This is a genomic window from Hyphomonas sp. CY54-11-8 (genome assembly GCF_000682735.1).
GTDB lineage: Bacteria > Pseudomonadota > Alphaproteobacteria > Caulobacterales > Hyphomonadaceae > Hyphomonas.
Window position 1 is genome coordinate 173,015 of sequence record NZ_AWFD01000033.1, and the last position, 86,141, is coordinate 259,155.

76 protein-coding genes, 1 pseudogene and 1 riboswitch (1 of these 78 cut by a window edge) are annotated in these 86,141 nt (G+C 59.4%); of the genes and pseudogenes, 21 read left to right on the top strand and 56 right to left on the bottom strand.

Annotated features, from left to right (window positions below; genetic code table 11):
• From HY17_RS13515 to HY17_RS13535, 6 genes are all read right to left on the bottom strand, one after another.
• A protein-coding gene (locus HY17_RS13515) for an EAL domain-containing protein (protein ID WP_034767379.1) crosses the window boundary here: on the bottom strand, positions 1 to 592 show its 5' portion. It extends 1,772 nt beyond the left edge of the window; the window shows 592 of its 2,364 coding nt (coding positions 1-592); it begins with the start codon at positions 590 to 592; its stop codon lies off the left edge, out of view.
• A 242-nt stretch (positions 593 to 834) separates the two neighbouring features.
• Positions 835 to 1,338: a spore coat U domain-containing protein gene (locus HY17_RS13520; RefSeq protein WP_034767384.1), complete on the bottom strand. Its 504-nt coding sequence runs from the start codon at positions 1,336 to 1,338 to the stop codon at positions 835 to 837.
• Positions 1,335 to 3,713, bottom strand: a complete 2,379-nt coding sequence (locus HY17_RS13525) for a fimbria/pilus outer membrane usher protein (protein WP_081813151.1) — start codon at positions 3,711 to 3,713, stop codon at positions 1,335 to 1,337. The genes HY17_RS13520 and HY17_RS13525 overlap by 4 nt, the downstream gene beginning before the upstream one ends.
• 4 nt (positions 3,714 to 3,717) lie before the next feature.
• Positions 3,718 to 3,915 carry a hypothetical protein gene (locus tag HY17_RS20285; RefSeq protein WP_155843633.1) on the bottom strand — a complete coding sequence of 66 codons (198 nt, stop codon included), beginning with the start codon at positions 3,913 to 3,915 and terminating at the stop codon, positions 3,718 to 3,720.
• A complete protein-coding gene (locus HY17_RS19535; protein WP_051600098.1) occupies positions 3,872 to 4,429 on the bottom strand; it encodes a molecular chaperone in 558 nt (185 codons plus the stop codon). The genes HY17_RS20285 and HY17_RS19535 overlap by 44 nt, the downstream gene beginning before the upstream one ends.
• Before the next feature lie 11 nt (positions 4,430 to 4,440).
• The gene (locus HY17_RS13535; RefSeq protein ID WP_034767387.1) at positions 4,441 to 4,932 is read right to left on the bottom strand and encodes a spore coat U domain-containing protein; all 492 of its coding nucleotides are present in this window, start codon (positions 4,930 to 4,932) and stop codon (positions 4,441 to 4,443) included.
• An 867-nt stretch (positions 4,933 to 5,799) separates the two neighbouring features.
• On the opposite strand from HY17_RS13535, the gene HY17_RS13540 reads away from it, so the two are divergent.
• Entirely contained in the window at positions 5,800 to 7,644 is a 1,845-nt protein-coding gene (locus HY17_RS13540; protein WP_155843635.1) for an ATP-binding protein, read from the top strand.
• Positions 7,641 to 8,279 carry a response regulator transcription factor gene (locus HY17_RS13545; protein WP_034767389.1) on the top strand — a complete coding sequence of 213 codons (639 nt, stop codon included), beginning with the start codon at positions 7,641 to 7,643 and terminating at the stop codon, positions 8,277 to 8,279. Before HY17_RS13540 ends, HY17_RS13545 begins: the two co-directional genes overlap by 4 nt.
• A gap of 103 nt (positions 8,280 to 8,382) precedes the next feature.
• Here HY17_RS13545 and HY17_RS19540 read toward each other — a convergent pair whose 3' ends face one another.
• On the bottom strand, positions 8,383 to 9,675 hold the full coding sequence (locus HY17_RS19540) for a tetratricopeptide repeat protein (protein ID WP_139068794.1): 1,293 nt from the start codon (positions 9,673 to 9,675) through the stop codon (positions 8,383 to 8,385).
• A gap of 118 nt (positions 9,676 to 9,793) precedes the next feature.
• Positions 9,794 to 10,867 carry a GGDEF domain-containing protein gene (locus HY17_RS19545; protein ID WP_051600102.1) on the bottom strand — a complete coding sequence of 358 codons (1,074 nt, stop codon included), beginning with the start codon at positions 10,865 to 10,867 and terminating at the stop codon, positions 9,794 to 9,796.
• Between the two features lie 329 nt (positions 10,868 to 11,196).
• Between HY17_RS19545 and HY17_RS13560 the strand changes: the two genes are divergently transcribed.
• On the top strand, positions 11,197 to 11,820 hold the full coding sequence (locus tag HY17_RS13560; protein WP_034767392.1) for a helix-turn-helix domain-containing protein: 624 nt from the start codon (positions 11,197 to 11,199) through the stop codon (positions 11,818 to 11,820).
• Between the two features lie 665 nt (positions 11,821 to 12,485).
• Here HY17_RS13560 and HY17_RS19550 read toward each other — a convergent pair.
• The 3 genes from HY17_RS19550 to HY17_RS13575 form a co-directional block, all read right to left on the bottom strand.
• Positions 12,486 to 13,418: a bifunctional precorrin-2 dehydrogenase/sirohydrochlorin ferrochelatase gene (locus tag HY17_RS19550; protein ID WP_051600103.1), complete on the bottom strand. Its 933-nt coding sequence runs from the start codon at positions 13,416 to 13,418 to the stop codon at positions 12,486 to 12,488.
• Positions 13,419 to 13,548: 130 nt separating this feature from the next.
• Complete coding sequence (gene moaA, locus HY17_RS13570) at positions 13,549 to 14,589, bottom strand: GTP 3',8-cyclase MoaA (RefSeq protein ID WP_034767394.1); 1,041 nt, start codon at positions 14,587 to 14,589, stop codon at positions 13,549 to 13,551.
• A 59-nt stretch (positions 14,590 to 14,648) separates the two neighbouring features.
• The gene (locus HY17_RS13575; protein WP_034767396.1) at positions 14,649 to 15,254 is read right to left on the bottom strand and encodes a molybdenum cofactor guanylyltransferase; all 606 of its coding nucleotides are present in this window, start codon (positions 15,252 to 15,254) and stop codon (positions 14,649 to 14,651) included.
• Positions 15,255 to 15,619: 365 nt separating this feature from the next.
• Here HY17_RS13575 and glp point away from each other — a divergent pair, with 365 nt between their 5' ends.
• The 4 genes from glp (at position 15,620) to HY17_RS13595 (ending at position 20,228) form a co-directional block, all read left to right on the top strand.
• Positions 15,620 to 16,816: a gephyrin-like molybdotransferase Glp gene (gene glp, locus HY17_RS13580; protein ID WP_034767398.1), complete on the top strand. Its 1,197-nt coding sequence runs from the start codon at positions 15,620 to 15,622 to the stop codon at positions 16,814 to 16,816.
• Positions 16,817 to 16,940: 124 nt separating this feature from the next.
• Positions 16,941 to 18,293: an alginate export family protein gene (locus HY17_RS13585; RefSeq protein ID WP_233348798.1), complete on the top strand. Its 1,353-nt coding sequence runs from the start codon at positions 16,941 to 16,943 to the stop codon at positions 18,291 to 18,293.
• Complete coding sequence (locus HY17_RS13590; protein ID WP_233348800.1) at positions 18,271 to 18,948, top strand: ANTAR domain-containing response regulator; 678 nt, start codon at positions 18,271 to 18,273, stop codon at positions 18,946 to 18,948. Before HY17_RS13585 ends, HY17_RS13590 begins: the two co-directional genes overlap by 23 nt.
• Positions 18,945 to 20,228: a CmpA/NrtA family ABC transporter substrate-binding protein gene (locus HY17_RS13595; protein WP_034767399.1), complete on the top strand. Its 1,284-nt coding sequence runs from the start codon at positions 18,945 to 18,947 to the stop codon at positions 20,226 to 20,228. Before HY17_RS13590 ends, HY17_RS13595 begins: the two co-directional genes overlap by 4 nt.
• Here HY17_RS13595 and cobA read toward each other — a convergent pair.
• The 7 genes from cobA to HY17_RS13630 all read right to left on the bottom strand — a co-directional run bounded on the left by cobA (position 20,217) and on the right by HY17_RS13630 (position 30,746).
• Entirely contained in the window at positions 20,217 to 20,975 is a 759-nt protein-coding gene (cobA, locus tag HY17_RS13600; RefSeq protein WP_034767593.1) for a uroporphyrinogen-III C-methyltransferase, read from the bottom strand. The genes HY17_RS13595 and cobA overlap by 12 nt on opposite strands.
• A gap of 9 nt (positions 20,976 to 20,984) precedes the next feature.
• Positions 20,985 to 23,663: a nitrate reductase gene (locus HY17_RS13605; RefSeq protein WP_051600119.1), complete on the bottom strand. Its 2,679-nt coding sequence runs from the start codon at positions 23,661 to 23,663 to the stop codon at positions 20,985 to 20,987.
• Between the two features lie 35 nt (positions 23,664 to 23,698).
• Positions 23,699 to 24,037 carry a nitrite reductase small subunit NirD gene (nirD, locus tag HY17_RS13610; RefSeq protein WP_034767401.1) on the bottom strand — a complete coding sequence of 113 codons (339 nt, stop codon included), beginning with the start codon at positions 24,035 to 24,037 and terminating at the stop codon, positions 23,699 to 23,701.
• Between the two features lie 5 nt (positions 24,038 to 24,042).
• Entirely contained in the window at positions 24,043 to 26,481 is a 2,439-nt protein-coding gene (gene nirB, locus HY17_RS13615; protein ID WP_034767404.1) for a nitrite reductase large subunit NirB, read from the bottom strand.
• A gap of 16 nt (positions 26,482 to 26,497) precedes the next feature.
• Positions 26,498 to 28,225: an ABC transporter ATP-binding protein gene (locus HY17_RS13620; protein WP_034767405.1), complete on the bottom strand. Its 1,728-nt coding sequence runs from the start codon at positions 28,223 to 28,225 to the stop codon at positions 26,498 to 26,500.
• A gap of 14 nt (positions 28,226 to 28,239) precedes the next feature.
• Positions 28,240 to 29,355 carry an ABC transporter permease gene (locus HY17_RS13625; RefSeq protein ID WP_081813153.1) on the bottom strand — a complete coding sequence of 372 codons (1,116 nt, stop codon included), beginning with the start codon at positions 29,353 to 29,355 and terminating at the stop codon, positions 28,240 to 28,242.
• A 68-nt stretch (positions 29,356 to 29,423) separates the two neighbouring features.
• A complete protein-coding gene (locus tag HY17_RS13630) occupies positions 29,424 to 30,746 on the bottom strand; it encodes a CmpA/NrtA family ABC transporter substrate-binding protein (protein ID WP_051600121.1) in 1,323 nt (440 codons plus the stop codon).
• Positions 30,747 to 31,391: 645 nt separating this feature from the next.
• Here HY17_RS13630 and HY17_RS13640 point away from each other — a divergent pair.
• From HY17_RS13640 to HY17_RS13650, 3 genes are read left to right on the top strand one after another with little or no spacing between them, the layout of a single operon-like run.
• Positions 31,392 to 33,521 (top strand): TonB-dependent siderophore receptor, encoded by a 2,130-nt coding sequence (locus HY17_RS13640; RefSeq protein ID WP_051600122.1) that lies wholly within the window; start codon positions 31,392 to 31,394, stop codon positions 33,519 to 33,521.
• Positions 33,522 to 33,538: 17 nt separating this feature from the next.
• Entirely contained in the window at positions 33,539 to 34,675 is a 1,137-nt protein-coding gene (locus HY17_RS13645; protein ID WP_034767411.1) for a PepSY domain-containing protein, read from the top strand.
• The gene (locus tag HY17_RS13650) at positions 34,672 to 34,872 is read left to right on the top strand and encodes a hypothetical protein (protein ID WP_034767413.1); all 201 of its coding nucleotides are present in this window, start codon (positions 34,672 to 34,674) and stop codon (positions 34,870 to 34,872) included. Before HY17_RS13645 ends, HY17_RS13650 begins: the two co-directional genes overlap by 4 nt.
• 124 nt (positions 34,873 to 34,996) lie before the next feature.
• On the opposite strand, the gene HY17_RS19555 is transcribed toward HY17_RS13650, so the two are convergent.
• From HY17_RS19555 to HY17_RS13665, 3 genes are all read right to left on the bottom strand, one after another.
• Positions 34,997 to 36,412, bottom strand: coding sequence for a S8 family peptidase (locus HY17_RS19555; protein ID WP_051600105.1), 1,416 nt, complete (start codon positions 36,410 to 36,412; stop codon positions 34,997 to 34,999).
• Positions 36,409 to 40,290: a hypothetical protein gene (locus HY17_RS13660; protein WP_197020286.1), complete on the bottom strand. Its 3,882-nt coding sequence runs from the start codon at positions 40,288 to 40,290 to the stop codon at positions 36,409 to 36,411. The genes HY17_RS19555 and HY17_RS13660 overlap by 4 nt, the downstream gene beginning before the upstream one ends.
• Positions 40,291 to 40,617: 327 nt before the next feature.
• Entirely contained in the window at positions 40,618 to 41,973 is a 1,356-nt protein-coding gene (locus tag HY17_RS13665) for a hypothetical protein (RefSeq protein ID WP_139068888.1), read from the bottom strand.
• A 179-nt stretch (positions 41,974 to 42,152) separates the two neighbouring features.
• On the opposite strand from HY17_RS13665, the gene HY17_RS19560 reads away from it, so the two are divergent.
• Positions 42,153 to 43,235: a helix-turn-helix transcriptional regulator gene (locus HY17_RS19560; protein ID WP_051600106.1), complete on the top strand. Its 1,083-nt coding sequence runs from the start codon at positions 42,153 to 42,155 to the stop codon at positions 43,233 to 43,235.
• 94 nt (positions 43,236 to 43,329) lie between these two features.
• Here HY17_RS19560 and HY17_RS13675 read toward each other — a convergent pair.
• The 3 genes and pseudogenes from HY17_RS13675 to HY17_RS13685 form a co-directional block, all read right to left on the bottom strand.
• A pseudogene (locus HY17_RS13675) lies at positions 43,330 to 44,022 on the bottom strand (IS6 family transposase); the annotation flags it as partial.
• Between the two features lie 117 nt (positions 44,023 to 44,139).
• Entirely contained in the window at positions 44,140 to 44,679 is a 540-nt protein-coding gene (locus tag HY17_RS13680; protein WP_065383089.1) for a hemerythrin domain-containing protein, read from the bottom strand.
• Positions 44,680 to 44,681: 2 nt separating this feature from the next.
• Positions 44,682 to 45,140 (bottom strand): group III truncated hemoglobin, encoded by a 459-nt coding sequence (locus HY17_RS13685; protein ID WP_051600107.1) that lies wholly within the window; start codon positions 45,138 to 45,140, stop codon positions 44,682 to 44,684.
• 88 nt (positions 45,141 to 45,228) lie between these two features.
• Between HY17_RS13685 and HY17_RS20020 the strand changes: the two genes are divergently transcribed.
• Positions 45,229 to 45,642 (top strand): Rrf2 family transcriptional regulator, encoded by a 414-nt coding sequence (locus HY17_RS20020; RefSeq protein ID WP_065383088.1) that lies wholly within the window; start codon positions 45,229 to 45,231, stop codon positions 45,640 to 45,642.
• Between the two features lie 129 nt (positions 45,643 to 45,771).
• On the opposite strand, the gene HY17_RS13695 is transcribed toward HY17_RS20020, so the two are convergent.
• Genes HY17_RS13695 through HY17_RS13740 form a run of 10 tightly spaced genes read right to left on the bottom strand, consistent with a single transcriptional unit; the run spans position 45,772 to position 59,386 of the window.
• Positions 45,772 to 46,365 (bottom strand): molybdenum cofactor guanylyltransferase, encoded by a 594-nt coding sequence (locus tag HY17_RS13695; protein WP_175354478.1) that lies wholly within the window; start codon positions 46,363 to 46,365, stop codon positions 45,772 to 45,774.
• Entirely contained in the window at positions 46,358 to 46,996 is a 639-nt protein-coding gene (locus HY17_RS13700; protein ID WP_034767421.1) for a carbonic anhydrase, read from the bottom strand. Before HY17_RS13700 ends, HY17_RS13695 begins: the two co-directional genes overlap by 8 nt.
• Complete coding sequence (locus HY17_RS13705) at positions 46,993 to 47,553, bottom strand: hemerythrin domain-containing protein (RefSeq protein ID WP_034767423.1); 561 nt, start codon at positions 47,551 to 47,553, stop codon at positions 46,993 to 46,995. The genes HY17_RS13700 and HY17_RS13705 overlap by 4 nt, the downstream gene beginning before the upstream one ends.
• A gap of 15 nt (positions 47,554 to 47,568) precedes the next feature.
• On the bottom strand, positions 47,569 to 48,702 hold the full coding sequence (locus HY17_RS13710) for a peptidylprolyl isomerase (protein ID WP_175354477.1): 1,134 nt from the start codon (positions 48,700 to 48,702) through the stop codon (positions 47,569 to 47,571).
• A complete protein-coding gene (gene narI, locus HY17_RS13715) occupies positions 48,699 to 49,469 on the bottom strand; it encodes a respiratory nitrate reductase subunit gamma (protein ID WP_051600109.1) in 771 nt (256 codons plus the stop codon). Before narI ends, HY17_RS13710 begins: the two co-directional genes overlap by 4 nt.
• Before the next feature lie 25 nt (positions 49,470 to 49,494).
• Positions 49,495 to 50,694: a hypothetical protein gene (locus HY17_RS13720; protein WP_034767428.1), complete on the bottom strand. Its 1,200-nt coding sequence runs from the start codon at positions 50,692 to 50,694 to the stop codon at positions 49,495 to 49,497.
• Positions 50,691 to 51,374, bottom strand: coding sequence for a nitrate reductase molybdenum cofactor assembly chaperone (gene narJ, locus HY17_RS13725; RefSeq protein ID WP_034767432.1), 684 nt, complete (start codon positions 51,372 to 51,374; stop codon positions 50,691 to 50,693). The genes HY17_RS13720 and narJ overlap by 4 nt, the downstream gene beginning before the upstream one ends.
• Positions 51,375 to 51,377: 3 nt before the next feature.
• Positions 51,378 to 52,907, bottom strand: a complete 1,530-nt coding sequence (gene narH, locus HY17_RS13730) for a nitrate reductase subunit beta (RefSeq protein WP_034767434.1) — start codon at positions 52,905 to 52,907, stop codon at positions 51,378 to 51,380.
• Positions 52,904 to 56,638, bottom strand: a complete 3,735-nt coding sequence (locus HY17_RS13735) for a nitrate reductase subunit alpha (RefSeq protein WP_034767436.1) — start codon at positions 56,636 to 56,638, stop codon at positions 52,904 to 52,906. The genes narH and HY17_RS13735 overlap by 4 nt, the downstream gene beginning before the upstream one ends.
• 12 nt (positions 56,639 to 56,650) lie before the next feature.
• Complete coding sequence (locus HY17_RS13740) at positions 56,651 to 59,386, bottom strand: MFS transporter (protein WP_081813158.1); 2,736 nt, start codon at positions 59,384 to 59,386, stop codon at positions 56,651 to 56,653.
• A 307-nt stretch (positions 59,387 to 59,693) separates the two neighbouring features.
• On the opposite strand from HY17_RS13740, the gene HY17_RS13745 reads away from it, so the two are divergent.
• Positions 59,694 to 60,461, top strand: coding sequence for a cyclic nucleotide-binding domain-containing protein (locus HY17_RS13745; RefSeq protein WP_034767438.1), 768 nt, complete (start codon positions 59,694 to 59,696; stop codon positions 60,459 to 60,461).
• Between the two features lies 1 nt (position 60,462).
• Here the strand turns inward: HY17_RS13745 and moaA (HY17_RS13750) are convergent, their stop codons facing one another.
• The 14 genes from moaA (HY17_RS13750) to HY17_RS13810 form a co-directional block, all read right to left on the bottom strand.
• The gene (gene moaA, locus HY17_RS13750; RefSeq protein ID WP_034767440.1) at positions 60,463 to 61,455 is read right to left on the bottom strand and encodes a GTP 3',8-cyclase MoaA; all 993 of its coding nucleotides are present in this window, start codon (positions 61,453 to 61,455) and stop codon (positions 60,463 to 60,465) included.
• Positions 61,447 to 61,578, bottom strand: a riboswitch (molybdenum cofactor riboswitch). Its footprint overlaps the gene before it by 9 nt.
• 82 nt (positions 61,579 to 61,660) lie before the next feature.
• Positions 61,661 to 62,857 carry an NnrS family protein gene (locus HY17_RS13755; RefSeq protein ID WP_034767442.1) on the bottom strand — a complete coding sequence of 399 codons (1,197 nt, stop codon included), beginning with the start codon at positions 62,855 to 62,857 and terminating at the stop codon, positions 61,661 to 61,663.
• Between the two features lie 21 nt (positions 62,858 to 62,878).
• Positions 62,879 to 65,074, bottom strand: a complete 2,196-nt coding sequence (locus tag HY17_RS13760) for an adenosylcobalamin-dependent ribonucleoside-diphosphate reductase (protein ID WP_034767627.1) — start codon at positions 65,072 to 65,074, stop codon at positions 62,879 to 62,881.
• 139 nt (positions 65,075 to 65,213) lie between these two features.
• Positions 65,214 to 65,399: a limonene-1,2-epoxide hydrolase family protein gene (locus tag HY17_RS20760; protein WP_081813159.1), complete on the bottom strand. Its 186-nt coding sequence runs from the start codon at positions 65,397 to 65,399 to the stop codon at positions 65,214 to 65,216.
• 219 nt (positions 65,400 to 65,618) lie between these two features.
• Positions 65,619 to 66,803, bottom strand: a complete 1,185-nt coding sequence (locus tag HY17_RS13765; protein ID WP_034767444.1) for a molybdopterin molybdotransferase MoeA — start codon at positions 66,801 to 66,803, stop codon at positions 65,619 to 65,621.
• Positions 66,800 to 67,288 carry a cyclic pyranopterin monophosphate synthase MoaC gene (gene moaC, locus HY17_RS13770; RefSeq protein ID WP_034767445.1) on the bottom strand — a complete coding sequence of 163 codons (489 nt, stop codon included), beginning with the start codon at positions 67,286 to 67,288 and terminating at the stop codon, positions 66,800 to 66,802. The genes HY17_RS13765 and moaC overlap by 4 nt, the downstream gene beginning before the upstream one ends.
• A complete protein-coding gene (moaB, locus tag HY17_RS13775) occupies positions 67,285 to 67,830 on the bottom strand; it encodes a molybdenum cofactor biosynthesis protein B (RefSeq protein ID WP_034767447.1) in 546 nt (181 codons plus the stop codon). Before moaB ends, moaC begins: the two co-directional genes overlap by 4 nt.
• Positions 67,808 to 68,305, bottom strand: coding sequence for a molybdenum cofactor biosynthesis protein MoaE (locus tag HY17_RS13780; protein ID WP_034767449.1), 498 nt, complete (start codon positions 68,303 to 68,305; stop codon positions 67,808 to 67,810). Before HY17_RS13780 ends, moaB begins: the two co-directional genes overlap by 23 nt.
• Positions 68,302 to 68,790 (bottom strand): membrane protein, encoded by a 489-nt coding sequence (locus HY17_RS13785; protein ID WP_034767450.1) that lies wholly within the window; start codon positions 68,788 to 68,790, stop codon positions 68,302 to 68,304. The genes HY17_RS13780 and HY17_RS13785 overlap by 4 nt, the downstream gene beginning before the upstream one ends.
• An 8-nt stretch (positions 68,791 to 68,798) precedes the next feature.
• Positions 68,799 to 69,038: a MoaD/ThiS family protein gene (locus HY17_RS13790; protein ID WP_034767451.1), complete on the bottom strand. Its 240-nt coding sequence runs from the start codon at positions 69,036 to 69,038 to the stop codon at positions 68,799 to 68,801.
• A gap of 108 nt (positions 69,039 to 69,146) precedes the next feature.
• Entirely contained in the window at positions 69,147 to 70,052 is a 906-nt protein-coding gene (locus HY17_RS13795) for a U32 family peptidase (protein WP_233348806.1), read from the bottom strand.
• Between the two features lie 5 nt (positions 70,053 to 70,057).
• Positions 70,058 to 71,056, bottom strand: a complete 999-nt coding sequence (locus HY17_RS13800) for a peptidase U32 family protein (RefSeq protein WP_034767452.1) — start codon at positions 71,054 to 71,056, stop codon at positions 70,058 to 70,060.
• Positions 71,053 to 71,583: an SCP2 domain-containing protein gene (locus HY17_RS20630; RefSeq protein ID WP_051600111.1), complete on the bottom strand. Its 531-nt coding sequence runs from the start codon at positions 71,581 to 71,583 to the stop codon at positions 71,053 to 71,055. The genes HY17_RS13800 and HY17_RS20630 overlap by 4 nt, the downstream gene beginning before the upstream one ends.
• Positions 71,584 to 72,270: 687 nt before the next feature.
• A complete protein-coding gene (locus HY17_RS13810) occupies positions 72,271 to 73,077 on the bottom strand; it encodes a TetR/AcrR family transcriptional regulator (protein WP_139068887.1) in 807 nt (268 codons plus the stop codon).
• A gap of 204 nt (positions 73,078 to 73,281) precedes the next feature.
• Here HY17_RS13810 and HY17_RS13815 point away from each other — a divergent pair, with 204 nt between their 5' ends.
• Positions 73,282 to 74,397 carry a ferritin-like domain-containing protein gene (locus HY17_RS13815; RefSeq protein ID WP_034767456.1) on the top strand — a complete coding sequence of 372 codons (1,116 nt, stop codon included), beginning with the start codon at positions 73,282 to 73,284 and terminating at the stop codon, positions 74,395 to 74,397.
• Positions 74,398 to 74,765: 368 nt separating this feature from the next.
• Here HY17_RS13815 and HY17_RS13820 read toward each other — a convergent pair whose 3' ends face one another.
• Both HY17_RS13820 and HY17_RS19565 read right to left on the bottom strand, forming a co-directional pair.
• The gene (locus HY17_RS13820; protein ID WP_139068886.1) at positions 74,766 to 75,773 is read right to left on the bottom strand and encodes a FecR domain-containing protein; all 1,008 of its coding nucleotides are present in this window, start codon (positions 75,771 to 75,773) and stop codon (positions 74,766 to 74,768) included.
• A gap of 8 nt (positions 75,774 to 75,781) precedes the next feature.
• Positions 75,782 to 76,480 (bottom strand): RNA polymerase sigma factor, encoded by a 699-nt coding sequence (locus HY17_RS19565; protein WP_197020287.1) that lies wholly within the window; start codon positions 76,478 to 76,480, stop codon positions 75,782 to 75,784.
• Positions 76,481 to 76,686: 206 nt separating this feature from the next.
• Between HY17_RS19565 and HY17_RS13830 the strand changes: the two genes are divergently transcribed.
• Positions 76,687 to 77,031: a helix-turn-helix domain-containing protein gene (locus tag HY17_RS13830; protein WP_034767460.1), complete on the top strand. Its 345-nt coding sequence runs from the start codon at positions 76,687 to 76,689 to the stop codon at positions 77,029 to 77,031.
• Between the two features lie 75 nt (positions 77,032 to 77,106).
• Here HY17_RS13830 and HY17_RS20405 read toward each other — a convergent pair whose 3' ends face one another.
• Positions 77,107 to 77,499 (bottom strand): helix-turn-helix domain-containing protein, encoded by a 393-nt coding sequence (locus HY17_RS20405; RefSeq protein ID WP_051600113.1) that lies wholly within the window; start codon positions 77,497 to 77,499, stop codon positions 77,107 to 77,109.
• A 211-nt stretch (positions 77,500 to 77,710) separates the two neighbouring features.
• On the opposite strand from HY17_RS20405, the gene HY17_RS19575 reads away from it, so the two are divergent.
• Entirely contained in the window at positions 77,711 to 78,520 is an 810-nt protein-coding gene (locus HY17_RS19575; RefSeq protein WP_081813161.1) for a DNA -binding domain-containing protein, read from the top strand.
• Between the two features lie 6 nt (positions 78,521 to 78,526).
• On the opposite strand, the gene HY17_RS13845 is transcribed toward HY17_RS19575, so the two are convergent.
• Positions 78,527 to 79,234, bottom strand: coding sequence for an SOS response-associated peptidase family protein (locus HY17_RS13845; protein WP_034767464.1), 708 nt, complete (start codon positions 79,232 to 79,234; stop codon positions 78,527 to 78,529).
• Positions 79,235 to 79,522: 288 nt separating this feature from the next.
• Positions 79,523 to 79,972 carry a GNAT family acetyltransferase gene (locus HY17_RS13850; RefSeq protein WP_034767466.1) on the bottom strand — a complete coding sequence of 150 codons (450 nt, stop codon included), beginning with the start codon at positions 79,970 to 79,972 and terminating at the stop codon, positions 79,523 to 79,525.
• A 44-nt stretch (positions 79,973 to 80,016) separates the two neighbouring features.
• On the opposite strand from HY17_RS13850, the gene HY17_RS13855 reads away from it, so the two are divergent.
• The 4 genes from HY17_RS13855 (at position 80,017) to HY17_RS13870 (ending at position 83,293) form a co-directional block, all read left to right on the top strand.
• Positions 80,017 to 80,847, top strand: a complete 831-nt coding sequence (locus HY17_RS13855) for a hypothetical protein (protein ID WP_051600115.1) — start codon at positions 80,017 to 80,019, stop codon at positions 80,845 to 80,847.
• Positions 80,844 to 81,089 carry a DUF2274 domain-containing protein gene (locus tag HY17_RS13860; RefSeq protein WP_034767469.1) on the top strand — a complete coding sequence of 82 codons (246 nt, stop codon included), beginning with the start codon at positions 80,844 to 80,846 and terminating at the stop codon, positions 81,087 to 81,089. The genes HY17_RS13855 and HY17_RS13860 overlap by 4 nt, the downstream gene beginning before the upstream one ends.
• Before the next feature lie 30 nt (positions 81,090 to 81,119).
• Positions 81,120 to 81,524 (top strand): AlpA family transcriptional regulator, encoded by a 405-nt coding sequence (locus tag HY17_RS13865; protein ID WP_034767471.1) that lies wholly within the window; start codon positions 81,120 to 81,122, stop codon positions 81,522 to 81,524.
• Positions 81,525 to 81,745: 221 nt separating this feature from the next.
• A complete protein-coding gene (locus HY17_RS13870; RefSeq protein WP_034767474.1) occupies positions 81,746 to 83,293 on the top strand; it encodes a Fic family protein in 1,548 nt (515 codons plus the stop codon).
• Here the strand turns inward: HY17_RS13870 and HY17_RS13875 are convergent.
• The 3 genes from HY17_RS13875 to HY17_RS20635 all read right to left on the bottom strand — a co-directional run bounded on the left by HY17_RS13875 (position 83,290) and on the right by HY17_RS20635 (position 85,514).
• Positions 83,290 to 84,564: a site-specific integrase gene (locus HY17_RS13875; protein ID WP_034767476.1), complete on the bottom strand. Its 1,275-nt coding sequence runs from the start codon at positions 84,562 to 84,564 to the stop codon at positions 83,290 to 83,292. The genes HY17_RS13870 and HY17_RS13875 overlap by 4 nt on opposite strands.
• A 390-nt stretch (positions 84,565 to 84,954) precedes the next feature.
• Entirely contained in the window at positions 84,955 to 85,335 is a 381-nt protein-coding gene (locus tag HY17_RS13880) for a glycine zipper family protein (protein ID WP_034767478.1), read from the bottom strand.
• Between the two features lie 56 nt (positions 85,336 to 85,391).
• Positions 85,392 to 85,514: a hypothetical protein gene (locus tag HY17_RS20635; RefSeq protein ID WP_255342771.1), complete on the bottom strand. Its 123-nt coding sequence runs from the start codon at positions 85,512 to 85,514 to the stop codon at positions 85,392 to 85,394.
• 96 nt (positions 85,515 to 85,610) lie between these two features.
• Between HY17_RS20635 and HY17_RS13885 the strand changes: the two genes are divergently transcribed.
• Complete coding sequence (locus HY17_RS13885) at positions 85,611 to 85,919, top strand: helix-turn-helix domain-containing protein (protein ID WP_081813166.1); 309 nt, start codon at positions 85,611 to 85,613, stop codon at positions 85,917 to 85,919.
• The last annotated feature ends 222 nt before the right edge of the window (positions 85,920 to 86,141 follow it).

The window sequence follows — 86,141 nt, forward strand, 5'->3', positions numbered from 1 at the left end:
GGCCTGCCATAGACATGAAATGCAGGCCCACGACGCCGCCAACGAGGAACATCCCGGCAATTGGCAGGCGGCCGGGATGGTCTGGATGCACGAACAGTCGGAACCCGGCCATGAAGGCAACCAGGATGACCGCCATGGATGCGATCACATACACCGGGTCATATTCGATCAATGCAGCGCCCCGGAGCGCTTCCATACCGCTATAGTGCAGGCAAATGACGGTCATCGCGGCAACCAGTCCGCTCATGGTCCGCCTGAAAGCAGATTGCCCGCGACCGAACAGGAGTGCGGTCACAAGCAGCCCGGTCACGGCGACCACGCCTGAACCAAATGTGATCACGCCGTCATAAGTGACATCATGGATTGGCCTGTAGCCATTCATGGCAATGAAATGGGTGCTCCAGACACCGGCTGCGAACACGCTCGCCGCCCACAAACCCCAGGATTTTCCGGCGATCCCGGATCCGGCTGACCATGCGCGGAAGACCATCCACAGGGAAGCGAAAACGCTCACCACACATGTCGCTGCCGACAGCCAGAAGAGAGATGGATCATGGTCCCACTGGATGCAATCAATGACCGTTCGCAGCATATGGTTCTTCCATTCTGCGTGGGCACTTTTCCGACCAAACGCAATTCCTTGCGCAAGGACTGTCCAGCACGACACAATGACTTTTCAACAGTATGCGAATGTACCCGAGCCCCCTGACAGAATTGTCAGCCAGGAACCATTCAACGTATCCTTGCAACACCATACACCCAAGTTTGCCACAATATCGCAAACGCGGCCTGAAAAGTTAGCGGCGGGAATTAACTCTTTTGCCGCGGCCGCAATCAGAAGATAACCGTAACCACGATCGTATCGCTATAACTTCCGGTCTCCACATTCTGGCCCGACGGTATACGGCCATAAATCGGAAAATCATCCGTCGTCGAGAAGATCAATGACAACAGGTAGGCATGCGTGACCGTATCGGTCCCGCCCGTTCCATCTCCCCAGATCAGTGCACGGCTGCTGTCTGTGTAGAGATTGTAGTCCAGCAGATCGCTTCCATTCGACATGGACCGGTTGAACCCCGTTCCATTTCCCCCTGCTCCCAGAGCCACCTCATAGGAAATATTGGCGCCCAGAACGAGCGCGCCGCAGGTCACGCTGACATTTCCGACGGCATCTGCATGACTCCCGCCCAGCGGATTGTAGATGCCGAAATCCAGCGGGTCGGCCGATACCGAACAGGAACAATTCAGACCAGTGCAGGTCGCCGATGCGGTGCCGGACGGGACGATCGCGAGAAGGCTGCTGGCAACGAGCACGCGAAAGATTTGGCGAAGGGTCATCTGAGCCTCCCGGTCGGCAAACAGGGGATCGTCCCGGCATCCCGGTAAGGTGTGAAAGTCGGCGTGTCGCCAAGAACAATCCTGGCTTCACAAATCACCTTGTTCCGGATGAAACGCAGCCGGGTCACCTGCCGGGCGCCTTCGATATAGACACGGCCGTCCTGGCCAATCGGATAGGTCTCGCCGGTATCGGGATTTGCAATCTTGCCACTGGATGAAATGGGCGCGCCATCAGGGGTCACGATATAGGCCAGGACATCGCTCGACCGGCCAACATCGAATTCAATCCGGTGGCCGGTGCGGAGCCCGGGAACAACAATCGCTTCGGTCAATCCAAATGAACGGTCAAGGCTGACATCACGCGGGTCGAAGGAAAGCACATTGCGTTCAAACGGCCGCAGCCGGGTCAGGACGATCCGGCCCTGCTTGTCTGTCCGGCCCACCAATTGCCTGTCCTGGAAAACCTGCACGCCTGGCTGGTCTCCCACAGTGACCACCGCCAGGCTATTGGTGATCGATGGCGCAACCACCCAGCTTCCACCCACGATGGCTGCCCCGCCCCGGAGCGTCAACCGGCCTGCCGTGCGGTTTTCCACCTGGCTGACGATTCCTGCGGCATCGCCGATCCGGGTCCGGTAGTCTATTCCAGCTTCCATTCGCTCATGCGTTCCGGAACTCGCCTGCGCCGCATAGCCAAGCCCGCCAGCGGGCGGCGCACTTTTTCGGATCCGGATATCCCCACCGAGCCTCCTGTTTCGATAATCCGCCCCCATGCTCGAACTGACTCCGCTCCCCAGGGGCATGGTCAGCGAAACCGCAGCAATCGTCGCATCCTTCTGCCCTGCCAGCCTCATGGCAGACAGGTTGAGGGACATGGCGCCGACGGGCCGGGTGTAGCGAATCCCGAATGTCGAGAAGTCGTCCCTCTCCCGCTCATCCCTATGTGACCAGGAGAGCGAAATGGACCCGATCCGGTCGTCAGAGAAGCTTGCATAGGTCCGGGCGGTTGTTCGAGGCGGGCTGCGGTATTGCCCGAATTGCCGGTACTCTGGCGTCGTGTAGCGGACACTGCTGCCAACCGAAAATGCCGCAGAGCGCCATTCATGGCTGAAATCGACAAGATTGCCGGATTTTCCGTTGCTTTGCGACACGGCGGCGCTCGCCTGGAGGACGCCAAGCCCCTGCCTCGAGGCGGTTCCGGAGATACCCGCACTTTGCAGGGCTTCGCTGACGGAGGATCTTGCCTGGAATGTGAACTGATCGGAGATCCCGCGCGCATAGCCTGCAGCAATGAAGCCTTCATCATAGTGACTGGACTCCTGGCCGAATTCCTTCCGCAGGAAACCGGCCTCCAGCGACCAGTCGCTCAACCCCGATCTCAGCAATTGCGGCGCGGTATAATAGTCTGCCGTCACGACGGATTGCCGGCCGAGAACATCTGTCAGGACAAGTTCCGCTGAACCAGCACCGGTGACCACGGGCAGGTCGGTCAGCGTGAATGGTCCCGCCGGAACATCGGTGGAATAATTCTGCGAACCGTCAACCATGACGTCCACCACGCCCGGCAGCGTGGCATCCCCGGAAATCGATGGGGTTGGAAACGTGATGAAATCCGGCGTCAGGGAAAAATCCGTTCCAAGACGGATGCCGCCAAACCTGGCCGGCGCCTCCCATCGCCCCGCCCCGGTCACCGTGTCGCCAATTTCCAGGCGCGTCGCGGTGGATGGCCGGTCGATCGTCCATGTCGCGTCCAGACGCACGCAATTGGTTTCAGAATGCTGGCGCGTGCAGGCAAAATCGACCACCCCGCTTCCGGCGGAGGAAAACAGTCCGGCCTCAAGCAAGGCGCCTGAGCGATGGTCAATGTCGCCTCCCTCGGCGAAGATATCATAATTCAGGAACCCGCCGGTGCGGACGGGCGACAGTTCGGGGCGATCACCCATCCTCACCGGGATCACGGTCTCATGAAAGCAATCGGCAGCACAATCGATGCGGAGCGTATTGGTCTGCCGGTCAAGCTCAACGGCCTGGGCACCAAGCGCCGAAGCCGGGATGTATCTGCGCCCGTCTATCAGCCTGGCGTCACTGGCCTGGCGGATCCGGCTCTGACTGAGCAACGCTTCCGGAAGCAGGACTTCGTTTTCACTTTCCGCAATGATGACCGGGTCCGGAAGAGCATCGCCGTTCAGGACAAGCTGGACGACAGAAGCTGCCAGGTCGCCTGTCTCCGGCAGGCCGGAACCGTCAGGCCCTGCCCCGGAAACAGGAAGTGCCGTTGCAGGTTTATCGCTCGTCGCAGGTGTTTCTCCAGCCTCTGTCCCGGCGGCGCCGCAGATCGCTGTCAACACGCAGCAACTGGCGTACCTGGCCATCATGGTTTCAGGGCACCGCGATATCCGTCAGGAAGCTCTGGACATCGCTCTGATAAATCGATGTGGCGCCAACCGATACCTTTCCGCCAGGCTTTGCGACCGGATCGACGCAAAACCGCGCGCTGCTTTTCGCCAGCATGTATTTGTGGATTGGCGTCTTCTCATCGGGATGACCGGCGGGGCGCGACCCAGACGAGTCTGGCATGACTGTCACCCGAATTGAGTCCCTCCAGGCAGAGCTGGCCGTCCTGATTTTCTGCGGCCGAGAAGCCAAGGTCGAGATCACGGCTGTCTCCGCCAAGGAATACCGGCAGGAGTATTTGCAGCCTCACATCGAGCGCATTGCCCCGGAACACATCTCCGGATTGAAGCTCGCTCACTCTGACACGATAGGCCTGCTCGACAGCCAGGGGCGCACCGCCCGGCAAAACTCCGATACGCACAACACGCTGTTCGCCAGGGGCCAGGGTCACGACCGGAGGCGTGACAATGAATGCTTTATCCGGGATCAGATGATCAGCACCGTCCGCTTCTGTCCAGCGATACCCGGCGAGCTCATATATGGCTTCTTCGCCCCCCCGGTTCACAAGCGTCAGAACTCCGACACGCCGGGCCTCATCCAGGACCAGCGAGGTCGGATAAACGGTCAGCCCCTCCGCGCTGGCGCGCAAATCCTGCAACAGGAAAAATATCAGGAAAGTAGCCAGCCATTTCATCATGGCGCGTCTCCTCAGAAACTGATCGTCGCCGTAACCGTGTCCGAATAGCTGCCGACGGGCACGTTCTGCGATGCCGGTACCCGGCCATAGACCGGAAGCGATTGCAGGGCTCCGCTTCCGGTTCCGATAACGGTGGATGTCGCCCCGCTTCCGTCCCCCCAGACCGTGGTCCTTGCAGACGATGTGTAGAGATTGTAGCCCAGCGTATTGCTACCATCCGTCATGAGGCGCTCTGTGAACGCGCCTCCGCTGGTGGTGCCTTCATTGAGTTCCACCGCATACAATGTTCCATTTGTACACGTCACATCCAGGGTCGAGGAGGCGTCCAGAGCGCTGCCGGAGATGCTGCTGTAATTTCCGAAATCGAGATCGTTTGCAGCGATGTCGCAGGCATCGATCACCTCGGCCGTGACGGCGAAACTGTCGCTCGCCGTTTGCGCCAGCACCTGCCCTCCGGGCATGCCCATTATTACCAGGATCACCGCAGGTCTCAGACAGTCCATAAAGCCCCTCCAAGCTTCGGCACCCCTCACCCATCGTTGAATGGGCGCCCCTCCTAACCGACAAGTTGTATTTGCAGGATTGTTCGCTTACGGTGAATAAATTGTAAACTCAGGACGGAATGCGGCTATCGCCTTTTGTTCGTATCTGGACATTTTGATCAACGCATAGAAGCTGAAGCTCGATGACCAGGACACCAAACGGACATACCGCACAACGGGTCACTCATGAGGCTTCGCAATATTCATTGCAGAATACGGCACCGACCAAAAGCGGTTCCACATATAGGGGGATATGAAGCCCCCCTCTGATCCAATTCATACGAGGCCCCAGCTCCGGTGCATGCAAGTAAAATCTTTTCGGAAGTCATTCCATCCGCCCGCGGTCGGGGTGACCGCAATCGGGTGCGACATATTTTTTGTATCCCCGTGCCACTGAAATGCCGCCAATGTCTGTCAGCCCGGCAGAATGACAGGCGCATTTTGGGAGAGCCCTTGCCGACTTGCTTTTGAGCCGCGCACGCCATTCCGGTCACATGAAGCAAAAAAATGGTTCATGACCCTGCCGAGAGAGGTGACAGGGTCATGAACCCGGGATTGGAGCCCGCTCATCAAGCCTACGTTCCCACCCAGCCTGACAAGTGATGTATTGCTAACTTGGGACCTGCCACCCCCGCTATCCCCTGAACAGGGGGCGCGGCGCATCCGTTTGTGTGGCAACGGGGAAGGCCCTGGTGCTACCGATAGCGATCAAGGAGAATCGTATTCCAGTTGTGGAGGTGACAGGGGCTGCGGACAGGTTAGACGTCTGTGATCATGATGGGTCCACGAAAAATGAATGCCACCAGGCTGATGCTCCTGGCGCCGCTGATGAGACTTGTCCTGTTGTCCGCGGCAGGGTTGGTCATGTTCCTGGGAATGGTTCTGGTCGCCCTGCAACCTGCGACCGGCTGGAGCTGGTCGCCGGAGCATTGGCGTCCGCTTGACGAGACGCATCCCGCAATCTGGGCATCGCTTTTCACGGGGCTTCTGGCCTGGCTTATCTCGTCCTGGGTCTGGGCACTGAAGCCAGGTCATATTCCAGCAATGCTGTTCGCGGCCAGTGGTTTCGCGACTCTGGCTTTCTGCTTTTCATCCTTCGCCCCATGGATTGCGGTTCCGATGAATGAAGAAACGGTCGCATGGATCTGGGCCGTGAACATACTGGGGGCGTCTGCCTTCGGTATCATCATGACCTGCCTTTTCCTGATCTACCCTTCCCGCCTGCCCAACTGGAAGTGGCTGAGCGTTCTGACCGTCTTCGGATTTGGTAGCTGGACCTTGCTGCGCACCTTTGGCCTCTTTCAGGACTTCGCGGAAGTCCAGCGCATCACGACATTTGAAATGCTGGCCATCGTCATAGCTGTGATCTGGCAATTCCGGTCATCCGCCAGCGACCCGCGCCGGCGCGCGATTGCAGCATGGCTCGGTGCATCGACCCTGCTCGGCGCAGGCGCTTTCATCGCGACGGTGGCAGCACCGATAACACTCGGCTTCAGCGCGTTCATTCTGGAAAATTACGCGTTCAGTTTCTTTCTTGTCATCTATATCGGCCTTGCGATCGGGCTGATGCGCTACCGTTTGTTCGACCTTGGGTCATGGGCCTACCGGTTGGTATTTTACGCGTCAGCTTCAATCGCTTTGATCCTTCTGGATATCGTATTGGTCAGTATTCTGGCCCTCGACCCCGGACAGGCACTCGGAATCTCGCTGCTGCTCATCGCCATTGCATACCTGCCGGTGCGCGATTTCCTTTGGCGGAGGATTGTTCAGCGGCGCCGCGCCACTGACGATGACCTGTTTCACCTCGTTCTGGATACTGCTTTCAGACCGACTGAACAGGAACGGGCCGCCGGGTGGAAAACATTGCTCCAGGATCACTTCCATCCCCTTGAACTGGCCGAAGCGGAAGTTGCGGTCGCTGAACCCGGAATCGGGCGCGAAGGTATCAGCCTGAGCGTGCCCGGTGTCGCGGGTGTTCCGTCTCTTCAGCTCATGCACGCAAATCATGGCAGGGCGCTGTTTACACCGCGCGATGCAGGTGTCGTGATGCATCTGGTCCGCCTGATGGAGCAGGCGGAGACCAGCCGGTCAGCCTATGACCGGGGTGTCTCTGAAGAGAGATTGCGGATCGCACGGGATATTCATGACAATATCGGAGCCCAGCTCATGCGGGCCTTGCACTCCGCCATGCCCGACCGGAAGGATGCCATGATCCGTGATACGCTGGCGGACTTGCGCGATGTCATCAACAACGCCCAGAGCCCGGTTCTGCCGCTGGACGAAGTCCTTGCAGACCTTCGTGCCGAGACAGCCGAACGCCTCGAACCCCACGGTGTATCTCTCCGCTGGAGCCTGCAGGCCGAGGCCGGCATCCGGCTGGTACCCTCTACCATCCATACGTTCCGTTCGCTGGTCCGCGAGGCCGCAAGCAATACGATCAAGCATGCCGGTGCGAAACGCCTGGACGTCCACCTTCGGGTTACACCTCACAAGGTCGAGGTCGCGATAGAAGATGACGGATCGGGCGTTGACCTGGCAACGGCCCGGCTCGGCCAGGGACTTGCCAATATGAAGGCCCGTGTCGAGGGCATGGGCGGCGAGTTTACACTCGCCCAAGGAACAAGCGGGGCAAGGCTCCTGGCAGAATTTCCCCATGAGGTCGCCGGACCATGAAATCCATCCTGATTGTTGAAGACATCGCAGAAACCCGCGCCTGGCTGCGCGAAGCGGCCGAAGCGGCCTTTCCGGGGAACGAAATCCGCGAAGCTGCAAATGTCCGCGAAGCCGTCTATGCCATAAAGGGACATGATTTCGACATTGCGATCGTCGACCTTGGCCTGCCGGATGGTTCCGGTACTGACATAATCTCCGCCCTCTCCGCCTCCCGCCCGGAAACAACCGTGGTGGTCGCGACCGTGATGGGAGATGATGCGTCCGTTATTGCCGCTTTGTCACAGGGCGCGCAGGGATACCTTCTGAAGGACTCGCCTATAGACGTTTTCGTCCGCCAGCTGACTTTGATCGAACAGGGCCTTCCTGCGCTGTCGCCGTCGATTGCCCGGCGTATCGTAGAACACTTCCGCAAAACGGCTGTTGCGCAGGACAATCGCAGCGACCTCACCCCGAGGGAACGCGATGTGCTCGGCCTGATCGGCCGGGGCTTGAGAAATGCCGATGCCGCCCTCGCTCTGGGGCTGAGCGAGAGCACGGTGGCGAGCCACATCAAATCGATCTACGCCAAGCTCGGCATTTCCAGCCGTGCAGAAGCCGCCCTTCAAGCTGCGCGGCTCGGCCTGACGCAATCCTGATCTGAAATGCCGTGCAATTCCCTCGAATAAATGACCGGCAGGATGGTCCTCCTGCCGGTCATCTCTTCAAGATGCTGAGGCCGGATGAGCGGACAGGCCAACCCTACTGGCAGACTGATGCGCTCTGATTGCTGCCTTTCATAGTGCAATGCGCCCAGCGGTATTTTTCGCGGGTTTCGGCCGAAATCTGCGTAGCGCTCTTCATGGGGGCCGGCTTGAAGGACGAACTTCCACTGGAATAGCTTGGGGCGCTCGTTCCATAGAGTTGCTTCCAACGCGCATCCGCCATACCAGGCGCATTCGTGCCGGTGCCGAATGTGCCTTCGAGTCCGGTTCCACGCGCGGATAGTTCTGCATCGGCTGCCGCCCGTACAGGACCGGACGGGAACCAGAGTGCAGCGGCGTACAGGTCGTTTGTGGAAATCTCGCTCATGCGGCCCGCAGAGCTCGTCGCAAGGATGGCTTTTTGAGCAAGCTCTTTGGAGCCTGCTGAGTTGATCGCAGCACGGACGGCATCACCGTACCGGCCCTGGGAAAGGGGCGTATCGACCATCTGCCGGAATGCAGCCATTTTCGCTTCGTACTCGGCCATATCGCGGTTGTAGGTTTCCCAATCCGTTGCGGTCTGGCAGGCGTCGGCATGACCGAAATCACAGGCGCGCCGCATGTAGAGCGCGCCCAGTTCATATTCTTCAATGCTGAGATAGACGCCGCCGACATTACGGCAATCCGCACCGCTTTTCTGCTCGTCGCAGCGGATCATGGTATAGGTGAGGCCCTTTTCCGCATTAAAGGTGGGAGCATCCGGGTTGGCATAGAGGCGGGCAGCAACGTCGCATCCCATTACGTCATGGTATCGGTTGCAGGCTTCTTCCGCGAACCAGCCCGCCGTCGGCATGTCGATCAGGCTTGGATACTGGCCTTTCTTGCCATCCCAGGACCAGTCCAGCCCCCAATAACAGGGGTTCTCGACACCCGCCGTGCAGCCGGCCTTGGCTGTCTCGACAGCCTTGCCAAGGTCAAGGGCTGGAGACGTATCGCTGATCCGATGGCCGATGGCCCGGCTGCAACCATCGGCATGTCCCATACCGCAGGCGCGTTCCATGTATTCAACACCCGTCAGGACATCCTTTTCGAGATTGCCTTCTCCGAGACTCACCAGGATACCGCTGGTCGAGCAGCCATCGGGCACGCCCATGTCGCATGACTTCAGGAAATACGTCACGGCTTTCTGCTTGTCTTCTGCGACGCCGGCCCCCTGGGCATATTCCGCGCCGGTGTAGAAGCATGCTTCCGCGTCTCCGGCATTGCAGGCGCTCTCCGACGCAGACCCCTGCGCCATCGCGGCAAATGAAATCCCGGCTGACAAGCCAAGGACAACCAATCCTCTCAACATGCGAATCTCCAATACGCTGACGACGGGCGGTTATCGCATGCGGTTTTCTACCTGCCCCTCCCCTGTTCAGGTGAGCCCTGAACAGGGCAGATCATGACCTAGTGGAAAAAACTGCTTTCTAGGCGGCACTGCCGGCCCGGCCGCCGGAGACGTCCTCATCCGGCTCGCAAAGGACCTTGTTCCGCCCGCCCGCCTTCGCATTGAAGAGGCAGGTATCGGCGCGGCGGAACAAGGTGCCGGCAGCTTCGCCCGGCCTGTATTGCGCCACCCCGACAGACAGGGTTACGGTCCCGATGATGTCGCCGCTCTTGCGTATGCGCAGAGGCCGCCGCCCGATGTCCTGCACGAGTTGCCTGGCATGACCAGACGCAGCCCCTGCCTTTGTTCCCGGCATGACCAGGACAAACTCCTCCCCGCCATACCGGACGGCCAGCCAGCCCGGACGAACCGCGCTCTTCAGCTTTGCCGCGACATAGCGGATGACAAGGTCTCCGACATCATGCCCCCAGCGGTCGTTCACACGCTTGAAATGGTCGATGTCGCAGACCAGCAGGCTAAGATCCGTTCCGCCCGTGCACGCCTCGGCGATGAAACCCGGCAGTTTCGCGTCCAGCATCCGCCGGTTCGCAAGCCCGGTCAGACCGTCCGTCAAAGCCTCTGTTCTCGCAGCTTCCAGTTCGGCCGTGAGGCGCTCCACATGATCTAGGGAACGATTGAGGGAAATCGCAAGCTCGGCGTTATTCTGCGCGATCGTATGGGTTTTGGAGGCAATTTCTGTCAGCATCTCTTCGAAATCGCTCACGCTTCGCGTCGACCTGACCTTCTCGATCGATTTTCGAAGGCTATCCGCATAAGTCGCAGTCTCGGCCCCGGTCTTGCGAATGCTGGAAGAAACCTCCGTCAGCTCAGCCGCGAAGGCTTCGCTGGCATCGACCACCCGCATCGAAAGCCTTGAATCGGTGAAGTACTTGTCGAAAAGCTCCGCATTCACCTCTTCCGTGAAGGCTCGCCCATCGGAGATGAGCGCATCGATCTCCCGGCGGAGATCCGGATGCGCTTGTGCGACATAGGTCGCCCAGATTTCATAATTCTCCGGATGGGTCGGAATGTCGAAACGAGCCAGCGCCTCTATTGTCTCTCGCGCGATGGAGAGTCCGCGAGCCCCTTGATATATCTTGAGCCGGTCATCCATCTTCTGGTGATTCACCGCCTGAGCCAGTCTGCACGAATACGCGTGGGCCGCCGGCGCCTTTCCGGAAGGGAAAGCTCAGCCATAAGACAAACGACCGACGGGAATTCGATCCTGCTTATCTTCTCGAAAGGTGCTGGAGCGAAATCAACTCCAAACTTGACGTTCAATTCCGGCGGCCTTTTGGCAGTCAAACCCTTACCTGCATCGGGCCTGAAAGATATGATTCAGAAGTCGGCCCGGGATCGGGACGCAGTTGAACTATGAAGCCTGCGGACGATTTTCGGCTTTGGGTAGGGGGGTAAGCAACTGTGGATTTAGGCCATCGGGACGTGGCAAACTCGCTCGGCCGGGAAATCGGCGTAGATGTGTTCACCGCGGAATATGATCTGCTCACGCTGCTCCACGAAGCGGGCGAAGCATCCTTCAACGATCTTTATTTCCATCTCGAAATGTCGGGCTCGACCATTGGCAGAAAGCTTGCCAGGCTCCGGGACAAGGGACTGATCATCTCCCGCCTCAACGAGGCAGACCTTCGCCGGCGGAAGTTCGACCTTTCGAACGGGGTCCGGAGTATTCTGGACACCGAACTCGCCTTCTTCAGCTCGTGGGAGCATGCCGGGGCCGAGCCGAGGGACAAGCTTTCAAACATGGTTGCGAACCTGAAGCAAAACCTGGGCGTCGAAGTCCTGGGACAGGACTACAAGCTGATCATCGGTTGCTACAGCCAGGATGGGCCGGGCGCCTCGGCCCTTCTCGATTTTGCAGACATGTCGCAAGGGAGCTTCTATGCCAAGCTCAGGCAGCTGCAGGAGAACGGACTGGTCTCCTCCGTCAGGGAGACAGAGGATCAACGAAAATCACGGATATACCTGGCTGACTATGTCGTCGGGGCAGTTGCGGACGCGCACAGTGAACTGCACAAATGGGCGTCGAAGTCTCTGCCGTCGACCTGAAATAACTAGCTGGTCGAACGTCTTCGTCTCACATGGCATGTCGCCCTCCGTACGCCGACCAACAGCAGAAGGCAGCGTCAGACAAAGCCCCCTGATCGACAGTTACGACAGCACGGCATCAAATCATCCGGAACTGCGCCTTGAAGGATTCGTCCATCGGGTATTTCGGCACTGCGTCTTCTATCGAATTGAGCAAGTTAATCCCAGCAGCAATCATTCATGCTCCTGCACAGACAAAGGCAATTATCCCACGGTTTCAGCGTTTTTGTATTTGCGGGATAGTTGGTCAAAATTCTACATTTCGATAGTCTTGTTTGCGCCGTTCCGAAGAAGCTGAACATTCCGGACCTTGCTCTGTACAGAACGAAAGTATGGCTGGTCCTGCCGCCGCCTCCGCTTGTCGATGGTCACGATCGTATGACGGCGAATGCATGGAACAGGAATCATCTCTGTTCAGTATGCAACGGACAAATGCGGTTGCAGTCCGTCATCATTCATGCGAGGACACAGCCGCCTGCCCCCACTGTCCCCACATGAAGGGCTCAGGCCACCAATGAAGCCGTCCGGCGATTCCCGACCCAGCCGGGCGGCTTTTTTTCGCACTTGCAACATGCTGCTCCTTTGCCTGACAATCCGCAGGCGCAATACTTGCACGATTTCCCAACCTATAGTTCGCGAACGGATATACCTGCCGTTGCAGCAAGGCCCGATATACGACGGACGTCCTCATCTGCCGGCAACAGCCATGCGACTTGCCTGACTCCTGACCTGCTGGCAAGGCCGATGGTTTCATCGTTTGCGGCCAGGGCAATCCGCTCTGCATCCTTCCGGATGAGATCCGTCCAGTCCCGTTCGATATGGGCAGGGATAATGGCGAGGTCACATGTCTGCAGGAACCGGAATGTCCGGAGTGAAATGTCATCCGGCACGCGGCCTTCCAGGCACACCAGGCCCCATTCCGGATCGCTTGTGCCTGGCGCAGGGATAATACGCGAGACAGCCCAATCAGCCCAGCTCTCACCCGCTTCCGGCTCACAGCCAGACAGGATGTCTCTCGAAATCATCTCCCAGGCACGCCGCCGCCCATTCGCATCAGGGATCCTGTCATTCAGCTTCCGCCGGACCCCGCCCGCTTCACGCATGAATGCAGCAAGACCTTGCGGCAGGCTGCGCTCGAAACGGGCGCGCAAATCCCGCGCAAGAACCGGCGCGGCGCCGCCGCTGGTGAAACCGGCAACAAAACTCCCGCGCTCGATCAGGGACGGAAACATGAAATCGCTTTCAGCCGGATCATCGACCACATTCAGGGCAATGTGATGGTAGCGGACAAGGGCAATTGCCAATGCCCGCTTTTCGGGGTCTTCCTCTGCCACAATGGCGAACTGGGCGTCCGGCAGGAAAGCTGCGGCAATCTCCGGGTCCACACATCTCAAATTTGGACATTCCAGGCTTACAAGGTCCCCTGGCATCGCGCCAACCAGGTAGAGTTCAGCGGGGCTGCGGGCGAGGAGCCTTATCTTGCGGGCCGCCATGCCGCCACTTCCGAAAATTACCACGCGGGCCTTCGACATATCGAAAAAAGCCGGAAAAAAATCCATCAATCTATTCCCCCGCACCTTTTGCCATCTGCCGCAATCGTCTCCTCGTCCGACCTGAATGCATACGGATCAACTGTTCCATGCGGGAAGACCTTGCGCGGCAACGGCGGTATTCCCCTTCGCTGGCACATCACCCTCCGGTGACGGACATGGTCCGGCGTGTGGCAGCGGTCTCGAGCGAACCGGCATCGAATGTGTGGCCCTTCGGCTTCAGGCCCAACGCGCCATCGAGAGTCTCATCAACGGCGTTATCGCCCTGGCTCCGGAGCGCGGCCTTCAGGTCGGCGCCGCCTTCATGGCCAAGGCAGGTATACAGCATGCCCGTACAGGTCACGCGGACCCGGTTGCAATCCTCACAGAAATTATGGGAGAGCGGCGAGATGAATCCGAGCCGCCCGCCCGTCTCCCGGATACGGACATAGCGCGAAGGCCCGCCCGTATTGTCGGTAAGCGGATCGAGCTTCCAGACCTGTTCCAGGTCCGCCCTGACCTCACTCAGCGGGAGAAAGGCATCGGTCCGGCCAGCAATACCTTCACCGAGCGGCATGGTTTCGATCAGGCTGATATCCATGCCGCGGCGATGAGCCCATGTGATGAGGTCCGGCAGCTCTGCCTGGTTCTCGCCTTTCAGCGCAACCGCATTGATCTTGACGCGGAGACCCGCGTCGAGGGCTGCACTGATGCCATCAAGCACTTCAGGCAACACGTCCCGCCGGGCAATGCGCGCATAGGTTTCCCGGTCGAGCGTATCGAGCGAGACATTGATCCGCCGGATGCCCATACCGGCCAGCGCGCTTGCATGCCGGGCAAGTTGGGTGCCATTCGTGGTCAGGGTCAGCTCATTCAATTTGCCTGGCAGAATACGCCGCGACACATCTTCCAGGAAACCCATGACATCCTGCCGGACCAGGGGTTCGCCGCCCGTGATCCGGAGCTTCGTGACACCGCGGGCAATGAATAGGTCCACCAGCCGGAGCAGTTCATGATAGTCGAGCAAGTCAGCCTTCGGCAGGAAGGTCTGGCGCTCCTGCATGCAATAGGTGCAGCGCAGGTCGCACCGGTCCGTCACGGAAAGACGCAGATAGGTGACCCGCCGCCCCAGGGAATCGACCAGGTCCTTGTTGGAGGACTGGCGGGCTCCCGGAAGCGTGTTCAACAAGGTGGTTTTCATGACATGAGCCTAGCGCGTTCCAGCCAGGCCGCGAACCGGAAGCGCCTCCCTCCCGGACATCAAGCCTTCCCTGCCAGAATCCGGGCACGCGCCAGGTCTTCCGGCGTGTTGATGTTGAGGAAGGCATCTTCGCCGGCCCCGATATCGATGACCGCCGCGCCGAGCCGGTCCACGATCCGGTGAAGGGCGCGTTCATTTGCCTGCAGCACGAGGTGTTCGAGGTCTTCGAGAATACTGGCCGACCAGACGCCAAAGACGGGCTGCAACCTGCCATTTGCCCTCGCGACGGCGCCTGGGTGGTCGCCTTGCCCCTCGAGAAGCGCAGAAACAATGGAAGCGGGGAAGAATGGCGCATCGACCGGAACCGTCACAAGGCGGCCTTCCGGCGCCTGGGACGCGAGGGAGCGCACCGCGCCCAGCAGCCCTCCGGCGGGGCCGAGCGCATGGCCACCTGCCCCTGTCGCATCCGGCACAAAGCCGATCCCGGCAGCATCTGCCCAGTCCGGCTTGTCCGGCGCAACAACAACAATCAACCGGCACAGGCCGGAGATCTTGCCTGCAGCAATCTCGTGGAGCGCCTCGCCGCCAAGCGTGACGCGCGCCTTGTCGAGACCGCCGAGCCGGCGTCCCTGGCCTCCGGCAAGGATCACGCCAAGATCAATCATGGCAAGGACGCCTTGCCGCAAGGCAGGGCGCTGCCTGGGCACAAATCAGCCCGGGCGCCACACCCCGATTGAGATGGGTCCGGAAGGATGAAAGGTCGCTCATGGCAAATCATGCCGGTAATCCTATCCTGCAGTCACCGTCCGGATCAATTCTGACATACGATGGAAATTCCCGGACGTGCCAGCGTCCGCACTTTGTGCCATGTCCGGCTTTTCCGCCACTCCGGCCTCCCCTGCCTCTTGTTCAGATCGGCAAGGCTGCTCTATGCCGGTGCCGGAAAGGTCCCCGGTCATCCGCCGGGTAGGCCGGATACCTCGAACGGGGAACGCTCCGGGATTTTCCCGGAGGCAGCGGAAGGAACCGCATGATCGATCGCACCGAAGCCCTCGCCCTTCTGGAAAAACATGCCGGCCTGATGGAAGAGATGCACCTCGCCTTGCCTGGGATCGACGGGCATGTGCTTGCCCGCGATCTGGTCGCCGCATCTACCGTGCCCCCTGCCGACATGTCCGCCATGGATGGCTATGCGATCCGGTTTGCCGATCTTATTGATGGCCGGGGCGGATTCCGCGTCATTGCCGAAACCGCCGCCGGATCTCCCTCAAGTGCGCCACTCGGTCCCGCAGAGGCGGTCCGGGTCTTCACGGGGTCCGTCATGCCACCCGGCGCAGACCATGTCGTCATCCAGGAGGACGTATCGGCGGGAGACGCCCGGATCGAGATCCGGGCATCGCAGGAAAGGCCGCGGAACATCCGCCGGGCCGGCGTCGATTTTTGCGAAGGGGATCTGCTGATACCGGCCGGGACGCCGCTCGGCCCGATGGAACTGGGGGTCGCCGCAAGCGCAAACCAGTCCGGACTCCAGGTCAGGCGCAAACCGAAAATCGCCATTCTGGCCAATGGAAACGAGCTGATCCTGCCGGGCTCCCAGGCTGGCCCGGCCAGTGTCATCTGTTCCACGCCTTTTGCGCTCGTGCCCCTGATCCGGAACTGGGGCGCGGACGCTGATTTCGTGGGGATTGCGGAAGATTCGGAGGCTTCGATCAGGGCTTTCATCGAAAAATGCCGGGGCGCCGACATCATTATTCCCCTGGGCGGCGCCTCGGTCGGGGACCATGATCATATGCAATCTGCCTTCAGGGCATGCGGCCTCGCGCCCGTCTTCTCGAAGGTCGCCATACGGCCCGGCAAACCCACCTGGTTCGGCATGCTCGGAGACACGCGCGTCCTCGGCCTGCCCGGCAATCCTGCCTCGGCACTGGTTTGTGCCATCCTGTTCCTGAAACCGTTGATCGCGGCCATGCTCGGCGTGAATATGCCCGGCACAGGCCTCCAGGCTGTCATCTCCACGGGCCTTGCGCCGAATGGTCCGCGCGAAACCTTCCTGCGCGCCCGGATGGTGCCTGGCGCGGACGCAGCCGCGCACGTCACCCCGGTTTCCAACCAGGACACGTCCGTCCTCTCGCCCTTCCTTGTGGCCAATGTCCTCATCCGGCGTGCTGCCAATGCCCCGGCTGTCCCGGCCGGAGCCCGCGTGATGTGCATTCCTTTCAAGCAATGACCGGCCAATCTGCTCAAAACTGATCCACCCCCCGTGGGAGCGGGCGGGGCCGACCGGTCCGGAATTGCGAAACCGCGCCGCCCGGTTCAGCTTTGCCCTGCTCGCTGCAGCGGGCCCGCCTTCGATGACGAAGGCATACTTCGATGAAGAAGTTGAAGCGTCTGCCGCGCCCCGCGGCCTGTTCCAACATTCCGTGTCCATGAACATGCGCACGGGCTTCTTCACCGAGACCAACATGACCCAGTCAGCCAAATTGTTCCGCAAATTCGCCTGCGCCGCAGGCTTCGCCGCCTTGTGCCTCCAGCCCGCCCTCGCGGAAGAAAAGGACCCGGCACCCGCCACGCTCGCAGACGCCCTGAAAGCCTCTCATCCGATCCTCGAAACCCGTCTGCGCTATGAAGGCGTCAGCCAGGACGGGCTCTCCAATGACGCAAACGCCCTGACCTATCGCATACGTGCCGGCCTCGAAACCGGGGCTTTTGCCGATACGACGTTCCTTGTTGAATTCGACCATGTCGGCGACCTCGTCGACGACTACAATTCGACAATCAATGGCAAGACCGGCTACCCGGTCGTCCCGGATCCTGAAGTGACCGAACTGAACCGGCTCCAGCTGGTCAACAAGAGCCTGCCGGATACGGTAACCACGCTCGGCCGCCAACGGATCGCCCTCGACGATCACCGCTTCATTGGCAATGTCGGCTGGCGCCAGAACGAGCAGACATTCGATGCGATCCGGTTCCAGAACACCTCCTTCGGCAAGGTCACGGTGGATGCAGGTTATATCGTGCAGGTGAACCGGATCTTCGGAGAAGACTCTCCGGCCGGCCGCTGGGACGGCGACAGCTATTTCGTCAACGCGTCCCTGCCCACGCCCGCCGGCAAGCTCAGCGCCTTCTCCTATTTCGTCGATGTCGACCAGGGCGGCGGCTCGGCCTCGTCGAAGACTTTCGGCGCGCGCCTTGCCGGTGCAACACCTCTCGGCCCCGGTAAACTGGCCTATGCCGGGGCGTTTGCGCAGCAAAGCGATTACGGTTCCAGCAATCTCGACTATTCCGCCTCCTACTACCTCCTCGACGGCAATTATTCCGCCGGCGCCTGGAGTGCAGGCGCAGGGCTCGAAGTGCTCGGAAGCGACAACTCGGCCGCGTTCCAGACCCCTCTGGCAACCCTGCACAAATTCCAGGGCTGGGCTGACAAGTTTTTGGTCACGCCGGCAGGCGGAGTGAAGGATTTATATGCTAAGGCAAGCTTCAGTGCCGGGGATGCCGGGCCATTTTCTGGCATCGGCTTCCTGGCGGTCTATCATGATTTCTCTGCCGAATCCGGCGGAGGAGACTATGGGTCCGAACTGGACCTGCAGGCGAGTGCAAAATGGAAGTCTCTTGGACTGGCCCTGAAATTCGCAGATTATCAGGCCGACGGATTTTCCACCGACACACAAAAGGTGTGGTTTGAAATCAACTGGAGCCTCTGACGATCGTGATCCGCTGCGGCAGGCAGGCGAGTCCCGTCCGGCCGCAGCGGCGGTCCCCCTGCGCGTCCTCATCATTGATGATGATCTGGACCGGGCCCGCCAGGTCGAGGATGGCCTGTCCGGACATGCCGCCGTCCACCTGGCAACGAGCATACATGGCCGCCCCCTGCTGGACCTCATCGCATCGGTACAACCGGATGTCATCATCATGGATTGCAATTCCCCCGACCGGGACACGATCGAGAGCCTTCGCCTGGTCGCCCAGTCCAATCCAAAGCCGATCGTGATGTTCGTCGAGGAAGAAGGCAGCGACCAGATGACCGCCGCCATTGAAGCGGGCGTCAGTGCCTATGTCATCGACGGGCTGACCCCCAAACGGGTCCGCCCGCTGATCCAGACAGCCATCGCCCGCTTCAAGGTCATGGACGGTCTGCAGAGCGAGCTACGCAAGACACGGGACGACCTTGCCGCCCGCAAGGTGATCGAACGGGCCAAAGGCCTCCTGATGCAACGCCAGGGCATGACGGAAGAACAGGCCTTCAAGGCCATGCGCGACATGTCGCAGAAACAGGGCAAACCGCTGAAATCCGTCGCAGAGAACGTCATCGCCATCCTCGACATGATCGGCGACAAACAGGATACGGAGGGAACGTGACACACACGCCGCTGACAATCGGGTTTGCACGCCTCTCCGATGTGGCCACGATCGCTGCCGCAAAGGAGCGGGGAACATTCGAGGCGTTCGGCCTGGATGTCACCCTCACGCGCTTCCAGTCCTGGGCCGCCCTGCGCGACGCCCTCGGGACCGGCGCGATAGATGCGGCCCATATGCTCTCGCCCATGGTCGTCGCCTCTGCGGCAGGGCTTGGCCCCTATCCCGGCGCCTTCACCTCGGCCTTCACGCTGAATTTGAACGGCAACGCCATCACCGTGTCGAACTCCCTGTTTTCGGCCATGCAGAAGGCCGCTCCGGAGGCGATGGCGCATTTGCCCCTGACCGCCTCTCCCCTGGCGGCCGTCATCAATATCCGCCACCTGCTGAAACAGCCCCCGCTCACTTTCGCGCATGTCTACCCCCATTCCATGCATGCCTATGAACTCCGCTACTGGCTGAGCGCGGCAGGGATCGATCCGGACAAGGATGTCCGGCTCGTGGTCAGCCCGCCCTCCCATGTCCTGGACGCCCTCTCGATCGGGGAGATCGACGGCTATTGCGTTGGCGAACCCTGGAACACCGCAGCCTATGAATCCGGTGTCGGCCGCACGCTGATCACCTCCGGCGAGATCTGGTCGAACGGACCGGAGAAGATGCTGGCTGTCCGGCGGGAATTTGCTGACACGAAACATGAAACCCACCTCCAGCTCCTGCAGGCGCTGTTGACCAGCGCCGCCTGGGTCGACCAGCCGGAAAACCGCCTCGCGGCAGCGAACATTGTGAGCGGTCCGGCCTATACCGGCATGGGTATGGACAAGGTGGCCGCCTCCCTGACGGGCGAGAACCGGCAGACCGCCGGCCGCATCCGGGTAGATATGCCGGACTTCAATGTTTTCCACCGCTATGCCGCCAATTTCCCCTGGCGGTCGCACGCAATCTGGATCCTCTCGCAAATGGTCCGCTGGGGCGAAGCGCCGCCGGACACCGATTATGCGGAAGTTGCAAGCCGCGCTTTCCAGCCGGACATCTTCCGCGAGGCCGCCCTGCCGCTCGGCTATGCCTGCCCGACCATCGACCTGAAAGTCGAAGGCGCTCATACGGTTCCCTGGCTGATGACCGACGCGACGAGCCCGATCGCGTTCGGACCGGACCGGTTCATGGACGGGCGCATTTTCGATCCGACCGATGTGGACACTTATCTCGCAGGTTTTGATATCCGTGCACGCGAATCCCGGCTGGCCCCCATCGACGAAGTCCAGTCTTCGGAACTAGCCAAGTGACCGGAAGGGCTCCCGCGATGCGGCCGCCGCACTCGCCAGGCTGAGCGGATAGCGGACCATGAGGATGGCGGGATTCGACACATTCCCTTCCGCGGCAGCGAGGGCAATCTGGTCGACGCGCGTCGAAACCGTCCTTGCGCATGCCTGACCTGCCCGCTCGATCCAGTCCGCGGGCGCATGTCCCGGAACGCCGGCCGCCAGGAGTTTCGACTGGATCCGCCATGCCTGCGCCACCCCCATATAGAAGGCGATACAGGTGCCGGGCTTAGCCACGCTTTCCCAGTCGGGCGTGTCCGCCTCATCCTGCGAGCGGCCGGTCGTCACCACGAAATGCCGGATTTCCTGGCGTTCGGTCACCGTGATTTCCGCATCCGCCGCAGCGGCGAGCGCCGCCGTGACACCCGGCACGATCTCAATCTCCGCTCCCGCGGCTTTCGCGATGGCGATTTCTTCGGCTGCCCGGCCAAACACCATCGGATCCCCGGACTTCAGGCGGGCAACCACCTGACCGCGCCGCAGGGCTTCATAAATCCGGACATTGATGTCTGCCTGCTGGACGCCGCCGTCACCGGCCCGCTTGCCGACATAGGCAATGTCCGCCCCTGCCGACGTATGGACCAGAACCTCCGGATCGATAAGCCGGTCATAGAGGACAAGATGCGCCTCAGATATCCGCTTCGCCGCCCGGAATGTCAGGAGGTCTCCGGCCCCGGGGCCACATCCGATCAGGATCAGTTTACCGGTCATCTCTTTCACCTATTCTGCCGCAACCTGGCGCGTGTTTCCGATGTCTGCGCGCATGCCTTCGATCAGTTTCCGGATCTCCGGTTTGCAGCTCCCGCAATTGGTGCCAGCCCCCGTGGCCGTTCCGATCTGTTCGGCCGTCATGGCACCGGCTTCGACCGCCTCGCGGATTTTCCCCGTACCAACGCCCATGCAGGCGCACACAATCCTGCCGGCCGCTTCGCCTGAACCACTGCGTCCTGCGAGCAGCGCCTGGCGCGCAGGCCCCGCAACCACTTGCGACAGCTGCCCGCACAGCCAGGCCCGGTCGGCGGCGACAGGTCCTGTATCCAGGAAGCAGGCAAAGACCAGCCTGCCGGCCTCGTCGAAGACGGCACTGGCAAACTGGTTTGATCCGTATTCAATCGTGACCTGCTCGCCATCCGGCAGGAGCGGGCGAATAAAATCCCCGGCATTGCCGCATCCGGCCACTTCCAGCCGCCAGCCGCCGTCCGCCGGCGCAAGGGCCCAATACTCCGCCTGCGCGAGCATGGCTCGGTGCGGCTCGTTCCTGAAAACGGCAAAGCCCTGCCAGTCGAGATCCAGCGGCTTCAATCGGACGGGCGTGAACTTGGATTCCGGTTGTCCGGAAACAGGGTCGGTATTCGGCAGGACCAGGGCATCGATCCGGCCATTCCCTGTAAAACGGTCGGTCCAGTGCATGGGCACGAAAACCTCGCCCGGCGAAACCCTTTCGGTGCAGAGGACCCGCAACTTCGCAGCCCCCGCCGGACTGACGATCTTTGCGATACCGAACGCGCCAAGGCCGCAGGCACTGGCTGTCCCGGGGTGGACCTCGACAAAGGGCTCGGCAATGTGGTTGACGAGACGGGCCGCTTTGCCGGTCCGGGTCATCGTATGCCACTGGTCCCGGATCCGGCCGGTATTCAGCGCAAGCGGGAACTCAGCCGAACAGGCAGACGCCGGCGGGCGATAGGTGACGGGAAGGAACCGCGCCTTGTGGTCCGGCGTATAAAACCTGCCATCCGCAAAGAAGCGATGATGCGCAGGCCGGGCGGGCGCGTCCTTCGGCAGCGGCCATTGGAACGGCTCCAGCGCATCATAGTCCGCACGCGACAGGCTTCCGGCACCGCCGAGATCGAAATCGCGGCGGCCATCATTCTCGAACCCTGACAATTGGGCATGTTCACGGAAAATCTCGTCCGGCCCGGCAAATTCAAACCCGTCAAATCCCATTTCGCATGCGACCTGGCAGATCGCCTGCCAGTCATGGCGGGCTTCCCCGGGCGGTTTCAGGAAAGAGCGCTGACGGGAAATGCGCCGCTCCGAATTGGTGACGGTGCCCGACTTCTCCCCCCACCCGGTCGCGGGAAGGAGAATGTCCGCCAGGGCGGCTGTATCGGACGTCGAGGAGACTTCGGAAACGACGACCAGCGGACAGGCTTCAAGCGCGCGCCGGACCTTGTCCGCGTCCGGCAATGAGACAACCGGATTGGTCGCCATGATCCAGATCGCCTTGATCCGGCCGTCGGCGACCGCATCGAACATGTCGACGGCCTTCAGCCCGGGTGAGCTTGCGATCGAAGGCGCCTGCCAGAACCGGCCGACGCGCTCGATGCTTTCCTCGTCGAAATCCATATGTGCGGCGAGCTGGTTGGCGAGCCCGCCAACCTCCCGGCCGCCCATGGCATTCGGCTGGCCCGTGATGGAAAAAGGTCCCATGCCGGGCTGGCCGATCCGGCCCGTGAACAGATGCGCATTCAGGATCGCATTGACCTTGTCTGCGCCCGCCGAAGACTGGTTCACGCCCTGGGAATAGATCGTCATCGTCCGCCGGGTTTCTGCGAACAACCGATAGAATTGCTCGAGCACGTCCGGCGCAACGCCGGTAATCCCGGAGACATGGTGCAAAGTACAGGTCTCTGCCGCCTCGAGGGCGCCCTCTGCGCCTGTCGTATGCTGATCAATGAAACGGGTGTCCCGGTCCCCGGACCGGGCGAGATGGCGCAACAATCCGTTGAACAGGGCGACGTCGCTTCCGGGCCGGATGCGCAGGTGAAGATCTGCCGCCTCCGTCGTTGCCGTTTCACGAGGGTCAATCACGACCAGTTTGGTTCCCCGCCTGGATTTGGCCGCCAGGAGACGCTGATGCAGGACCGGATGGCACCAGGCGAAATTGCTGCCCGTGATGACGACAAGGTCTGCCTCTTCCAGGTCTTCATAACAGCCCGGGACCGTATCGGCGCCGAAGGCGCGCTTGTGTCCTGCCACCGACGAGGCCATGCAGAGCCGGGAATTGGTGTCGATATTCGCCGTTCCGAGAAAGCCTTTGGCAAACTTGTTGGCGACATAATAATCTTCGGTCAGGATCTGTCCTGAGACATAGAGCGCGACGGACTCCGGGCCATATTGGCTTATCGTGTCAGCGAATCCTTTCGCGACGGACCGGATCGCATCGCCCCATTCGGCGCGACGGCCGGCGATTTTCGGAAAAAGGACCCGTTCGCTGAGGGACATCGTGTCCCCGAGCGAGGTGCCTTTGGAACAGAGTTTTCCATAATTGGACGGGTGGCCTGGATCGCCCTCGACAGCCACCGGTCCACCACCTTCAGAGGCCGTCGCGAGGACGCCGCATCCGACCCCGCAATAGGGACAGGTCGTCTGGACCGCATCAGCCGGCGGACGCGGCAGGAGCCGCGCCTTCTTCTGAGAAGAGCGATCAGGCGTCAGCACGCCGGTAGCCGGATCCAGATCCGGCCATCTTCCCTGACCTCGACCGGATAGGTCTTCAGGCAGCCTTCATCGGCGCCGCGCGCCGCCCCGGTTTCGAGATCGAACACCCAGCCATGCAAGGGACAGGTCACGGCGGAATCATGCACAATGCCTTCAGACAGGGGGCCGCCCCTGTGCGGGCATTTATTGTCGGCGGCGAACACTTTCTGTCCCGCCGTCCGGAACACGCCGATCGTGCCGCCCGCATGACCGACCCGGCGGCTGCCGCGCACGGGAATGTCCTCCAGCGCGCAGATATCGTACCAGCGGTCCAGGGATCCGGATCCATCCATCTTTTCTACTCCGCAGGCTGCAGGACGTGGAATTCATGCGCGTCGACCGATCTGGACGCACGCTCCTCCCAGGGGTCGGTTTGCGAAAAGGATTGCGAATAGAGGAAGCGCTGATGGAGCGCGGCGCGATTTTCCGCGTCTTCCACGATCTGCGCGCGGATCCGGTCATGCCCGGCACGGGCCGCCCATTTGTAGATCCGCTCCAGGTACCAGCCCTGCTCGCGATAAAGCTGTAGCAAGGCACTACAGGTCTCGAGCGCCTCGGCTTCCGATGCGACCTTGCACAGGATTTCGGTTTTCAGCACTTCCATGCCTGCCGCGCCGGCGAAGTGGATCTCATATCCGCTATCGACGCAAACCACGCCGATATCCTTGCAGGTCGCTTCGGCGCAGTTGCGCGGACAGCCCGAGACAGCGAGCTTGACCTTGTGGGGGGTCCAGGCGCCCCACATCATCCTTTCAAGCTTTATGCCGAGCCCGGTCGAATCCTGGGTTCCGAACCGGCACCATTCCGACCCGACACAGGTCTTCACCGTCCGGAGGGATTTGCCATAGGCATGGCCGGAAACCATGCCGGCTGCATTGAGGTCGGCCCAGACGGCCGGCAGGTCTTCCTTCGGAACGCCAAGCATGTCGATCCTCTGGCCGCCGGTATATTTGACCGCGGGGATGTTGAACTTGTCCACCACATCCGCGATCGCCCTGAGCTCCGCGGCCGTGGTCATCCCGCCCCAGGCCCGCGGCACGACGGAATAGGTGCCGTCCTTCTGGATGTTGGCATGGACGCGTTCATTGATGAACCTGGACTGGTTGTCGTCGACATATTCACCCGGCCAGCTCGCCAGCAGGTAATAGTTCAGTGCCGGACGGCACTTGGCGCAGCCGCAGGAGGTTTTCCATTCCAGTTCCTGCATCACGGCCGGAATGGATTTCAGCCCCTGCGACAGGATCAGGCGGCGGACATCGTCATGGCCAAAATCCGTACAGGCACAGACGGTCTGCTTTCCGCCAGCGCTGAACGCATCGCCGAGCCTGAGCGCCAGAAGGCTTTCCACAAGGCCGGTACAGGTCCCGCAAGAGGAGGAAGCCTTTGTACAGGCACGAACCCCGTCGAGCGATGTCTGGCCCTTCTTGTCGATCGATTGCAGGATCTGCCCCTTGGACACGCCGTTGCAGCCGCAGATCTCTGCATCATCCGGCAAGGCTGCAACGGCCGCCAAAGGGTCCAGCGCAGGCCCTCCGGCAAAGGATTGCCCGAAGATCAGCGTTCGTCGCGCCTCGCTGCCGACCGGGTCTGCGGCCTTGATCTGCTGGAAGAACCAGGCCCCATCCGCCACGTCGCCATAGAGCACGGCGCCGACAATCCTGTCGTCCTCCAGGACGAGCCGCTTGTAGACGCCCTGCGCTGCATCCCGGAACACGATTTCTTCCCGGTTTTCTCCCTCGGCAAAGTCGCCTGCCGAGAACAGGTTGATACCTGTCACTTTCAGCTTGGTAGAGGTTTCAGTGTGAACGAATGCATGGCCTTCTTCACCTGCCAGCGCCAGGCCGCAAATCCGGGCCTGCTCATAGAGCGGTGCAACCAGCCCGTAGCAATTGCCTTCGAATTCAACACATTCGCCAACCGAATACACATCCGGATCCGATGTGCGCATCTGCGCATCTACCAGGATCCCCCGGCCCGTCTCCAGTCCCGCCTGTTTCGCAAGACCGGCATTCGGCCGGATCCCGACCGCCATCACAACAAGGCTTGCCGGTATTTCCGTCCCGTCCTCCAGGCGGACCGCTTCGACACGGTCCTTGCCGACGATCTCCTTCGTATTGGCCTCACAGCGGATATCGATGCCGCGCCCGGCCAGTTCCTTTGCGAGGAGATAGCCCGCGGACGGATCGAGCTGGCGCTCCATCAGGGTCGGCATGAGGTGCAGGACTGTCACATCCATCCCCTGCGCCTGCAACCCGGCGGCCGCCTCCAGTCCGAGAAGGCCGCCTCCGATCACCACCGCCCGTCCGCCGCTTTTCGCGGCGAGCAACATGGCGTTCACATCGTCGAGATCGCGATAGGTCAGGACACCCGGCAGGTCGTGTCCGGGCAGCGGGATGATGAAAGGATTGGACCCGGTGGCGATCAGCAGCTTGTCATAGGAAACCGTTTCTCCGGGTTCCGATGTCACCGTCTTGGCCTCACGGTCGATCTCCACGACCTTGTGGCCCTTGTAGAGCGTGATGCCATGTTCGATATACCAGCCATCCCCATGGATGACGATTTCTTCAAAGGACTGTTCGCCCGACAGGACGGGCGAAAGCATGATCCGGTTATAGTTCACGCGCGCTTCGGCATTGAAGATCGTGATGTCATAGGCATCCGGCGCCGTTTCGATCAGCGTTTCCAGGACCCGGCCGGGGGCCATGCCGTTTCCGATGACAACGAGTTTCTGAGGCATTCTCTGTCTCCTCTTCTCAGGCTACGCCTGCAGCGACGGGCGCCGGCTGTTCTGGTGACTCCGCAGATTGTCCTGGCGAAGGCGGATTGGCGCCGCCTTCATAGTCCTCGAGGAATTGCAGGACCTCTTCGCGGTAGCGGTAATAGTCCGGATGTTCGAGCAGCGCCTTGCGGGTGCGAGGTCGGGGGATATCCACATCCATGACCTTCCCGATCCTTGCATTCGGCCCATTGGTCATCATGACGACCCGGTCCGCGAGCAGGATCGCTTCATCGACATCATGGGTGACACACAGCGCGGTGACTTTTGTCCGTTGCCAGACTTCCATGAGGACTTCCTGCAACTCCCACCGGGTGAGGCTGTCGAGCATCCCGAAAGGCTCGTCGAGGAGGAGAAGTTTCGGAGAGAGAGCGAAGGCCCGCGCGATCCCGACTCTCTGGCGCATGCCATTCGACATGTCGGATGCGGCCGTATCCAGCGCGTCCCCGAGCCCGACTTTGGAAAGATAGTATTCGACCACCTGTTCGCGCTCGGCCTGGCTTGCATCCGGATAGACACGGTCCACCCCGATCGCCACATTCTGCTTGGCCGTCAGCCAGGGGAACAGCGAGGGTGCCTGGAACACGACGGCCCGGTCGGGACCGGCTGACGCGACTTCGCGATTGTCGAGAATGATCCCGCCGCTGCTGACATCGTTCAGGCCGGCCGTCATGGTGAGCACGGTTGATTTGCCGCAACCGGAATGCCCGATAATGGAGATGAACTCGCCTTTCCGGACTTTCAGGTCGAACCCGTCGACAACAGTGAGCGGCCCTTTCGGTGTCGGGTATACCTTGCTCGTATTGGAATATTCGAGATACCGCTCCTCGTGAAAGCCGGACGTCCCGGACGCATCGACATAGGCCTTCGGCTTGCCGACCGTGATCGGCGTGACATTCGGCAAGGGACGTTCGGTTTCCGCACGCTTCCTGGCAATGCCGATGTCCATGAGATAGGCGGTCACCTCGCGCCGGATCTTCTTGAAGGCATCGCTGTGATTGAGCTCTGTCCGCTCGCGCGGGCGCGGCAGGCCGACCTCGAAGGAAGGGCCAAGCGTGGCACCCGGGCCCGGGTTCAGCGGAATGATGCGGTCCGCTAGGAGAATGGCCTCATCGACATCATTGGTGATCAGCACGACCGTCTTGCGGTCCTGGATCCAGATGTCTGTGATTTCGTCCTGGAGATTGGCGCGGGTCAGCGCGTCCAGCGCAGACAAGGGTTCATCCAGCAGGAGCACCGCGGGGTCCATGGCAAGCGACCGGGCAACGGCAACCCTCTGCCGCATACCGCCGGAGAGTTCTGCCGGTTTCCGGTCCACCGCATGACGCAGGCCGACCATGTCGACATATTTGTCCGTGCGGGCCTGCCGGCTGGTCCGGCTTTCCGACGGGAAAACGGCTTTCACCGCAAGATCGATATTCTGCCACACCGACATCCAGGGCATGAGGGAATAGCTCTGGAAGCAAACCGCACGTTCCGGCCCGGGGCCTGTCACCGGCTTTCCTTCGAACAGGACCTCGCCCGAGTCCGGAGCCGTCAATCCGGCCATCAGATTGATCAGAGTCGACTTTCCGGAACCGGAGAAGCCGACAATGGCGACAAACTCCCCCGCTTCGATCTTGAGATCGATATCCTTGAGGACGTCTTTGCGAGAAGGTCCTTCTCCGAAACTCTTCGAAACGTTCCTGAGTTCTAGGACTGCCATGGTTCCCTCCGCACTCAACGGTTTGCCGAATAGGTGAACATGCTCTGGAGCGCGTACATCACACGGTCGAGCAGGAAGCCGATCACCCCGATCGTGAGCACGGCCACAATGATCCGCGCCAGGGATTGGGAGGACCCGTTCTGGAATTCGTCCCAGACGAATTTGCCAAGTCCCGGATTCTGCGCCAGCATTTCTGCGGCGATGAGCACCATCCAGCCGACCCCCAGCGAAAGGCGCATGCCGGTGAAGATGAGCGGCAGGGCCGATGGCAGGACAAGCTTGGTGACCTTTGTATACCAGCCGAGTTTCAGCACTTTCCCGACATTGACGAGATCCCGGTCGATGCTCGACACGCCGAGCGCCGTGTTGATCAGGGTCGGCCACAGCGAACACAGCGTGACCGTGATCGCGGATGTCAGGAAACTTTTCGGAATAGAGGAATCGCTCGCGACGGTCGCAGAGACAATCATTGTCACGATGGGGAGCCAGGCGAGCGGCGAGACCGGTTTGAATATCTGGATCAGCGGATTGAAGGCCGCATTCATGGCCGGTGACATGCCCATGACGATCCCGAGGGGCGCAGCAACCAGCGTCGCGAGGAAAAAGCCGAAGAACACGGTTTTGAGGCTGGTCCAGATCTGCTGGTAATAGGTCGGTTTGCCGGTATAGCTCCGCTTCACGATTTCATCGCCGCGCCCTGCCGCTTTCAGTCTCGCATTGACTTCATCGAGCCGCGCATAGAACGCTTGGGCTTTCGCCTGTTCCGCGACATGGTCCTTGTGCAGCACGATCGCTTGTTCTGCGACCGCAGCAGGCCCTGGTATGGCCCCGAGCGACGTCTTGACCTGCGGCGCAAGGCCTGCCCACAGCACGAGAAACATCAGTATCGAAATCACCGGGATACCGAGTCTTTGCCAGAGAAGCTTGAGATTCCCGGACGGGCTGTCTCCTGCGGCCATCATCAGGATCGGCGTGACCCAGCTCAGCGCCAGCACGTCCAGGTATTTGCTGGCTTTGTTGATCGCGAAGAAGACCCGTTCCTTGGACGCGGTTCCGGCGGGCTCCGGACTGGCTGCCTCGGGGGCCGGGCCAGCCTTCGGTTCAATCCTTTTGGCGGCAATGCTTCCCATCGTGAAGATCCTTGTCTTTTTGCTTCAGATTGGCGGTGGCCGCAGGGATACCGGCCACCGCCGCAGCGTCAGTTCTGGATAGCCTGGCCGCTCACGGTCTGGCCGTCTTTCAGGCCGATCGGGAGGCTGTCGATATAGGCGTTTGGCGCCCGGCCATCATAAGTGAGCCCATCGATGAATTCCGATGTCGGCTCGCGGTATCCGTCCGTGTCCCAGGGAAAATCGGCTTCCTCCGCAATCCCGTCATCGACCAGCGACCGGGCCGCAGCGAGATAGATGTCGGGGCGGTAGACCTGCCGGGCGGTTTCATCATACCAGGCATCGGCATGGGTCTCGCTGATCTGCCCCCAGCGCCGCATCTGCGTCAGGTACCAGACAGCATCGGAATAGTATGGATAGGTCGCATTATAGCGGAAGAAGACATTGAAGTCTGGCACGGACCGGACATCGCCCTTCTCATACTCGAACGTGCCTGTCATCGAAGCTGCGATCACCCTGGCATCGGCACCGACATATTCTGACCGCGACAGGATCTCGACCGCTTCGGCCCGGTTCGCATTGTCATCTTCATCGAGCCACATGGCCGCGCGAATCAGCGCCCGGGTGATGGCTTTGGTCGTGTTCGGATTTTCGGTGACGAATGCTTCGGTCAGGCCGAAGACTTTCTCTGGATTGTTTTTCCAGATTTCATAATCGGTGATGACCGGAACGCCGACGCCTTTGGCAACGGCCTGCTGGTTCCACGGCTCACCGACACAATAGCCATAGATGGTCCCTGCCTCGAGCGTGGCCGGCATTTGCGGCGGCGGCGTGACAGACAGGAGCGCATCGGCCTGGATCGTGCCCTGCACATTGTCAGGCGAATAGTAGCCGGGATTGATCCCTCCGGATGCCAGCCAGTAGCGCAGCTCGTAATTATGCGTCGAAACCGGGAACACCATTCCCATATTGAAGGGCTTGCCTTCGGACTTGTACTGATCGATCACGGGTTTCAGCGCTTCGGCGCGGATCGGGTGCTCCGGCTTTCCTTCCGCATCGACCGGAATATGCTCCTTCATCAGCTCCCAGACATCATTCGAAACCGTGATGCCATTGCCATTCAGGTCCATGGAGAAGGGCGTCACGATGTTCGCCGCGGTTCCATACCCGATGGTTGATGCAAGGGGTTGTCCGGCAAGCATGTGCGCGCCATCCAGCTCCCCATCGATGACCCGGTCGAGGAGGACTTTCCAGTTCGCCTGGGGCTCGAGCGTGACATAGAGGCCTTCATCCTCGAAATAGCCCTTTTCATAAGCGATCGCGAGCGGCGCCATGTCCGTCAGCTTGATGAAGCCGAATTTGAGATCTGTCTTCTCAAGGCCTTCCATCGGCAGGATGACCGGCCCGGACATCTCCTGGGTTGAAGAAGGATCAACCGGCGCGGACCCGCTGGGACCGCAGGCCGCCAGGATGAGCGCCGAAGCGAACAGGGATGCGAGCGGAACCTTCCGCGTCGATGAATTAAAAGTGAGGTGAACTGACATATTCAGACCTTCCGCTATTTCGCAGCGCTCATGCGCGCGATGAAAAACTTTCCCGGGATCCAGCGCAGCAAGCGCGATACCCTGCTCGAAAGTCCTTCGGCGGACGTCGAATTGACCTGTGACTTCGTCGTCACATGCCCCAGAATTGCAGACGCGAATGATCAGGCAAGGGCTGCCTGGCGAATTCACGCCATCAACACCCCTCTTTCTTCGCAAACGCACAATCCTTGGTCAGCCCGGCGTGCTTTTGGGCATTTTCCGGGCCGGCCGGCCGGCGGGGCCTGACCATTCGGACCGCCGCGGACTGCAATTCCATTCCTGTTGCAACGCGCTTTGCGTGTGAGCCCGAACACTCAGGCCTTGCGCTCAGGAACCGCTGAACCCGCGTGGCAACCTGGCACTTGTTTTGAGAATGAATTGCAGATACACGCACGGCTGATAATCATTCTCAACAAGGACAGAGCCTTGAAGACTTCGACCCGCCTGTTTCTCGCTGCCGGACTGACCGCCGGTATGGCCGCCCCCTGCGCCCTCGCCCAGACGCCTCCCCCCGGCGAGGAAGAACGCGTCCTCGACACGGTCATCGTCAAGGATTCCTCCCAGGTCGAACTGACACGTGAATATGCCGGCGGCCAGGTGGCGCGGGGCGGACGGGCCGGACTGCTCGGCAATCTCGACTTCCTGGATGCACCGTTCTCTGGCACGGCCTATACATCGGACCTGATCCTCACCCAACAATCCGACAGTGTCGGCGACGTCCTGCAGAACGACCCGGTGGTTCGCGTGGCCAAGGGGTTCGGAAACTTCCAGGAAGTCTATGTCCTGCGCGGATTTCCCGTCTATTCCGACGACATCACGCTGAACGGCGTCTATGGCATCCTGCCCCGCCAGTTTGTCGCGGCCGAGCTGCTTGAGCGGGTCGAAGTCTTCCGGGGCGCAAACGCCTTCATCAACGGCGCCGCGCCGGGCGGAAGCGGTGTCGGCGGAACCATCAACCTGGTCCCGAAGCGCGCGCCAGCTGATGGCGTACGCCGGGCAACCCTCGGCTATGAAACTTCCGGCCAGGCCTATGGCGCACTGGATATCGGGGACCGGTTCGGTCCGGCACAGGAATGGGGTGTCCGCTTCAATGCCGTGCTCCGCGATGGCGAAGCGGCTGTCGAGGACCAGGACCGCGCCTTGTCGGTGTTTTCACTCGGAACGGACTATGCCGGCGAGCGGTTCCGTTTCTCCGCGGACATCGGTTACCAGGACAACCGGATCGACGCGCCCCGTCCGCAGGTGACCCCGCTCGCAGGCGTGCCGACAGCGCCTGACAGCGACGCGAATTTCGCCCAACCCTGGACCTATACCGACGAGAAACAACTCTTCGGCGTGGTGCGCGGCGAATATGATTTCAATGAAGCTGTCACCGTCTGGCTGGGTGCCGGTGCCCGCAATGGCGAAGAAGCAAACGTGCTCGCCAACCCGAGCGCGGCCGGAGACGGTAGCCTGACCGCCTACCGCTTCGACAATACGCGCGAGGATGATGTCATCTCCTTCGATACCGGCCTCAGTGCTGAATTCCGGACCGGGCCGGTCGGCCACCGTGTCGTCGTATCGGCCTCTTCCGTCAGCCTGGAATCGAAGAATGCCTACGCCTTTTCAAGCTTCTTCACCCCCTTCGCAACAGATCTCTATAGCCCGGTCGACGTGGCCGCCCCGGCGGCAGATTTCTTTGTTGGCGGCAACCTCGCCAGTCCTCTGAAGACCGAAGAGGTCACCAACACCTCCTTTGCCATTGCCGACACATTGTCCTTCATCGACGGCCGCTTGCTGGCGACGGTCGGCCTGCGCCAGCAGGAGATCGACACAGCAAGCTTCGACTACAATACCGGCGCGGAACTTTCCGGATATGAAGACGACAAGATCACCCCGGCCTTCGGTCTCGTCTACAAGGCGACGGGCGAGATTTCCCTCTATGCCAATTATGCCGAAAGCCTCCAGCCGGGCCAGATCGCCCCGGCGACCAGCGGCGGCGTGACCATCCTCAATGCCGGCGAGGTGCTCGAACCCTTCACCGGTGAACAGGTCGAAGCCGGTGTCAAATATGATGGCGGCACTTTCGGCGCCACAGCCGCAATATTCCGCCTGACCCGCCCGAATGCGATTGTTGCGGAACAGGTGTTTTCCGCCTCCGGCGAGCAGGAAAATACCGGCCTCGAACTGACCTTATTCGGAGAACCCATGGACGGCCTGCGCCTGATCGGCGGCGCAACCTTCCTCGATTCAGAGCTTGCAAAGACCCAGAGCGGCCTCGACCAGGGCAACACCCCGATCGGCGTGCCGGAGATCCAGGCAAATCTCAACGCGGAATGGGAGGTCCCTGCGGTCGACGGACTGACCCTCGATGGACGGATCGTCTATACAGGCGAGCAATATGTAAACACGGCGAACACGGTGGAACTGGACAGCTGGACCCGTCTCGATATCGGCGCCCGCTACTCGCTCGATATTTCTGACCGCCCCGTCACCCTGCAGGCGCGGCTCGAAAACCTCACCGATGAATCCTACTGGGCTTCGACAGGCGGCTTCCCGGGGGCCAACTATCTGATCCTTGGCAATCCCCGGACGTTCAGCGTCTCGGCCTCGATCGACTTCTAGGAACGCAGCGCAAGATGATGCAGGCAGGAACAATCAGGGCGTGGAGCTGGGTCCATAAATGGACGAGCCTCATCTCGACCCTGTTCCTGCTCATGCTCTGCCTGACCGGGCTGCCGCTCATTTTCCATGACGAGATCGACACCGCGCTCAATCCGGAAAGCTGGCAGCCGGCACATCCAGGCGGGACACACCTGACGCTTGACGATATCCTCGACATCTCGCTCGAACACCGTCCGGGCGAGGTGCCGATCTTCATGAGTTTCGACATTGACCGGCCGGTCGTGAACGTCACCACAGGCCCCGCCGCAGACGCGCCGGGGCCTGACATGCACTTTGCCTCCTTCGATTTGACGAGCGGTGATCTCGTGCCACCCGCAGACCGCGGCGAGAGCGTCATGGAGTTCATTCTCCAGCTGCATACGGACATGTTCCTCGGATTGCCGGGCATGCTGTTCCTTGGCGCAATGGGATGCCTTTTCGTTGCCGCGATCATCTCGGGCGTCGTCCTTTATGCGCCTTTCATGCGCAAGTTGGATTTCGGCACGGTTCGCCGGCGCCAGTCCCCGCGCCTGAAATGGCTCGACTACCACAACCTCCTCGGCATCGTGACACTCGCCTGGGTCTTGGTCGTAGGTATAACGGGTGTCATCAACACACTCGAAACACCCATTATAGATACGTGGCGCACGAATGAACTGGCAGACCTTATTGCCGGCAATGAAACGGCGTTTCTTGCAGGACCGCGTGCCTCACTTGATGATGCTGTCCGGGAAGCGGTCAAACTGGCACCGGATATGGAACTTCAGTTTGTGGCCTTTCCCGGCAGCGGCTTTTCGACAGGCGCGCACTATGCCGTGTTCCTTCATGGCGACAAGCCGCTGACAGAGAATATCATCACGCCGGTCCTGATCCATGCCGGAACGGGTGAGATCGCCGGGCTCCGGCAGATGCCCTGGTATACAAAGGCCCTCTCCCTCTCCCGGCCATTGCATTTCGGGGATTATGGCGGCCTGCTCCTGAAACTCGTCTGGCTGGTCCTCGACCTCGTCACGATCATTGTTCTGGCAAGCGGGCTCTATCTCTGGCTCACCAAGCGGGAATCACCGCGCCGAAGGACGACCCTGTCTCATGAGTCCAATGCAGGCTCCGCATGACCAGGCGGGGTTCAAACAGGGAACGGCCGCGCGGCCTTGCCGTCATGTTCGCCGTGCCTGCAGCGCTGTTTGTGGTCAGTCTCACGGGCCTCGTCGCAGCGCTCCTGAAGGATGGCGGACTGGACACCCTGTTCGCACTGGCAGCCGGCGCTGGCATTCTGGCACTCGCGTGGGCCATATTCTGGAAACGCAACTGAGCGCCACAGGGGCAGCGTCCCAGTCGTGGGTCGCCGGATTCTTTCCCTGTCCTTGACCGGAGGATTTCCCGGCCGGGCCTGGCAAACGGAGTACGGTTTCGATTATCCTCCCTGCCATCCACGTTCATCCCAATGAAAGCCGATAGAGCGTTACCTGGCTCGTGCCGCCTGTACGATTGACGATCAGGCGAATGGTCCATACGGACGCCCCGGCGAATTCTGAGGCACTTACGGTTGCTAATGCAGCGTTGGTCACGCTCGATCGGCCTTGTGCGACCGGCTTCCAACTCGAGGGGGTCTCGCCTTGCCCGATCTCGACACGATAGATTTCCAGTCTGTCGGATGTCGCGGTACCAATGATCTCCGCAGCGGGGCCATCAGTACTCTGAACTACGTGCACACTTGATATCTCAGCGACAATGGAGGCATTGGGATCCGCGGCAAACGCGGCCCCAATGTCAAGCGCGCCATGGCCCGTGAACTGGTCAACGCCAGAAGCACCGATATCCTTTGCCGACTGGAGCAATGCCTGGCGCACCTGGTTTGCTGTTAGCGAGGGATTGCGCGACCACAGCAAGGAGGCCCCGCCTGTTACGAACGGCGCTGCAAAAGAGGTCCCGGTGGCGCGGTAATAGCGCTTGTCCGGGCCCACAATCGCAGAACCAGGCTTATAAGCATCCGTGATGTTCATGAGTGTGTCGGTCGCCCGCGCTCTCAACGACAGAATGTCTTCGCCTGGAGCCGCGATCGAAACTTGCGGGCCCCAATTAGAGTAAGTGGAGCGCTCGCCATTCCGACCAATGGCTGCCACCGTGATCACAGCTGGATGATTGACGAAAGCATAATCCGCCAGGTCCTGCCCTTCATTCCCGGCAGCCACCACAACGAGCACGTCGTTCTGTGCGGCATAATCTAGCGCTGCGGTCTCAAGCTCCAGTGCAGAGGGACCGCCCAAGCTGAGATTGATCACCCTCGCACCATTGTCGACCGCATATCTGATCGCGTCGGTGACATAGGCGGTTCGGGTTCGCCCGAAATTATTTACGGCTTTCAGCACCATGATCCGCGCATAGGGATTGAGCCCCGTCATCCCTATGCCATTGTTCACCTCAGCAGCGATGAGCCCGGAGGTGAATGTGCCATGGCCGTCATAATCCCATGGCTGGTTCGTGCCAGCCAGAAAGTCCCAGCCAATTCGGTCATCGACATAGCCATTGCCATCATCGTCGATGCCATTCCCGATGATCTCATTGTCATTGGTCCAGAGGCTGCCCCATGACAGGTCGAGATGGTTCCAGTCTATTCCTGTGTCGATTACAGCCACGATGACGGGCGACGGCGATTCCCCAAGGGCGTCCCAGACCACATACGGATCGCTCAGCCCAATGGCATCGAAAGCCCATTGGTCACGGAAATCCTGTCCCCATGCCCCGGAAGAATGGAAGTAAGGGTCACCGATCCGGGGCGAATCTTCCTGGCTTGCCGAACTGAGGCCGAAGCCACTCGCAAGCAGGAGGAATGCGAGGAAACGAAGCCTCATTGGGTCGCCTCCTTCTTCTCCAGACATGGCCCAAGCGCCTGCCAGTCCGCATCGTACTGCTCATAGGCCCCGCCGCCGTTCAGGCGGAAGCTCAGCTTCGGGGTGAGGCTGAGGGATGTGCCGAGTTGCCAATCCAGATCGCCTTGCCCATCCGAGCCGAGCCTGGTCTGCGGCGCGTCAGCTGCTGCGGCGTCCTGCATCATCAAGCCGAAAATGACGGGGGAAAGACCGAGGAACTCGGAGCCCTGCAACCAGCTCTCAAGCTGGGCTTCCCGCCATAGTTCAGCAAGGCGATTAACACCGCGCTGCCCGGCCACTTCACGCGCCTGGTTCAGCGCACTGATCCGATCAGGTTGGTTGGCCAGGTTCTGAAAGAAATCATCCCAGTGCCGGGCAGCCGCTTGTCCGGCTTCTGATCGAAAGGCCTGTCGTCCTCTCGCCCCGGCGCGCTCAAGCGCCCAATAGGCATCCATCGCCTCGTCGCCGCCTGCCCGGATCACATCGTCAGCAGCGCCAACGGTTCCGGAGAAGACATCATCGGAAAATTTATACCAGAGTTGCAGCCAATCCCGGCTTGCAGTTCCCAATCCTGTCGGCGCTTCGATTCCAGCAGCGGTTCGTGCGGCCTCAAAGGCCTGCCAGGCTTCATCCATACTCTGGGCGCCAAAGCGGTGACCATGCTCGGCGGCGGCCTGAGCCGTATTGTAGACGCCGGTTACAGCCTCGGATGACCCGCCCAATGCGGCCTCGCTGCCCTCTCGTATCGTGGCACTGGTGGCGGAGCTGGTCGCGGCGCCAGTGGTGCCGGCAGCGCTGCTGGTCGTGGCGCGTCCGGTTGCCTGTTTGGTCAGCTGAATGACCCCGGTATCGAGAGCAATCGCTGTCCGCTCTGCTGCCTGGGCGCCGAACACACGACTTGAGCCATTGATCACCAGTTTGCGGGCGCCGTTTATCAGCACGCCGCCGCTGACATATAGTCCGACATCGACTGCAAAACCGGCCTTGGTAATGTTCCCAAGCGAGTCGAGGTGCTGCTGCGCGGAATCGCGCTGGGCTTCGAACTGGCCTTTCTTGCGATTGAGCACGGTTTCCCTGAATGAACCGGGCTCGGCATCCTCCAGCAACCCATCAACGATGTTGAGCTTTTCCTCAGCCGAGATCAGCGAGAACTCGGACATGCGCACCAATCTGTCATTGTCATAAGACAAGCCACTGCCCACCGACACCCAGCGTGTGACCCAGGTGGTCCACTGCTTGGCGTCCTGGACACTCGTATCAAAGCCATAGCGCGACGCGATATTCTCCCAAGCGGCCTGATTGATTTCATTCGTAGTGGTCGAGAGTTCTTGCGCTTGCGCCTCCTGCTGCGGCCGGTCGAGATCATTTAGCTGTTCGGCGATTGGGGTGGTCTGCGCATGAATACCGGCTTGCAGGTCTGTGATTTCCTTCAGGAAGCCCCTGATCTGCTTTTCGCGTTTCTCGTCGCCCTTCTCGATAGCCGTCTCCAGTTGCTCCTCAAAGCCGGCGCGTGATGCATTCAGACGGTTCTGCCGCTCCACCAGCGCGTCATATTGAGACTGCAATAGCGCTTTGGTCTTGGCGGGGGCTGCGGTCGCGCTGACAGGGGCGTTTTGAGACCCGGCCGGCGTTCGCGGAACCACGGCTCCATCTTTCAACATGGGCACGTGGTCACCGAATTCGAGGGCCATCTGGTCCAGGAAATCTTCGACAACCAGCTCCTGATACAGATCGCCGCCTTCGAGCATGCTGTCGATCAAGTCGGAGAGATCCTGGTTGAGGTCATTGATCGCCTCGAGCGCTTGTTCCGGACCGCCCTGACCTAGATCGAAAATCGGACCTGTTCCCGGTCCGACGCCGCAAGCTGGCGGCAGCGCCCTATAGTCCTCCAGCAGAGTGAAATCCTGCCATACCGGACGCCAGGTCAGGTACGGATCAAATATCTCATCAATGATGGTCGATGTGATCGAGCCCTCAGGATCGCCGTGGGTGCCGGCATAATGATCCAGTGCCCAGCCGTAATAGAACAATTCAGACAGCGCGACCGCAGCTTCCAGGTCTGCGGAGTTTTGGCCAGGCAAGGCGGGCGGGATGGGTTGGACCTGAACGTCCGAGCCCGGGTTTCCTCCGATGGCAACTTCAATGGGCGCAGCTGGTGGTGCGGCCTGAGGATGCTCTTCCTCCAGACCACAAGGTTTGACGGTCAACTCGATGGAGCGGGCGGCCTTTTTCTTCTCATTTGTGGCCGTTTCAACCACGTCGAAGCGAATGGCGTATTTTCCAGGCTTGTCGGGCGCAAGTATGACGAGCGTGTAGGTGCTTGAACCCGGGTTGAAATTCATCTCTTCCGGCATGCCGCCCGGCAGGATGGTTGCGGTCACCTTTACCGTGTCATCTTCACGATCATGAATTTGCGCACCAACGGTAATCAGGCCGCGTGGACAGACTTCCTTCAGGATAACCATTTCTGTCCCGGTCATATAGCCAATAGCACCAACCGTGGGCGGATCATTGCCGATCTTGATCTCGGTCTCGAAACTGGTCCCATTGGGAGAGCTCCCGTTCGGTCCGGGGCCGTCCTCAGCGCGTGCCGTGATCTTGTGGGTCCCGCTGTCGCGCGTATGCGCAAATGTATCGGGATTGATGCGGAAGCTGAAGCCTTCGTCATCGCTGCTTGTTTTGCGAATGGATCCATTTGACAGGCGATAAACCCGTCCGCCAGCTGCGCGCGCATCAATCTCGATCTCTTCGATGTCGTCTGCACCATTGCCATCGCGGATCGTGCCGTCGAGCCCGACGGGAATACTGTCATTGGAGTGAAATGCGTCTCGCGGGGCGGGTCTCAGAAACGCTTCAGGCGCAACATTCTCGACCGTGATCTCGACGGGCTGGTCCGTCGTGAGCTGTGGTAGTCCGGTATCCATCACACGAATGACCGGCGAGAAAATGCCATGCGCGTGGGGGTCGTCGATCTTTCCCTCGCGCTTCACCTTGAAGACATATTCGCCCTTGCCGGGATCAAAGCTGGTCTGGGACTTGGATGACCAGCGATTGAAGGCGTTTCGAGGTGTTGTCTTCAGCGCATCGGGATGATCCGTCAGCCTGACACGATTTCGATCAATCTCATTGGGATTATTGGTGTCTGCATTGCGGTCGACTATCGTAATCTCACCATCAATCAAGACAGATTCCCCGGGTTCGACGCTGAAGATAAAGGCCGCACTGGTAATCTCAGGTGCAACATTCTTGACCTCAATCGTGGCATTCTGCCTTCCGGTCGTGAAGCCTGGCCCCGGAACGCCGACGGGGCGCCCCTCGACATCGACACGAATGTTATAGCTGCGGTCGGCTCGGATCTTTGCGACGGTAATCTGGATACTTGCGGCTGCGGTATTCAGGCCATTGATGGAGTAGGCCGGCCTGGCGCCGGGTTCGGCAATTGCGCCTGCGCCCGTGACCGTTACCTTCGTAATCGTGACAGCCTTCCCGCTGCGCGTCATGGCAGTGACGGGGATATTGATGTTCGCGCCTGGCTCGGCCGGCCCTGGCGGAGTGACCGTGACCGAGGCAATCGGATCCGCTGCCGGATCACAATCCCGGTCAGGCGGATCTGCGCGCCGTAAATCGGTTTCTAGGCTGCGTATGCCATCACGGGCTCCGTCCAGATTGCGTTCGACACGGGCCACTTCCTCAGGCGAAATGGTTGTCTCGCTGCGCGTGAGGTCGACCCCCGCTTCAAGGTTTCCCGTATCTTCGTCAGAGTCCAGAAAGCCGAACTTGATCCGACGGCCGATCTGTCCTTCGCCTGAGCGGCCATACTGCTCGTTCTTCGCCTTGATCGTGCGCAGCCGCATACGCAACCGAAGATGCCTTGTGGCAAAGTCTGAGAGCCTTGCTGCGTCCTGCTCCTTGTTCGGTGTCGCTGGGGGGCACTGATAGTTTGACTGTAGCGTAAACCCCGCTACGTCGCCCAACAGGGCACTCACATCATTGTCGAGCTCAGCAAAAAGCCCCTGCAGCTCCTTTGCTTCAGACTCCGCATGCGCAGTCCCCTGCAGGAAAAGGCATGCCGCAGCCAAACAAAGAATTCCGAGAACAAGTCTCATAGCAGGCGTCCCGTTCCCCAGCCGATTTCGGTCTGGTGAAGGAGGCGGCGCGGTCCCATCTGCGCCGCCTCAATCCCTGGCTCAGAAGCTCTTGACGATACCGATCCGAAAAGCGGTTTCATCAAAGTCGCCGTCATCAACCACCATCGCCGGACGGTTATCGACGAACAGGTCATCCCCGGAACTGGGGATGAAAACGCCCAGGCCGTCGCCGCGCGTGCGGTAGCCGGCATCGCCATAGAGCATCACATCAGGCGTGCTGCTGCCATTGGTATCGAACATGAAGGCCGCACCAACACCAATACCCGCATACCACGTGACCAGATCATCTTCTGAGTTCACGTCGAGCTGGAAGTCGGCGCCCGGACCGCAGGGTATGCAGATGAAATCCTGTTGGGCATTCAGCTCAAGATTTGCGTGCTGGGCACCAAATTCGACACGTGGCCACCATTTGAAATTTTCATTCAGATAGAATGGACGGAAGATATCTAGCCCGAGGTCGAGATAGTCCCCCTCGATTGAGATGCTCCGTGTATCAGAGATGTCACCCGAGAATGCTGGAGGTAACGATACGCCCCTGCTCGTTTGTTCAAGATGGGTGAACTCAAACTTTGGAGTCCATTTGATACCGCCAGCAAGATCCCATGTATCAAGCGGAAAGAATGTACCGCCTATGCGCCAATACTCGAGTTCATGCCGGACCTGAACATCGAGGCCCGATGCGCCATACAAAATTCCAGTTGTATCGTCATTGGGATTGAAGTCGAGATTGACGTTTCCGGTATCGTCAGTACCGGCGGCAACGCTTCCTGTGACCACGCTGTCGTCCTCACCATATTCATAGTTCAGTGAGAAACCGCCATAATTCGGATTGTTATAAAAGAACCCGCCATTGAGCGTTTCAAACTCCGTTTCCGGTTCCGTGACGACAACGAAGGACTCGAGTCCACCCCGTAGAACCAGGCCGAATCCAACTTCCGGCGTATCCATCTCACGTATGCCAGCGCCGAGATGGAGTCCCCAGCTCGGTTGTCCGATCAGGGGATAGTCATAGTCGGCGCCTGACGGCGTACCGGAAATGGTTGTCGCTCCAGTCGCAACATCAATGCTCAACGCCTCGCCATCGCGCAGGGCGGGTGTCCCGATCACATTGGCTTCGTCGCCGTCCCCAATCGTCAGCGTGCCCTCCATGGTGGCGTCGTCAGACATTGTGATCACAAGGAATACCCTGTCATCGTCCTCATCTTCAGTCTCGACAACTTCGATAGTCTCAACGGTTCCGGTCGCGGGCGCGAAACTTATCGTTTGCGTTGGTACCTCCTCTGCGCCTTCACCGGTCAGTGTAACGGTTTGGACATAGGCGGCCCAGGCGGACATTGACCAGAATGCCGCCAAGCCTAAAAGCATGAGCGCTCTTACAGGTACGAAAGCTGCCATTGTTCGGCTCATTTGGGTCCCCTCTGCTAGCTTGGTCTCAACCCGTCAGAGTAAGCGCCACAAGGATTCGCACATGACCCATATGGGCTAAGCCATTCAGGATTTACCTGAATTCAATGCAGTTTATGCCGCGCCGTTTTCACAATTTTGCTTTTGCTGTTATCATGTAGGAAACAAGGGTGAGCGAATTGCGCGAACGGCTTCTGGACGCGATCTATGATGCGCCTCTGGTCGACGGAGGGTGGCAGAAGGCGTTGCTACAAGTCGCTGATGCGTTCGGCGCAACGGATGCGGCCCTGTACGCCAGCGATGCGAAGGGACAGACTCTCACCAAGGCAGTTTCAGGCCGCCTCAGCCAGGATATCCACCAGCAATATTTCGACGATTTTGTCTCGCGCGACACACAGATCGTGAGACTGCTGCAGCTTGCGCAGGATCGGGATATCACCGGCCTCGATCTTATTGAAGACCAAGAGGACGCGCCATGTCCTGTCCATCACGAGTACCTCATCCCCAATGGTATATCCTCACAAATCGTTTGGTTACTGAACGGTCCGGACCGACGAAAATATACTTTCGCGCTGATGCGCGATGACAGATTTGGCCCCTTCGACATGACGGCGCGCCGACATTTCGGGTTGATCGCCAGACACGTCAAGCGCAGCCTTCATATTGATAGTGAGTTGCGAAAGGCGCGCGAAGAAGCCCTGCATGACGATGTGGTGCTCGCACAAAATGGAATTGGATTAATTACGGCGACGCTGAGCGGAGAACTGCGGGCGCAGAACAAATATGCAGAGCACCTTCTCAGGAACTCGCCAACTTTGCGGGATGCCGTTGCAGGATCACTCAAGACGGCAAGTCAGAAGTTCTGGCTGGAGAGCCGAACCCCGGTCTTCCAAAAGCAGGTATTTGATCCTCACAATCGTTGCGTGCTGGAGATCAGCATCCATCGACCTTCACATGCAAACCGGTCGCCATTCAGCGAAGCACGCCAAGGTCAGACCACCTGCATGGTCCGGCAAGTCCCGGCAAGCCGGGAACAGCGGCTCGCTGCTCTAAGAGAGCATTTTTCATTAACGGCCACAGAAAGCGAGCTGGCCAGTCATCTGCTTGATGGTGGCTCGGTGTCAGATTTTGCTGCTGAGCGAGGCAAAAGCATTCACACAGCAAGAAATCAGATGAAATCTTTGCTGGCAAAGACACAGACGCAACGCCAAGCTCAGCTTGTCGCCGCGTTGACAAGGCAGACTCTGCCATAATCTATTTGGCTGCAAGGTGCCCTTACGTCTGTGGTGTCAGACGAATTCGAACCAGTCTCCGCTTTTCCCGGACGAGCAGGTCCCAGACGACGAGAAGCTCGCGCCATTCGAGAAGTGCGGCGTCTCGTAACGATTTGAACCTAGCCCTGCGTTCGATATTCCTTCGATGATTGACGTGGTTGCACACAGGCGAATGGATTGAAGCGAACTTCTGAAGACTTCGCATTCGTTGGAAGCGAGACATCGCCCGCTCTCGTCGGCGGAAAGGAAGGTGAGTATTTTCGGCACGATTGTTCAAGTGGCGCCCGATTTCATCACGGTGCGCATTGCCGATCTCGTCCATAGCGGCCCCACACGAGCGAAGCTTGTCCGTGACCACGATTTTCGGATTTCCATACCGCTTCGTGGCTTTTCTCATGAATTCCAATGCTGAACCCTTGTCACGCGTCTTAGTCACAATGGACTCCAGGACTTTTCCTTCATGATCGATCGCGCGCCACAGATAGTGAGTCTGTCCACGGACCTTCACAAAGACCTCGTCAAGATGACACTGCCATTGCGGCGATTGCCTCATTCGTTCAGATCAACATTTCCGGATCTTGTGTGCGAAGCAGGAGCCGAAACGGTCTACCCAGTGGCTGACAGTTTCGTGACAGATATCGATACCACGCTCGTGAAGTAGGTCTTCCACATTGCAGAGCGAACGCGGAAAGCGGACATACATCATTACCGCGAGTTGGATGATCTCAGGGCACATATGGAAACAGCGAAATGGGTTCTGGATCATGCCAGAAGGTAAGCGCCAGAATTCCGCTTCTCAAGCCAAGTTACTCTGACAATTCCCTGCAGAGTTCCGAGAATGAAAATGAAAGCCGAACCGTATACATCGGCGCTAAACTTTCTTTCAGATGGGGCTGCCATCATCATCGAGCTCGTGTGCCATACAGGGGGACGAAGCATAAGGTCCAGGCATCCTCTCCATATCCCTGTCGAACTGCTGGAACAGGATATCATTCTCGATCCTGATATGCTCTTCGATATCGGCAAGAAATTCACCGATCCCGGTGTAAAGCCGCCGCCAGGTTCCGCATGCATGTTCCGGCAATGTTACGTCATTCGTTAGCGAACGGATTTTCCTGATCGTACCGAGATGATCATCATGATCGGCACGCATAGCGGCAATGGGATGCCCCATATGGGCCCCGTGGCCCTGACGGATGGCCGGAAAGAGTACCAGCTCTTCCTTCTTCATATGCACTTCCAGCTCGCCAATCATGTCTGCGAGCAGGTCCGCCAGACCAGCAGGCACATGCGGATTCTCGGCATGAACTGCCTCCACCTTCGTTGAAAGGCTTTTGAGTTCCGGCAATTGCTCCCGGTGGCGCGCATGAAAGCGGCCTTCGATATACGTGGTCAGCTCTGCGGCCGTTTCTGGCAAACCCATTCTCAATTGCTCCTTCTTGCCTGCTGCGGAATGCTTGCATGTGCATAGACCCCAAGATGAATTGACCGGGCGATGCGTTCGGCGCGCTCAATCACAAAATCAGCACCTGCCGGCGTACAGACCTGACGGGCCACCTTCCTGAACAGGGCCAGCCATTGTTCGAAGTGAGATTCGTCCACCGGAAGTCCGACGTGAACCTGCATGGGCGTTCCATGATAGCGCCCGGTCATCAGCGCGACCGACGACCAGAAATCCACCATCCGTTTGAGATGGGCTGGCCAGTTCTCTATGCGCGCTTCAAAAATGGGACCGAGCGCCGGGTCAGAACGGACATGATCGTAGAAGACTGTAACCAGCCGGGTGATAACCGTTTCGTCGAGCCCGGTTTGCTCGATACGCGCTGCCGTCTCCTGAGGGCGCACGGAATATCCGACAATCCGCGGTAGGACCTTTCCTGCCATGTGACACTCCCGAAGACATTCCATACAAATATGGCTATTCGGCTTAATTGGTATTGTAAATACCATTATCGTGTGACAAGGAGAGACAATGCGTCTCACCTCTTTCACAGACTACGGACTGCGCATGCTTATGCGTATGGCAGCAGCACCAGACTGCTCGCTTTCGACCGCACAATTGTCAGAAGAGTTTGGACTCTCCAGACACCATCTGGCCAAGATCATGCAACGACTGGTCGAGGCTGGTGTGGTCACCACCAGGCGAGGCTCAGGCGGAGGCGCCAGACTGGTCACAGCCCCGCAAAACCTGAAACTCGGCGATCTGGTCGAAATTCTCGAAGATGGCCAGGCGCTCGTGGAATGTTTCGCCCCCGGTGGAGGAAACTGTTCGATTGTCCGCCACTGCCGCCTCCGGAACCGCCTTCAGTCTGCCGGTAAAGCCTTCCTCGCCGACCTTAATCAAAGCACATTGGCGGACATCTCTCTGGCCACCCGACAGATTTAAAGGACCGCTTTTCGGTCCGGCTTGTCTCCTGCTCCATTCAAAGTCTGGCGACCTGTACGGGGTGGATGTCGTAAACACACGAATGGTTCTTTCTGTCCTTCGGATTTCTTTCGTTCACGTCTTCACGCGCTAAACATTGTCGGGTTGGCAACGTTCGAACCTGCCCAGATCCTCCGGCGTGTTGATATTCACGAACAAGTCCCGATCTTCCTCCGGCCATGCCACGTCGACAGCGCCGCAAGCCTCAAGAGCCCCAACCAGGCTACGTCGGCCCGCTTCGGCATAGGTTTCAACACGGCCAAGTGAATCTGCAGGCCAGACCGCGCACACCGGATGCCGACGCCCATTAGAAACAGCAACGGCAGGCCGCTCTCTGGCTTCTGAAACTTCGCTGAGCTTTTCAAGCACGTCAGCGGGCAGGAAGGGTGTATCGCACGGCAGGGTAAGAAATCGGTCCAGCCTTTCACCATGCGCCCATTCGAACGCAGCAAGCAATCCGGCCAGAGGGCCATCAATGCCAGGGCGATCAAATATCCACCCGCACGTCTCCTGCGTCACCTGCGCCAGCTCTCGCACGCACATCACGGCAGGCACACGCCAGGCGCCCACATGATCAATCACCGGATCAATGAGCCTGCGCCCCCGGAACATTCGCTCCGGCTTGCCACCGCCCATACGGGTTCCAAGCCCCCCGGCGAGGACCACCACCCCAACCTTATCCATTGGGAAACCATGCTCTCGAAGAAAGGCGGTCGACATCCCTTGGGCGCTCGACCGTCAGGTCCAGGTCGCGCAGAAGACCGTCCCGGATTGAATAGATCCAGCCATGTATCGTGAGCTTCTGGTTGCGCCGCCAGGCGTCCGTCACGAATGGATTATGGCCGAGATATTCGACCTGGGCCCGGACATTGTGCTCACACGCAACATTTACGCGAGTATCGAAATCGGCGATCTCTTGCAGATGGTCTTCATGTCTATGCGCGAGGTCGGCGACAGGCTGCAGCCAGTGATCAATCAGCCCACGTCTTTGTGAGTCAAGCGCAGCACGTACACCGCCGCAACCATAATGCCCGCAAACAATGACATGACGTACTTTCAGCACTTCGATCGAAAATTGCAGCACCGCCAGAAAATTCATGTCACGCGGGGGTGCAAGGTTGGCGATGTTACGGTGCACGAACAATTCACCTGGATCGAGACCGACAATCTCATTGGCTGGCACGCGGCTATCACTACATCCGATCCAGAGATATTCCGGCGCCTGCTGGGCTGACAGCCGGCGGAAGAAATCGGGCTCGGCGCGCACACGCGCGCTTGCCCAGTGCATATTGTTTTCCAGGAGTGTCCGGATCATGGGGCGTCCTTGAACGGGTCACCAAGCCCGCGGCGTGCCGCGAGCCGCTGCCCGAGGCTGATCAGGTCCAATTCATTCAGGCGATGCCTTGCGATAGGAAGGACCACCGCATTTTCCATGGCGATATGACGCTTCTGCTGCTGGCAGAAAGGCTCGATAGTTGAACGGGCCTCCGCGAAGGACGCAAGCCCGCTCTGTTCTGCAAGCGCTCTCGCCACGAGAGCCTTGACCGCCGTCGCATCCATCATGTCATTGGCATGTTCGGCTGAAAGCATTCCAAGCACTTTCTCGATCTGGTCGTCGGGCTCACAGCGCCGGCGGAGCAATGGAAAGAGGTCATCCTCTTCGTCGATCACGTGCAATGGCAGGTCCCGGTCCAGGAAAACGTAAACGTCACGAAGGGCCACGTCATCGAAGACGATTGATCGCGACAGGTCGCTGAGCCGCGCACAAACGTCACGATGACGATAATGCTCAGCGAAAAACCATATCAGCGGTTCCCGGAGCAGGTCGTGCGGGATTGGCTCGATCGGATTGAACTCCCCGGCATTGTCCATGGCCTGTTCCTTTCCCTAGGGGGTCGTTCGCGGCCCGTGTCGTGTTGTGATCAGCGTGTGTGTCTTGTGCAGAGGTGGAAGCTGGTGGTTTACAATCAGTTCAAGGCAATCCGTAAGCGGAATGTCGCTGTCGCGCAAACGCGAGATCAGCTGTGTCCAGGTTTCATCATCGGCTTTGGCCAGAAACGTGCGGATCATCCGGGAGAGTAGCGCCGTTGCAGGCTCCCCATCGCTGGAAGCAGCATGATCGAGCCTCTCCCGGACAGCCGAGCCGAGCGCCTCATATGCGCGTCCGACATCCTTGAGGGCTTGCCCCAACAGTCCGTCAGCCTTCTCGATATTCCCGGTTCCATCAGAAAGCTCTCCTGTTTCCGTCAGGCAAAGGCCCGGGTGTTCAGAAGAGTCCGCGAGCTGGCGATCGACATATACAGCAGCCGCTCTTGTCCAGGCCCGGGCTTCCAGCTGCATCGCAATATGCGGCCGGACATAATCAAACGGCAGGCGTTCGCCATCAGACCGGTGATCGAGCCGCAAGATGTGCCAGCCATGTTCGCTGAGCACAGGTTCGGGGTAAATCGTGCCCGCATCCATGTCTTGGAGCACAGACCAGATGGCGGGCAGCACATCTCCCGGGCGAAGCTGGCCAAGACTGCCGCCTTCCGCGGCTGACGGACATGCCGACTTGCTCGCCGCCAGTCTCGCAAATCCCGGTGGGTCTGCCTGAAGGTCCGAAATCAGCTTCCGTGCCTCTTGCTGCGCGGTTTGCACGGCCGCAGGACTGGCCTCTGCGGGCGCGATCAGGATATGAGATGCCTCAAGGAGCGGCGGCGAGCGAAATCCGTCGGGATTTCCCTCGTACACCGCGCGAATGGCTTCGTCGGTGGCTGGCGCAGCATCGACTTCCTCACTGAGGACGGTCCGTATCAATGCCTCATCGCGCGTTTCTTCCTGCCCATCGGAATTTTTTTCCGGTGCGGCGTCAAGACCAAGCGCCCGGCCTCTCGCAAGCAGCACAGCCTTGGCGGCAAGCGCCCGCCCCGCCAGAGCCCTTGCCTCGGCCAGAGTTGGCGCCTGGTGATTCTGAAGCTCGGACGCCAGAAGGCTTTCAGGGACTTCCACACCGTGAAAAACCGCTACAGCCATACTCATGGCACCCTCCGCGCCGCAATTTCTGCCGCCCGGGCCTTGTCCGCCTTGATATCGCGGCGTGTACGAACCAATTGCCATCCGCGCCGTCCCAGGTACCAGACCGGGGCAGAAAGCATGTGAACCAGACGCGTGAACGGGAACACCAAAAAGATGGTCAGACCAATAATCAAATGCGCTTTGAAGACCCAATGTACATCCGAGATATAGTCGGCTGAACCTGGCTGGAAAGTGAATATACCTTGCGCCCAGCTCATGAACTTGACCATTTCCGAGCCATCGAGATGCTGCGCCGAGAGCGGGATCGTGGACAGGCCGAGCGCGAGCTGCACAGTCAGGAGCGCAAGGATCGCCGTGTCGCCAAAACTGGATGTTGCGCGGATGCGCGGGTCGAAAAGACGCCGGTGCAGAAGGATCAGCGCACCAATAATAGCACAGCCTCCGGCAGCTCCACCCGCGACCATTGCAAGAACCTGCTTGGCGCCGTGACTGATACCGAGTGCATCGAACACCGCGATCGGCGTCAGGAGACCGACAAAGTGTCCCCCGAATATCACCAGCACACCGACATGGAAGAGTACGGAACCGGTCACCAGCTGCCTGCGGCGCAGAAGCTGCGACGATCCCGAGCGCCATGTGTAAGGCTCACGGTCAAAGCGGAGCACTGACCCGATCGCCAGGACAGCAAGTGCGATATAGGGGTAATAGCCAAACATGGCCTGGTCGAACCAGCTGGCGCTGGCAATTGTACTCACATGTTCCTGAGCCATGACTGGCCTCCTTTACAAGGGGTGGCTAGAAGCGCGTTTCCAATGCCACCCAGAATTTTGTCCTGTCCGCAGGCCCATTGTCTGAGCCACTGAAAACAGCTCCTTTGGCTTCAAAAGTGAGCCAGCCATTGATCGGCACACGAAAGACCGCATCAAATTCTGATCCATAGGACAGATCGCCATTGTCGCTGTCGAAATCATGGTAAAAGACCGCCCAGCTCGCTGGCTTGGCCCCATCGATCAATCCGACCCCAGCGCCCTTCAGTCCCAGGCTGGAATCGCGAACGCCTGCGGCGGGCGTGTTGAGGAATACATCCGCCCACCCCTGAAAGGCATGCAAGGTAGCCAGCGGGGTTGCAAATCCACGTCCACCGGCGCCTTCGAGGATTTCAACACCGCCAATGAGTGTGAGATCATTTCTTGCGAAACTCGCGCCATAGGATTGATAGCCGAGGTCTTGCGCTGGACCTCTTCCGTGATATTCGCTCTGCTGCCCAAACCGGGCATTCAGACCGAACCTGCCTGCCTCCAGTTTCCAGGAGTCGGACCAACCAAGCACCAGCGTCTGTCCGGAGGCAGCGGCCGATTCATCGAAATCGAGAAACAATCCGGTCGCCACGAAGTCGCCAAGCGCCGTCGTAACGCCAGCACGTACCAGATGGGAATCGCTTTCGAACTCCCCGACAGGACTCTCGTCGCCAAAAATGCGATGCACCTTGTCGATATACACATAGTCCAGACTGACATTCTGGAAGCCTGCAAAGCCAAACCGGACAGCATCGAAAGTCTGCTCATTCTGACGGAACCCCACATTGCCGACAAAACGGGCATCATCGAAAATGATCCTCTGGCGGCCCAGTGTGGCGTTCCCCGCTTCGCCTTTCCAGCTGACCTGCAGGCGGTTCAGTTCGAATGCTTCAGGATCCGCGATCACCGCCTTTCCAGGTATTGTATCCACCGTATCGGAAAAGTCGTTGGTAATGTGCCCGACGGCTTCGCCTTCGACCAGCGCGCTCCATCCGTTGCCGAAATTCGCGTCAAGCCCGAACCGGCCCGCAAGAGTCAGGGCCAGCGTGCTGTCGAGACCGTCCTGATCGACCTGCTCCGCGCGAAGCCGGAGATCCAGAATCGGTTTGACAATTTGCCCGGTCTCCTGCGCCTGTGCCGGGGCAACCAGCGCCATGACAGCCAGCGCAGGGAGACAGGCTGAAAGACCGCGTATCATTGCCTCGTTCCCTGCATCGTGTTGAGCATGGCCTGCGCCTTTGGACAGCCATCCTTTTCCGGTCCGGGACCGAAGGTCACAGCTTCCTCCTCCCAGGCCTTGTCCAATGCCTCCAAATCACTGGGGTCATCGTCCTTGATCGCAAGCAGGCTCTCCACAGCAGCCTGATCAGCGGGGCGGTCTGATACTGCCAGCAAGGCCCCGAATACGGCCCGGTAGGGACTGCGCCGCTTTTTGAGACGTTCGGCGATCGCTTCGAGAACATGTGCAGCTTCACCGATAAGCGAGGCAGCATCTGGTTCGGGCAGGATCGAGAGAAATTCGAGGAACACCGGAAGATAGTCCGGCAGGTCGCTGACCTCCATTTCCAGGCCATGAGTCCGGTACAGCTCGACCAGTCCGACCATGGCAGGCCCGCGCTCCCGGCTTTCGCCGTGAACGTGCTCATACAGATGTAGCGATACGCTCCGTGTTCTGTCGAACAAATCCACATAGGCTGCCTGGACGGCATACAGATCGTGGCTAGCGATATGGTCAGCCAGCTTGCCGAGTGAATTTACGATACGTTCCGGCACGAGACCTTCCTGCCGAACCACATCTACGCACAATCTTGATTCTGCCTGGAGCTGTGCCTCGGGATATGACAGGAGGCGGGAGAGCGCTCGGTAAGTCTTTGCCATTGGTCAGATCTCCATGGGTGTCTTGGTTTTTGCACGCGGACGCTTGTCCTTGCCGAACAAGCCCAGTTCCGTCCGCCCGCCTGAACAATCATTCCCGAAGGTGAAACCGCATCCCCCCCGGAGTCCGTATGCGTCCTCGCTGGTTTCACGGTGGGTGGTCGGGATAACGAACCGGTCCTCATAATTGGCGATCGCCATATAACGGTACATTTCGTCGACCTGGGCGGCACTCAGCCCGACGCGCTCTGCCGTCGGATGGTCGATGACGCCCTCGACCGACTTGGCGCGCATGTATTTGCGCATCGCCATCATCCGTTCGAGCGCAGCGACGATGGGCTCTTCCTTGCCTGCCGTCAGGAGGTTCGCAAGGTAGCGAACCGGGATCCGCATCGATGAGACCTCCGGCATGTCCGCGTCGCTTTCCAGCGCCCCGGCGGCAAGCGCCGACTGAATCGGCGACAGTGGCGGGACATACCAGACCATCGGCAATGTCCGATATTCAGGATGGAGTGGAAAGGCGACCTTCCACTCCATCGCCATCTTGTACACCGGGCTTTGCTGTGCTGCCCTGAGCCAGGCGTCCGGGACGCCGTCAGCACGGGCCTGCTCGATGACTTCGGGATCATTGGGATCCAGGAAGACATCGAGTTGAGCCTGGTACAGGTCCTGCTCATCCGGCGTACTGGCCGCCGCCTCGATCCTGTCCGCATCATAGAGCAGCACGCCCAGATAGCGGATGCGCCCGACACACGTTTCCGAACACACGGTTGGCTGGCCAACTTCCATGCGCGGGTAGCAGAATGTGCATTTCTCCGACTTTCCGCTCTCCCAATTGTAATAGACCTTTTTGTAGGGACAGGCCGACACACACATCCGCCAGCCGCGGCACTTGTCCTGGTCGATGAGGACGATGCCGTCTTCCTCGCGCTTGTAGATTGCTCCGGAAGGGCAAGCCGCCACGCAGGTCGGATTGAGGCAATGCTCGCACAGGCGTGGCAAGTACATCATGAAGGTTTCTTCAAAAGCGCCGTAGATCGCCTTTTCTACCCCTTCGAAATTGTAGTCCTGGCTTCGCTTTTCGAACTCGCCTCCAAGAATTTCCTCCCAGTTCGGTCCCCATTTGATCTTCTCCATGCGTTCGCCGGAAATTTTCGAATGCGGCCGCGCGGTTGGAAAGGCCTTCATTTCCGGTGCGGTCTGGAGATGGGCATAGTCGAAGTCGAACGGTTCGTAATAATCGTCAATCTCCGGCAGGTCCGGATTGGCGAAGATCTTGGCAAGGATCCGCCACTTTGCGCCCATCCTGGGTTCGATCCGGCCATTCTTCTTGCGCCGCCACCCCCCGTTCCACCGCTTCTGGTTCTCCCAGTCTTTGGGAAAGCCGATGCCGGGCTTGGTCTCGACATTGTTGAACCAGGCATATTCAACGCCTTCCCGGCTGGTCCAGACATTCTTGCAGGTCACCGAGCAGGTGTGACACCCGATGCATTTGTCCAGATTGAGGACCATACCTATCTGTGCACGGATTTTCATTTTGAGCCCTCCAGTTGAGCAGCCGGAGTATCCAGCCAATCGACATTGTTCATCTTCCGGAGAATGATGAATTCGTCGCGATTGGACCCGACCGTGCCATAATAATTGAAGCCGTACGAAAGCTGGGCATATCCGCCGATCATATGTGTGGGCTTGAGGATCGCGCGGGTGACGGAGTTGTGGATGCCACCCCGCTTGCCAGTGATTTCGGATCCCGGCGTGTTCACGATTTTCTCCTGCGCGTGATACATGAAGATGGTACCTTCACGGATCCGCTGGGAAACGACCGCCCGAGCCGTCAATGCCCCGTTGGCGTTGAAGACCTCGACCCAGTCATTGTCGACGATCCCCGCCCGCTGCGCATCTACTTCCGACACCCACACGACCGGACCGCCGCGATTGAGCGTCAGCATCAGGAGGTTGTCGGTATAGGTCGAATGAATGCCCCATTTCTGGTGCGGAGTAATGAAATTGAGCGTGATTTCGGGATTGCCATTTGGCTTGGCTCCCTTGACATGCAATGTCTTCAGGTCAACCGGCGGTTTGTACACGACCAATGACTCGCCGAACGCCCGCATCCAGTCGTGATCCTGATACAGCTGCTGGCGGCCCGTTAGCGTACGCCACGGAATCAGTTCGTGGACGTTGGTGTATCCCGCATTATAGCTGACATGCTCGCTCTCGATGCCGGACCAGATCGGCGAAGTGATGATCTTGCGCGGTTGCGCGACGATATCACGGAAGCGGATTTTTTCGTCTTCCTTTGGACGGGCAAGATGGGTGTGTTCACGCCCGGTTTGATGTTCCAGCGCCTCCCAGGCCTTGACGGCGACCTCCCCATTGGTCTCCGGCGCCAGCATGAGGATCGTTTCACACGCATCTATATCGGTTTCGATTTTCGGGCGGCCTTTCGCCGCTGTCTCATCGAGCACTTTCCCATTCAGCGAAGCGAGCTTCTCTACCTCGTGCCCGGTCTTCCATCCCAGCCCTTTGCCGCCATTACCGAGCGTATCCATGAGCGGACCGAGCGAGGTGAATTTCGCATAAACCTGGGAATAATCGCGCGTGACCGGTACAACGGTCGGCATGGTCTTGCCGGGCACCGGGTCACACTCGTCCTTGTACCAGTCCTTCACGCCATGCGTCTGTGCCATTTCTCCAGCGCTGTCATGCTGGATGGGGCTGAGAACGACATCCGTTTCCACACCCAGCACTTCAGGGGCGACTTCAGAGAATGTTTTCGCAATGCCTTTGAAAATGTCCCAATCCGTGCGGCTCTCCCAGGCCGGATCCACCGCAGCCCCCAATGGATGGATAAAGGGGTGCATATCGGACGTGTTGAGATCATTCTTCTCGTACCAGGTCGCGGTCGGCAACACGATATCGGAGTAAACAGCCGTCGTGGACATGCGGAAATCAATGCAGACGAGCAGGTCAAGCTTTCCCCTTGGCGCTTCGTCACGCCAGGTCACATCCCGCGGCTTGTCCTGGCCCATTTCACCGAGGTCCTTGCCTTGGACGCCATGGTCCGTTCCCAACAGGTGTTTCAGGAAGTATTCGTGCCCTTTGCCGGAAGACCCGAGCAGGTTGGAGCGCCAGACAAACATGTTGCGAGGCCAGTTGTGGGGATCGTCCGGGTCCATGCAGGACATTTCCAGCTCACCCGATTTCAGCGCCTGAGCGACATAATCCTTGGCGTCCAGGCCTGCAGCATCAGCCTGTTTCGCAACGTTTAGCGGATTTGTCTTCAGTGCAGGGGCCGAAGGAAGCCACCCCATGCGCTCAGCCTTCGCGTTATAGTCGATGAAACTTCCGGCCCAGTCTCCTGCTTCGGCAGTTGGCGACAGAATTTCACCGACAGGGACAGTTTCGTAACGCCACTGATCGGTATGAGCATAGAAGAACGACGTCGAATTCTGCTGTCGCGGCGGCCGGACCCAGTCTGTTGCAAATGCCAGAGGCGCCCATCCGGTCTGGGGGCGAAGCTTTTCCTGCCCGACATAATGTGACCAACCGCCACCGGATTGCCCGATACAGCCGCAAAGGATGAGCATGTTCATCACGGCGCGGTAGTTCATGTCCATATGATACCAGTGGTTCATACCGGCACCGATGATCACCATGGACTTGCCATTCGTCTTCTCGGCATTGGTAGCAAACCCCCGTGCCGTTGCGATGATATCGTCACGGGGAACCGAGGTGATGGCTTCCGCCCAGGCCGGCGTGTACGGCGTCATGTCATCATAGGAACCGGCAAGGTGTTCTCCGCCATACCCCTGATCGACGCCATAGTTTGCCATGAGCAGGTCATAGACACAGGCAACCAGCGTTTCAGTCCCGTCCGCCAGTTTCATTTTCCTGACCGGGACATTCCGGATGAGCACATCCGGATGATCGGTGGACGCAAATCCGTTGGAGGCCGTATTGGCAAAATAAGGGAAGCGGACCCTTGCCACCTCGTCTTCGGCGCCTTTCAGGCCAAGACGGAGTTTCGTGTCGGCACCGCCGCTCTCCTTCTCCTCCAGGTTCCACTTGCCCTTGTCACCCCACCGGAAGCCAATGGAGCCATTCGGCACCACGACCTTGCCGGTCGTCTCGTCGATCCCGACGGTCTTCCAGTCGGGATTGGCATCTTCGCCGAGGGATCTGTCAAAGTCGGAGGCACGCAGCAGGCGTTCCGGCACGTATCCGTCTTCCTGCGGCACCAAACGGACCAGCAGTGGAAGATCTGTGTACTGGCGCACATAGTCGCGGAAATACGGCACTTCCCTGTCGCGGTGATACTCGGTCAGAATGACATGGCCAAAGGCCATGCCGAGGGCAGCGTCGGTGCCCTGCTTGGCGGCCAGCCAGAGGTCGGAGAATTTCGAGGCTTCCGAATAATCCGGGCAGATCACGACAGACTTGACGCCCTTGTAGCGCGCCTCGGTATAGAAGTGTGCATCCGGTGTGCGAGTCTGGGGAACGTTGGACCCCCAGAGGATCAGGAAGTTGGAATTGTACCAGTCGGCACTCTCTGCAACGTCAGTTTGCTCTCCCCATGTCTGCGGGCTGGCGGGTGGCAGGTCGCAATACCAGTCATAGAAAGAGCCCGTCACGCCACCGATGAGCTGCAGGTAACGCGCACCGGCGGCGTAGGACACCATCGACATGGCAGGGATCGGCGAGAACCCGAACACGCGGTCCGGCCCCCATTGTTTGACCGTGTGCGCGTTGGCTGCAGCGATGATCTCATTGACTTCTTCCCATTTCGCCCGGACGAAGCCACCCATGCCGCGTTTGGATGTATAATCATCCCGTTTGACGGGATCATCCTGAATGGATTTCCACGCGGCGACAGGCGTCAGGGTCTTGCGGGCCCTACGCCAGGCTTTCAACAGGCGCGCCCGGATCAACGGATATTTCACGCGGTTGGCCGAATAGAGATACCAGCTATAGCTCGCCCCCCGCGCGCATCCACGCGGTTCGTGGTTGGGAAGATCGTCGCGGGTTCTCGGATAGTCTGTCTGCTGTGTTTCCCAGGTGACAATCCCGCCTTTAACGTAGATTTTCCAGGAGCACGAGCCTGTGCAGTTCACACCATGGGTTGAGCGCACGATCTTGTCGTGCCGCCACCGGTTCCTGTACGCCTCCTCCCAGGTCCGGTCCTCATCATTGAGCACCCCATGCTTGTCGGAGAACGTCTCTGTTTGACGCCGGAAGAAGGTCAATCTGTCGAGTGTATGGCTCATGGGACAATCCTTTTAGGCTGCAGCAGTCGCAGGGTCGGTTCGCTTGCGGTTCTCGATATCAAAGAGAAGACCGCCAGGCCGCGCATAGACAAACCAGGTTATGAGGAGGCAGGAGACATAGAAGGCAAGGAAACCATAGAGAGCCGGAGCGGCACTCCCCGAAGCCGCGAGCGACATGCCAAAACTCTTCGGAATGAAGAACGCTCCGTAGGCCGCGATCGCACTTGTAAATCCGGTAATCGCCGCGCTCTCCTTTTCGGACTGGCGCAGACGGTCAGGCGCGCTCATCTGCGGTTCCAGCCGGTCGATTTCCTTGCGCATGATGGCAGGGATCATCTGGAAGGTGGAGGCATTGCCGACGCCGGTTGCGAAGAACAGGACGATGAAGGAGATGAAGAATCCAGCGAACGCCCCCGGTGCTTCCTTGGCTGCGAGGAAGTAGAGTACCCCGCCAGTGCCAATCATCATCAGGAGGAATACTGCCAGCGTCACACGGGCGCCGCCAAACCGGTCTGCGATCCAGCCGGTGAAGGACCGGGACAGTGCGCCGACCAATGGCCCGAGGAAGGCAATCTGGAGGACGTTCACATCCGGGAACTGTGTCCTGGTCAGCAGCGGGAAAGCCGCTGAGAAACCGATGAACGATCCGAATGTCCCCGTATAGAGCCAGCACATGATCCAGTTGTGCTTGCGTTTGAAGATGATCGCCTGATCGGAGAAGGATGCTTTTGCACTCGACAGATCATTCATGCCGAACCATGCAGCAAACGCACTTGCAATGATGAATGGGACCCAGATGAAGCCGGCATTCTGAAGGAAGAGTTCCTCTCCCTGCCCGGTCAGCTGAGGCTGGCCGCCCAGAAAGCCGAACACACCGAACGTAATGACCAGCGGCACGATGAACTGCATCGCACTGACACCAAGGTTTCCAAGCCCGGCATTCATGGCCAGCGCATTGCCCTTCTCACGTTTCGGATAGAAGAACCCGATATTGGACATGGAGGATGCGAAGTTCCCGCCTCCAAAGCCGCAGAGCAATGCCAGGGCGAGCATGATCCAATAAGGCGTTTCGGGGTTCTGCACCGCAAAGCCGATTCCGAGCGCAGGCAACAACAGCGACCAGGTGGTCAGCGTGGTCCACAGCCGCCCGCCGAAGACCGGCACCATGAAACTGTAGAATATGCGCAACGTTGCACCCGACAGACCAGGCAGGGCCGCCAACCAGAAGAGCTCGTCAGTTGAATAATCAAACCCGATCTGCGGAAGCTTGGCGACAACCACCGACCAGACCATCCAGACGGCGAAAGACAGAAGCAGCGCCGGTATGGAGAGCCAGAGATTGCGGCTGGCGATCTTCTTGCCGGTCGCCTCCCAGAACTCCGGGTCTTCCGGGCGCCAGTCCTGGATCAGCTTCGGCGCAAGTGCTCGCGCTTCCCGCTCGCCATGGATGGGTCTCATCTCCGGCAGTTGCGGCAGCGCGTCGAGTGTCTCGCCAACGGCTTCACGTTCCATATGACGGATCGCGAGGTGCATCCAGATCAGAGAGGCTGAGACGATCAGGAACAAAAGCATGAAGCAGCTAGTCCAGATCCCCGTCAGGTCGTTCAGCAATCCGAACATTATGGGAAGAATGAAGCCGCCAAGTCCGCCCATCAGGCCGACAAGACCACCAACCGCTCCCACATCCTTTGGATAATAGACAGGGATATGTTTGTACACGGCAGCTTTGCCAAGGCTCATGAAAAAGCCCAGAACGAAAATCGCAATGACGAAAGTGACCGGTCCGGTTGCGAGACGGAAGCTGATCGGCCCCCTGACACCATCGACGACATAGGAGGTTGGCGGATAGGCCAGGAAGAAGGTGACTGCGACCGCGACCAGAAATGTCCAGTACATGACAGTGCGCGCGCCAACCCGGTCAGACAGTTGCCCTCCATAGATGCGGAAGACCGAAGCCGGGATTGAATAGGCAGCGGCCAGCATGCCCGCGGTCTTTATGTCAAAACCGTACACACCGATGAGGTAGCGCGGCAGCCAGAGTGCCAGAGCGACAAACGCGCCGAATACGAAGAAATAATAGAGCGAAAAGCGCCAGACCTGCACATTGCGCAGGGGCTCGAACTGAGAGGCAAAACTGCGCGGCTTCACGCCGCTGCGCCGGCGTTCAGCGAGTTCCGGATCGTCCGATGTCAGAAAGAAGAAAACGAGCGCGACAACGACCAAGGCGATTGCCCAGACATTGGCGACGCCTTGCCACCCAAGGGAAGCCATGACGATGGGGGCTGCAAACTTTGTCACCGCCGCGCCGACATTCCCTGCCCCGACAATGCCAAGCGCCGAACCCTGCTTCTCCGGTGGGAAGAATTTCGAAACATAGGTGATCGAGACCGAAAATGACCCGCCCGCGATCCCGATGCCGAGCGCAGCAACAAGGAACTGCGGGTAGGTCGTCGCAAAGGTCAGAAGCCATGTCGCCAATGCCGACAGCAGCATGACCGCAAGATTGACGATACGCCCCCCATACTGGTCGGCCCAGATACCCAAAAACAGTCGCGACAAGGATCCTGTGAGGATCGGCGTGCCGACGAGCAGTCCGAACTGGGTTTCGGAGAGCCCGAGTTCCTTCTGAATCTGCAATCCGAGGATGGCAAATATGGTCCAGACGGCAAAACATGCTGTGAAGGCAACAGTGGTTAGCCCCAACGCACGATTGGCGCCTTTTGCGGGCATTGAGATCGAAAGTGGCATTGGATGGCCCCCCGTTCGGGCGTAAGTTCTCTGCTAGGAGACCCACGCTTGTCATTTGGGGGGCAGACGCGCCTTGATATTTGTAAAGCAATGTCTTGCCGGATGTTCGCTGGTGCGCGCGCTTTGAAATCAATCTGCGACCGATTGACGAAACTGAGGGCCCGGCATGACACAGGCACAATCAGGAACTGATATAAACTCTCCGCGACTTGACATTTATCAAGCCTTCGTTATGTCCTGACAGAGGAACAAAAACAGCGAATGAAGCTGGAATTGTAACTGAAGACTCTGCGCCCCTGGAGGCCGAATGCCGATCAAGAATACTGACGCCGAACGTGTCCGAAATGTTTCGTTTTTCCGGAACGCGGACGATGCGACATTCGATACGGCAATGAATGGTGCATTCCTTCAGCGTTTTCCGGCCAATACAACATTATTGATGGAAGGAGATTCAGTCGATTTCCTCTACATCCTGCTGGAAGGCTCCGTTGAACTGGGCGCCGGCTGGAAGTCCAAGGACACAACGCTCGCCATCCTCCGGCCGGTCTCGACGTTCATTCTTGCGGCCGTGGTGCTCGAGTCCGATGCTCTGATGAGCGCTGTCACACTGGAGCGCTCGGAAATCCTTATGGTGCCGGGCGATTCGCTTCGGCGCGGCATGAAAGAAAATGCGGTTTTCGGATTCGCGGTTTCTGAGGAACTCGCAGGTTGCTACCGCGGACTGGTCCGGTCGATCAAAAATCACAAACTGCGCGATTCCACAGAGCGCCTTGCCAATTACCTTCTCACGCAACGGGCTCGGCAGGGTGGCCAGGACGAAATTGTGCTCCCGCATGAAAAACGGGTTCTCGCAGCCCTTCTCGGCATGACACCGGAAAACCTGTCCCGCGCCTTTTCGAAACTGTCCGATAAAGGGGTCAGCGTGGACGGGGCCCGGGTCGCATTCAGCAATGTCACCGTTCTTGAACGTCTGGCACGCCCAAGCCCCCTGATCGACAACCACTATGCGCAGGACCGCAACACACTCGGCAAGGCATATACCGAACGCCAGCAAGGTGTGCTCGACCAGAGCTAGATCAGCCACCCATCTGGGCCAGATTTCTGATGTCACCAGGGTCTGCATTGTGCAACCCATGCGCGGCGGGTTTGAAAGCCAGGGCGTCAACGATGCGGTCTTTGAGCATTCCGATCTGATCGTCAGAACAAAGCAGGTCGCGCAATGGGCGTCCGCCTTGCCCGAACAGGCAAAGCCTTAACTGCCCACGCGCAGTCACACGCAGGCGGTTGCAACCATCGCAAAAGCCCGGCGCATAAGGCGCGATAAGACCGATACGGCCAACATAATCTGCATGCCTGAACTCGACCGCTGGGCCATCATCCGCACCCCGCTCTGCCGGCACCCAGCCTTTTGCCTCCAGCCACTGCCGCAACACCTGCCCACTGACGTGCTGAGCGTCGAAGAACGCTTTGTTGTCGCCAGTCCGCATCAGTTCGATAAAGCGCACAGAAATCGCACGCTCACGGACGAAATTAGTCCAGGACGAAAAATCTTCGTCCAGCCCGTCGCGCAGCAGGACCGCGTTTACCTTCACGGCATTGAGCGGAAGCGCCTGGGCCCGCTCCAGCCCGGCCAGGACATCATGAAGGCGGTCGTGACCGGTGATACGATGGAAAGCCTCCCGGTCCAGGGCATCCATGCTGACATTGAGATTGGTCAATCCGGCATCGACCCACTCATCCACATGACGCGACAAATTCCATCCATTCGTTGTCAGGGCGACCTTGTCGATTCCCGGCTGCGCTGAAACACATGCAATCAATCGGGCAAGGTCCTTGCGGACTGTTGGCTCTCCGCCTGTCAGTCGCACCTTGCGGATCCCCAGCTGCGCAAACGCCCGCACGAGCCGGTCCACTTCCTCAGGCGCCAGAAAATCCATTGGTCCGGATTTGCGATAGCCATCGGGCAGGCAATAGGTGCAGCGGAAATTGCAGACTTCAGTGACCGATAGCCGCAAATAGCGGAACCTGCGCCCAAACGTATCCGCCACGGCAGCGCCGTGATTAGTCATCGCATGGCTCCTTTCCAAGCACGGGAGGCGACAGGGTTTCCCCTGTCACCCTTCGGCCGGACCGCCATGGCGCTTGGGGGAAAGGCGCGCTTTAGGCGAGACGGCTCGGAGCGAATATGTGTCAGCTTATGCCCAACGGGCCTGCCCGTCTTTGATGTGCGCGCCGCCGACGATTGATTGGGGTCAAGTCCCTGGCATCAACCGGTCAAGAGCCGCGTCCTGGCCTCGGCGCCAACAATCTCGGGCCATAGATGATGGCAAAGAGCGCAAAGGCCCCCGACCAGAGAGCGCTGGCCACATGATTGACGTGCATCTGGCCCGGCGCCTCAAGAAATGGGGCTGCGACACGCGCGAATGCGCCCGAGTTCACGAGGATATAGATCAGCACGGTTCCCCATCCCGCTTTAAGCATGTGCCCCGTGTGGCCAAGACTTGCGCGTGTCATGACGGCGAGGGTCATCACCCCGATTGCCCCTGCTCCAACTGCGTGAATACCTGAAACACGCGGAATCAAGGCTGGAATCAGGCCGCTCAGACCGAGCAGAAGAAGCGCCAGCGCCGCCCATACGTAGCCAACATGCAAAATGGTGACGAGCGGTTCAGAAAACGTGCGCAGCACCTGCCACCGCGCAACACGAACCAAATTCAGAAGGCCCGCGCCAACAAGCAGCCCGGAGGCGGCCGAGGAATCGGCAAACACCGCCCACGCCACCAGTGCGGCAAGAGACATGGTCAGAGTGGCCCCGTCATATCGCCCGAAAGGCACTGGCATCGCGCCGCCCCTCTTGCCAAGCCAGTTGCGCGTAAAACTGGGCGTAATTCTTCCGCCAATGACCAGGATCAGGAATATCAGCGCCGCAAGCCCCGTCCGAATTGCAACTTGCGGCAGGACGCCGACTGTGACGATCATCCAGTGAAAGACAATGTTGGCGATGGCCAGCACACTGACCGCCCCTGCGACCTTCAGATTACGAGTATTCTTGCCCGCGATGACCTCCCGCCAGACGAGGCATGCAAAGGCGAACAGGAACGCGCTTTCAATGGCACCCGGCAGCCAGACAGGGCCCGGCTGGAACAACATGGCCGCTCGCCCTGCGATCCAGAGTGCCACAAGGGCCATAAGGGGGGAGCCGCAAACGGGCAGACGTCCCGTCCAGTTTGGGACTGCAGTGAGCAGGAAGCCCGCCACGATGGCCGAACCGTAGCCGAAGACCATCTCATGGATATGGAAGATGAGCCCCGTCTCCACAGGCAGCACGCCGGGTCCGACCGTATAAGTGACGATCCAGAGCGGCACGGCAATTGCCGCCCAGATCGCCCCAAGCAGGAAGAAGGGCCGAAGGCCAAGACTGAACAGGGCTGGTCCCCTGTAGGCACGTATTCGTTCAGCACTCGAAACCATGGCTCCCGTCTTTCCTGTTTCCTAACCGCACTTGGAATGACCGCAATCAAGACAGGTATCACACCCTTCCTTGCGGATCAGTGCCTTGTGACCGCACTTCGGACAACACGCCGCATCTGAACGGCTGGTCGATGTGATGTCGGTGTTTCCAGGAGCACCGAGATGTTCGGCCACAATCCGCCCGATGGCAGCGGGCAATGAAGGAACGTATCGACCGTCCATGAACGCACCGCCCTGAGGGTCAAACACCGCCTGGAGCTCTTCTGCAACAAAACTGACGTCGCCGCCGCGCCGGAAGACAGCCGAGATCATCCGTGTCAGCGCCAAAGTCCAGGCATAATGGTCCATGTTCTTTGAATTGACGAAGATCTCGAAAGGGTGCGTCCCCTGTCCCTCGTCGGCATCATTGATCGTGACATAGACAGCATGGGCGCTCGGCGGCCATTTCAGTTTATACGTCGCTCCTTCAAGCCTGCGCGCGCGCGGAACAAGCGGTACCTCGTCCGGTCCGCTTGTTTCCGGTGCAGCAGGGACCGAAAGGATCGAACCCGTGATCGCGTTCGGGCGGTAGGTTGTCAGTCCCTTGCACCCAAGCTTGTAGCCGTCCCGGTAAACCCCCTTGAATTCCTCGAAACCGATATCGGACGGACAATTCACCGTCTTCGAGATCGAGCTGTCTATGAAACGCTGTGCGCATGCCTGCATCCGCAGATGGTCCTGTGGCGTCAGGGTCTGAGCACTGACAAATAGGTCCTCTGGCGGCATGACATCCCCGTGAAGACGCTGCCAGACCCGAAGCGCATAGTCTGTAACAGGCTCTTCGAGACTGGAACCATTCGCCTGACGCACTTTCCGGGAGTAGGAGAATGCAAAGACAGGCTCCACACCAGAAGAGACATTGTCGGCGAGCAAGGACGTCGTACCCGTCGGGGCAATTGAAGTCAGGCAGCCATTGCGCAAGCCATGTGTCGCGATCAGCGTACGCGTATCTTCATCGAGTTCCCTGAGATTGGGGCGTTCCAGAATCGCCTTGTCATAAAGGGGATAAGGCCCCTTCTCCGCCGAAAGGCCAGCCGAGGCCCGATACGCCGCACGCTTGATTGTGGCCATCCACCGTTCAGTCAATGAAACTGCGGCGTCGGATCCGTATGCGGCACCGCAGAAGATCAGTGCATCTGCCAGTCCCGTGATCCCGAGACCGATCCGGCGCTTGGCTCGGGCCTCTTCTGCCTGAGCCTCGAGCGGAAAGCGGGAAATGTCGATGACGTTATCAAGAAAGCGAATTGCGGTTTCGGTCAGCGTTTCAAGTTCAGCCTCGTCGATCCCCGCCTCCATTTCGAAGGGGAACCTGACCAATTGAGCCAGATTGATCGAGCCGAGGAGGCAAGCGCCATATGGCGGCAGCATCTGCTCGCCGCAGGGATTGGACGCCGAAATTGTTTCGATATCTGCCAGGTTGTTCAGCGCATTGACGCGGTCGATGAAGATTACGCCGGGTTCTGCGGCATCATATGTTGCCTGCATCAGCCGGTCCCAGAGCTCACTCGCCGGAATAGTGCGATAGGGCTGCCCGTCAAAAGTGAGCACCCAGTCCTTCCCGGCTTCCAGCGCGTCCATGAAAGCGTCCGTCACCAGCACGGAAAGGTTGAAGTTGCGCAACCGCGCCCCATCACGTTTGGCATCGATGAAGGCTTCGATGTCGGGATGGTCTATCCGAAGACAGCCCATCATCGCCCCGCGCCGTTGGCCGGCCGACATGATGGTCCGGCACATCGCATCCCAGGTGTCCATGAAGGAGAGTGGCCCGGAGGCCTGTGCGCCTACGCCCATGACCGGAGCCCCTGAAGGACGGATCGTGGAAAAATCCATACCGACCCCGCCCCCCTGCTGCATGGTTATTGCGGCTTCCCGGAGATGGTCAAAAATGCCCGGCAAGCTGTCGGGAACCGTCCCCATGACGAAACAATTGAACAGGGTCACATTTCGTGCCGTACCAGCTCCGGCAAGGATCCGCCCGGCCGGAATGAAACGGAAGTCGGTCAGCGCTTCGCGGAACCGGGCGCGCCAGACCTTGCGGTTCTTTGGCTTTTCAGCCTTGGCCACAGCGTCTGCAACACGGTCGAGCGTGGCGGCAAGGTCGGCGTCTTCGCTGGCCTCTGAGCGGAAGCGATACTTCTTGTCCCAGATTTCTTCAGCGAGCGGCGTGTCGAAGGGCATGGCAATCATCCTTGTCGTTTGTGTTCGGAAGGACGGTCAGGTTCTGTGATTCGGTGCGGCATGGCGCAGGCTGCGCAGCGCTCCAGGGTGTTCCAACATCTGCCGCATCCGGGTTTGACAAGGATCAATTGGCGGCACTTCACGAAGCCCCCCCAGATGCAGCGCGGGTATCAGTCGCCAAACCGAAATAATCCCGACAGACACTAATCTTGCCATCACGCATTTTGAAGATACCGCAACAGGGCAGGACTATGGCACGATCACCAGGATTCGTACGGTCCAGCCGGTCGACCACCACGACATCTCCAGCGCTGACCAGGGCCAGGACGCTTCACTCGGTTCCTGTCCAGACACTGATGAAATTCGAGATGAAGTCTTTCGGGGCCGTATGTCCCCTGACCGGCTATAACGGCATATTGTGGTAGACGCCATCTTCCGGAAAGTAGCTGACGCATTCACCCACATCGAGCCGCGATCAGGCGGCGATGAAGTTCCGTAGCGTCCTCTCATTCCCTGTCGTCGGAATCTCCATGTTTTGGAACTCTCAGAACACCATGAACGTGACCATTGCACCGGCTGGCTCGGCTCCGGCGCCCGGCCGTCTTCGAATGAGCGCATCAGAAACGGCCAGTGACCTCTGGCTGCTGGAGTCCTGCGAATCTGCCAGGATGAGTCCATGCTCGGCCTGTCGCGCACGCAGGAAGGTTTCACGATCGCCACACGCCGGGAGCGGATCAGCGCAAATGCCTTGCTTGAACGTCACGGCTTTCGCCACGTCACCGCCGCCAAGCCCCTGAAGGAGTGGCGCGAGGAACAATCGCGCGGTTACGAGCGCCGAAGTCGGATTTCCCGGCAGCCCCATCACGAGCCGCTCGCCCACATGGGCCAGCCAGACAGGCTTGCCCGGCTTGATCGCAACCTTCGGGAACACATAATCAGGAGCCGAGGCAAATACGGAACGGGAAAAATCGCGTTCTCCGACAGACGCGCCGCCGATCATGATCACAAGGTCGGCCTCCTCCAGCGCGCGCGCGGCAGCTTTTGCCATGACTTCCGGCTCGTCCGGCAAGCGTTCACGGCGGACCAAAAGACCACCCTGCTCGCTCACAAAGGCGGCAATGCCAGGCGAAACGCTCTCCGGAATCGCGCCCGCGCGGGCTTGCGCCTCTCCCGGGGCAGCGAGTTCATCGCCCGTGGCGAGGATGACAACACGCGGTCGGCGATACACGCACAGTTCCGCCTGATCCGCTGCTGCTGCCGTCGTCAGCGCCCGCCAGTCCAGCTTCACACCCGCCGGGACAAGCACATCTCCAGCCTGGAAATCCGACCCGGCTGTCCGAATGTTCCGGCCGTCTCCGTGAGGGCGGACAAAGGTCACACTTCCAGCGTCTCGCTCGGTATTCTCCTGAATGATGACGCGATCTGCCCCTTCAGGCACCGGAGCGCCGGTAAAAATACGGAACGCGGCGCCCTCCGGCAGAACCTGCCCGGGCGGGGCACCCGCGGCACTCTCTCCTGCAACGGGCAGACTGAACGGAAGATCCCCGAGATCGCGCTCCCGCACGGCATATCCATCCATCGCGGATACATTTGTGCGCGGCATGCCAAAGCGGGCAAAGACCGGCTCCGCCAAAACCTGCCCCGACGCCTGCCCGAAAGGCACACGCTCGGAACCCAGCGGATGTGCAGCCGCTTTGACCCCGGCCAGGGCCTCCTCAAATCCAATCATGAGACTGTGCTTCCCGAAGCCCAGCCACCAGACTTTCCGCCACTCTTCTCATCCAGGCGGATCGTCTGGATGACGATCCCCTTATCGACCGCTTTCAGCATGTCATAGAGTGTCAACGCTGCGACACTGACTGCCGTCAGTGCCTCCATCTCGACTCCAGTTTGCCCGGTCAGGCGCGCCTCAGCTGTCAGCCGGAACCCCGGCAGGTCATTGTCCATTTCAATGATGACTGCGACCTTGCTGAGCGCGAGCGGATGGCAAAGCGGGATCAGCTCATGCGTACGCTTCGCTGCCATGATGCCCGCAAGTTCGGCGGTTGTGATCACCGCGCCCTTGGGCGTACGCCCCTCTCGAACCATTGCGAGCGTTGCCGTCTGACACTGCACGCATCCGCTCGCGACAGCACGGCGTACGCTTGCAGCCTTGTTGCCGACATCCACCATTTGCACCCGGCCTTCCGCGTCAAGGTGGGTCAGTTCGGTCATGGGCAGATCCCCCGATACCGTTCGATCTGCCCGACCAGCGAACACGGCCTGAACCGGCTGTCCAACTCCAGTGCGAACACATTGTCCCAGGCATCCCGGCAGGCACCTGTGGAGCCTGGCACACAAAAGATGAAAGTCTCCCCTGCCTGTCCGGCAAAAGCACGCGACTGCAGTGTGGATACCCCGACCGTACCAAGGCTGACCTGATGAAAAACAATCGAGAAGCCGTCCATTTCGCGCCGGAAAAGAGGCCGGATGGCTTCCGGGGTCACATCCCGGGGGGAGAAGCCGGTTCCGCCGGTCGTCAGCACCACATCGATCCCCGGATCGGCGATCCATCGCGTGACGACTGCACGGATTTCGGAGACCTCGTCTTTCACAATGGAGCGGTCAACAAGGGTGTGACCGGCCGCTTTTGCACGCTCGATCAATAGCCCGCCGGACGTGTCGGTCTCTTCGGTGCGCGAATCTGACACCGTCAGTACGGCAATGTTCAACGGGTAAAATTCAAGGCTTTCATCAATGCCCGGCTTTTTCTTCATTCCATCTCTCCCGGTCTTCGGTGTCATTTTGTGTAGGTTCGATCCAACGCTCACCGAACGGCCCCTGTTCGCGCTTCCAGAACACGGCCTCGGTTTTCAATCGGTCCATCAGATAGTCGGCACACTGGAACGCAGCCCGGCGATGATCGCTCGCCACGCCGACTAGTACGATAATCTCGCCGGGCGCCATGGCTCCGGCCCGGTGAACCACCGAAAGCGCACATATATCGAACCGTGCCGCACCGTCCCTCGCAATTCTTTCGAGCGAAGACACAGTCATACGCGGATGATGGTCCAGAATCAGCCGGTCCAGCGGCTCGCCCTGCTTGGTGACCGGACGCACAACACCCTCAAAGGAAACCAGTGCGCCATGTCCACCCCCGCGTTCACGCAGCTCCTGCAACCACGCGGCAGAATCTATCCTTGTGAAGGCAAGTTCGGAACGAACCATGGTTTCTGTCGGCGCGTCATTCATGCGTGGTTCCCCCAATACAATGCGCCATGGGCGCCCAGAACCGATGCCATCACAGTAACCAGGCTGAGTGCCAGCAGGACAAGATGACCGCGCCAGACCAGCTTCATCGTCTCTATGGGCCTGCGCCGCCCCTGTTCGGCAAACCAGCGATGCAGGAGAAGCGGTTCGAGTACAAACAGAACCAGTGTAAATACGAGCCAGACCGCGACCATGGAATGCATCCACCAGAAGGCGGGATCAAGAAAACGGCTCCATGCCGCGAGGCGGTGGGTCATGTAAAAGCCGGACAGCCCGGCAAGTGTCACGGAGATCTTCGCCTGCCAGGAAAACGCGCCTTCAATCTTTTCGAACAGTAGCGCCCTCTCCTCGGGCGCCGCCAGCTTTCGTACACCCGGCAGAAGGACCAGTGTCACGAAGGATACGCCACCAATCCAGTGGACAATCGCGGTAACATGTATCGCGCGGGCGAGGGTCAGATCATCCATGAGGTGTCTCAGCCGCCCGAAACGGGGCTCATGAACTCAACCGTATCAGCCGGATACACCATATGTGTATCAAGAACGATTTCGTCATTTACGGCAGCGCGCACGGTTCGCTCAAGGATCGCTTCGGATTCATAGCGCGCTGCAAGGAGACGACGCAGCGTCGTAACGCTTACGCCCTTCTCTGGAACAGAGATTTCTGCCGGGCCACCAAATGGTCTTTCAATCTGTCCGTAAAATGCAATTTTCATGACTTCCTCCGATACATGGTTCAGGCGGGCGAACGGGCATTGGCGCGGTGTGACTGCAAATCGCCCTGAACGAATCCCTGCAGAATGGTTTGGTGAAGATCCTCCAAGTCAGCGAACCTCGGCGACGAACTCATGACCGGCCGTTCCATGATAGAATCCATTACTGAAAGGCGCCGCGCCGCAAAGGTCCCGCAATGACGCGCCTGCCTCTTGCCCTGGCATTGCGCCATCGAGGACAGCCCGGAACACCTGCGCCACCGCCACCATATCGGTCGCTTGCGGCATGAGCCGGAGATGCGACACGCCATCTGCCACGAGCCGCCCGGTTTCGGCCAGCAGGCAGACATAGCTCTCTGACTGGGTCTGAATGCCATTCACCCTCAGGACTGGTTTTCCGTCCACTGTACTCAATGGCATGCCTTCCGCATCAAGCTCGCAAACAAACTGGCAATTGTCCTTGGTGCGACCATGCGCACGCGCGTGATAGCACCGTGCCGACACCGCAAGCGAGGCGCGGCCGAACACTTGAACTTCAACACCAAGTCCCAGTTCACGAGCCGCCTGCGCTGCAACGCGGATGGACTGGGCAGGCATTTCAGTGGGCAGACAGACATGTCTCGCCCCCCTCCCGGCCATCCAGGTGATCGCCGCCTCATTGTAAGCGTTCATGAACGGCCCGATACGGTGTGGACGCTTGTCCCGTGCGAGCAAGCCTGCCGCATTGTTGATTTCAATTTCGTGACTTTCCAGCGCCACCAATTCCTCAGTCGCCTTGCGCTCACGCTTCAACATGACCTCTGCGAGCGAAGAGAGTATGACCTTCTTGCCGCCTCGCTCCAGGCGTTCGATCGTATCCGGCAGGTCAGGCTCGTGAAAAGGCGCGCGCTTGGAACAGACCACCTCTCCAAGATAGACCTCATCCAGCGGCGCCTCATCGGCAATGCGTGCATAGAAATCACGGCGCGTTTCGGCAGACCAGTGATAAGCGATCGGGCCGAGTGTCAGTTTCGCCATGCTGCTCACCGCCATTTCTTTGTTGCGAATGCGCCCTGGGTCTGTTTTTGACCTTCCGTCAAAGCCACGAGGTCGGTGATGTTCGCAGGCCGTCCCGCACGGATATCATCCACCGCAGCGCGGAAGGCAGATACGACACTACGCACATAACTCTTCGATCTCTGCCGGCCTTCTATCTTGAATGCATGCACGCCTGCATCGATCAATTCGGGCAGGAGCCGCGCAAGATTGAGGCTGACCGGTTCCTCGAAGGCATAATAGGCATCGGAGCGGTGTGGTACCGTATACCGACCTTTGCAGATTGTCGGGTACCCGGCCTTTTCACCGCAGCCGAAACAATCAATCGCAAATCCTGCTAGCCTGGATGACATCGTCCCATCGTCGTGGCGAACAAATTCCACATCGGAGGCCGGCGAGCAGACCCCATCCATATTTGTCGATTGTCCGGTCAGATAATTGGTGAGGCTGCACCTTCCCTCAACCATCAGGCCGTGATTTCCGAAGATGAATGTCTCGATCTCGCAGGGGATCTCTTTGCGAATGGACCGGATCTCGGGAATTGTCAGAATACGGGGAAGCACGACCCGCTTCACTCCGAAATTCTCACAATAATAGCGGATCGCCTCCGGGCTCGAAGCGGCTGCCTGCACGGAAAGATGTATTCTTATATCTGGATATGTACGTGCAATATAATCAGCCACCCCCATGTCGGCGACAATGAAAGCATCAACCCCCAACCGTGCGCCGGTATCGGCCGCAGCTCTCCACAGATCCACCTTTCCTGCCGGCGGATATGTGTTGAGTGCCAGAAGTACTTTCGAAGCTTTTGAGTGGGCATGAGCCACCGCGCCGGCCAGTTCGTCAGGCGTGAAGTTCAGGCCTGGAAAGTTTCGCGCGTTCGTGGCGTTCTGGAAGCCGCAGTAGACTGCGTCTGCGCCTGCATCCACGGCGGTGCGCAATGCTGCAGGTGTCCCTGCAGGACAGATCAGTTCACCGGGACTCATGCCTGCTGAAATCCTTCTGCTTCGCTTTTGTAAGCCCGCCTCAGCCGAGCCAGGATCGCCCGGCCCGGCGCGCCCAGAATTCCAGCTGCTTCTTCTGCGATCGACCCTTCAACATCATCGAGTGCATTTCGGAGCCGCACCACGGCTTCGGTGTCACCGGAGACTTCCAGATCGCGAGAGAAGAACGCGGCGTCACCATCCCGCTGGGAGTCCACGAGTTCAAGCAGCAGCATGAAGCGGCCCCGGATCATGGCTTGAGCATGGGGGGTGCTGTCACGCGGAACGGCCCTGAAAGCGGGAGCCTCTGGATCGGGACACAAATGGAGCGCGAACGGCAATTCGACCGGGTCGATCAGGAAAGCGCTTTTTTTGTATATCCCAAGCCGCGCGAAGACAGACGGGTGTCTGTCGCCGATCCGCCGGACAACACGCGAAAGAAGCGGTTGGACGAGCACGCACGATAAACGCGAACCCGCGCCGCGGACGATTTTCGCCCCCTTTGGATCAAGACCGGCTCTCCAGTGCATGGTCGACTCTTTCACTCTATTCCCGCTGGATCTCCACCTTCAGAAATAGTGTTTAGGACTCAAGGGCCTTGGAACGCATGACATTGATCAGGCCAGGTGCAGGTATTTTCAGACTGAGTGGGCAATTTATTTCGCATGAAGCGACTGAAGGCACATCCAGCATTCAGCTCTTGCCTGAATAATCGAAGCGCCCGGTGGTATGCCCCTGCTCCTGATCACCGCCTTCCTGATCACGGCCCGTCTTTACGCAAGTGCCGGTTTTGGCGGTGGCTCCCGGCCCAACGCATTGCTGGTCCTTGCGGCGCATTTGGCCTGCGCTCGGGCCGGGTCGGTATTGGCGGCATTATCTTCCCAGCTCCGGCTTCCTGTTTCATGCGTTGGGGGCACCGCGCCAGTTTGCGGCGGCAAGTCATCCGGTCTCTGTCGGTTCATGCACTGCCCGATCACCATTCCGGCAATGATCACATTCGAAAGAGCATCCGACTTCCCGGACCGACCAGACTGGATCAGCGCAGGCGAAACGGATCCCCAGCCAATCCTTGGAAATGACATCCTGTGGGATATGGAGGGCTGCTGTAGCTGCGCAATTGTCCATCCTCCCGCCACCTTGTTGCATCCGGATACTTGTCTCCCATACCAGACTTGCAGCGGCTCAGGTTTCGGAAGAGAGACCTCCCCCTCCCGTGCTCATACCGGCACATTGAGGCCTGAAACGACATCATGACCTACACCACGGCCCGATGCCTTCGATGAATATGCGCGGCGCAGAAACTCTATCGCACCGCCAAATGAACTCGGGAAAGTGCCCGGTCCTCCACCAGACTGACATTCGAGGGCAATCCCGCACAGAAGCGCGCGGATCGTTGCTGCAGCACTCCCGATATCGGTTTCGGAGCGAAGGGAACCATCTTCGCTCGCCTGGTTCAATAATGCAGTAATTTCGTCCAGAAAAACCTGTCTCGCCGCCACCACTGCCGTCTCGAGATCCGGCATGGACGGAAGTGGTCCGGACGCGATCCGGAAGAAAGCCCTCATCTTTTCCTGATGCGTGAGCGCATCGAGATGCAGGCGGCAATGCGCAACCAGCCGGTCGACCCCGTCGCCTACGCGCGTATGCACCGACCGGGCAAACCGGGCCCGCTCGGCGGACACATGCCTGACGGCCGCCACAAGTAGTCCCTCCTTCGAGCCAAACCGCTGATAGGTTTGCCCCCGGCTATACCCAGCACGTCTTCCGACGTCCTCACATGTCAGCGCCGTAAGTCCATTTTCCGAAATGATCCGGCAGGCCGCCGTCAGAAGCTTGCGATCTGCCGTTGCGCGCCGCTCCGCCTGGGATTTTCTGACCACATACATACCGGTCCTCTCCGAGACATCATTCCTTGTGCACAGGATGGCACCCCACCCGGAACACGCCTGGCGAAAACCACAAGTCGCCGCCAAACCGGAACAAGCCGGCAATATGAAACTCCGGCAATGGATACCGATGAGCAATCGCGCACTTGTCGCTCGCGACTCGATCCCTGTTCCTTGTACAGATTTTAAAGCTACTTCTATCTTCCCGGTTTCGCACTATGCAAAAATGACGCATCCGTCATTTTCCGTATATGGCGCCTACCCGCCAGATGGTACGCATGTCTGGACCAAGACCTGCGTGCACAGACTTGCAGGCTGGTGCTGCATAGGGAGGAAAACCAAATGAAAGTACGTCTCGTTGATGGCCCGCCAACACAGTCTCGCACGTTCGAGGATCCAGGAGAACTCGCGGACAAGCTGACCCCCGCAGATGTCGAAATCGTCCGGGAAATCTTCAACACGCCGCTGACGGGTTCCTACAATTGGGATTATGAAAGCGCGAACGTCAAAATCCGGCGGCTCTATGAGCTCGGCAAACGGTTCAACTGGAATGCTGAACTGGACGTCGACTGGGATGTGTATTTCGACAAGTCGGAAGGTCCCTCGCAAGCAGGCCTGAACCCATTCCACGATCACCCGATCTATCTCGCCATGAGCGAGGAGAAGCGCAACGAATATGCCTGGCGCTCGCTGGCACAGGTGCTGTCGCAGTTCCTGCATGGCGAACAGGGTGCAATGATGGTCGCTTCGCAGCTCGTCTCCTGCGCGCCGACCTACGACGCCAAGCTCTATGCCGCCTCGCAGACCTTCGATGAGGCGCGCCATGTGGAAGTGTTCAACAAATACCTGCGTACGCGCTGCAATGTCGAATACCCGGTAAATCCCAGCCTCAAATTGCTGCTGGACAAGATCCTGACCGACCCGCGCTGGGATCTGAAATTCATCGGCATGCAGGTTTTGATCGAGGGGCTGGCACTCGCCGCCTTCCAGACGATGTCGCAGACAACGCGCGACCCGCTGCTGCGCCAGATCCTGCATCTGGTCATGCGCGACGAGGGCCGGCATGTCGCCTTCGGGGTCAATTACCTGGAAGACTGGATCAAGGCGCTGAGCGAAGAGGAAATCGAGGAACGCGCCCAGTTCGCCTATGAGGCCTGCGCCATCATGCGCGAACGCCTGTTCTCAACCGTGGTGGAAGAGGAATTCGGTTTCGACCGCGAGGAAGCCCGCCGCCTATCCATCGATTCTTCCGGAGGGCAAGCCTTCAGGAACTTCCTCTTTGAACGGATGATCCCGAACCTGAAACGCGTTGGCCTGCTGACCGAAAGCGTGAAGCCGAAATTCGAGGCGCTCGGCGTGTTGCAGTATGAGAATGCAGCAACCGATGCGGAGATAGACTGGGCAGCCCTGGAGCGGCCCCTTGAGACAGGACAGATCGATCTTGCTGCAGCGGAATAGCCGCATCTGTCCTTCAGGAGCGCCGGTCTGCTTCCCCCCAAGAGAGGACCGGTGCTCCTCCCCATCCTGCAGGAAGCGAGCAATCGCGTTGAAAAGGGAAATTCCGAATTTTAATGAGAGAATTGCTCCGTCACGACGCAGCAGGAACTCATTCAAGTGTTGGATAAGCTTCAGGGAGACGGCCCGGCGCCTGTCGCCTGAGCGGTTTCCGCCCGCCCCATGCACGGTCTTGAAATGATGGACACTCACACACCGGCAACCACATCAGACGAGACGAGGTCACAATTTTCCGGCTTCACTTCAATATTCTGACGCTCGCATGGACAGTGTCGAGGAACCGCAACTGACCACCTTCGAGGGTATGCCGATCATGGTCCGCCGGTCTCGCCCCCGGTCCGTGAAATATGAATTTCCTGCCCGGAGCGGCGGTATTGGATCGGCAGGTAGAGTTCCAGGCTCTGGACAAATTCTTCCTGTTTGCCTGCCGGGAATGTGCCGCTGATCCGTTCCGATGCGAGGGATGCGTCGTCGATCCGAAGCTGGGTTGTGGAATAGCGGTTCATTTCGGCGATGGCTTCGGCAAGCGTTACATTGTCGAACTGGAGGAGGCCTTCGCGCCATTTGCCGGCCATTGTGGGGTCGATGGTGGAGAGGATGGGGTCAGCGCCCGGTTTCATGTCGAGCCGGTCGCCGGGCTTGAGGACGATGCCCTCCTGCAGGGTCTTTGCGGGCATCGCGCCCGCCTTCCCTTTGCTATCTTCCGTCCGGCTCGGGCTGACGCGGACCGAACCCTGGATCAAGATGACGGAAATGGTGTCCTGATCGGCACGCACGTTGAACGCCGTCCCGAGCGCACGCGTGATTGTGCCGCCCGCTTCGACCAGGAAGGGGCGGTCGGAATGTTCGACCTCGAACAGGGCTTCGCCTTCAGTGAGGTGGATCAGGCGCTCTGCTTTGGAATAGCTGACGGTGAGCGTCGTGTTCGTGTTGAGCGTGAGGACGGATCCGTCTTCCAGGGTGACGGTTTCCTGCTCGCCGATGGCGGTCGCATAGGTCAGCGGTGCGGGGCCGGGTTTGGGGGACTGGAGTGTGAGCGTAGCTGCGCCGATGATGAATGCCGCGGCTGCGGCGGCCAGGGCCAGGAGGACAGGTTTGCGGTCCCTGCCCGGGTTTTTTGTTTCGGAATTGTTCAGACTGGTCCGGTCGATGATGCCGATCGCGGATTCGATCTCGTGATAGGCCCTGGCATTGGCGGGGTCCATTTCCCATTCGAGGAAGGCCTCCCAGGTGTCGGGGCTGACGTCCGGGTCCTGCAGCTCTGTGTACCAGAGCGCGGCGGTCTCCCGCCGCCTGACCTCGTCCGTTTGGTCCGTCATCGCCTTGCTCACTGACCCTTTGCCAGAGACCGCTTTGCAGCTCCGGAGAGGTTTTCGGCGATCTCGGCAATCGCCTCTGCGATGTCCGTTTTGACGGTTGTGGGAGAGACTGACAAGCGCCGGGCGATCTCGTCATAGGTCAGGCCCTCATAGCGGTGGAGGCGAAGGGCGTCCCGCTTGCGGGGTTTCATGGCGGCGATGGTTTGCTCGGCGATGTCGAGCCGTTCCCTGTCCATGACCATTTGCTCCGGGGTTGGTGTGCGCTGGCAGGCGAGCCGGTCTCCCAGCGCGCCGATCTCTTCCGACTGCCGGGACTGCCGGATGCGGCCGGATTTGAGGTAATTGACACTGAGATTGCGCACCGTGGTGAAGAGGAGCGCGCGGAGGTCCTCTGCCGGCTTGTCGGCATAGGCGCGGCGGACGGAGACGAAGGCGTCCTGGACGAGGTCTTCGGCATCGGACGGATTGGAGATCCGGGCGCGGCAGAAACGGACGAGCTGGTCGTATTGGTGGCGAAAGATGTGGTTGAGGGGGTCTGGGTTGCGGAGGGGGATGGGATTGGGTGGGGAGGAGTCGATGGAACTTCCGGACTTGCGGAAGAGGCTGGAGGGTTCTGATTCAGACCGGAGCTGTTCTCGCCAGTCGCGATCGTTCGAAGCGGACTTCGAGGATGGTTGGATGGAGAGTGGCTGAGTCTGATCTGGCAATTTGAACATTCTCTTGTTGGGGGCGTTGCCTACCCGGCAGCCGCTCCCATGCTTCGCACCTGGCACGGGCGACCCGTGGCATTTGATTCGTTGTAGACTTTAAGTTTTTTCGATATTTCGCTGCCAACTTTAAGTGGAGTTCAATTCGCAGTCAAAACATAAAGTCCACTTTATGGTGTTTTGGTTAGCTAAAGTGAACTTGGGGCATGACCAATGCCCAAAGGGAACAGATCGCGGCGGCAATTAGGGCCGCACGTCGCTCGAAAGGCCTCACTCAAGAGGCATTGGCAGATCGCATCAACAGAACGCCGGCTAGTTTGAGCAACCTCGAACGAGCACAAGCGATTCCATCATTGGAAACGCTATTGTTGATTGCTGAAGCTCTTAGCGTCCCGGTCACAGATTTCCTGGAATTTGCTTCCATCGGACGCAAGTCACGATCCCGAATCCGCGAAGAGTCCGAAATCATCGACCTGATCCGTTCTTTGTCCGCAGAACAGCTACGAATAGCTCGAATGCAAATTGAAGCACTCAAGTCGCTGAAGAAATAATCGAGCACTCTCCGTACTGATTAGGGGAGTTTTCTTCCAGCCCGATCTAGCCGTCCAAACCATAGTCAGAGGCCTCTATTCCTGCTGTGACATCGCCTTGAGGACCCGCGCCATCTGACGGAGGGTTTCCCTGGAGCTGGCGCGGTCGATCCACATCTGGCATTCGCGGCGGGCAGTTTCGAGGGGGGTCTTTTTTGCTCTCTTCAGGTTACGGGTGCCGACGAAGAGGTCCTCGATACCGATATTCAGGACTTCGCTGATGGCGAGGACCATGGAGGCGCTGATGCGGCTCTCTCCTGTCTCGTATTTCTGGATCTGCTGTTGGCTGACGCCCAGCTGGTCGCCTAGCTCGTTCAACGTCATGTGCATGTCATTTCGGTAGCGCCGGACATTGCGTCCGACCTGCTTGTCGACCTCGGTCGGTGACCTTGAGCTTTTCCGGGGCACTGTCTGTCGCCTCTTCGTCATTCCTCCACCTCTTTTTGACACAAGTATTGCCAACAAGTTGAAAACAAGGATAGAGGCGGAATCGTCGGAAATTGGCTCCTGATCCGGCTTACGGGTGCGGAGGGTCTTTTTGGCTCGGGTCAGCAGGGCTCTCCCTTGGCATGGCTTACTTTCTCTTTTTGGTTGTTTTTGGAATCCATCTTGCAGGGAGTTCTGCAGGGGGGATGAAGCCATGTCGAACTGCCCTGTTTTGTTACAATCTGTGCTCGACCGGTACGATTATACGCGGACCTTGTCCCGGAGCCGATGGGCATGGGAGTTCCTCCGGCGCAATGAGGATTTCCTGGCAGAGGCCGCGCTTCATGGGCCGGACGAGGTATCGGTCCGGACCGCCTGCCATGGCATCACCCTGGTCCGCCCGCGCACGGACCAGATGGCGGCAGAACGCTGGGGGCTCGCCTTCTTCCCGGACCCGCGCCATGACGGATTTTCAGCCAACGCCTTCTGGTCTTCGGCGCTGTTTCCGCGGCAGGTTCAGGTCCAGGTGAGCCCGGCAGGTCCGGGCGAGGCCTGCTCGATCTACGAGAGGACGGTGAAACAGTGCGAGATCGTGCATTTGGTCGACACGGCCGGGCGGGAGCACATACTGGTCAAGGGCAACGGCCATGTGGTGCAGGTTCAGTGTACGGGCATGTCGATGCTGTCTCCTGAGCCGGTCCGGCTCGGTTTCCTGATACGGGGCACGGCGAATTTCGCCTCCCGCTGGCGCATGCTGGACGAAGCGCAGCGTGTTTACGGAGCTGGTCAGGACGAACCCGTCCCGTGGAGCCGGACAAGTCTTGCCCTGCGCAATGCGCTGGTCGCGCATGATTGCCAGATCGCGGGACTGTCCGTCCGGGAGACTGCCGAGATTATTTATGGCAAGGCGCGGGTGGATGAAGCCTGGGCAGGGCCCGGCCGGTCGATGAAGGATGAGATCCGCCGGGCACGCGCCCGTGGGCGGGACCTTGTGTCAGGCGGCTACAGGGCGCTGCTGGCCTGACATGCTTCAGAACAAGTCGCCTTGCGCCGATTTGGCGATGGGACTTTTCCGGCGGTCTTCCGGGGCCATCGACCAGGCGCCTTCATCTTCATACGGAGAAAGGCAGGCTCGAAGCTCTTCCGGACTTGCGCCGGTCTGCCCCAGCCAGACGGCGAGGTTTTCTTCCTTCAGAACGGCTGGCATGCGCTGGTCCGGATCCCCGGTGACGAATCTGGAGATCCCCCTGTTGGCCGTTGTCGTGCACATGACGAATTCGGCGATCTCTCCTTCCGGGGCCTGAACCATCCGGTAAATGACCGCGATTGCCAGGCGGGATCCGTCCTTCGGGCGGATGGTCCACTGGACGGTCCTCGTGTTCCCGGTGGGCGTGACCCGGTCCGGTCTGAACGTCGGCACCTCTTCGCCTTCATTGAAACTACTGACGACGAGGACGCCGCGGCGCGCTTCGAAATGCGGTTTCCAGAGGCGCGATGTCAGCAGCTTGTCGTCACGCGCATGAATATGGTCGGGCCAGGCACGTCCCTGCCTTTGCTTCGTGAAGCCCCATCGCATGGGCGTCACGGTCCGCTGCCCTGCCTCATCGAGGTGCATGACGGGCGCAAACCGCATGGGCGTCGCCACCTCCTCTGGCGCGTTACTCGAACGCGCCGTCAGGGGTTCGGAGAAGCTGACGACCTCTGCCCAGGTGGCCATGTATGAGAACTTGCCGCACATGACCTCAAGCGTGACCCTTTTCGGGGGATTCCTCAACTATTGCGGTGTGCTCGTGCCGTACTGGCGACCGCATCGGAGCCTCTCCCCGGCCCGCTCACGCGGGGCTGTCCAGGCGGCGAGAGCCCACAGGGTCCATGTGGCATTCGACTGGCCCGGCTCGTCTCCGGTCACCGGCCCGCCCGTTTGGGCGCGCCGGCGCTCCGGGGGCTCGCCGGCCGGGGCCGCGCCGCGCGCTTCCCACTGGCCTTGCGGCCAGAGGGGTCGCGGGCGCGTGGCATCTCTATTGTGTCAGGAGGCTTTCCTTGTCGACGCCTCAGACGGGACTTTCAGCCATTTGCCGTAAACGGTCACCTGTTGGCGTTCAAACCCGAGGGATTCGTAGAATTTGGCGGCGCGGTCGTTGCCGTCGCGTACCATGAGTTCAAGTTTCGGGGCGCCGCGCGACGCAAGCCAGAGGCCCGCTTCCTCCATCAGCTCCCGGCCTGCCCCGCGCCCCTGGTGTGCCGGATCGACCGCAAGGTAATAGACCCATCCGCGATGGCCATCATGCCCTGCCATGACGCTGCCGATCAGCTGGTCTCCGGCATATCCGACAAGGATGGTCGCTTCCCGAGCGGCAACCGCCCGGTCGATATCGGCATTCGGGTCGTTCCAGGGCCGGGTCAGCCCGCAGGCCTCCCAGAGCCCGGTTAGCGCACGCCGGTCGGCTTCGCGGAAATCTCTTACATGCATCGTCATGACGGTTCGAGACTGGAAGATTCGGCTACTGCACGACGGCGATTGTGGTCCGGCATGAAGATGCCTCGATTGCCGAGGACCAGATCCGCGCCGTCGAGCGCGTGATCCGCGGGCGCGGGTTCACCTGCGTCCCTGAAAGCGTCAACGCCATCGAAGCCTGGCTGGGCACGCTGCCGGGCGAGGCCTATGCCAATGTCCGCCAGCCGCTCCTGAACACGATCAACCTTGCCCATATGGCGCCGCTGTCTTCACTCTGGGCCGGGCCGGAGCGCAATGCGCATCTCTCCGGCCCGCCGCTCCTGATGGCGCGCTCTGCCAGTTCGACGCCATTCCGTCTGGTCACGCATCAGGGCGATGTCGGCCACATGATGGTGATCGGACCAACCGGGGCCGGCAAGTCAGTTCTCCTGTCGCTTCTGGCGCTGCAGTTCCGCCGCTATGAACAAGCCCAGGTCTTCATTTTCGACAAGGGCGCATCGGCGCGCTGCGCGACGCTCGCGCTGGGCGGCACCTGGTACGACCTTGGTCTCGACGGCGACCTCGCCTTCCAACCCTTGAGAGACGTCGCTGGCGAAGCAAGGCTCGCTGCAGCGCAGGCCTGGGTGTTGGGGCTGATCGAGCAGGAAGGTGTCACGGTGACGCCGGAGGTGAAGCAGGCTGTCTGGACGGCGCTCCAGAGCCTTGGTGCAGCACCCGTCTCCCAGCGCACGCTGACGGGTCTCGCGGCCCTCCTCCAGATGCCGGACCTCCGGCAGGCGCTCGAACCCTACACGCTGGCCGGGCCCTATGGCGCGCTGCTCGATGCCGATGAAGATAACCTCGAAACCGGCGACATGCTCTGCTTCGAAATGGACGCGCTGATGCAGGACAAATGAGCAAGACCAGTCTGAAGATCGGTCCACTGCCGGACAAGACACCGCAGAAACTGACCGTTCTGATCGAACCATCCCTCGCCGCTGAGCTTGAAGACTATGCGCGGGTTCACAGCCAGCTTCATGGCGAAGACGCTGCCGTACCCGTGCTCGTCCCTCACATGCTCGAAGCGTTTCTCGCGAGCGATAGCGGGTTCCGGAAGGCACGCCGCAGCCTCCCCGACATCTCCCGTTCCACCGGCTGATCAATTCGCCATAAGTGAAGGAACTTAAGCATGCGCCACGAGAATATCCCAATCGGGACCGGCAACCCGCTCGACGTCTTTCCGGACACACTGCGTGAACGTGTAGGTTCGCTCGCACGGCGTCTCGGCAAACCTTCCGAATATGTGCTGATCGATCTTGTCGAAAGCGCACTTGCCCGCCGGAACCAGGTCGCAAACAACCACAAAGTTTCTGAGGATGTACCGCACTGGTCGAGCCATGGAGATGACGATCTCGTGGACCCGAAGGAAGCCAGCCTCCGAATGAAGCTTTCGGTCTCAACCCTCGCGAAAATGCGGTGCAAGGGCGACGGTCCGCCTTACATCAAGCTCGGCTCGCGGTCAGTTTATTACAAAGTCCGGGATGTAGACGCCTACCTGTCTGACCGTCAGATTCAGTCGACCTCCGAGGAATAAAACAGCCTTTAACCTGCTTTTTGCGCCGGAAAAGCAGGCTACAAGCTTATTAATGGGCGGGGATCGGTTAGGTCTCGAAGACCTCATCGGCGACCTCGCTTACACTCAATTTTTGATCACTTTTCGCAGTTTGTCGATATTTTGAACATTATTCGTATTTTGTGAGTGTTTTTCGGGAAGAATACAACTAGATTAGATTTGTGTTTTGAGGGTTTTTCATCGTGCCCGACGAAAACTATGATTTTTCGCCCGATTTGAGGGTTTTTCGCGACCGGCACGTTCCCGAAGGTGTGCGGCTGTGTGGATATGCGGCCCTGATCCACGCCTTCGACCTCGATATCCCGCTCCCACGCGTGCTGAGTGGAGCAAAGCCTAGCTTTGCAGAGATGACTGCAGATGGCTGGCAGCTCTATTCTCCGCGCCATCTGCCGGATCCAGGTTTCGCCGGACATCTGACCTTCGCGCTCCGCTATGAGCCCGTGGACCTGTTGATCCTGAAAGCTCTCTTCCAGAAAACCGGGGCAGCCCCGGTCGAAGACATGGTTCGCGCCAGTCCGAACGGCCAGTATGCAAGGCGCGCCTGGTTCTTCTTTGAATGGCTGACCGGCACCACGCTCGACCTGCCTGATGCTGGCGCCGTAGGTTACACAAATGCGCTGAACCCGGACATTCAGATTGCGTGCCGTGGGACCAATTCGCAGCGCCATAAGGTCCGGAACAATTTGCCGGGGTCAGCGGACTATTGTCCGCTGGTCACACTCACACCGCCAATCAAGGCATTTCTCGAACGCGACCTTGCAGGCGAGGCGGCAGCAATTATCCGGCCAATCGGCAATGACCTTGTTGCCCGGGCGGCGGCCTTCCTGCTGCTCGCCGACTCCCGATCGTCCTTTGCCATTGAGGGCGAAAACCCGCCACAGGACCGCCTGCAGAGCTGGGGACAGGCCATCGCCCAGGCGGGACGCAATCGCCTAAGTCACGAAGAACTCTGCCGCCTGCAGAGGATCGTCATTCCAGACGCCCGCTTCATGCGAATGGGCTACCGCAACGAGGGAGGATTTGTCGGAGAACGTGATCGCCACAGCGGCTCGCCCCTGCCTGAACATATCAGCGCTCGGGCTGAAGACCTTCAGGCGCTCATGGCGGGGTTGCTCGATTTTGCAAATACAGACTCGTCCGGCCTCAATCCGGTCGTTGCAGCAGCGCTGATTGCATTTGGATTTGTCTATATCCATCCGTTCGAAGACGGTAACGGGCGCATCCATCGATACCTGATCCACCATCAACTCGCTTCCTCAGGATTCAATCCGCCCGGACTCGTCTTCCCTGTATCGAGTGCGTTTCTGTCACGCATCATCGAATATCGGGATACACTCCGCTCCCATTCAGAACGTATCCTGCCCTTCATTCGGTGGCGGGAAACAGAGACCCATAATGTCGAAGTCTTGAATGAGACGGCTGATTTCTACCGCTACTTCGACGCCACACCGCACGTCCAGTTCCTGTTCGAATGCGTCGCCCAGACGATCGAAAGGGACCTTCCGGAAGAGCTGCTGTTCCTTGAACGCTACGATCAGTTCAAGACACGCATTGAACAAAGGCTCGCTCTTCCTGATGCCCGCCTCGATCTGTTATTTCGATTTCTCAAGCAGAACAATGGCACCTTGTCCCAGCGCGCGCGAGAGAATGAGTTTGCTGCTCTGACGCCTGAGGAAGCGGTCTGGGCCGAGGCGGTCTATGCAGACGCCTTCCCTCCAGTCGCCCCTTAAGCTCGCTTGCGCGCGAACGCATAGGCAGCCTCGACTCCATCTGCCACGGGCCGTTGGGAATCGACGAGCAGGTGAGCATAACGCTCCGTGGTAGAGGCCCGCTGGTGCCCAAGATTCGCGCCAATCATCTTCAGCGACTCGCCGGCATTGATTGCGAAGGACGCATAGGCGTGACGGAAATCATGTACTCTGAAGTCCTTGATCTTCGCGCGCGCAGCGATCTTCTCCCAGGTATGGCTGATGCGCTTGATGTGATCAGAGCCACTTCTTGAAGACGGGAAAACATACTCCGCCTCCTCATCAGCTTCTTCGCTGCGGCGCGTCAGGATCTCTACGCATCGCGCCGACAGGGGCAAAGACTTGTACTTCTTTACACCGCCCGTCTTGTGGCGGAGTGGCGGAAGCTTGAGAATACGCCGCTCCAGGTCGACCTCTTTCCATTGGAGCGCCTTGATCTCGGAGGCGCGTGCAGCTGTCAGAAAAATCAGCTCCAGGCAATCAACCTGATCCTGAGTGATCTCGCCTTCCTCCAACAAGGCATCGATCGCCTTGAACATGCGTTCGGCTTCTTTCGTCGTCAGATAACGGTCCCGAGCCCCATCCTGTATCTTGTTGATCTTCAGACATGGATTGGACTCGACCAGTTCGCGCTTCACGGCCCAGCCGAGCATTGCCGACAAGGAACGCACCGCGTGCGATGCAGCCCCCCGCCCGCCACGAACCCTGCTGCCGGACCCCCTTGCCATTTCTGCTGATACGCCCGTCAGAACATCATTCTGGAACCGGGAAATATGGTGCGGTCTCAGATCACCGACTGTGATCCGTCCCAGAAGTCGTCGTGCATGGTTGTTGAGGTAGTTCTTGTCATTTGCCCAACTCGACTCCCGCTTGTCCGGTTTGTCGATCGGGCCTTGGTCAAGATAGAGATCGATGAGCTTCGAGATAGTTAGCGCGCCAATCTTCTGCTCAACGCGCTCCAGGGCTTTCTGCGCTGATGGGTCGTTTCCCTTGGCTACTTCACCCAGGATTTCCTTCGCCTTGTCTCGGGCGGTTTCAGGCGTCCACGGATCGCCATGCTTCCCTATCGTGTACCAGCGATAGCGGCCGCCGAAACCATAGCCGACGACATAAACCTTGCGCCCAGTTGGATAGACAACGAGGCAAAACCCCTTCTGCTCGCTGTCCCAGATCCGCGTGCGATTCCCGTGCTCAGCGATGGCAGAGTCCACCAGCCGCTTTGTGATGCGGTGTTCCCCAACTCTCTTCGCCACCTACCCAAATCCTCATAGGTTCTTCCAAAAATCTATGCAAAATTATGATTTGCATGCCATTTGGAAGATAAATTTTTTCAGTATCCTTATATTTTACAAAAGGATGGATCGAAATTCCAGCTAGAAAATAGCTAGAAAACGGACGGAATTCATGGGCATCAATAGGAAACTTGTCCCAACAATGGGAAGGACAGAAATGCACTTACAACTTTGTTTTTATTATATTATTATACATTTTCATCCAAGATGAACAACTTGCGAATTTGACCCCTATTAGCTTCCCAAGCTGACGACGAGGGTTCGATTCCCTTCACCCGCTCCAGGCTCCTGTCCTCCCAAAAAGGACGCGCAGCGTGGGGATACATCGCCACGCGCCCCGTCCTGATCGGACTAGCCAACAACCGGGTGGCCCCGGCCTTTCATGCAGTCGATTACGATGTCCCGGCGCTCATCACGCGTTTCGACCATCGTTGCGCCGGCACCGGCAACTGCTCCGACAATCGCGCCCGCAATGGCCCCTTCCGTGTCGTTCACGTCATCGTCTGCGATCCCGGCCAGCATGCCGAGACCTGCGCCGATCATTGCGTTGTTCCGCGTGTCACCGTTGATATAGCTGCGGTCAGTCGCAACAGCCTGGCAAGCTTCCAGGTCCGCAGCATAGGTCACATCGGTCGGACCATCGGCCACTGGTTCATAGCTCGCACCGGAACTGGCGCAGGCCGCCAGGGCAAAGCCGGAGGTGATCAGCGTGACGAGCTGAATACGTGTCATGTTTTAGTTCCCAATTTAATTGATTTTTGAAAAGAACAGCTTCGTTCCGGTACGGATCAGATCGCGCCTTCCACCAGCGTCAGGCTGGTGAAGATCATTAGAACGACCACGCCGGTCAGACCTGCGGAGACGGAATTGAGCGCGAGCGAACCTGCACGCGCAGCTGGACTGCGTGTCATTTGAACTCCTATGGACTGGACAAACACCTTCTTGCTACATATTATGTAGCGATACTTATTGCTACTTATTACGTAGCGCAAGGGGCTGAAATGCCAATGAGCGATAAAAAAGCACAACGCCCGATCATGGCCCTGCTCGACATTCTTGGTCAGAGGTGGGTATTGCGGATCATATGGGAATTGCGCGACGCCCCGCTCACATTCCGCGCCCTGCGAGAGCGCTGCGATCAGATCTCGCCGACGGTACTGAACCAGCGGCTTGCCCTGTTGCGTGAAAATGGTCTGGTGGAGCTTGGCGACGCTGGTTACCAGCCGACCCAATCCTGCAAGGACCTGGGCACCCTCCTGATGCAGCTCAGCGACTGGTCTAAAAGCTGGGACCGGACACCCGAAAAGCCCGACTAACCCCTGCCGCTCGACTCAAATGACAATGGCGCAACCCCCGATTGCGCAACACGCGCTACAGGCAGCGTAAGGTTAATTCCCGAGTCGCGCCGTTCTCGCCCGCGGCGTTTTGCATTGCACAAGAAACACTCAGCTTTGGGCAATTACGCCCGAATGCAGGCAGGACTCGGCATTTAGCACATTCACTTGGTTGTGCGCAGTTCCCGCACCCCGGCGACGCCG

What these genes read in the sequence shown, in the direction of transcription:
- HY17_RS13520 (WP_034767384.1), bottom strand. Translation starts at nt 1,338, where the DNA reads ATGACCCTTCGCCAAATCTTTCGCGTGCTCGTTGCCAGCAGCCTTCTC.
- HY17_RS13525 (WP_081813151.1), bottom strand. Translation starts at nt 3,713, where the DNA reads ATGATGGCCAGGTACGCCAGTTGCTGCGTGTTGACAGCGATCTGCGGC.
- HY17_RS20285 (WP_155843633.1), bottom strand. Translation starts at nt 3,915, where the DNA reads ATGCCAGACTCGTCTGGGTCGCGCCCCGCCGGTCATCCCGATGAGAAG.
- HY17_RS19535 (WP_051600098.1), bottom strand. Translation starts at nt 4,429, where the DNA reads ATGATGAAATGGCTGGCTACTTTCCTGATATTTTTCCTGTTGCAGGAT.
- HY17_RS13535 (WP_034767387.1), bottom strand. Translation starts at nt 4,932, where the DNA reads ATGGACTGTCTGAGACCTGCGGTGATCCTGGTAATAATGGGCATGCCC.
- HY17_RS13540 (WP_155843635.1), top strand. Translation starts at nt 5,800, where the DNA reads ATGAGACTTGTCCTGTTGTCCGCGGCAGGGTTGGTCATGTTCCTGGGA.
- HY17_RS13545 (WP_034767389.1), top strand. Translation starts at nt 7,641, where the DNA reads ATGAAATCCATCCTGATTGTTGAAGACATCGCAGAAACCCGCGCCTGG.
- HY17_RS19540 (WP_139068794.1), bottom strand. Translation starts at nt 9,675, where the DNA reads ATGTTGAGAGGATTGGTTGTCCTTGGCTTGTCAGCCGGGATTTCATTT.
- HY17_RS19545 (WP_051600102.1), bottom strand. Translation starts at nt 10,867, where the DNA reads ATGGATGACCGGCTCAAGATATATCAAGGGGCTCGCGGACTCTCCATC.
- HY17_RS19550 (WP_051600103.1), bottom strand. Translation starts at nt 13,418, where the DNA reads ATGGATTTTTTTCCGGCTTTTTTCGATATGTCGAAGGCCCGCGTGGTA.
- moaA (WP_034767394.1), bottom strand. Translation starts at nt 14,589, where the DNA reads ATGAAAACCACCTTGTTGAACACGCTTCCGGGAGCCCGCCAGTCCTCC.
- HY17_RS13575 (WP_034767396.1), bottom strand. Translation starts at nt 15,254, where the DNA reads ATGATTGATCTTGGCGTGATCCTTGCCGGAGGCCAGGGACGCCGGCTC.
- glp (WP_034767398.1), top strand. Translation starts at nt 15,620, where the DNA reads ATGATCGATCGCACCGAAGCCCTCGCCCTTCTGGAAAAACATGCCGGC.
- HY17_RS13585 (WP_233348798.1), top strand. Translation starts at nt 16,941, where the DNA reads ATGACGAAGGCATACTTCGATGAAGAAGTTGAAGCGTCTGCCGCGCCC.
- cobA (WP_034767593.1), bottom strand. Translation starts at nt 20,975, where the DNA reads ATGACCGGTAAACTGATCCTGATCGGATGTGGCCCCGGGGCCGGAGAC.
- nirD (WP_034767401.1), bottom strand. Translation starts at nt 24,037, where the DNA reads ATGGATGGATCCGGATCCCTGGACCGCTGGTACGATATCTGCGCGCTG.
- nirB (WP_034767404.1), bottom strand. Translation starts at nt 26,481, where the DNA reads ATGCCTCAGAAACTCGTTGTCATCGGAAACGGCATGGCCCCCGGCCGG.
- HY17_RS13620 (WP_034767405.1), bottom strand. Translation starts at nt 28,225, where the DNA reads ATGGCAGTCCTAGAACTCAGGAACGTTTCGAAGAGTTTCGGAGAAGGA.
- HY17_RS13625 (WP_081813153.1), bottom strand. Translation starts at nt 29,355, where the DNA reads ATGGGAAGCATTGCCGCCAAAAGGATTGAACCGAAGGCTGGCCCGGCC.
- HY17_RS13630 (WP_051600121.1), bottom strand. Translation starts at nt 30,746, where the DNA reads ATGTCCGGGCCGGTCATCCTGCCGATGGAAGGCCTTGAGAAGACAGAT.
- HY17_RS13640 (WP_051600122.1), top strand. Translation starts at nt 31,392, where the DNA reads ATGGCCGCCCCCTGCGCCCTCGCCCAGACGCCTCCCCCCGGCGAGGAA.
- HY17_RS13645 (WP_034767411.1), top strand. Translation starts at nt 33,539, where the DNA reads ATGCAGGCAGGAACAATCAGGGCGTGGAGCTGGGTCCATAAATGGACG.
- HY17_RS13650 (WP_034767413.1), top strand. Translation starts at nt 34,672, where the DNA reads ATGACCAGGCGGGGTTCAAACAGGGAACGGCCGCGCGGCCTTGCCGTC.
- HY17_RS19555 (WP_051600105.1), bottom strand. Translation starts at nt 36,412, where the DNA reads ATGAGGCTTCGTTTCCTCGCATTCCTCCTGCTTGCGAGTGGCTTCGGC.
- HY17_RS13665 (WP_139068888.1), bottom strand. Translation starts at nt 41,973, where the DNA reads ATGGCAGCTTTCGTACCTGTAAGAGCGCTCATGCTTTTAGGCTTGGCG.
- HY17_RS13680 (WP_065383089.1), bottom strand. Translation starts at nt 44,679, where the DNA reads ATGGGTTTGCCAGAAACGGCCGCAGAGCTGACCACGTATATCGAAGGC.
- HY17_RS13685 (WP_051600107.1), bottom strand. Translation starts at nt 45,140, where the DNA reads ATGGCAGGAAAGGTCCTACCGCGGATTGTCGGATATTCCGTGCGCCCT.
- HY17_RS20020 (WP_065383088.1), top strand. Translation starts at nt 45,229, where the DNA reads ATGCGTCTCACCTCTTTCACAGACTACGGACTGCGCATGCTTATGCGT.
- HY17_RS13695 (WP_175354478.1), bottom strand. Translation starts at nt 46,365, where the DNA reads ATGGATAAGGTTGGGGTGGTGGTCCTCGCCGGGGGGCTTGGAACCCGT.
- HY17_RS13700 (WP_034767421.1), bottom strand. Translation starts at nt 46,996, where the DNA reads ATGATCCGGACACTCCTGGAAAACAATATGCACTGGGCAAGCGCGCGT.
- HY17_RS13705 (WP_034767423.1), bottom strand. Translation starts at nt 47,553, where the DNA reads ATGGACAATGCCGGGGAGTTCAATCCGATCGAGCCAATCCCGCACGAC.
- HY17_RS13710 (WP_175354477.1), bottom strand. Translation starts at nt 48,702, where the DNA reads ATGAGTATGGCTGTAGCGGTTTTTCACGGTGTGGAAGTCCCTGAAAGC.
- narI (WP_051600109.1), bottom strand. Translation starts at nt 49,469, where the DNA reads ATGGCTCAGGAACATGTGAGTACAATTGCCAGCGCCAGCTGGTTCGAC.
- HY17_RS13720 (WP_034767428.1), bottom strand. Translation starts at nt 50,694, where the DNA reads ATGATACGCGGTCTTTCAGCCTGTCTCCCTGCGCTGGCTGTCATGGCG.
- narJ (WP_034767432.1), bottom strand. Translation starts at nt 51,374, where the DNA reads ATGGCAAAGACTTACCGAGCGCTCTCCCGCCTCCTGTCATATCCCGAG.
- narH (WP_034767434.1), bottom strand. Translation starts at nt 52,907, where the DNA reads ATGAAAATCCGTGCACAGATAGGTATGGTCCTCAATCTGGACAAATGC.
- HY17_RS13735 (WP_034767436.1), bottom strand. Translation starts at nt 56,638, where the DNA reads ATGAGCCATACACTCGACAGATTGACCTTCTTCCGGCGTCAAACAGAG.
- HY17_RS13740 (WP_081813158.1), bottom strand. Translation starts at nt 59,386, where the DNA reads ATGCCACTTTCGATCTCAATGCCCGCAAAAGGCGCCAATCGTGCGTTG.
- HY17_RS13745 (WP_034767438.1), top strand. Translation starts at nt 59,694, where the DNA reads ATGCCGATCAAGAATACTGACGCCGAACGTGTCCGAAATGTTTCGTTT.
- moaA (WP_034767440.1), bottom strand. Translation starts at nt 61,455, where the DNA reads ATGACTAATCACGGCGCTGCCGTGGCGGATACGTTTGGGCGCAGGTTC.
- HY17_RS13755 (WP_034767442.1), bottom strand. Translation starts at nt 62,857, where the DNA reads ATGGTTTCGAGTGCTGAACGAATACGTGCCTACAGGGGACCAGCCCTG.
- HY17_RS13760 (WP_034767627.1), bottom strand. Translation starts at nt 65,074, where the DNA reads ATGCCCTTCGACACGCCGCTCGCTGAAGAAATCTGGGACAAGAAGTAT.
- HY17_RS13765 (WP_034767444.1), bottom strand. Translation starts at nt 66,803, where the DNA reads ATGATTGGATTTGAGGAGGCCCTGGCCGGGGTCAAAGCGGCTGCACAT.
- moaC (WP_034767445.1), bottom strand. Translation starts at nt 67,288, where the DNA reads ATGACCGAACTGACCCACCTTGACGCGGAAGGCCGGGTGCAAATGGTG.
- moaB (WP_034767447.1), bottom strand. Translation starts at nt 67,830, where the DNA reads ATGAAGAAAAAGCCGGGCATTGATGAAAGCCTTGAATTTTACCCGTTG.
- HY17_RS13780 (WP_034767449.1), bottom strand. Translation starts at nt 68,305, where the DNA reads ATGAATGACGCGCCGACAGAAACCATGGTTCGTTCCGAACTTGCCTTC.
- HY17_RS13785 (WP_034767450.1), bottom strand. Translation starts at nt 68,790, where the DNA reads ATGGATGATCTGACCCTCGCCCGCGCGATACATGTTACCGCGATTGTC.
- HY17_RS13790 (WP_034767451.1), bottom strand. Translation starts at nt 69,038, where the DNA reads ATGAAAATTGCATTTTACGGACAGATTGAAAGACCATTTGGTGGCCCG.
- HY17_RS13795 (WP_233348806.1), bottom strand. Translation starts at nt 70,052, where the DNA reads ATGGCGAAACTGACACTCGGCCCGATCGCTTATCACTGGTCTGCCGAA.
- HY17_RS13800 (WP_034767452.1), bottom strand. Translation starts at nt 71,056, where the DNA reads ATGAGTCCCGGTGAACTGATCTGTCCTGCAGGGACACCTGCAGCATTG.
- HY17_RS20630 (WP_051600111.1), bottom strand. Translation starts at nt 71,583, where the DNA reads ATGCACTGGAGAGCCGGTCTTGATCCAAAGGGGGCGAAAATCGTCCGC.
- HY17_RS13815 (WP_034767456.1), top strand. Translation starts at nt 73,282, where the DNA reads ATGAAAGTACGTCTCGTTGATGGCCCGCCAACACAGTCTCGCACGTTC.
- HY17_RS13820 (WP_139068886.1), bottom strand. Translation starts at nt 75,773, where the DNA reads ATGACGGACCAAACGGACGAGGTCAGGCGGCGGGAGACCGCCGCGCTC.
- HY17_RS13830 (WP_034767460.1), top strand. Translation starts at nt 76,687, where the DNA reads ATGACCAATGCCCAAAGGGAACAGATCGCGGCGGCAATTAGGGCCGCA.
- HY17_RS20405 (WP_051600113.1), bottom strand. Translation starts at nt 77,499, where the DNA reads ATGACGAAGAGGCGACAGACAGTGCCCCGGAAAAGCTCAAGGTCACCG.
- HY17_RS19575 (WP_081813161.1), top strand. Translation starts at nt 77,711, where the DNA reads ATGTCGAACTGCCCTGTTTTGTTACAATCTGTGCTCGACCGGTACGAT.
- HY17_RS13845 (WP_034767464.1), bottom strand. Translation starts at nt 79,234, where the DNA reads ATGTGCGGCAAGTTCTCATACATGGCCACCTGGGCAGAGGTCGTCAGC.
- HY17_RS13850 (WP_034767466.1), bottom strand. Translation starts at nt 79,972, where the DNA reads ATGACGATGCATGTAAGAGATTTCCGCGAAGCCGACCGGCGTGCGCTA.
- HY17_RS13860 (WP_034767469.1), top strand. Translation starts at nt 80,844, where the DNA reads ATGAGCAAGACCAGTCTGAAGATCGGTCCACTGCCGGACAAGACACCG.
- HY17_RS13865 (WP_034767471.1), top strand. Translation starts at nt 81,120, where the DNA reads ATGCGCCACGAGAATATCCCAATCGGGACCGGCAACCCGCTCGACGTC.
- HY17_RS13880 (WP_034767478.1), bottom strand. Translation starts at nt 85,335, where the DNA reads ATGACACGTATTCAGCTCGTCACGCTGATCACCTCCGGCTTTGCCCTG.
- HY17_RS20635 (WP_255342771.1), bottom strand. Translation starts at nt 85,514, where the DNA reads ATGACACGCAGTCCAGCTGCGCGTGCAGGTTCGCTCGCGCTCAATTCC.
- HY17_RS13885 (WP_081813166.1), top strand. Translation starts at nt 85,611, where the DNA reads ATGAGCGATAAAAAAGCACAACGCCCGATCATGGCCCTGCTCGACATT.